76 protein-coding genes, 1 tRNA gene and 1 rRNA gene are annotated in these 87,612 nt (G+C 51.1%); 51 read left to right on the top strand and 27 right to left on the bottom strand.

Translation table 11 applies throughout. The features are described from left to right. Positions 1 to 89 precede the first annotated feature (89 nt). From L4D19_RS26085 to L4D19_RS26065, 5 genes are all read left to right on the top strand, one after another. Positions 90 to 166 (top strand) — tRNA-Asp (locus L4D19_RS26085). Positions 167 to 701: 535 nt separating this feature from the next. Continuing rightward, positions 702 to 3,200 carry an FG-GAP repeat domain-containing protein gene (locus tag L4D19_RS26080; RefSeq protein ID WP_428454844.1) on the top strand — a complete coding sequence of 833 codons (2,499 nt, stop codon included), beginning with the start codon at positions 702 to 704 and terminating at the stop codon, positions 3,198 to 3,200. Between the two features lie 194 nt (positions 3,201 to 3,394). After that, complete coding sequence (locus L4D19_RS26075) at positions 3,395 to 3,694, top strand: hypothetical protein (RefSeq protein WP_075762677.1); 300 nt, start codon at positions 3,395 to 3,397, stop codon at positions 3,692 to 3,694. Positions 3,695 to 3,880: 186 nt separating this feature from the next. Further along, on the top strand, positions 3,881 to 5,077 hold the full coding sequence (locus tag L4D19_RS26070) for an MFS transporter (RefSeq protein WP_075762678.1): 1,197 nt from the start codon (positions 3,881 to 3,883) through the stop codon (positions 5,075 to 5,077). Positions 5,078 to 5,147: 70 nt separating this feature from the next. Further along, positions 5,148 to 5,474, top strand: coding sequence for a DUF2799 domain-containing protein (locus L4D19_RS26065; RefSeq protein WP_428454843.1), 327 nt, complete (start codon positions 5,148 to 5,150; stop codon positions 5,472 to 5,474). A gap of 74 nt (positions 5,475 to 5,548) precedes the next feature. Here L4D19_RS26065 and dapD read toward each other — a convergent pair whose 3' ends face one another. Next, positions 5,549 to 6,580, bottom strand: a complete 1,032-nt coding sequence (gene dapD / locus L4D19_RS26060; protein ID WP_428454842.1) for a 2,3,4,5-tetrahydropyridine-2,6-dicarboxylate N-succinyltransferase — start codon at positions 6,578 to 6,580, stop codon at positions 5,549 to 5,551. 240 nt (positions 6,581 to 6,820) lie between these two features. Further along, complete coding sequence (locus L4D19_RS26055; protein WP_075762681.1) at positions 6,821 to 7,120, bottom strand: YebG family protein; 300 nt, start codon at positions 7,118 to 7,120, stop codon at positions 6,821 to 6,823. Positions 7,121 to 7,203: 83 nt separating this feature from the next. Between L4D19_RS26055 and L4D19_RS26050 the strand changes: the two genes are divergently transcribed. Beyond that, positions 7,204 to 7,890: a DNA-3-methyladenine glycosylase I gene (locus tag L4D19_RS26050; RefSeq protein ID WP_428454847.1), complete on the top strand. Its 687-nt coding sequence runs from the start codon at positions 7,204 to 7,206 to the stop codon at positions 7,888 to 7,890. Between the two features lie 20 nt (positions 7,891 to 7,910). Here the strand turns inward: L4D19_RS26050 and L4D19_RS26045 are convergent, their stop codons facing one another. Next, on the bottom strand, positions 7,911 to 8,798 hold the full coding sequence (locus L4D19_RS26045) for a LysR substrate-binding domain-containing protein (RefSeq protein ID WP_239411808.1): 888 nt from the start codon (positions 8,796 to 8,798) through the stop codon (positions 7,911 to 7,913). A 144-nt stretch (positions 8,799 to 8,942) separates the two neighbouring features. Between L4D19_RS26045 and L4D19_RS26040 the strand changes: the two genes are divergently transcribed. The 4 genes from L4D19_RS26040 to recD all read left to right on the top strand — a co-directional run bounded on the left by L4D19_RS26040 (position 8,943) and on the right by recD (position 19,488). Beyond that, complete coding sequence (locus L4D19_RS26040) at positions 8,943 to 9,920, top strand: TDT family transporter (protein WP_428454841.1); 978 nt, start codon at positions 8,943 to 8,945, stop codon at positions 9,918 to 9,920. 144 nt (positions 9,921 to 10,064) lie between these two features. Then, entirely contained in the window at positions 10,065 to 13,529 is a 3,465-nt protein-coding gene (recC, locus tag L4D19_RS26035; protein WP_428454840.1) for an exodeoxyribonuclease V subunit gamma, read from the top strand. Between the two features lie 261 nt (positions 13,530 to 13,790). Continuing rightward, positions 13,791 to 17,396, top strand: a complete 3,606-nt coding sequence (gene recB / locus L4D19_RS26030; RefSeq protein ID WP_428454839.1) for an exodeoxyribonuclease V subunit beta — start codon at positions 13,791 to 13,793, stop codon at positions 17,394 to 17,396. Beyond that, positions 17,389 to 19,488 (top strand): exodeoxyribonuclease V subunit alpha, encoded by a 2,100-nt coding sequence (gene recD, locus L4D19_RS26025; RefSeq protein WP_428454838.1) that lies wholly within the window; start codon positions 17,389 to 17,391, stop codon positions 19,486 to 19,488. Before recB ends, recD begins: the two co-directional genes overlap by 8 nt. Before the next feature lie 67 nt (positions 19,489 to 19,555). Here the strand turns inward: recD and argA are convergent, their stop codons facing one another. Continuing rightward, positions 19,556 to 20,881, bottom strand: coding sequence for an amino-acid N-acetyltransferase (gene argA, locus L4D19_RS26020; protein ID WP_428454837.1), 1,326 nt, complete (start codon positions 20,879 to 20,881; stop codon positions 19,556 to 19,558). 250 nt (positions 20,882 to 21,131) lie between these two features. Between argA and L4D19_RS26015 the strand changes: the two genes are divergently transcribed. The 3 genes from L4D19_RS26015 (at position 21,132) to tcdA (ending at position 23,694) form a co-directional block, all read left to right on the top strand. After that, the gene (locus L4D19_RS26015; RefSeq protein WP_160656509.1) at positions 21,132 to 21,533 is read left to right on the top strand and encodes a DUF2850 domain-containing protein; all 402 of its coding nucleotides are present in this window, start codon (positions 21,132 to 21,134) and stop codon (positions 21,531 to 21,533) included. A gap of 144 nt (positions 21,534 to 21,677) precedes the next feature. Beyond that, positions 21,678 to 22,772, top strand: coding sequence for a murein transglycosylase A (gene mltA, locus L4D19_RS26010; protein ID WP_428454836.1), 1,095 nt, complete (start codon positions 21,678 to 21,680; stop codon positions 22,770 to 22,772). A gap of 112 nt (positions 22,773 to 22,884) precedes the next feature. Beyond that, complete coding sequence (gene tcdA / locus L4D19_RS26005; protein ID WP_075762690.1) at positions 22,885 to 23,694, top strand: tRNA cyclic N6-threonylcarbamoyladenosine(37) synthase TcdA; 810 nt, start codon at positions 22,885 to 22,887, stop codon at positions 23,692 to 23,694. Between the two features lie 124 nt (positions 23,695 to 23,818). Here tcdA and csdE read toward each other — a convergent pair whose 3' ends face one another. Beyond that, positions 23,819 to 24,247 carry a cysteine desulfurase sulfur acceptor subunit CsdE gene (csdE, locus tag L4D19_RS26000; protein WP_428454835.1) on the bottom strand — a complete coding sequence of 143 codons (429 nt, stop codon included), beginning with the start codon at positions 24,245 to 24,247 and terminating at the stop codon, positions 23,819 to 23,821. Positions 24,248 to 24,256: 9 nt separating this feature from the next. Beyond that, positions 24,257 to 25,477, bottom strand: coding sequence for a cysteine desulfurase CsdA (gene csdA / locus L4D19_RS25995; RefSeq protein ID WP_428454834.1), 1,221 nt, complete (start codon positions 25,475 to 25,477; stop codon positions 24,257 to 24,259). Positions 25,478 to 25,872: 395 nt separating this feature from the next. Here csdA and L4D19_RS25990 point away from each other — a divergent pair, with 395 nt between their 5' ends. Genes L4D19_RS25990 through rlmM form a run of 4 tightly spaced genes read left to right on the top strand, consistent with a single transcriptional unit; the run spans position 25,873 to position 28,931 of the window. Continuing rightward, positions 25,873 to 26,781: a transcriptional regulator GcvA gene (locus L4D19_RS25990; RefSeq protein ID WP_160656491.1), complete on the top strand. Its 909-nt coding sequence runs from the start codon at positions 25,873 to 25,875 to the stop codon at positions 26,779 to 26,781. After that, the gene (locus L4D19_RS25985) at positions 26,774 to 27,460 is read left to right on the top strand and encodes an alpha/beta family hydrolase (protein ID WP_428454833.1); all 687 of its coding nucleotides are present in this window, start codon (positions 26,774 to 26,776) and stop codon (positions 27,458 to 27,460) included. The genes L4D19_RS25990 and L4D19_RS25985 overlap by 8 nt, the downstream gene beginning before the upstream one ends. After that, positions 27,450 to 27,839, top strand: coding sequence for a DUF423 domain-containing protein (locus tag L4D19_RS25980; protein ID WP_428454832.1), 390 nt, complete (start codon positions 27,450 to 27,452; stop codon positions 27,837 to 27,839). Before L4D19_RS25985 ends, L4D19_RS25980 begins: the two co-directional genes overlap by 11 nt. A 9-nt stretch (positions 27,840 to 27,848) precedes the next feature. Next, positions 27,849 to 28,931 carry a 23S rRNA (cytidine(2498)-2'-O)-methyltransferase RlmM gene (gene rlmM, locus L4D19_RS25975; RefSeq protein WP_428454831.1) on the top strand — a complete coding sequence of 361 codons (1,083 nt, stop codon included), beginning with the start codon at positions 27,849 to 27,851 and terminating at the stop codon, positions 28,929 to 28,931. Positions 28,932 to 29,008: 77 nt separating this feature from the next. Here rlmM and xni read toward each other — a convergent pair whose 3' ends face one another. The 5 genes from xni to queF form a co-directional block, all read right to left on the bottom strand. After that, a complete protein-coding gene (gene xni, locus L4D19_RS25970; RefSeq protein WP_239410443.1) occupies positions 29,009 to 29,782 on the bottom strand; it encodes a flap endonuclease Xni in 774 nt (257 codons plus the stop codon). Positions 29,783 to 29,891: 109 nt separating this feature from the next. Further along, positions 29,892 to 31,271 (bottom strand): nucleotide 5'-monophosphate nucleosidase PpnN, encoded by a 1,380-nt coding sequence (gene ppnN, locus L4D19_RS25965; RefSeq protein WP_075762698.1) that lies wholly within the window; start codon positions 31,269 to 31,271, stop codon positions 29,892 to 29,894. Between the two features lie 499 nt (positions 31,272 to 31,770). Further along, the gene (locus L4D19_RS25960) at positions 31,771 to 33,330 is read right to left on the bottom strand and encodes a GGDEF domain-containing protein (protein WP_428454830.1); all 1,560 of its coding nucleotides are present in this window, start codon (positions 33,328 to 33,330) and stop codon (positions 31,771 to 31,773) included. A 131-nt stretch (positions 33,331 to 33,461) separates the two neighbouring features. Next, the gene (locus tag L4D19_RS25955; protein ID WP_428454829.1) at positions 33,462 to 35,741 is read right to left on the bottom strand and encodes a tetratricopeptide repeat-containing diguanylate cyclase; all 2,280 of its coding nucleotides are present in this window, start codon (positions 35,739 to 35,741) and stop codon (positions 33,462 to 33,464) included. 106 nt (positions 35,742 to 35,847) lie between these two features. Then, positions 35,848 to 36,693 carry an NADPH-dependent 7-cyano-7-deazaguanine reductase QueF gene (gene queF, locus L4D19_RS25950; protein ID WP_428454828.1) on the bottom strand — a complete coding sequence of 282 codons (846 nt, stop codon included), beginning with the start codon at positions 36,691 to 36,693 and terminating at the stop codon, positions 35,848 to 35,850. Between the two features lie 63 nt (positions 36,694 to 36,756). On the opposite strand from queF, the gene syd reads away from it, so the two are divergent. After that, entirely contained in the window at positions 36,757 to 37,311 is a 555-nt protein-coding gene (gene syd / locus L4D19_RS25945) for a SecY-interacting protein (protein ID WP_075762702.1), read from the top strand. 3 nt (positions 37,312 to 37,314) lie between these two features. Further along, positions 37,315 to 38,088, top strand: a complete 774-nt coding sequence (locus tag L4D19_RS25940) for a Zn-ribbon-containing protein (protein ID WP_428454827.1) — start codon at positions 37,315 to 37,317, stop codon at positions 38,086 to 38,088. A gap of 84 nt (positions 38,089 to 38,172) precedes the next feature. On the opposite strand, the gene L4D19_RS25935 is transcribed toward L4D19_RS25940, so the two are convergent. From L4D19_RS25935 to L4D19_RS25920, 4 genes are all read right to left on the bottom strand, one after another. Continuing rightward, the gene (locus tag L4D19_RS25935; RefSeq protein ID WP_428454826.1) at positions 38,173 to 38,445 is read right to left on the bottom strand and encodes a hypothetical protein; all 273 of its coding nucleotides are present in this window, start codon (positions 38,443 to 38,445) and stop codon (positions 38,173 to 38,175) included. Between the two features lie 30 nt (positions 38,446 to 38,475). Further along, positions 38,476 to 38,706, bottom strand: coding sequence for a DUF2789 domain-containing protein (locus L4D19_RS25930; protein ID WP_075762705.1), 231 nt, complete (start codon positions 38,704 to 38,706; stop codon positions 38,476 to 38,478). Positions 38,707 to 40,873: 2,167 nt separating this feature from the next. Continuing rightward, positions 40,874 to 41,176 carry a DUF3301 domain-containing protein gene (locus L4D19_RS25925; RefSeq protein ID WP_075762706.1) on the bottom strand — a complete coding sequence of 101 codons (303 nt, stop codon included), beginning with the start codon at positions 41,174 to 41,176 and terminating at the stop codon, positions 40,874 to 40,876. 32 nt (positions 41,177 to 41,208) lie between these two features. Further along, the gene (locus L4D19_RS25920; RefSeq protein WP_428454846.1) at positions 41,209 to 42,252 is read right to left on the bottom strand and encodes a DUF3549 family protein; all 1,044 of its coding nucleotides are present in this window, start codon (positions 42,250 to 42,252) and stop codon (positions 41,209 to 41,211) included. 150 nt (positions 42,253 to 42,402) lie between these two features. Between L4D19_RS25920 and L4D19_RS25915 the strand changes: the two genes are divergently transcribed. The 3 genes from L4D19_RS25915 to L4D19_RS25905 all read left to right on the top strand — a co-directional run bounded on the left by L4D19_RS25915 (position 42,403) and on the right by L4D19_RS25905 (position 44,037). After that, positions 42,403 to 42,723, top strand: coding sequence for a YqcC family protein (locus tag L4D19_RS25915; RefSeq protein WP_428454825.1), 321 nt, complete (start codon positions 42,403 to 42,405; stop codon positions 42,721 to 42,723). 3 nt (positions 42,724 to 42,726) lie between these two features. After that, positions 42,727 to 43,467, top strand: coding sequence for a tRNA pseudouridine(65) synthase TruC (gene truC, locus L4D19_RS25910; RefSeq protein WP_428454824.1), 741 nt, complete (start codon positions 42,727 to 42,729; stop codon positions 43,465 to 43,467). Between the two features lie 90 nt (positions 43,468 to 43,557). Then, positions 43,558 to 44,037, top strand: coding sequence for a flavodoxin (locus tag L4D19_RS25905; RefSeq protein ID WP_428454823.1), 480 nt, complete (start codon positions 43,558 to 43,560; stop codon positions 44,035 to 44,037). A gap of 54 nt (positions 44,038 to 44,091) precedes the next feature. Here L4D19_RS25905 and L4D19_RS25900 read toward each other — a convergent pair whose 3' ends face one another. From L4D19_RS25900 to map, 3 genes are all read right to left on the bottom strand, one after another. Then, entirely contained in the window at positions 44,092 to 44,472 is a 381-nt protein-coding gene (locus L4D19_RS25900; protein ID WP_428454822.1) for a DUF3461 family protein, read from the bottom strand. Between the two features lie 144 nt (positions 44,473 to 44,616). Further along, positions 44,617 to 47,238: a bifunctional uridylyltransferase/uridylyl-removing protein GlnD gene (gene glnD / locus L4D19_RS25895; RefSeq protein WP_428454821.1), complete on the bottom strand. Its 2,622-nt coding sequence runs from the start codon at positions 47,236 to 47,238 to the stop codon at positions 44,617 to 44,619. A 102-nt stretch (positions 47,239 to 47,340) separates the two neighbouring features. After that, positions 47,341 to 48,216, bottom strand: a complete 876-nt coding sequence (gene map / locus L4D19_RS25890) for a type I methionyl aminopeptidase (RefSeq protein ID WP_428454820.1) — start codon at positions 48,214 to 48,216, stop codon at positions 47,341 to 47,343. Between the two features lie 322 nt (positions 48,217 to 48,538). On the opposite strand from map, the gene rpsB reads away from it, so the two are divergent. From rpsB to L4D19_RS25790, 20 genes are all read left to right on the top strand, one after another. Beyond that, a complete protein-coding gene (gene rpsB / locus L4D19_RS25885; protein ID WP_428454819.1) occupies positions 48,539 to 49,270 on the top strand; it encodes a 30S ribosomal protein S2 in 732 nt (243 codons plus the stop codon). Between the two features lie 114 nt (positions 49,271 to 49,384). Further along, positions 49,385 to 50,230, top strand: coding sequence for a translation elongation factor Ts (gene tsf / locus L4D19_RS25880; protein ID WP_428454818.1), 846 nt, complete (start codon positions 49,385 to 49,387; stop codon positions 50,228 to 50,230). A 92-nt stretch (positions 50,231 to 50,322) separates the two neighbouring features. After that, entirely contained in the window at positions 50,323 to 51,051 is a 729-nt protein-coding gene (pyrH, locus tag L4D19_RS25875) for a UMP kinase (protein ID WP_239412047.1), read from the top strand. An 85-nt stretch (positions 51,052 to 51,136) separates the two neighbouring features. Then, complete coding sequence (frr, locus tag L4D19_RS25870) at positions 51,137 to 51,694, top strand: ribosome recycling factor (protein ID WP_160656447.1); 558 nt, start codon at positions 51,137 to 51,139, stop codon at positions 51,692 to 51,694. Between the two features lie 82 nt (positions 51,695 to 51,776). Beyond that, a complete protein-coding gene (gene uppS / locus L4D19_RS25865; protein WP_428454817.1) occupies positions 51,777 to 52,541 on the top strand; it encodes an undecaprenyl pyrophosphate synthase in 765 nt (254 codons plus the stop codon). A 73-nt stretch (positions 52,542 to 52,614) separates the two neighbouring features. Next, entirely contained in the window at positions 52,615 to 53,463 is an 849-nt protein-coding gene (locus L4D19_RS25860) for a phosphatidate cytidylyltransferase (RefSeq protein ID WP_428454816.1), read from the top strand. Between the two features lie 132 nt (positions 53,464 to 53,595). After that, complete coding sequence (gene ispC, locus L4D19_RS25855; RefSeq protein WP_428454815.1) at positions 53,596 to 54,792, top strand: 1-deoxy-D-xylulose-5-phosphate reductoisomerase; 1,197 nt, start codon at positions 53,596 to 53,598, stop codon at positions 54,790 to 54,792. After that, positions 54,789 to 56,144, top strand: coding sequence for a sigma E protease regulator RseP (gene rseP, locus L4D19_RS25850; protein WP_428454814.1), 1,356 nt, complete (start codon positions 54,789 to 54,791; stop codon positions 56,142 to 56,144). Before ispC ends, rseP begins: the two co-directional genes overlap by 4 nt. Before the next feature lie 36 nt (positions 56,145 to 56,180). Then, positions 56,181 to 58,604: an outer membrane protein assembly factor BamA gene (gene bamA / locus L4D19_RS25845; protein ID WP_428454813.1), complete on the top strand. Its 2,424-nt coding sequence runs from the start codon at positions 56,181 to 56,183 to the stop codon at positions 58,602 to 58,604. A gap of 17 nt (positions 58,605 to 58,621) precedes the next feature. Beyond that, entirely contained in the window at positions 58,622 to 59,131 is a 510-nt protein-coding gene (locus L4D19_RS25840; protein ID WP_160656429.1) for an OmpH family outer membrane protein, read from the top strand. Between the two features lie 134 nt (positions 59,132 to 59,265). After that, positions 59,266 to 60,291 carry a UDP-3-O-(3-hydroxymyristoyl)glucosamine N-acyltransferase gene (gene lpxD, locus L4D19_RS25835; protein ID WP_428454812.1) on the top strand — a complete coding sequence of 342 codons (1,026 nt, stop codon included), beginning with the start codon at positions 59,266 to 59,268 and terminating at the stop codon, positions 60,289 to 60,291. A gap of 101 nt (positions 60,292 to 60,392) precedes the next feature. Beyond that, positions 60,393 to 60,845, top strand: coding sequence for a 3-hydroxyacyl-ACP dehydratase FabZ (gene fabZ, locus L4D19_RS25830; RefSeq protein WP_160656424.1), 453 nt, complete (start codon positions 60,393 to 60,395; stop codon positions 60,843 to 60,845). After that, positions 60,845 to 61,633 (top strand): acyl-ACP--UDP-N-acetylglucosamine O-acyltransferase, encoded by a 789-nt coding sequence (gene lpxA, locus L4D19_RS25825; RefSeq protein ID WP_428454811.1) that lies wholly within the window; start codon positions 60,845 to 60,847, stop codon positions 61,631 to 61,633. The genes fabZ and lpxA overlap by 1 nt, the downstream gene beginning before the upstream one ends. A gap of 2 nt (positions 61,634 to 61,635) precedes the next feature. After that, positions 61,636 to 62,775 carry a lipid-A-disaccharide synthase gene (gene lpxB / locus L4D19_RS25820; RefSeq protein ID WP_428454810.1) on the top strand — a complete coding sequence of 380 codons (1,140 nt, stop codon included), beginning with the start codon at positions 61,636 to 61,638 and terminating at the stop codon, positions 62,773 to 62,775. After that, positions 62,776 to 63,381: a ribonuclease HII gene (rnhB, locus tag L4D19_RS25815; RefSeq protein WP_428454809.1), complete on the top strand. Its 606-nt coding sequence runs from the start codon at positions 62,776 to 62,778 to the stop codon at positions 63,379 to 63,381. 136 nt (positions 63,382 to 63,517) lie between these two features. Beyond that, positions 63,518 to 66,997 (top strand): DNA polymerase III subunit alpha, encoded by a 3,480-nt coding sequence (gene dnaE / locus L4D19_RS25810; protein ID WP_428454808.1) that lies wholly within the window; start codon positions 63,518 to 63,520, stop codon positions 66,995 to 66,997. 58 nt (positions 66,998 to 67,055) lie between these two features. Continuing rightward, on the top strand, positions 67,056 to 68,015 hold the full coding sequence (gene accA, locus L4D19_RS25805) for an acetyl-CoA carboxylase carboxyl transferase subunit alpha (protein WP_160656414.1): 960 nt from the start codon (positions 67,056 to 67,058) through the stop codon (positions 68,013 to 68,015). 135 nt (positions 68,016 to 68,150) lie between these two features. Beyond that, on the top strand, positions 68,151 to 69,470 hold the full coding sequence (gene tilS, locus L4D19_RS25800) for a tRNA lysidine(34) synthetase TilS (RefSeq protein WP_428454807.1): 1,320 nt from the start codon (positions 68,151 to 68,153) through the stop codon (positions 69,468 to 69,470). Positions 69,471 to 69,570: 100 nt separating this feature from the next. Further along, entirely contained in the window at positions 69,571 to 69,882 is a 312-nt protein-coding gene (locus L4D19_RS25795; protein ID WP_075762730.1) for a c-type cytochrome, read from the top strand. A 251-nt stretch (positions 69,883 to 70,133) separates the two neighbouring features. Then, positions 70,134 to 71,345, top strand: a complete 1,212-nt coding sequence (locus L4D19_RS25790; RefSeq protein WP_428454806.1) for an aromatic amino acid transporter — start codon at positions 70,134 to 70,136, stop codon at positions 71,343 to 71,345. A 61-nt stretch (positions 71,346 to 71,406) separates the two neighbouring features. Here the strand turns inward: L4D19_RS25790 and L4D19_RS25785 are convergent, their stop codons facing one another. The 6 genes from L4D19_RS25785 to tsaA form a co-directional block, all read right to left on the bottom strand. Next, on the bottom strand, positions 71,407 to 71,595 hold the full coding sequence (locus L4D19_RS25785; protein ID WP_428454805.1) for a DUF4250 domain-containing protein: 189 nt from the start codon (positions 71,593 to 71,595) through the stop codon (positions 71,407 to 71,409). After that, positions 71,595 to 71,801, bottom strand: a complete 207-nt coding sequence (locus L4D19_RS25780) for a YaeP family protein (protein ID WP_075762736.1) — start codon at positions 71,799 to 71,801, stop codon at positions 71,595 to 71,597. Before L4D19_RS25780 ends, L4D19_RS25785 begins: the two co-directional genes overlap by 1 nt. A gap of 134 nt (positions 71,802 to 71,935) precedes the next feature. Beyond that, positions 71,936 to 72,790 (bottom strand): GGDEF domain-containing protein, encoded by an 855-nt coding sequence (locus L4D19_RS25775; protein WP_160656406.1) that lies wholly within the window; start codon positions 72,788 to 72,790, stop codon positions 71,936 to 71,938. A gap of 93 nt (positions 72,791 to 72,883) precedes the next feature. Next, positions 72,884 to 74,008 (bottom strand): patatin-like phospholipase family protein, encoded by a 1,125-nt coding sequence (locus tag L4D19_RS25770; protein ID WP_428454804.1) that lies wholly within the window; start codon positions 74,006 to 74,008, stop codon positions 72,884 to 72,886. A gap of 138 nt (positions 74,009 to 74,146) precedes the next feature. Beyond that, positions 74,147 to 75,862, bottom strand: a complete 1,716-nt coding sequence (locus L4D19_RS25765) for a proline--tRNA ligase (RefSeq protein ID WP_428454803.1) — start codon at positions 75,860 to 75,862, stop codon at positions 74,147 to 74,149. 128 nt (positions 75,863 to 75,990) lie between these two features. Further along, positions 75,991 to 76,704, bottom strand: coding sequence for a tRNA (N6-threonylcarbamoyladenosine(37)-N6)-methyltransferase TrmO (gene tsaA, locus L4D19_RS25760; RefSeq protein WP_428454802.1), 714 nt, complete (start codon positions 76,702 to 76,704; stop codon positions 75,991 to 75,993). A gap of 142 nt (positions 76,705 to 76,846) precedes the next feature. On the opposite strand from tsaA, the gene L4D19_RS25755 reads away from it, so the two are divergent. Together L4D19_RS25755 and ykgO are read left to right on the top strand one after the other, a co-directional pair. Next, complete coding sequence (locus tag L4D19_RS25755) at positions 76,847 to 77,110, top strand: type B 50S ribosomal protein L31 (RefSeq protein ID WP_428454801.1); 264 nt, start codon at positions 76,847 to 76,849, stop codon at positions 77,108 to 77,110. 13 nt (positions 77,111 to 77,123) lie between these two features. Further along, positions 77,124 to 77,264, top strand: coding sequence for a type B 50S ribosomal protein L36 (gene ykgO / locus L4D19_RS25750; RefSeq protein ID WP_428454800.1), 141 nt, complete (start codon positions 77,124 to 77,126; stop codon positions 77,262 to 77,264). Between the two features lie 117 nt (positions 77,265 to 77,381). Here the strand turns inward: ykgO and L4D19_RS25745 are convergent, their stop codons facing one another. From L4D19_RS25745 to metN, 3 genes are all read right to left on the bottom strand, one after another. Then, positions 77,382 to 78,197 carry a MetQ/NlpA family lipoprotein gene (locus L4D19_RS25745; RefSeq protein ID WP_428454799.1) on the bottom strand — a complete coding sequence of 272 codons (816 nt, stop codon included), beginning with the start codon at positions 78,195 to 78,197 and terminating at the stop codon, positions 77,382 to 77,384. Between the two features lie 70 nt (positions 78,198 to 78,267). Next, positions 78,268 to 78,954, bottom strand: a complete 687-nt coding sequence (locus L4D19_RS25740) for a methionine ABC transporter permease (protein WP_428454798.1) — start codon at positions 78,952 to 78,954, stop codon at positions 78,268 to 78,270. Beyond that, positions 78,944 to 79,978: a methionine ABC transporter ATP-binding protein MetN gene (metN, locus tag L4D19_RS25735; RefSeq protein ID WP_428454797.1), complete on the bottom strand. Its 1,035-nt coding sequence runs from the start codon at positions 79,976 to 79,978 to the stop codon at positions 78,944 to 78,946. Before metN ends, L4D19_RS25740 begins: the two co-directional genes overlap by 11 nt. Before the next feature lie 291 nt (positions 79,979 to 80,269). Between metN and gmhB the strand changes: the two genes are divergently transcribed. The 7 genes from gmhB to L4D19_RS25700 all read left to right on the top strand — a co-directional run. Further along, positions 80,270 to 80,824, top strand: a complete 555-nt coding sequence (gene gmhB, locus L4D19_RS25730) for a D-glycero-beta-D-manno-heptose 1,7-bisphosphate 7-phosphatase (RefSeq protein ID WP_075762746.1) — start codon at positions 80,270 to 80,272, stop codon at positions 80,822 to 80,824. 205 nt (positions 80,825 to 81,029) lie between these two features. Further along, positions 81,030 to 82,055 carry an ABC transporter permease subunit gene (locus tag L4D19_RS25725; protein WP_075762747.1) on the top strand — a complete coding sequence of 342 codons (1,026 nt, stop codon included), beginning with the start codon at positions 81,030 to 81,032 and terminating at the stop codon, positions 82,053 to 82,055. A gap of 3 nt (positions 82,056 to 82,058) precedes the next feature. Continuing rightward, positions 82,059 to 83,099: an ABC transporter permease gene (locus L4D19_RS25720; RefSeq protein ID WP_428454796.1), complete on the top strand. Its 1,041-nt coding sequence runs from the start codon at positions 82,059 to 82,061 to the stop codon at positions 83,097 to 83,099. A gap of 63 nt (positions 83,100 to 83,162) precedes the next feature. Next, positions 83,163 to 84,986, top strand: a complete 1,824-nt coding sequence (locus tag L4D19_RS25715) for an extracellular solute-binding protein (RefSeq protein ID WP_428454845.1) — start codon at positions 83,163 to 83,165, stop codon at positions 84,984 to 84,986. Positions 84,987 to 85,020: 34 nt separating this feature from the next. After that, positions 85,021 to 85,887 carry an ABC transporter ATP-binding protein gene (locus L4D19_RS25710; RefSeq protein WP_428454795.1) on the top strand — a complete coding sequence of 289 codons (867 nt, stop codon included), beginning with the start codon at positions 85,021 to 85,023 and terminating at the stop codon, positions 85,885 to 85,887. A gap of 15 nt (positions 85,888 to 85,902) precedes the next feature. After that, complete coding sequence (locus tag L4D19_RS25705) at positions 85,903 to 86,739, top strand: ATP-binding cassette domain-containing protein (protein ID WP_428454794.1); 837 nt, start codon at positions 85,903 to 85,905, stop codon at positions 86,737 to 86,739. Positions 86,740 to 87,118: 379 nt separating this feature from the next. Further along, a 16S ribosomal RNA gene (locus L4D19_RS25700) occupies positions 87,119 to 87,612 on the top strand; the annotation flags it as partial.

Below are 87,612 nucleotides of genomic sequence, written 5' to 3'. Positions count from 1 at the left end.
GATGGTAGTGTGGGGTCTCCCCATGTGAGAGTAGGACATCGCCAGGCTTCCAATTTAGATTATCGCAGTGAACGTGCGGTGATTTGAGTGGAGCGGTAGTTCAGTTGGTTAGAATACCGGCCTGTCACGCCGGGGGTCGCGGGTTCGAGTCCCGTCCGCTCCGCCACTTATACTAAGCCCAAGCAGAAATGCTTGGGCTTTTTTACGTCTTTAAGATATGTTCGCCCTGCGGACGAATGAGCCCCGCTTGTGCGCAAGCCCGGCCGCTCCGCCACTTTTTCGAAAGCCTCAGACTGCGCGTCCCGGCAGAAATGCTGAGGCTTTTTGCTATCTGCAGCATAGTGAAAGGACTCTCACGAGCCTACGGCTTGATTCCCACCGGAGTGCCGGCACAGACTAGGCGTTCCCGCCATTTATTAGCACTTTCTAGCTTTCCCGTCACAGTAATAATCCATGATTATTTACCCTTAATGCATGCTTTTTCATTGTTGATTTTTTGTTCTTTGTTTTTATATGTGTCAATAGTGCGCATTGTTAGAGCAATTGCTCATATATATTTGATAAAGGCTCCGGATAAAGCGTTTTAGTGCCATTAATTTACCTTAAGCTGTTGTTTTTATAATGATTGTGATAGTTTTCCTCGCTTTTGTCTTTATGTGTGCTGTTGCGCACTTTCATCAATTTGCAGATTAAGAATAACTATGCATAAAACTAAAAAAAGTTGGCTAGGTAGCGCAATTCTAAGCTTATTGCTTATCGGCTGTGGGGAAGGAAATGACACCGCAGGTAAGGGATCTGTTGTGGACAACTCATTGGTGGTTAACAGTAAGTTTGCAGCCACTTATTTACAGACCATAGAAAAGGAACCATCGCAGCCAGCCACAGTTGGTTACCAAGCGTCGGTCAAGCTGAAGAGTCAGGTTCAGGCTCTAAGCTACGATGGGAAGCTGGAGGTGACTAATATCCTGACCAAGGATAAACAAGTTTTCGACTGGCCTATGACCCAGAAACTGGATAGCGAGGGTAACGTCGAAACGGTTTCACATCGTGCACTGACGCTTAAGCCTGGCAGTTATGATTTTGTCTTGCTCCTGACTTCGAAAGATGGCAAACAGAGTCAATATATGGCTCAGGCGCTGGGTGAAGATGTGATTGACGGTAAAGCACCTGAGATTGATTTTGTCCTACTGCCTAATCTGGGCGAGACCATCAGCGATTTTGAGCAGGTTCAATATGTCTCTACATTAAAGTTTTCGTGGCCAGCCGAAGATCTAGCTGCGTTGAGTCATCCGCAGTTTGGCCTGTCTATTAACGGTGAGGATGAGACGGTTTATACCATCAATAAAGAAACCGGTATCGCGGAGCTGATCATGAATGTTGAGCCGGGTGAGTATCAGCTGGCAATGCGCTTATATGATGGCGACCTGATGGTAGGTAAAAACGGCGAGCAGGATGACTCGGTGAATTTTGTTGAGGGAGAAGATGCCAAGATGGACGTGATTCCACTCCAGGCTGATGTAAACCTTAACCTTAGCCCGATGAAAGATCAGGGGCATTTTTCCTTTACGGTACCAGCCGAAGTGGTGAATGAAGTTGGCTCAGCCCACGAACTTGCACTGATTGTTCGACTCGGAGGGGACAATGTACCGGTTCAGGAGAAAGTGCTGACTATTCGTGATGAAAATGGCATCTACAAAGCAAGCGATTTGTTTGAAACGGGAGGTCAGGATCAGTTAACCGCTTATTTGGCATTCCATAAGGTGAGTGAGGCATCAGAACAATTTCGTTCAGTGCCGTTTGCCAGCTGTAATACTTCAATCAATGTTGCGCTTAACCAGACTCTGGGCTGCAAGCTTGAATTAAAACGCGAAAGCATCGTGACCGGACGTGTACTGGGCACACTGATGCTGAATGTATTGGATCAGAACCTGCAGCCGGCTTTGGGAGTCAAGGTGTATGCGGGTGATAAACTCATTGGCTTGACGGGAGAGCAATACAGCACAGGTTCGATCAAGGTACATTTGGTTGCCGGTGACTATACAGTTAAAGCTGCGGAAGGCGTGCTCGAAGCGGCTGATATGATAACCATGAGTCCGTTGGCGGTTCAAAACAAGGTGCTGACCCTGCAGAAAGGTCCGAATGTTGGTGATGGAAAGTTTGTCTTGAAGCAGACTCTGACCGTCGGCAAGGGCGAAAATAATTATATCGATACCAGTACGTTAGTTGATTTCAATGGTGATGGTGCGCTGGATGTTATTCTTGCTCCTCGCCGCAATGCAGAGCAAATTTATCTAAATGATGGGCAGGGTAGTTTTGCCTTGTCTCCATTCTCGTCTGGTGACAATTCAGATATTGAGAAAATTGCTGTTGATGATCTTAACGGTGATGGCAAGCCGGATATCGTCCGGGCAACGGATTCTGGGGTAACCGTTTTCTTTAATGACGGGAAAGGAAGTCTTACGGAGTCGAGCCAGAAGCTAACGAACAAGCGTAGTGAATCTGTTGCTCTTGGTGATATTGATGGCGATGGCTACTTAGATATTGTTCTGCTGGAAACATGGAGAGCTCCACGGGTCTTTATTAATAATGGTTCGGGCTTTTTTGTTGATGAAAATGGTTTTTTAAGTGAGCGTTCGGGGCAAAAACACGCAAATGTTGTTCTAGCAGATGTAACAGGCAATAACAGCTTGGATATTATTTGGGCCGGTGGCGATCGTAAGAATATGATTTTCTTCAATAACGGAAAAGGACGTTTTACCGACTCTGGTCAGCGGCTTGGAACAAGCCAAAGTACAAGTACTTATAAGCTATATAATGTAGCTGCTAATGACCTTAATAGTGATGGTTATGTCGATCTGGTTATTACAAATGCTGACTATCGTGGCGTAGAAGAAGTCAATCAACTGTTTATCAATGATGGCAAAGGCATGTTTGAACTTTCTGATGTTGATCTGGGGACAAATGGCAGAACACCGGCCATCGCTGATATTGATAGTGATGGTGATTTGGATATCGCTATCGGAGGCAAGCCAAGCATCTATGTTAATGAAGGGAATCAAGTCTTTACCTTATCAACAGTAAACCAGCTGCCTTCTGGTTCTCAACAACCTCTACTCGGAGATATTGATGGTGACGGGGATGTAGATTTGATCCTAAGAAACGGTCATGACAGCCTGGTTTTGATCAATCAACCGCTGTAACGGGTGTTTTACCAGTCAATCATTATGCCTAGTGGCAGCTTCGGCTGCCATTTTTTATTCCTAGCTACCTACCCATTCAGTCTATTGGACACACCTATTTACAACTCTTTGAAGCTAACTCATGGCCTGATACTTGTCATTAAGCAGGTACTTATGAGAGGGTTAGCGGCATGCTTTGCTGATGAGAGATTATCATGACATTTTTCTTTGAGCGGACGGAATCAGCCGACAAGGTGACCATTGTTCTGAAGCCGCACTCGCTTTATACCATGTTGCTGATGCTGGCAGCATGGCTGCTGAATGATTTGGTTCTGCAGTCTGCCCCTATTACTCAAATAATCATGCCTGTGTTTATTGTGTTTATGGTTATTCGCTTTTTCTCGCTTATCCGTGTGCAGAAAGAAGTACTCGTGGCCATGAAGCAAGGCAGAGTCAGCACCAGTGGCAGCAAGTTCTCTTTCACCAACCCATTTACTTATGTCATCAATAAGTAAGCTCTTGCATCATTACTTTTGCTGATGCCTCCCGCTCAGGATCTCGCTGGGCGGTTGCTATTGTGTCCCTTCAGGAAATAATCCCTTAATTCCACGCTGCTAATAGTTTTCAAAGGAACATGCATAATGGAAGTAGCCTCTGATAAACAGATCTGGAGGCTGTTCTGCGTTTAACTGAGGGTATCTATGCATAAATTTAACTGGAAGCCGCTGCTGCTGGCATGCTTGATTGTCAGTATTGGCCAACTTAGCCTGGGATTGGTTTTTCCTTCACTGCCGTGGATCGCAAAAGATCTGGGAGTGAGCTCTGAGCAGGCACAGCTATTGGTTTCTGGTTATCTTCTTGGTTTTGGCCCTTCTCAGCTTATCTATGGCCCAATGTCAGATGTGTTTGGCCGTCGTCCTGTTTTGCTTTCCGGGCTGCTTATTGCCTTGCTTGGACTGGCGCTGGCAGTGACGCATGCTGACTCGTTCAGCTGGTTATTGGCTGGGCGCTTTGTGCAAGGGCTTGGAGCCGGAAGTGTTGCTGTACTTGCCAGGGCGACGATACGGGACAGTTACCTGAGTCATCATCTGGTCAAGGCGATGACCTGGGTCGCGATTGTCGCGGCGTTTACACCGATAGTGGCGCCGGTGATTGGTGGCTTGGTTAACCATTACTCGGGCTGGCTGGCGGTCTTTATATTATTGCTGGGCTATATCGCTGTGGTTTGGTTGGTGTTGCTGCTGACATTTAAGGAAACACTGAAGCTAACGTCGGCCCCTCAGTCCGTCAGTAAACTGGTCGTTTCCTATTTCTCCCTGATGCAGGAGCGGCATTTTCTTACCTTTGCCGGCCTTGGCTGGGTGAACTTTTCCTTAGTGGTCATTTCTATTTCCCTGATGCCCTTCATTATGCAGGTCCAGATTGGAATGACGTCGGATGAATATGCACTGTGGGCGATGGTCCCGGCTTTTGGGTTGCTGAGTGGCGGGATTGTATGCCAGCGGCTTCGTCCTGTGGTGGGCACCCAAAAGATGCTGCAGCTTGCGCCATTGCTCCATTTGCTTGCCGGAAGTGTTTTGATTCTGGCCCCGGTGGAGCCTGTCTGGATGAGTACGGGGCATTTTCTGTTGGCGATGGCCAACGGAATGGCGTTTCCTTGTGCTCAGTCGTTACTGCTGGTTCCTTACGGCAACAAGGCCGGTACCGTGTCAGCCTTGTCTGGTGCCTGTCAGATGGTATTTGCATCCTTGCTAAGTAGCTTTTTGCTTAAGCTCGGGATCAGTCAGGCCTGGCATCTTGGCTGTGTGATGCTGGTTGCCGCCGGTGTCGGGTTGATGCTGGTGTATGTCGGATCTCGCTCTGAAAGCGGGCGTGAAGCTGTGGCTGCCTTAAATTAATCTCGTCGATTGGGCTGGAATATGAGCCATACTTATCAGCAGAGTGAATTCCTCGTTGAGGCAGAAGACTATGCTGAGATTTATCTGTCTGGTTGTCGCTATTACCCTGACAGCTTGTGTCAGCCAGCGTGAACTTGAGCTATCACAGAATAAAGAGTGGGAGCAACTTGGAGCGTATCACGGCCAGCAAGGGTATCGGGAGTGGGATGAAAATCGCCTGAATAAGCAGGGAGCAATGACAGAAACCGAGTATGAGAAGTATCGTGCCGGTTATCTGCAGGGACGGTTTGAATACTGCAGCCAAAAGACAACGGTCAGTACCGTGCTCAATCAGGGCTATCCGGATGAGTGTAATGAAAATCAAGGTAGTTACGGTCTGATTGATCGCGGCTATTAGCTTCATGAACTAACACGATAGATAGCAAAAAGGCTGCCGAGGCAGCCTTTTTGATGCTCAGACAACCTGATGAATTAGTTGTTGCTGTGCAGCTCGCTGTTTAGCTCAACGGCTGTTTTGTTAGTCAGGCATTCGATCTGACCTGTCACAGAGTTGCGGCGGAACAATAGGTCTGGCTTGCCAGCCAGGTCGCGGGCCTTAACCACTTCGACTTCCTTGCCTTGTGAATCAAGCATACGGACCTTTGAACCAGCAGTGACATACAGACCTGACTCAATGGTACAGCGATCACCCAGCGGGAAACCAAGACCGGCATTCGCGCCAAGCAAGCTGTTTTCACCAATAGAGACAACCACTTTACCGCCGCCGCTTAGGGTGCCCATGATTGAGGCACCACCACCGACGTCTGAGCCTTCACCAACCATGACACCAGCCGAGATACGGCCTTCAACCATGCTGACACCTGTAGTACCTGCATTGAAGTTAATGAAGCCTTCGTGCATGACAGTCGTACCTTCACCAACGTGGGCACCCAGGCGAACACGTGATGTATCAGCAATACGTACGCCGGCAGGCACGACGTAATCGACCATTTTCGGGAATTTATCGACACAGTCTACGGTCAGTACTTCGCCGTTTAGGCGCGCTTCGATCTGGCGATCGGCTAGCTCAGGGAGATCAATCGGGCCCTGGCTGGTCCATGCGATGTTATGCAGCAGGCCAAAAATGCCATCCAGCACAATGCCGTGAGGCTTAACCAGGCGATTAGAGATAAGCTGTAGTTTCAGGAAGCCTTCGGCAACAGAAGCAGGTGCTTCGTCGCTTGCAAGAATCACGATAATCAATGGCTGAGTTGATTGAGCAGCCTTTGCTGCGAACTGCGCACTTTTATCATCACCAGCAGCGGTGAAGGCTTCAGCCAGATCTGCGCACTGGGCTGGAGTGACTTCAATGGCCTGGTTGCCTTCCTTATAGTCAACAACAGCTGCCAGGGCTGCAACCAGCTCATCCGTTGGGTTAAGCACAGGTGTTGGAAAGAAAGCCTCGATAATTTTACCGTCGCGGTTTTTAGTCGCGGTGCCTAGGGCAAGTGAAAAGCTGGCCATTAGTGATCGTTCTCCATGTGAAAGTTTTGAGCTCTGCGCTGCAATGCAGGCAGATTGTATACGATTGGAAACCATCATAATGACAGTTGGCATGATATTGAAGGGGGGAGCGGATAATCAGTGAAAAATGACGTAATTCTTGCCAAAGCCGGGCTATTAACAGTGGTTAACTGGCTTTTTATGCATAAAAAAACCTCCAAAATGGAGGTTTATTCATGTAGAAGCCGCTGAAGGCAGAGATTAAGCTGCATCTTCCTGTGGCTGTTCGGCAACAGCTTCAGGTTTTGCTACTTTCTTCTTTGGCGCCGCTTTCTTTTTGGCACCCAGTGCAATCAGTACTTCTTCACGCTTCTGTGCTAAGAACAGCGATAGCTCTTCTTGTTTGGCCTCATCTTCGAATAGTTCACTTTCGCCTAGCAAAGCAAACATCTCATCAGCCATATCCAGCATCTTGTCGTATGCGTCGGCTTCGGACTTAGAGGTGAAAGTCATCTTTTCTTCTCCGTTGCGCTCAACCACATATTTGACGATAACAGCCATGGTCACCCTCTCCCGAAATTGATTTACTGGCTGTTTATACAGTAGCATAAAGGGCTATGTCCAGTGATAAGCGTGTTATTGTGATGGTGCGAGAAAAATTTACCCATATTTATGCCCGGGCAGCTGATAGAAAAGGTGGTGAGGCGGAGCTGGAAAGCTTGTTGGCCACCCCTCTAAGCGCGCAAGAGCTAAAGGAAATCCCAGATGACCGCTGGTTGGCAGCGTTCACCCAGAAGGTGTTTCAGTCCGGCATGAGCTGGAAAGTTGTCCGCAACAAGTGGCCAAACTTCGAAGAGGTTTTTTTCGGTTTTGATATCGAAAAAATGTTGCTGATGCCAACGGAGATGTGGGAACGAAAAGCGACGGATCCGGCGATTATTCGCCACCTTGGGAAGGTTATGACAATTCCAGAAAATGCCCGCATGATCCATGATGCCGCGCTGGACCATTGTTCCTTTTCAGCAATGGTTGCCGATTGGCCTGCTGAGGACATTACCGGCTTATGGCGATACTTGAAGGCACACGGTAAGCGCCTTGGCGGCAATACCGGGCCGTATACATTGCGGATCATGGGCAAAGATACCTTTATTCTGAGCCATGATGTCGAAGCTTATCTGCGTAATATCGGGGTGATAGACGGTGGCCGCGATACCCGTAAATCGTTGCTGGCTACCCAGCAGGCATTCAGTGAGTGGCAGCAGGAAAGTGGCCGCCCGTTGTGCCAGATCAGTCAGATCATTGCCTTTAGTCAGGGAGATAATCGTCTCTAAAGGCGATGACCCAGGGCCTTTTAATTCAGCGTCCAGCTCTGGCAGAAATCCAGGAACAGCTTGAGCAGTGGGCTCTGGTATTTTTCCCTGTGATAAAGTAGCCAGTATTGGCGGTGGGTATCGAGTGGCAAGTCGAGGATAGCCAGACGGTTATCCTTAACGGCATGCTCGACTGCCAGCCGTGACAGGCAGGTGATCCCAAGGCCTGCTGTTGCACAGTTAATGATGGCCTCGGTAGTGTTGAGCTCGAAGGCTTGCTGCCACTCCTCCAGCCTCGGTGCAATACGGTTGAGGAAAAACTCCCGTGTGCCCGATCCCGGTTCCCGTAAAATCCACTGTGAGTGTTCCAGATCCGACAAACTTAGATTGCCTATCTTGGTCAGGGGGTGATCGGGATGGCATGCTACCACCATTTCATCGTCCAGCCAGGGCTGAACTACCAGATCGGACTGCTGCACCTTGCCTTCGACCAGGCCGATATCGAGTTCGAATTCACTCAGCATGTGGCAGATTTGGGCGGTATTGGAAATAAACAGGGATTGATCATCGTGCTTGCTGTGGTGGCGAAAATCGCGGAGCAAAAAAGGGGTGATTTGATTGCCGACCGTATCGCTTGAGCCGATTTTTAGTTTTCCGCTAATCGGGCCGGCATGGTCAAACAGTAGCTCAATGTCATCGCTACGGGCCAGAAGTTCGTCGGCCAGGGGAAGCAGGCGCTTTCCCTGCTCGTTGATGATCAAACGGTTGTTATTGCGATCAAAAAGCTTGTGTCCCAGGTGCTTCTCAAGCTCGGACAGTGCCATGCTGACTGCCGGTTTGGAAAGAAACAGTTTTTCGGCGGCCGCTGTGATGGTTCGCTCCTGGGCAACGGTGATGAAGACTCTGAGCTGTTTGAGTGCAATGTTCATTGTTACCCCTTTTTGTTCAGTGATTCTTAAAGCTAGTTTAAAAACATTCAAATATTCCAAACAACAAAGATTATATACACTCACAGGGTGTTCCGAAAAGAGTGTTTCTGCCAACAAGAAATGGCAGGAAACGGAGTGGGTAAGATGATTAAGGCAACGAAGAAAAAAGTCGCAGGTGCGCCGACCCCAATGGCAGGGCTGGCATTGGGTATCGGCAGTCTTGGATGGTGTTGGGAAAATGCTGCTGATCTTGATGGGAGTGGGCAGGTTGCCGGCGCGGCCATTGCCTCGGTATTATTGCTGGTCCTGATAGCGAAGTTCGTTCTTCACCCTAAATTACTATGGCAAGATCTGACCCACCATGTGGTCGGTAGCGTGGTACCTACCTTTGCGATGGCATTAATGGTGGTATCAAAAGCGGTGGGCATGTATGCCCCGTATCCGGCTCAGGCCATGTGGTTATTTGCGGTGATATTGCACCTCATTTTTCTGGTGTTGTTTGTCTACCATCGCGCGGTTGAGTTCAGGCTTCACCATATGGTACCCAGCTGGTTTGTACCGCCTATCGGTATTATCGTAGCGGATGTGGCTTTTCCCGGCGGTGCGCTGCGTCCTCTGGCCGAGGGATTGTTGGTCTTTGGTATGGGGGTGTACGCGGTAATGCTGCCGATCATGGTCTATCGTTTGATTTTTAGTCATGAGATCCCAGATGCAGCCAAACCGACGATTGCGATAATGGCCGCCCCTGCCAGCCTTTCTCTTGCCGGTTACCTGACCGTGGAGCAAAACCCGTCGCCAGTGATCATTGCGTTACTGGCTGGCATCGCGGTACTGATGACGTTTGTTATCTACGTCGCGTTTTTCCGGCTGCTGCGGCTCGATTTCAGCCCGGGTTATGCTGCCTTTACTTTCCCGATGGTTATCGGTGCAACAGCATTGTTCAAAACCGCAGCATGGATGGCCGCTAACGGCGTAGCGGCCGAATATGTTAATCAGGTTTCCCTGCTCGCTACGGTTGAACTGTATGTATCAACGGCGGTTGTGTCCTATGTCGCACTCCGTTATTTAGCCTACTACCGCCCGATAACCAAACTGTTCAACCTGCAGCCGCAGGAGGGATAAAGAGCATTTAATCAATCTTTGATGTGAGTCGCTTGCCTGGATTGTTCGCCCTGGAAATGGCGGATAACCGGGCCTTTTTCGTTTGCAGCAAGTAGCCTATTGATGGACAATCGTTGTAATTTTCTCTGTCCGTGAGATATCTGCGTGTTTACTGTCTATCACTCTAACCAACTGGATTTGCTGAAGTCCCTTCTGGTTGAACTTATTCGTCTCGATCCGCTGGACAACCCGTTTGAGCAGGAACAAATTCTGGTCCAGAGTCCGGGTATGTCACAGTGGTTGAAGCTTGAGCTGGCCAAGTCGCTGGGAATTGCCGCCAACCTTGAATTTCCGCTGCCGGCAACCTTTATCTGGAATATGTTTACCGAGGTGCTGAGTGACGTCCCGCAGCGCAGTGCGTTCAATAAAGAAGCCATGACCTGGAAGCTGATGCAGGTACTGCCCAAGCAACTGGATAAACCTGAGTTCGAGCCGTTGGCACGTTACCTGAGCGACGACGAGCAATGGGTCAAGCACTATCAGCTGGCAGGAAAAATTGCAGATATCTTTGACCAGTACCTGGTGTACCGGCCGGAGTGGATACAGGACTGGGAAGCGGACCAAATCGACCCGGAGCTGACGGCAGATCATCCGTGGCAACCCTTGTTGTGGCAGGCCCTTTATGATCATACCCTGGCGCTTGGCCAGTCGCCGTATCACCGTGCCAACCTGTATGACAACTTTATTGAAACCCTTGAGGGGTATTTGCAAAGTGGCGCTCCCTTGCCGGAAGGGTTGCCGAAGCGATTGTTTGTCTTTGGCATCTCTGCGCTTCCGCCACGCTACCTCGATGCGCTGGCGGCCTTGGGCAAGCATATTGACGTTCATCTGATGTTTACCAACCCATGCCGTCATTACTGGGGCGAAGTGCGGGATCGTAAGTATTTGGCTCGTCTGGCGGCCAAGCAGCGTCAGCAGTTGCAGTGGTGCGCCGATCACAGCGAGCGGGGGGAGGTGGTGTCGCCGCTCAAAGGGGATATTGAAGACAATATTATCGACGATACCCATGAGGGGGCGGTAGGGAATACCCTGCTGGCCTCACTGGGCAAACTGGGGCGTGATAACCTGTATTTGCTGTCCGAGATGGAGGCATATGATGTCGAGGCGTTTGTTGATATCGAGCCGGATTCACTGCTGCATTCGATTCAGGCCGATATCCTGAATCTCGAAGATCGCGTCAATGATGAGCTTACCGAGTCAAGCGACCATAAATTGGCTGTCTTGCCGCATGATCGCTCTCTGACTGTCCATGCCTGCCATTCTCCGATGCGTGAAGTGGAAGTATTGCATGACAACCTGCTGAGAATGCTGACTGATAACCCCTCACTGTCGCCGCGAGACATGGTGGTGATGGTGGCAGATATCAACAATTACAGCCCGTATATTCAGGCAGTATTCGGCAATGCCCCCGGCGAGCGATATATTCCTTTCTCGATTTCTGACCGTAGTGCCGATCAGGAAAACCCGGTGCTGTTGGCTTTCTTGAGGCTATTGAGCTTGCCGGAGAGCCGTTGTCAGGCATCAGAACTGCTGGAGCTGTTGGAAGTTCCGGCGGTGATGGCCAAATTTGGCTTTGACAGCGAGCGTTTTGAGCGGATAAAGCAATGGATTGAAGAAGTGGGGATCCGCTGGGGACTAGACGGGGAAACGGCCAGTGAATTCCAGCTACCTCAGCAGCCGCAAAATACCTGGCTCTTTGGTTTGCAGCGCATGCTGCTTGGTTATGCAATGCCGCAGGGAGCCGGTTTGTACCAAGGCGTACTGGCATACGATGAAGTGCAGGGGATGGATGCCGAGCTGGCAGGCCAGCTCGGATTGTTTATTGAAACCCTGATGCATTACCGTCAGCAGCTAGCTCAGTCGCAACCTGTCGGGGCATGGATTGGCTGTCTGAACCAGTTGCTGGATGATTTTTTTGCCGTCGATACCGACGGTGAAATGGTATTGCGGATGATCCGTGACAAATTGCAGCAACTGGAGCAGCAGCTTGACGATGCCGGTTACCGAACAGATATCAGCCCGGCAGTCTTGAGGGGCTACCTTAATGATAAGTTGTCGGGTGAGCGTGTCAGCCAGCGATTCCTTGCCGGTCAGGTGAACTTCTGTACCTTGATGCCGATGCGTTCGATCCCGTTCAAGGTGGTCTGCCTGCTGGGAATGAATGACGGGGTCTATCCGCGTTCAATACCGTCGGAAGGGTTTGATTTGATGGCCGGTCGCGGTAAGTACGGCGATCGCTCCCGCCGTGATGATGACCGTTACCTTTTCCTCGAGGCTATTCAGTCGGCTCAGGAAACCTTGTATATCAGCTATGTGGGCCGATCTATTCAGGATAACAGCGAGAAAATGCCGTCGGTTCTGGTCAGTGAGCTGCTGGAGTACTGTCAACAAGGTTATAGGCTTGAGGGCGACGAGGCACTGGTCGTCGAGCAGTCTGCCGCCCGGCTTGAGCAATTCCTTTGTCATAGCCACCCGCTGGTTCCCTTTAGTCCGCAGGCATTTCAGGGAGAGGTGCCGAGCTTCGCCGCTGAGTGGTTGCCGGCGGCAAACCGCGAATCGATCACTGCTGAAGCATTTCAGGAACAGCCGTTGGAGGCTGAACCGTTGGAAGCCGGGATCGAGCCGGTTCTGGAGCTGGCCGAGCTGACCCGTTTCTGGCGGATGCCGGTGCAATACTTTTTCAACCGTCGTCTGAAAGTCTACTTTGAAGCCGCCAAAGGAGCGATGGAAGATGACGAGCCGTTTGTTCTCGATGGACTTGACCGCTTTCAGCTTCGTAGCGATCTCTTAACCGCTTTTCTTGATAGCCATAGCATGGAGGGAGATACCAGCCATGAGCATCGGCGGGAAGCAGTATTTGCGCGTTTTGCTGAATACCAGCAGGCCTCCGGCGGCTTGCCGCTGGCCGAGTTTGGTGAGCTGGAGCTGGTGGAAGAGCGCGGCCAGATCGAAAAACTGGCCGATAAAGTGGCCGGATTGATGGAGCAGCCTTTGCCGGACACTGAAGTCGATCAGCCTTTGTTGATCGCCGGATCGGAAATCCGGTTACAGGGCTGGCTGAAGCATCATTTCCAAAGTGGTCTGGTGCGCTACCGTCCGGGCAAGATCCGGGCACAGGATATCCTGCAGGGCTGGGTCGAGCACCTTTGTCAGGCACTGGTTGCATCGTCGTGCACAACCCACCTGGTGGGTGTCGATGGCCACTATACCCTGGAGCCTGTCAGCGCCGACTATGCCGGCACTCAGCTAACAGCGCTGGCGGAGGCATATTACCAGGGGCTGACGCAGCCGTTGCCATACTTTCCGCGTACCGTACTGGCTGGCTTGCAGGCCTGTCAGGATAAAAAAGGCAATTGGTATGACGATGAAGAGACGCGGGATAAAGCCAAGGCCAAGATGGCTGAAGCCTTTAACGGCGGTTATATGTTTGATGGCGAAGGCACCAATGCCTATATCAATCGGGTGTGGCCGGAATGGAATGATGATCTGGCATCCGAACTTCAGCTGTGGGCCGAGCAGTTGCTAAAACCTGCATTGCTGCAGTTAAGGATTGCGGAAGATGATGGTTAACAGCAGGAGAGATGTAGCGTGGCCGTCAGCAAATCATTGTTGTTTGTAGGGTGTTCGCTGTACGGCCACAGGTCCAGAGGTAGACCAAATTTCGTGACGGGGATAGTAACGAATGGCTCTGGGGGAAACCGTGAAAGATCTCTCATATCAATAGATAAAATAGCCAGTTAATTCGATATATTCATTTGAATTAGTGCCCGATCACAAAAAATAATTTCGAACGGATCAAGTTTCGAACAATAACAGGAATTCGCGCGTCCTATGACTCAACAATACAATTCGCCCCAGCCCCAGGATTTGCAGCCGATGGCATTTCCGCTTCACGGCAATCGCCTGATAGAGGCATCGGCCGGAACCGGAAAAACATTTACCATCGCCAGTTTGTATCTGCGCCTGTTGCTTGGCCATGGTGACAGTCAGAGCCGCTTTCCACGTGAGCTGACTGTTGATCAGATCCTGGTGGTTACCTTTACAGAAGCTGCAACAGCCGAGCTGCGAGATCGTATCCGGCGACGTATCCATGATGCCCGGTTAGCGTTCAACCGGGGCCATAGTGAGGATCCGGTGATCAAGCCGCTACTCGAAGATCTGCGCGATCACAAGGCGGCTGCGGCGATCTTGCTGCAGGCCGAGCGTCAGATGGACGAGGCGGCGATCTTTACTATTCATGGTTTCTGCCAGCGTATGCTGACCCAGAATGCCTTCGAGTCAGGCAGCCTGTTCGATAATGAGTTCGTCACCGAGGAGAGCCACCTGAGGGCGCAGGTGGTTGCCGATTATTGGCGTCGTAATTTTTACCCGTTGCCGCGCACGTTGGCCGGGGAAGTCCGCAGTATCTGGTCATCACCAGCTTCGCTGCTAAGAGACATCAACGTGTTCCTCTCTGGGGCGGAGGTGGAGATTCGCGCGCCGGAGCTGGAGGGCTCTTTGCAGCAGGTACACGAGGACAACATCGCGCGTATTGAGCATGTAAAGCAGCTCTGGCGAGCAGATGCGGGCGAGTTTCAGAACCTGATTGCCGGCTCCGGGGTGAACAAGCGCAGTTATACCAAGACCAGTCTGCCCAAGGCGCTGGCGGAAATCGGGGCGTGGGCTGAGCAGGAGACGACAGGTTATAAGCTGCCAAAAACGCTGGATAAATTTTCGCAGCAGGTGCTGTTTGATAAAACCAGCAAAGGCAATCCACCCGAGCATCCGGTGTTTGTGGCCATTGAAGCGTTGCTGGCCAATAGGCCCAATGTCAAAGACCCTTTATTGGCACATGCAATAAAAGAGTGTCGTCAGTTGCTGACCGAGGCGAAGCGGCGTAAAGGCTGGTTGTCATTTGATGATCTTCTGACCCAGCTGGCTGCGGCACTGGCCAATGATACTGACGGTAGCCTGGCGGCCCGGATCCGGGGCCAGTTTCCCGTCGCGATGATCGACGAGTTTCAGGATACCGATCCGTTGCAGTACAGTATTTTCAATACAGTATATGGTGATGAGCACTGCAGCGAGGAGGGTATAGCTGTTAGCGGCTTGTTTATGATCGGGGATCCGAAGCAGGCTATCTATGCTTTTCGCGGTGCCGATATTTTTACCTATATCCAGGCTCGGCGGCAGGTTACGGCTCATTACACGCTGGGCACGAACTGGCGCTCGACCACCGAGATGGTCGAAGCCGTCAACTGCATTTTCCAGCAGCCGCAGCGACCGTTTATCTATGATCAGGACATTACTTTTCTGCCAGTTAAGCATAGCCCGAAAGCGGCCGAACGCAGCTGGCAGCTTGCCGGAGAAAAACAGCCTGCCCTGAGCTTCTGGCGTCAGGATGCGGATGAGCCGGTCAAAAAAGGTGATTACAACCGGGTGATGGCAGCGGCAACGGCGGCAGAGATCCAGAAAATACTGACGCTGTCGCAACAGGGCGAGGCGCTGCTGGTCGATGGCGAGAAGTCCAAACCGATCCGGGCCGGTGATGTGTCGGTGCTGGTTCGAACCGGAAGCGAGGGGGCAATGATCCGCCAGGCTCTGGCCGAACAGGGTATTGCCAGTGTCTATCTGTCAAACCGCGACAGTGTGTTTTCCTGTAGCGAGGCGAGTGATATCCAGCGTTTGCTGGTGGCTGTTTTGATACCGGAAGATGAGCGGGGGTTAAGGGCAGCCTTGGCCTCGGGTTTGTTTGCGCTTAGCGCACGTCAGCTTGACGAGCTCAATATCGACGAAGATCGTTGGGAGCAGCATGTCGCAGAGTTTCGTGAATACCGCAAATTGTGGCAGAGCCGGGGTGTGCTGCCGATGCTGCGTCATGTGCTGGCCAGTCGTAGGATCCCGGAGCGACTGCTGAGCGAGAATGGCGGTGAGCGTCGCCTGACCGATATTCTTCATCTCGGTGAGCTGTTGCAACAGGCAAGCCAGACTCTCGACAGTGATCATGGATTGCTTCGCTGGCTGGCGGAACACATCGAGACCCCCAACGGCAATGCCGACGAGCAGCAGCTTCGATTGGAGTCAGATCGAAATCTGGTACAAATCGTGACGATTCACAAGTCCAAAGGGTTGGAGTATGACATTGTCTTCCTGCCGTTTGTCTGTAGTTATCGCGCGGCAGGGACGGCCTTGTTCCATGACGAGCAAACGCAGCAAGCAGTGCTGGATGTGACCGAGCAGGAAGAAAGCATGGAGCTGGCGGAGAAAGAACGTCTGGCTGAAGATTTGCGCTTGATTTATGTGGCCCTGACCCGAGCCGTATACGGCTGTTATATCGGGATGGCGCCGCTACGTAACGGGCTGAGCCGTAAAGAGCCGACAGGATTGCACAAGGCCGCAATTGGCTGGCTGGTACAGGATGGCCAGGAAGGGGGAATTGCCGAGCTTGATGCGGCTCTGGCTCGTCTGACAACCGCTTCATCGACGATGGCGATTGTTCCGCCACCAGTGTTGCCGGAGCTGCCATGGTGCCCTGATGAAGGTGAGCAACCCGAACTGTCTGCATCGGAATTTAGCGCCAAGATAGAGCGAAATTGGTGGATCACCAGTTACTCAGGCTTGGTAAAGCAGGGGAGTCACAATCATGATGCGTCATTCGAGCTACCTGGCTTTGATACCGACTCGTCGCAAGACAGTGACAGCGAAGACGGAGAGCTGATTGAGCCTGAGCGCTCTATCTATACCTTTCCGCGTGGTGCGCGGCCGGGCACTTTCTTGCACTCCCTGTTTGAAGAAATTGAGTTTACCGAGCCGGTTGAGAGTGAGGCGACCCGAGATAAAATTTTGGAGCTGCTGCGCCTGGAAAACTACGACGAAGCCTGGTTGCCAGTATTGCAGACGATGATCCGCGATGTACTGGACTGTGCACTGGATGGTGACAGTCTGCAGCTGGGGCATATCCCGGCACGCCAGCGTCTGACCGAAATGGAGTTTATGCTGCCGATCAATGTGTTGTCGGCACCGCTGCTGAACAAGGTGATAGCCCGTCATGACCCACTGTCGGCCCGGGCCGGCGAGCTGGGTTTTTCAACGGTCAGCGGTATGCTGAAAGGCTTCATCGACTTGGTGTTTGAGCATCAGGGCCGTTATTACGTGCTGGACTGGAAATCGAACCATCTGGGTGATGATCCCGAGGTCTATCGGGGCGATAACCTTAAACAGGCGATGGCCGATCACCGCTACGATCTGCAGTATCAGCTTTACGCGCTGGCTTTGCACCGTTTCCTCAAGAGCCGCAAGGCTGACTATGACTACGAGCAGCACTTCGGTGGCGTTTATTACCTGTTCCTGCGTGGTGTCAGGTCCGATAGTAACAGCGGCATTTTTAATGCCCGCCCAAGCCTGGAATTATTGACTGAACTGGAAACCCTGATTGACGGAGAACACCTTGATGCTTAAACGGCTTGAATTACTGACCCGACAGGGTGCGCTTCGTCCGCTTGATTATCAGTTTGCTAAATTTATCTCGACGACGGTGGCCGCCTCAGACTCCGCGAGCCTCCAGCCGCTGGTGACACTGGCGGCGGCGCTTGCCAGCCATGAGCTTGGACGGGGCCACGTTTGTCTGCCCCTAGCCCAACTCGAAGCTGGTCAGCTGTTTGGCCTCAACGCGGAGTTTAGCGGGCAGCTGACGGATGAGCTGCCGGTGCTGGCACAATGGGAAGCCTTGCTGTCATCATCGGCGGCGGTATCTGACGGCAGTGAAGCCACGCCTTTGGTGCTTGCTCACGGGCGTTTATACCTAAACCGCTACTGGCAGTTTGAGCAGACAGTTGCCCAAAGACTACAGCAGGCCTCGCGGCAAGAACCGCAGGTTGCAGCGATTCAGCCTGAGCAGATGGCAGCCAAGCTTGATGAGCTTTTTGCCAGGAGTTACACCTATCTTTATCAGGCATTGCAGCAACTCAGAAAAGGCGAAAAGTCCCAGCCGGATTCTCCGGAGAGTCGCCGTCTTGAGGTTTGCGACAAGCTCGATGTGGTTGCTCCGGAGCAGCTCGACTGGACCGCGATAGATGCTGTTCTGACGGCGGCAACCCGTGCCGGTGATCTGATCGGGCTCGATACCCTGGTGCCAAATGCCGTGTGCCTTAACTGGCAGAAAGTGGCGGCAGCGGTTGCGTTGACCCGTCAGTTTGCGGTTATCTCGGGTGGACCGGGCACCGGCAAGACCACGACGGTTGCTAAGTTGCTGGCCGCCCTGGTAACTCAGGCGCTACAGGCCAGTGGCGAAGTGCTAGAGATACCGACCATTAAGCTGGTGGCACCGACCGGTAAGGCCGCGGCCCGTCTGACCGAGTCGATTGGTGCGGCGGTCCAGTCACTGGCCGTGGAGAATACAGTCAAGGATCATATCCCGACCCAGTCCAGTACCATTCACCGCCTGCTGGGCGCCATTCCGAACCGGGTCGAGTTTCGTCATTACCGCGACAATCCGTTGCACCTTGATGTGTTGGTGGTCGACGAGGCATCCATGGTCGATTTGCCGATGATGGCACGTCTGCTCGATGCGATGCCACCGCATGCCAAGCTGATTCTGCTGGGCGATCGCGATCAGCTGGCTTCGGTAGAGGCGGGCGCAGTGTTGGGCGATATCTGCTCTTTTGCCGATCAGGGCTACAGTCAGCAGCAGGGGCTCTTGCTCAGCCAGCTAACCGGCTACCGCTTGGCGAGCGGTGAGGCTGCTGCGGCTACGGCTGTTGCCGATGGTTTGTGCATGCTGCGCAAGAGCTACCGTTTCCATGCCCAGTCCGGGATTGGCCAGCTGGCAAAAGCGATCAATGCTGGCCAGCCTCACCTGGTTGAGAAGGTTTGGCAGCAGGGCTACAGGGATATCAGCCATTATCCGCTCAACAGCGACAGCTACCTGACCATGGTAAAGATGGCGGTGAACTTCTATCAAGATTACCTTGATGCTATTGAGAAGCAGCAACCACCTGCCGAAGTGCTCAATGCCTTTGCCGGTGTTCGCCTGCTGTGCGCCCTGCGGGAAGGGGATTTTGGCGTTACCGGGCTGAACCAGCGTATCGAGCGCAGTTTGGCAAGAAAGGGTAAAATTAATCCGGGTGATGAAACCTGGTATATCGGCCGTCCGGTGATGATCACCCGAAATGATCACGGTCTTGGTCTGTACAATGGCGATATTGGTATTGCGATGCTGGATCCTGAGCCGGATCCGCACACCGGCCAGCAGCGATTGCGTGTCTATTTTGATATGCCGGATGGCTCGATCCGTGGCGTATTGCCAAGCCGTATCCCGGAACACGAAACGGTCTATGCAATGACTATCCATAAATCACAGGGGTCGGAATTTGCCGATACGCTGATGGTATTGCCATCCGAGTTCAGTCCGATACTGACCCGCGAGCTGATTTACACCGGTGTTACCCGGGCGAAGGAGAAGCTGCATCTATTTGCACCGCAAGAGGTCGTCAGACGCTCGGTACGCCTGCGAACCGAGCGGGCTAGTGGCTTGGTCAAGCTGTTAGGATAACTCAAATATAGAGCGGCTTAATCAGCCGAAAAGAGTCAGCGGTTGCTGACTCTTTTTATTTTGGGGGTTATAGATCGAGGATGAGGATTTTGGAGCGGCGCTGAAAGTTATACAGGGCCTTTTTCGCCACAGGGAGCTGGTCGACGCTGGACTCGTAGAATCCATGCTCACGGAACCAGTGCAGACTCCGGGTAGTCAGGACGAAAATATGCTTCAGTCCCTGCTCCTTGGCCTGTTGGCGCAGCCTGCTCAGTAGCAAGCCTCCGCGGTCGCCATCGCGGTAATCGGGGTGAATGGCTACACAGGCCATCTCGGCCATTTTCTCCTCGGCAAAAGGGTATAAGGCGGCGCAACCGATGATCAGGCTATCGCGCTCGATAATGGTGAACTGCTCGATCTCCTGTTCGAGTTGCTCGCGGGAGCGACGTACCAGAATCCCGTCTTGCTCCAGCGGGCGGATGAGTTCCAGGATCCCGCCGATATCGTCAATGCCGGCCCGGCGAACTTTCTCGGCACTGGCCATGACGATTTGTGTACCGATACCGTCAAAGGAAAATAGCTCCTGAATAAGGGCGCCGTCTTCCTTGTAGCTGATCAGGTGACTGCGGGGAACACCTGCCCGGCAGGCGCTAATGGCACCGCGGAGAAAGCGACCGGTGCCGCTGTCGGCAGCATCGCGCTCGATGAGTAGCTGCAGGGCATGCTCGGCTTCGTTGGGTAGCATTTCGGAGGCAACGGTACCGTCATCTTCCAGTACCCCTTGTTCGGAACAGAAGCCGATAAGTTTATCGGCCTTCAGCTTAATAGCCAGCTGCGTGGCAACTTCCTCAGAGGTGAGGTTGAAGCACTCGCCGGTCACCGAGCTGGCGACCGGGCCAAGCAGGACAATAGCCTGCTGATCCAGTTGGCGGTGAATACCTTCAATATCGATTCGGCGGATCCGGCCGCTGTGGTGGTAGTCGATACCGTCATCGATGCCGAGTGGCTGGGCAATAATGAAGTTGCCGCTGACCACATTGATTTGCGATCCCGCCATGGGCGTATTGTTGAGCCCCATGGAAAAGCGGGCGGTGATGTCGAGCTGTAGCTGGCCAGCAGCCTGTTTCACCAGCTCTAGCGTATGCTCGTCTGTGATACGAACCCCTTTGTGGTAAGGGCTGGTCTCCCCCTGGGATTCCAGACGTTGGGATATTTGCGGGCGGGCACCATAGACCACGACAATGCGCAGCCCCAGACTGTTTAATAACGCAATATCATTGACGATATGGGTAAAATTCTTGTGGGCAATGGCTTCGCCGCCCAGCATGATAACTGTCGTCTTGCCGAAATGGGCATTCAGATACGGGGCGGATTGGCGAAATCCTTTGACTAGATCAGTACTTCTCAGCTTCACGGTGATACATCCATGCCTGTTATTCGATGACTTGTCGGTTCGTTAACCTTGCCCCTTCTCAGCGGGCTTAATTAATAATTATGCAAATATAGTGTCTAAATATCTGTCGAGATTCAAGAAGTACAGTCATTTAGCGTTTCCGGCATTTTGGATACAAGATCCCGTTATTGAACATCTTGCCCAGCTTTTTGCCTGTCAACAGTTAATGGTGAGGTATATTAATTACTAATAATAATAACTTATCGGCAATATGAATAAAGTTCAGTATAAAATTATACCGTTCGCCTTGATGATGGCGGGGATCTTTGCCGGGCTGATTTTTTCTGCGTTATTGGCTGTCGGTGCCATCGGCAGCGAGATACTTGAGGATGAGCCTGTTATCAACATCCATGGTGTCTGGGTCGAACAGGGTGTGGCCTCCTATATGGCAGATCGCTTTGAGCTCCGCTCAGAGGGGGTGTTTGTTGATGGACGCCAGGTGAATACTCGCTATGAGTGGGATGGTATGACATTGACTTATCGTCGTGGCGAAGATATCTATATTTATACTTATTTGTCTGATCAGTTTGTGCGACAACAGCCAGCTCATTACATTTCCTCTTTTTCTCGCGAAGGTACCCGAGATGCCTTGCGTGATGCCACATTGGATTGATTGCTTTCTTTCCTCTCTTTACGATAAAAAACAAAGCGCTGACATAGCGGCCTACATATTTTGTAAACTATCGTGACTTTAATGCTGTGATCGCTTTAGGCATACTTGGCGACAGTGCTTCATATTATTTGGTAGGTCTTTACCGTGTTTCGTAACGCAACAATTGCAATGTTAATTATTGGTTTGGCTGGATGTGCCAAGCCGACTGACCGAGGTCAGCAGTATCTGGATGGTAGCTTTGACGAGGTACTTAATCAGGTACCGGTGGTAGAGTCCGATAAAACAAGGGACTACAGCCAGTTTAACCAGCAGATGACACTGGTTACCGAGCGTTCGCCATCAATGGCGGGGCGCTATCAGGATCTGTATCGCCAGGTTGAAAGCTGGGTTGAGCAAGGCGGCGACCCGACACAACTGGGAAACTACGGTATTCAGACAGCCCAGATGGGCGGGGGAGATAGTTACGGCAATGTGATGTTCACCGGGTATTTTTCGCCGGTGATTGAGCTTCGCCATGAGCAGGATGAGATCTTCCGTTTTCCGGTGTATGCAATGCCGACATGTGAGGAAGCGTGTCCGACCCGTGCCGATATCTATGCCGGTGCCCTGCAGGGACAGGGGCTAGAGCTGGGATATAGTGCATCGATGCTAGATATCTTCATGATGGAGGTCCAGGGCAGTGGCTTTGTTCACTATGACGATAATGATCAGCTTCAGTACTTTGCCTACAACGGCAAGAACGGTCATCCCTATGTCAGTATCGGCAAGGTGTTAATTGAGCAGGGCGAAGTGCCACGCGAGAAAATGTCGCTGAAGGCCATCGATGAGTGGGTTAAGCAACAGGACGAAGAGACGGTACGTGAGCTGCTGGAGCAAAACCCGTCTTATGTGTTCTTCAAACCGCAGGATAACCTGGATGTTATGGGAACTGCTGGTATTCCGTTGCAGGCGCACGCCTCGGTAGCGGCTGATCGGGACTACCTGCCAATGGGCAGTGTATTGCTGGCAGAGGTGCCGCAGCTGGACAGCGAGGGGAACTGGAACGGACAGCATGTGCTTAAATTATTAATAGCACTGGATACTGGCGGCGCAGTGAAGAAGAACCACCTAGATCTCTACCACGGCATGGGTGCACAGGCGGGTATTGATGCCGGGCACTACAAGCACTTTGGCCGGGTCTGGAAACTGGATCTGCAGGAAGGTGCGGTGGAGTCACCCAGTTTGTCTGTTGAGCAGTAGCCTAATCGTCTGAGCTGCGGCCTTATCGTCCGGCTGGACAATTGCAACCAGAGCGCGTATAAAACGCGCTCATTCTTTATCTGAACAACCCATAGCTAGTAGTGAAAAACGTATGCGTGAATTAGATACTCCGGCTTCTGACAACTATAACCAGCGATTTGGCGGTACCCGCCGTTTATATGGCAATAGCGAGGTAGAAATACTGCGTGCTGCCCATGTGTGTGTTATCGGTATCGGCGGTGTCGGTTCATGGGCAGCAGAGGCCTTGGCACGATCTGGTATTGGCGAGCTGACGCTGATTGATATGGATGATGTCTGCGTGACCAATATTAATCGCCAGATCCATGCGATGACAGGCACGGTCGGCCAGAGCAAAATCGAAGTGATGGCTGAGCGGATCAAGCTGATTAACCCGGAATGCAAGGTTAACCTGATTGATGATTTTATTACCCCGGACAATATCCGCGAGTACATCGACGGTCGTTTTGATTATATCCTGGATGCCATCGACAGCATGAAGCCAAAGGCAGCATTGCTGGCATACTGCAAGAGCAATAAATTCAAGGTGATCACTACTGGCGGCGCGGGCGGTCAGATTGACCCGACCCAGATTCAAATCACCGATCTTACCAAAACGATCCAGGATCCGCTGGCGAAGAAATTGCGTGATACCCTGCGCCGTCACCATAATTTTCCGAAGAACCCGAAGCGAAAATTTGGTATCGACTGCGTGTTCTCGACCGAGCAGTTGAAGTATCCGCAGGCCGACGGCTCGGTATGTAATGTTAAGGCGTCGGCAGAAGGCCCGAAACGTATGGACTGTGCCAGTGGTTTTGGTGCCGCAACCATGGTGACGGCAACCTTTGGTTTCGTTGCCGTGTCCCGTATTTTGCAAAAGCTGATAGAGAAGCACTCGAAGTAGCGCTAACCCCCTCCCAGCCTCCCCCTTGAAAAGAGGGGAGGAGCTGCACGTTTTATCAACTATTGCAGTACCGACAAACAAAAAGCGAGAGCCAACTGGCTCTCGCTTTTTTGAACACATCTATTTATGCACCTGCCAGTGATTTTATCTGCTCGACGATGGCCTTCAGGCCGTTGCCCCGAGACGGGCTGAGATGCGCCATTAACCCCAGGCTGTCAAAATAACCGTCGATATCAAACGCCCGAATTTCTGCCGCTGTTTTTCCTTCATAGGCCGCCAATACCAGGGTGATCAGGCCGCGGACAATCCGCGCATCGGAATCTGCGGCGAAGTGAAAAACACCCTCATCTTGCTGGTGGGCCAACCACACCTGGCTTTCGCAGCCGCTGACTTTGAGCTGATCTTGTTTTAGCTCTTCAGGCAATGCAGGCAGCTTCTTGCCGAGCTGAATGACATTGCGGTACCTGTCTTCCCAGCCTTTCGCTGCCTGCATCTGGGCAACGATGGCTTCGGAGGTAATGTCGGTGCCAAAAGGATGGGCGGGTAGTGTCATCGGTTTCTCCTAGAGCATGCTGCAGGCTTTGTGCAGCGCAGCAATAAAGCGTTCTACATCTTGTTCGGTATTGTACAGGGCCAGCGAGACACGCAGGGTACCTGTTAGTCTCAGGGCATCCAGCATCGGGTGGGCGCAGTGGTGGCCGGCCCGCAGCGCGATACCCTGCTGGTCGAGCAGGGTGGCAATATCCTGGTGGTGTACCCCGTCGACGACAAAAGAAAATAGGCTGGCATCGGGCTGAAGTCCGACAATTCTCAGATCTTCGATGTCTTTAATGCCTTCCAGTGCCTGTTGGCGGAGCTGGTGGATATGCTGCTCGGCGGCCTGGTGATCCAGTGTGCCCAGCCAGTCAATGGCAGCCGCCAGCGCCAGGCTTCCGGCAACATTGGGGGTACCGGCCTCGAATTTGCCCGGCAGGGCAGAGAAAGTGGTGCCCTCGAAGGAGACTTTCTCTACCATTTTTCCGCCGCCGTGCCAGGGAGGCATGGCCTCTAGCAGGGCTTTCTTGCCGTAAAGGACCCCGATGCCCGCCGGGGCAAATATCTTATGACCGGAAAACACATAGAAATCGGCATTGAGTGCCTGGACATCGACCTTCTCGTGCGCCACTGCCTGGGCGCCGTCAATAACAGTGACTGCACCATGCTGGTGGGCGGCAGCAATCATCTCTTCAATCGGGTTGCGGGTACCGGTCACATTGGTGATATGGGCCACCGCAACGATTTTGGTCTGGCTGCCGAGGCGCTGATGGAATGCATCCATATCGAGGCGGCAATCAGCTGTCATCGGGATCTTGACGACCTTGGCACCGGTTTGTTCGGCGACAATTTGCCAGGGTACGATATTGGCGTGGTGTTCCAGCTCGCTGACCAGGATCTCATCTCCCGGTTCGAGGGTCTGGCGGGCATAGGTCTGGGCGATGAGGTTCAGCGCCTCGGTGGCGCCCCGGGTCCAGATGATTTCTTTATGATGTTCGGCGTTGATGAATTGTTGTACGGTTGAACGAGCGCGCTCGAACTGTGCGGTCGCCGCCGCGGTGAGGGTATGACTGCCGCGGTGGACGTTGGCATTGTGACCACTGTAATACTGCTGAATCGTCTCGATAACAATCTTGGGTTTCTGCGTCGTTGCCGCGCTGTCGAGATAGACAAGGGGCTGACCGTTGCAGTCTTGGGCCAGTGCCGGAAACTGTTGGCGAATTTGGTTGATATCAAATTGAGCAGTCATGGTGAGTCACATTGCGAAATAGAAGGAGGCGATCATGCCATTATTTGCCGTAAGCGCAAGGATTAAGCTTAATTATAATGGTACTGCATCGACGGGGGAAATTGAGCGTAAAAATCGAGGTAAAAAAAAGCACTGCGTTGGGGCGCAGTGCTAACAATAAACTTTGACAGACAGGTCAAAAATACAGGAAGTAAAATTGGTAGATTGACTACCTGTCCGGCACAACCCGGACAATATGCAAACACAACATCGCAACAATGATTGAGACTTAACTGCCTGAGAGCAAAAAATCAAACCTCCCTCACCGTTGCGTAGCAAATCATATGGTTTATGTAGCACTTGAACAATGGACAATTTATAATGTTTAGCATAAAAAAAACTAATGCAGGAAGACTATGTCGAGACGTTTACCGCCACTAAACTCATTGAAAGTGTTCGAAGCTGCGGCCAGACACCTGAGTTTTACCCGTGCAGCAGAAGAATTATTTGTCACACAAGCTGCTGTAAGCCACCAAATTAAAGCCCTCGAAGAATTTTTGGGGCTCAAATTATTTCGCCGGAGAAACCGTTCCTTGCTGCTGACCGAAGAAGGCCAAAGCTACTTCCTCGACATCAAAGACATCTTTTCTGCAATCTCAGATGCCACTGATAAGGTCTTGGAACGCGGCGCAAAAGGAGCGTTAACCATTAGTTTACCTCCTAGTTTTGCGATTCAGTGGCTGGTACCGAGACTGGCGGATTTTAACGAACAGCATCCGGATATCGATGTCCGGATCAAGGCCGTTGATTTGGATGAAGGCTCCCTGACCGATGATGTGGATGTTGCCATCTACTATGGCCGCGGAAACTGGCAGGGACTACGTGCCGACAAGCTTTACCAGGAGTTCTTGTTGCCGGTGTGTTCGCCGATGTTACTGGCGGGGTCCAAGCCGCTGCGTACCCTGACTGATCTGCAGTACCACACCTTGCTGCATGATACCTCGCGCAAGGAGTGGAAAAACTTCGTCCGCCACCATGAAATTGTCGGCACCAATGTCAATCAGGGGCCGATCTTCAGTCACTCGACCATGGTCCTGCAGGCTGCCGTTCACGGTCAGGGCATCGCCCTTGGCAATAACGTACTGGCGCAGCCCGAGCTGGAAGCCGGACGCCTGGTGTGTCCGTTTGACGAAGTATTGATGAGCAAGAACGCCTTCTATCTGGTGTGCCAGGAGAAGCAGGCAGAAACCGGTCGTATCCAGATTTTCCGTGACTGGGTACTGGCCAAGGCTGCCCGTGAACAGGAGGATATGCCGGATGTCTGATAATCACGATTTGCCTGAGTATCTGATTAACGAACCGGATAGCGGCGAGGCCCTGGCTACCTTCTTGTTCGCCCATGGTGCCGGGGCCGGGATGGATCATGAGTTCATGACGGCGATTGCCGAAGGGTTGTCAAAACAGAGGATCCGGGTTGTACGATTCGATTTTCCGTATATGGTCAAACGCCGCGAAGATGGCAAAAAGCGCCCGCCGGATCGCCAACCCAAGTTATTGCTCGACTTTCAGCGCCATATTGATGCCTTGACCGATGGCAAGCTGGTGATTGGTGGCAAGTCTATGGGCGGACGAATGGCCAGTATCATGGTCAGTGATGTGGCTGCGCAGTCGCCGGATGTCGAGAACTGCACGGCGAAAGTGCAGGGTGTAGCCTGTCTGGGCTTTCCTTTCCATCCGCCGGGCAAGCCGGAAAACTTCCGTGGCGAGCACCTGAAAGAGGCGACTTTGCCGACACTCATTTTGCAGGGCGAGCGCGATACATTTGGCACAAGGGCGGAAGTCGAAGGCTGGAGCTATGCCGACTCGGTGTCGGTCGAGTTTCTTCCTGACGGTGATCATAGCTTTAAACCAAGAAAAGCATCAGGCCATACCGAGCAGCAAAACAGGGACCGGACCGTGGCATTGCTGGCTGCCTTTATCAAGGAGTGTGTGGATGCAAGCTAATCGTCAGTTGCCAAGAATCATTTTACTTTTCGCGACGTTAAGTGGTGCTGTAGTGGTGGCGCTGGGGGCGTTTGCGGCGCATGGTTTAAAAGCACAGTTGGCGCCTTACCTGCTGGACGTGTTCAAAACTGGTGTTCAATATCAGGCCTGGCATAGCCTGGCCTTGCTAGGTTGTGGAATCTGGGCACGCATTATGCCGACAAAAGCGGTATTATACGCAGCCCTGTTTTTTGCAGTGGGTATTTTGCTCTTCAGCGGTAGCCTGTATGCGTTGGCGCTGACGGGGATAAAATGGTTCGGCCCCATCACGCCAATTGGGGGCATATGTTTTATTATTGGCTGGGTAGCGCTTGCAGTCGCTGCCTGGCGCTCAGCTTGAGGGTTCAAAGTGAATCACGTTATATTGTACTGTCGTCCAGGCTTTGAAAAAGAATGTGCCGGTGAAGTTCAGGACAAAGCAAATAAACTGGAGTTGTATGGTTTTCCTCGGGCGAAAAACAATACCGGTTATGTTGTCTTTGAGTTTTATCAGCAGGGCGATGCCGAGCAGTTCATTAAGCTGCAGCCGTTTTCTTCGCTGATCTTTGCCCGCCAGATGTTTGCAGCGGCCCCTTTGTTGACCGATTTACCGCAGGACGATCGTATCTCGCCGATCCTCGAGGCAGTAGAAGGCTTCCCGCGCTGTGGTGAGCTTCGGGTAGAAACGCCGGATACCAATGAGGCCAAAGAATTACTGAAGTTCTGCCGTAAGTTTACGGTGCCGCTACGTCAGGTGATGCGCAAGAAAGATATCCTGTATGCAAAAGACAATGCATGGAAGCCGGTGCTGCATATTTGCTTTATCGCTCCGGGCTGCTGTTATGTCGGTTATTCGCTATCGAACAACAACTCGCAGTTTTTCATGGGGATTCCGCGTCTGAAATTCCCATCGGATGCGCCAAGCCGTTCAACGCTGAAGCTGGAAGAAGCGTTTCATGTCTTCATCCCGCGTGAGGAGTGGGACGAGCGTCTGGCTTCCGGAATGTGGGGTGTCGACTTGGGGGCATGTCCTGGTGGCTGGACCTATCAGCTGGTCAAGCGATCGATGTTTGTGCATTCGATCGATAATGGCCAGATGGCGCAGAGCCTGATGGATACCGGTCAGGTGAAGCACCATGAAGTGGACGGCTTCAAGTTTGAACCGGCACGCAAGAATGTTACCTGGATCGTGTGTGACATGATTGAGAAACCGGCTCGCGTTGCACATCTGATGGGAGACTGGATGATCAAGGCGTGGGCCAAAGAGGCGATTTTCAACCTCAAGCTGCCAATGAAAGGTCGATATGACGAGGTGCTGCAGGATATCGAAAACCTGAAAGAGTACATGACGCAGAACGGTGTGAAGTTCAAGCTTCAGGCCAAGCATTTGTATCATGACCGCGAAGAAATCACGGTACATATCCAACGTCTGGACAACCGCTCGCCGCATTAATCGTCTCTTTCGCGAGAGTGCTTATAAAACGCCATCCTTGTGATGGCGTTTTTAGTTTCTATCGGGGAGTAAGGCCGTCAGGCCGGGATCTGGTAGCGAATATCTTGCAGGTTGAAGCCAAGCTGTAGATCGGTTTTCAGTGAGGCAACCTGCTTGCTGGCGATGGCTAGATCCTGATGACCATCTATCTTTTTCTGCCACTTGGCCGGCAAATCCTCGGCGGCGAGCACGGCCTCGAGGTTAGGGTATGAAGAGAGTAATTCCACCGCTGCTTTCGGTCCAATGCCCGGGATCCCGGGTATTTTGCTGGAGCTGATCCCTGCCAATCCCCAGTAGTCCGGTAGTTGCTCGGGTTTGACGCCATACTCTTTCTCGATAAACGGGCTGTCGAGCCAGCGTTGCTGGAAGTAATCCCGGATCCGTAGCGTCGGCCGCAGCAGCTGGCAATACCCCTTGTCGGTAGAGACGATGGTTACCTGCTGGCCGCGATCGGCTACTTTGAGCGCCAGCGTTGCTACCAGGTCATCGGCTTCGTCGCCGTCGGATAGCAGCGAGTCAATGCCGATTGTCATAAAGGCATCCTGGATCTCGTCCATCCCCGTCAGCAGTTCAGGTGGCATCGGCTTGCGCCCCTCTTTGTAGTGTGGCAGCAGTTCGGCCCGCCAGCCGCGATCCTCGCCGTGATGATCGAATACTGCAACGATATGCGTGGGCTTGCTACTGTCGATGATCTTGCCCAGCGCCTGGCAGCACACCCGTGCCGTATTGCTAACATCGGGTTCGCCGGGTTGGGCGGCATGGACGCGTCGGATGAGGTTCAGGGCATCAATAACAACAAGATGGATTTGCATAATGGTGGTTAACGTTGATCAAAAAAGGGCCGATACAGGCCCTTTATTGTACGCACTGGATTGTCAGAGTGTAACCGCCGAGTGCCGATTAACGGATAATTTCAGCGAGTTATTTGCCATTGCCGTTCCCGGGAGCAGTGATGATTTCGTAACATGGTACGTAGCGACTTCCCGGCAGCTTCATCCGCTGCTGCTCGACGAAGTTTTTCAGCAGTTTGTCCATCCGCTTCATCAGGGCGATGTCACCGTCGATCTGGAACGGTCCCTTGCGCTCGATCTCCCGGATCCCTTCTTCCTTGACGTTCCCGGCGACGATGCCAGAAAACGCACGGCGTAAATGGGCTGCAAGATGCTCGGGACGCTGGTTCATGTGCAGATCGAGGCTGGCCATCGACTCGTGGGTCGGCTCGAACGGCAGCTGGAACTCCGGCGGGATCTTGAGTGACCAGTTATAGCTGTAGGCATCACCGGTTGCCAGGCGCTGCTCTTTGATCAGCGGCATTGCGGCCTTCATTACCCGGGCAACCTTTGCCGGATCATCAATGATGATTTCGTAATGCTTGGTCGCGGCTTCGCCGAGGGTGTCCTTGATGAAGCTATCAAGGGTGCGGAAGTACGGTTCGCTCTCTTTCGGGCCGGTCAGTACCAGCGGCATCGGCTGGCTGGCATTTTCCGGGTGCATCAGGATCCCCAGGATATAGAGCAGCTCCTCGGCAGTACCGGCGCCGCCCGGGAAAATGACAATACCGTGGCCGGCCCGGACGAAGGCCTCCAGACGTTTTTCGATATCCGGCAGGATCACCAGTTCGTTTACAATCGGGTTCGGCGGCTCGGCGGCAATGATTGACGGCTCGGTCAGCCCAATAAAGCGGCTTTGCGAATAGCGCTGCTTGGCGTGGCCGATAGCGGCACCTTTCATCGGCCCCTCCATGGCTCCCGGACCGCACCCGGTACAGATATTAAGCTCGCGCAGCCCCAGTTCATGGCCGACTTCACGGGTGTACTGGTACTCTACCGGATTGATCGAGTGACCGCCCCAGCAGACGACAATGTTCGGATCTTCACCAGAGCGCACTGTTTGGGCATTGCGCAGTACACTGAAGACAAAGTTGGTGATGTGCGGTGCGCTGGTCAGGTTGATGTCATTGCGCTGTTTGACGTGCATATTGACGTAGACGATATCTCGCAGTACCGCGAACATATGCTCCTGAATACCGCGAATGATCCGGCCGTCGACAAAGGCATGCTCTGGTGGGTTCATTAGTTCGAGTTTTATCCCGCGCTCCCTGCGCATGACGTTGACATCAAAGCTTTTGTGCTTCTCCAGAAGCTCCTTCGAGTTGTCGGTATGGCTACCGGAATTGAGCACGGCCAGCGAACAGTTGCGATACAAGCGGTACAACTCACTGGATGCCGTTGCCTTCAGGCGGTCTACTTCCAGCTGTGAGAGTAGATCCATGGCACCGACAGGACTGATATGAGTAATCATGGTTACCTCCCTGGTCACGATGAAACGGCTTTACTCACGCTGTTCTGATTTTTATGGAAGAGTAAGTAAGCAGAGCCGGAGAGAGAAAATCTCAGAGGTGTTTTTAAGGCACTCACATTGTTGCGTATGTTCCTTAAAAATCAGTCTGTGATACCAAGCAGAATAATTACCTGTTCTATCAGCGAGATTGAAAAGGCTCAGATACAAGGCGCTTGATTGTAGGTGTATGTCTATCCATCAAAATCAAGCAACATGGTAGCTGAGTCTTTACAACTCGCCCTTCGGGAGTTTGCCAGCAGCTTGATAACGTCACCAAATTGCCTCGATGTAGAAGCACTATACCATCAGCAATTTGGTTTGTTCTGAACCTGCTGGCTATGCTCTGATTGAATATGTAATTGTTCTGCTTGGTATTATTCACCATACACAGGGATGCGCGATTTGACCAGAAATTGATGTGACAGATGTTGGGTGGATGTGAGTTTTTAGTTATAAAGGGCTAGGAGATCCATAGCATGCGGTTATGGCCGGTACTTTTTGCACTGAACAGCGCCTTATCGGTCCGCTCGATAATGTCAGTCGGGGTGTCATTGCCGTCGAACAGGGTGGCACCGATGGAGACGCTGATAGAGACATTTTGATCCCGGAAACGGAAGGGTAGCTGGACAATGGTCTCGCGGATTTTGCTGAGACATTTGTTGCGCTCTTCCTCGTTGCTATCAGGGAGAATGATCATAAACTCATCGTCACCAAAGCGGGCGATAAAGTCGGTATCTGTCAGCGTCTGGCGGATGGTCCGCGCAATAATCTTCAGGACCTTATCGCCGGCAAGGTGGCCGTAGCTGTCATTGATCTCTTTAAAGTGGTCAATGTCGATCATCGCCACACAGACCGGATGCTGATAGCGTAGCCAGCGGCGATACTCATGCTCGAGGCGATCGTTAAGGGCGGCGCGGTTGTACACCCGGGTAAGGTTATCTAGGAACATCTTCCGTTCCTGATCATTGAGCCGGCGACGGAAGTCCTGAGTCTGTTCGAAGAGGTTATTAATCTTGTTTTCGTTAAAGCTCAGCTGCTCAATCAGGGCTCTTTCGCGCTTCTCGAGGGCCTTGTTGCGCTCGGCCAGCACCAGTAGCTCCTTGGTAAGCTCGGTAAGCGTTGGCCGCCAGTGCTCCAGGTTCTTCTGCTCGCTGAGTCCTTGCCGAATAGAGGTGGCCAAGTCGGCCAGCTCGGAGGTCATTTCGCTGCGGTGTTCGTAGATTGCCTCGCTTTGGCCGACACTCTGGTTGGTGGTTTTTTGCAGCGTCGCCAAGTCGCTGTTTACACTGTCGAGAAACTGCTGGGATGAACGACGTTCCTGGCGAGTGCCGTCAAGGACCAGGCGCAAGACCTCCAGAGACAGTTCAATCAGGTTTTGTGGCGTTGCACCGATCAGAAGCTGGTTGCGAATACTCAGTAGCTTGTCACCGGCCTCGCCGTCAAAGTCGAGCTCGGTGATCAGACGCTGTAGTTCGCTGGTCAGTTGCAGCAGCAGGTCATGATCCAGGCTATCTTTCATCACCATGGCTTCACTGGACACGGCCATGAGCTTGAGCGCGCGCTCGTACAGCTCCAAAATACGGATAACCTGCTTGTGAGTCTGGGCCAGCGTCTCAGAAGGCTGGCCAAGCAAGTTACGCAGTTCCCTTTTTAGCTGTGCCGGCAAGCCGTGCACGCGTTTCAGGGTTTCTCCGCTTTGCCCTATCTGTTGTTCGAGTCGCTGGGTTTCTTTTTCGGTAAAGTTGGCCTGACGAGTGACAAGGCGCTCAATAATCGCCAAGCGGGGGATAAGTTTGCTGACATCCTTGTGTTGTTCCAGCTCGGAACGCAACTCGGCAAGCTTGTGATCGAGCTCGCTATCGAGCCCGCGGCAGGCAACAGACAAACGACTGATCAAACGCTTGAGTATCACTATTTCGCGACGAGACTTCAGGGAAGCATCGCGATAGGATAATTGAGCTTGGTCCAAACGTAGTCTCAATTTACTCACTTCAGAGACTACGGCGTTTATATCAGTCACGTTGTTGAAAAATTACCTTTCAGATGGGGCCCTTTCTTATCAGCAGGTTAGCTTTCGGGCGACGAAATATGCTAGCAAAAAAGGTCGAACAATTCATTGTTATCGGCGAAATGGCGGATAACTGCAGCAGTCTAAATGATATTTTTGTCAGAATCGTGATCATTATTCCAGATGATATCGTAGGCCGACGAGCTCTGTACTTTGACTAACCCATTGTCAATGCCCTGCAAACAGGCCTTGCGGATGTTATCGCTGGCAAAGCTGGCTGCCGGCGCTGCATCGATTGCACTTAGGTGAACCCATTGGCTGCCCGGCTCTTTTTTGCTGATCAGGCGGGCGGCATTGGCTGCCATGAGCAAGATATCCAGCAGCTCATGGTCGTTAATTGCCGTATAGGCTCTGGGCAGGAAGGGGTATTCCGCCATGCCGATACGTACCCGGTTGTCGATTTGGCGATTGTCCAGAAAGTTGTCGATTAACTGCTGGATAGATCCAGCAAGTTGCTCCGGTGCGGTATCAAGGCGCGAATTCGGCTCGATATACAAGAACATGGCATCGGAGAAGTGATACAGGCGGGCAGGCTCGCAGACCTGCTCTTTGAGGTATTCACCGAACTGGCGCTCGATTTCCAGCCCTTTCTGGTAACCATGCTCGAGATAAATATGTTTGAGGAAGGGTACCTCGAACAGGGCAAAACGCAGCCTGTCGCTAAGCGGCTCGTTGATGATTTCACCTAGGTGCCACTGCTCAAAGTTGGCACTGCTTTGCTGCAGGGAGTTAGGCAAGCGGGCGGTGAGCATGCGCAGGTTGCGTAATCCGCTTCTCGGGTGGGTGTAAAACTCGGTCCGCAGGCGCATCAGGCGTGTTTGCAGCTGCTTGGCAACGCGGTGGCGGCGCAGCAAAACAATCAGGATAACCAGAATAAAGCTGAGCAGGAAAATGGTGACGTTTTTCTGTTTGTACAGGGCTTTTTCGCTTTCGAACTGCTGCCGTTCCATTTCTTCCAGCTGTAGCGATCGCTCCAGCATACGCTGCTGTTGCTTGAAGACCTCGACATTGCTTTTGACCTGATCTTCCTGCTTGCTCGAAAACAGCTGTTCATAGCGTCGCTGGCTGAGCAGGGCATTGTAATAGTCATTTTGTTGCTCAAACGCTGCCGAGAGTACAGTTTCGCCCATTAACTGCAAATCCAGATCGCCAAGTCTGCTGGCAGCGATCAACCCTGACTGCAGGGTTGAAACCGCTTTTTCGGTCCGACCTTCTGCCAGCTCCAGCTTGCCTTGCAGGATTTGCGCCTCGGCCTGGATCGCCTCGTTGTTGCTCACGGTGGCCAGCTGGCGGGTATGTTGCAGGTATTGCTCGGCTTTGGGGTAGTTATAGAGCTGCAGGTATACCCGGGCAATATTCAGGCGCAGACGAGCCGAGCGGATATCATGTTTGAGCTGGTTTTCCTGATCCAGGGCGTTGAAGTAGTGGACAAGGGCAAGGTTGAACCGTCCCTGCTGCTCGTAGATCGAAGCGATAAGAGCCAGTGTTTTTGCCAGCGGCAGTGTCTGGTTGAAGTGCTCGAAAAACTCGCCGGCCTGGGTCGCGTGCTCAAGAGCTTTGTCAAAGACCTTGCGTTGTTCAAAGAGGTTGGCGAGTTCGAAGTTAGCTCGGGCAACCTTGGCGCTATCTTCCTGTTCGACGGCAAGCCAGTAGCCACCCAGCAGTCGGTCGAGGGCCAGATCGAAGTGGCGGTGCTCGAGGTAATGGTGTCCGATTGTCAGCTGGTAGTTAATGACCTCGCTGCTGTCATCAATATTCATCAGGTAGCGTTTGGCCTTGATAAATAGCTTTTCGGCCTTGTTCTCGTCGTCGAGGTGGGATTCGATGATCGCTCGCTGCAACAGCGATTGGTACTGCAGTATCTTGACCTGCTTGGTGAGCTGAAGCGCTTTGGATTGTTCAATTTCTTTATCGACCTGATCCAGCATATTCAGTGCCGTGGCACTGTTTTTCAGGTTATCCCAGTAAATTCGGGCGTGGATAAGCCGGGTTTCGAGGGTCGTAAAAGACAAGTCATTTTCGGCCGCTAGCTTTTCAGCTTTTTTGACGGTATTGATTGCCTCTTCAGGCAGATTGAGCAGCGAGAAGGCCCTGGCCTGAATTTGCAAGGCGTTGATGGTGTTCAAAGGGGTCCGGACGGTATGATCGGTTTCGTCATTGACATGGACACGGGACAGTTCTTTGGGATCGCTGAGGCGGCGCTGATCGAGATAGCGGGTGGTCATCTCAAGGGATTTATCCGGGCTGGTTTGAAGCAGCTCATTGGCATCAGCCAAAATTGGCGTGGTATAAATTTTTGCATTTGCAGTAAAGGACGTCGCTAGGATCACCAGCAGTCCTACCAGCCAACGGCTCAGACACATACTTATTCTTAAACCCAAAAAAACAGTAGGTCTTAATATTACTGGCTTGGTGAATCAAGTCCAGCAAAGTACACGTTTTTGCTGGACTTATTATATCTAGGCGGGGTTACTGTCGAGCGAGGCGGAAGTTGTTGCTCGGCGTTTTGCCCTGGTTGGTGCGGTATGGGTTGATATCCAGACCGCCGCGACGGGTATAGCGAGCGTAAACCGTCAGTAGCTCCGGCTGGCAGTATTTCATCAGGTCGGTGAAGATACGCTCGACGCACTGCTCGTGAAATTCGTTATGGTTACGGAAAGAGATCAGGTAACGAAGTAGCTTTTCGCGATTGATCTTTTTGCCCTTGTACGAAATTCTCACGCTACCCCAGTCTGGCTGGCTGGTGATCAGGCAGTTGGACTTGAGCAGGTGGCTGTTCAGCTCTTCGCTGATAATGTCGCCCTCGGCAGCGCCTTCCAGATAGTCTGGATTGAACTCGTAGTCGGCAATCTCGATATCCTGGTTATCGATACACTCACCGGTAAAGTTGACAATCGGCTGGTTGTTGAAGTCTTCCAGCGGCTGGATCGTGACATCGACGTCGGCACCGGCGCAGGCGGTAAGATCTTTTTGCAGAGTATCTGCGATGTCTTGCCAGCTGGCAAATCGGGTCTGGTTGAAGCTATTGAGGTAGAGCTTGAATGATTTGGACTCGATTAGGTTCGGGCTGGATGCCGGAAGGCGGACTTCACCGATAGCGACTTGCGGCAAGCCTTTGCTATTGAGCCAGGAGAGCTCATACAGTGTCCAGATGTCATAGCCGGTAAATGGCAGGTTGTCTCCCAGCGCTAAATCGTCGCGGTTTAGGCTTCGTGGTACCGGCTGAAGTAACGATGGGTCATACTGATCTTTGTACTCGGTGCTCTGACCGAGTGTTAAGCCTGCTAATTCTTTAGCGTCTTTATATTTGCTCATACTGTCCTGGACACACTTGGATTAGAATATGCGAAGTGTACTTAATCTTTAATGAGGTTGCGAATGAATCATCCTGTTGCGGTCGCTTTATCTGACTTTTCGTCCCGTTTTTTACAGGCTTGGCGTGATGCCGGTCAAGGTTTTCCCCGGAGCGAGGATTTGGTAGGGCTGGAATCGCCATGTGTTGAAACCGATTCTGGTTATGAAGTGACCTGGAAACCTGTCGCGCGCGAGCCGATGGGGGACCTCTCCGGGGTAGAAAAAGGGATCGAGCTTCGCCTCCATGAAGATATCAGTGTTTTTTACGGCGCACAGTTCAGCGGCGACATGGCGGCACGGTTTCGCGAGCTGGAGTTTGACCTGTTACAGGTATTTAGCGAAGACGACAGCCTGCGCTTGCAGGAGAATATTCTGGGCCATCTGGTTATGCAGCGCCGCCTGAAACTCAAACCGACGGTCTTTATCGGTGCGCTGGAGGCAGAGGAACAGGTGATCTCTATCTGCAACCTGACCGGACAGGTGATTTTGGAAACCCTGGGCAAGACGACTCGTGATGTATTGGCGGCAGATGTCGAAACCTTCCTGCAGCAGTTAGAACCGGTTGTAAGAGAGTGCTGATTTATGTTCGTTGTTGAGTTGCAATTCGAGTGTTTTGACAATACGACCGTCTCTGCGGTGGATATGGCGGTGAATGGCCTGCTGGATGCCCTGCGCTACAACGGTCAGGTATTGGGACGTGAATTCCCTATTGTGATGGATGAGGGGGTGTTTCGGGTACGTGTCGTCTGTCCGGAGCAAGATAGCCTGCATCCCCAGTTCCACAGTGACCATGTGAAGGCCTGTATTAAACGTCTGAGCCAGGCCAGCTTGCTTGCACCCAAAGTCAAAGTACTGGGACGGGATATAAACTCCGAAGCTGCTGCTGAGAATTTCGCACCATCCTGGCAGGTTATTTATACAACCTATGTTCATACTTGCTCGCCGCTTCGATGTGGTGAAACCCTGATGCCGATCCCGCTGTATCGGATAGCTCCGACACTCAACGGCGATCATAAAGCCGTAGTGAAGTGGCAGACTGAATGGCAGGCCTGCGACGAAATTCAAATGGCCGGTGGTTGCCAGGCTGAACATGCTGCGTTGCATGAGATCCGTGATGTTGACAGTGACTTGTTCAGACGCGGGTGGGATTTGCGTGGCCGTATTGAATATATAACCAAGATCCCGACTTACTACTATCAATATCAAGTTGGCGGACTGAGCCTGAATGACGAGAAAACGCGCCTGTGCCCGAAATGTGGCGGGGAGTGGCATCTTGAAGAGCCCCTGCACGGGATTTTTCATTTTAAATGCGATGAATGCCGAATCGTCTCCAACCTTTCCTGGGACTTTCAATAAGCGCGAAGGCGTATAACAAAGTCAGGGCATTGAATGTGCCCTGACTTTAGGTTGATGATTCTTGCAATGTTGAAAGAAGGAAGGCTAGTGCTGTTCCAGTTGCTCGATTCTTGTCGTCAGAGCCGCGACCTGCTCTTCCAACTGCTTGATACGTTCCTCCTGGCTTAAAGGGGGAACGCTTTTTTCTATCTTGGGAACTTTGGCATTTTTCTTCCAGGCTTGCAGCGCCTTGATAATGAGCGGCATGGGTAACGGCTCGGCAAGGCGAGATTTGATCAGGGCCACTGACGGTTCTTTTCCTTCGGCGATCAGTGACTCGATAGCTTGTTCCAGGGCCTGGGTAATTTCTGACGACATAACGCTTCCTGACGTTGTTGATACTGATGCCTATTTTCGTAGCAAAGCATCCAACTGATCAATCACTTCGCACCAATCCGCATCCTGATCCTGGGATTCTTTGATAAAACGTTTTTGAGATGGCTGCCAGAAGCTGGCTTCTGAGAGCTGCTCGTGTTGGTCGAGGTGGTGCTCGTTTAGAAAAGACTCAATAAACTCCTTGGAACTGTTCATACCCAGTTGGCTGAAGAGGCTAGACAGGTTGTGGTTAAAGGTTTCCATCGCTCACTCCGTCGAAAATAATGTTATTGATCGTTGACGCCCACTTACTTGAGATAAGTATAGAGAATATTTTCCTTATTATATCTGCTGTGCTTGTGCGAGATCTCTTACAAAGGCGTAGGAGATACGTGAGATATGGTGGTGGTAATATTGCAGTGTGTTTTCATAAGTTAATGTTTTATTTGAATTATTTGTTTTGTGACTGTATTGGGGGAAAGTTCGGGCATCGATCATTTCGCTGATACGGCGTTGTTCTGCGGTGAGGAAAGCGTAATATAAACCCTGTCGGAAGGAACTGACGGAACGGAACAGGAAAAAAGCCAAGGAGTTTGGCAGTCTCAGGAAGAGACCGGTGTATCAGGATGATATATCGAACAAGGACTGTGAAGGGAACGCCGAAGGAATCGGTAACAGCAGGCAGGATGTTTGCTGGTCAGGATGACACAAGGACCACTTCAGGATGAAGTCAGGGACACCTCCAGGATGGATGAAGAGAGTCGGGACAGGATGTGCTGACGGGTCAGGAGACCGAAGGACAACTTCAGGACGAAGAATACAAGGAATATGCTGACGGATTACAGCAATTCAACGGAATGATGCAGGGAGCACCATAGTAGCGGGAATGCTGCAAGTAAGACCTAAGGGCGCGACGCAAGTCGCGCCCGCTCTTTTTTTGGGGATCGGCACTGCCCATTATCATATCTTCTGTCGCTATCCGCTGAACCATTTTTCCATCGAACACTCTCATCTCTTATTGAGCTATCTCGCAATATTCGTCTTATTTTTATCGTGAATGATAGATTCATAGATAATTAATTTGTTTATGGCTTGCTGGGTAAATTTTTCTACCAATGAAATCTTTAGCTGGATATGCCCTACTGTGCTTGTGAGAGATCTCTTACAACGGTGTGGGAAATGGTGGTTTTCGCTGTCCCATATCGCTATGTTAAACATAATAAATTCAAAAAAATCAATTGCTTGTGGTTGTTGCATATCTATCTTGTTTTTTTCAGGTTGAAAGTGTGAATTTCACCATATTGTTTGGCCGTATAAAGCGCGTAATATTGTCTGTGTCGAAGGGATACGACATAACGGATTGAAGAAGTTGCAGGATGTGACTTACCTCAGGATGAGGAGAGCCGGCGCGGATAGCCAGTTCACCAGGATGGTACAGGATACGACAAGGATTGCGACAGTAGACGGGATGTCTGCTGGTCAGGATGACATAAGGACTCCTTCAGGACGAAGTTAGGGACACCTCCAGGTAAGGAAGAGAGAGTCGGAACAGGATGCTTCGACGGGTCAGGGAACTACCGAAGGACACCTCTGGGATAGAGGGTAGGGATTACCGTTAAAGGACATAGCGCTTCCAGGATGGATGCAGGGAGCACCTCAGTAGCAGGACGGCTGCAAGTAAGACCTAAGGGCGTGACGAGAGTCACGCCCGTTCTTTTTTGGGCGCTATATACCCAGCACTATGGTTTCAATCAGCTTCGAGCAGAAGTATCCACGGCTTCTATTTCTGTTATCTCATACTTCATTTCCTGCCGCTTAATCGATTACCTCTATTCCCCCGTCACCGTGTGAGAGATCTCTTACAAAGCTGTGGGATAAAAAGGAGAAATCAGTAGGCTGATAACTCTGCTTCGCTCTTAAGTTTATGATTTGTAAAGATTGTCATGTGGTTGGGGTAAAATCTGATAGTGACGGTCAGAAATATTATTTTCAGCTGTGGTTCATTTCTTAGCGGGTTGGCGTAATCTTAATGGTGTCGGAAGGAACTGACGGAACGGAACAGGAAAAAGCCAAGGAGTTTGGCAGTCTCAGGAAGAGACCGGTGTATCAGGACGGTATATCGAACATGGACTGTGAAGGGAACGCCGAAGGAATCGGTTATAGCAAGCAGGACGTTTGCTAGTCAGGATGACACAAGGACCACTTCAGGACGAAGTCAGGGACACCTCCAGGACGGATGAAGAGAGTCAGGACAGGATGTGCTGATGGGTCAGGAGACCGAAGGACAACTTCAGGACGAAGAATACAAGGAATATGCTGACGGATTACAGCAATTCAACGGAATGATGCAGGGAGCACCGTAGTAGCGGGAATGCTGCAAGTAAGACCTAAGGGCGCGACGCAAGTCGCGCCCGTTCTTTTATTGGGCATTTTATTCCGGCATATGATGCGGCGGAACATGAAAATGCATCGCACGAAAGCCTTTCATCACCACATAGCCTTGGTAGGCATCCTGCCCGCTGGCTGAGAACTCAAACCAGTACACCGTATGCCAGTTCCATTTCCCTTTCTTATCTTTGAGCTTATGTGACCCCCTGGCAATAGTGAGTAACTGCAGCCCCAGGTTTTCGCACCGCTGTTCGATAAAACGCTGGGCGAACTCTGTCTGGCGACGTTGTTGCCAGTACAGATATCCAAATAAAGCCAGCGTCAAAATACCCAGTAAGTTATCCATTTCCTACTTATTCCTGTTAGTACATATCCTGATCACGCTTGCCCACGGGCATGCTGTTGTAGCTTGGCAATGGCTGCGACCAAAGCGGGATTTGCCTGGCCGTGCAGAACCTGGAGCATGATCCCCCGCAGTACCGGCAGCATTACCAAGTCGGCAAACAACTGGTTAAACAAGGTCTGGTCCTCTGTTTCTGCCAGTCGCTGTAAAAATAGGCTGGCAATCTCGGTATCTGCGAGGCCATTCCAGCAGCGACCGGAGATGGCTACCAGGATCTCAGGGTGGCACAGCGCTGGTGCGGCAAGCAGATGTTTTAGCTGCTGGCTAAGCAGGGCACTGTCGCTGCCGGAAAGCGCGCGGATCAGTGCAGCGATCAGAAACAGATCCGGTTCGGGCTGAGTGGTTTCGCCATCAAGGCGCTCGATAATTCGCTGGCTGAGACTCTCAGGGAGATCACAATGCTCTAGACAGCCAAGCAAGGCGTAAAGAGGTGTCATTGGCAGGTTTGCCAGCGCCTTGCGTAGCTGGGTACTGTTATTTTCCTGTTTCATGCGGGCGCAAACGTCTGCCAGCCCCTGCAGGCCAACACCTTGCCATTGCTCCCAACCGAGATCGCCGGTCAGGTAATGCTGGGCATGTTCGTAATACTGGCTGGCCGGCAATGCAAGCTGATGACGCAGATGCGCATGGAAGATGGCCATTTTGTCGTCATTGGGCTTGAAGGTGTATGGATTGGCCGCCAGTTTTTCCTGCTCTTCTTCGGTCGGCGTGCTGTTTAGTGTCGCCCCCATTGCCTCGATGACATATTTGATAAAGTCCCCTACGGCAGCCTGTTTCAGTAAGCCTCTTTCATCAAGCGGCAGGCGCAGGAACCAAATCCACGGCGGGTTGCCTTGCTGCCAGAACGAAATGGACAGATGAGCATGCTGCTGCAGTGGCCATGGATAGGGTTGGCGGTTATCTTCGACGGCCTTAAATTGATTGATATCGATTTCGCTGACGCGACGGCCAAGATCATAGATTTTATACTGGCAGCCAGCATTATCCAGTAGTTGGGTCAGGGTATGAAATTTATCCATGGACATCATGTTTACTCCTCAATGGTGCCCTGATTATATACCGAAGCGCCCTCAAGATGCTTGGGTATATGGACTCCGAAATTTAGATGGTATCCTTGCCCGCTTCATTGTTCCGTTTGGGATAGGCAGTTTCTTCGAGGGAGGATAGCGATGGACAGATACCATCAGACCCAACAATTGCTGGAGCGGCTTGAAAGCGTCATGCGGGAGGCGGGGGGTTGGGAGAGCAACTCTCCGGACGCCGCGGCATTGGCCAGTACCGAACCTTTTGCCATTGATACGCTGAGCTGCAGCCAATGGCTGCAGTGGATTTTTATTCCCAGAATGAAACAGCTGGTGGCGCAGAATGCAGCACTACCGACACAGTTTGAAATTTCCCCTTATGTGGAAGAGGCCATGAAGGATCAGCAGGGCAGCATGGCTGTACTGACTGTTACCCGTGAATTAGACCACCTGTTCAGAGCAAAATAACCGATGGAATTAGAAATACTTTATCAGGACCAGTACTTGGTTGCGGTCAACAAACCTGCCGGGATGCTGGTGCATCGCTCGTGGCTTGACCGCCATGAAACACGGTTTGTCATGCAGACATTGCGAGATCAGATCGGTCAGCATGTCTTCCCGCTCCATCGTCTGGACCGCCCGACATCAGGTGTACTTTTGTTTGCGCTGTCAAGCGAGATCGCCGCGCTGATGATGCCAAAATTTGCCGGACGAGATATTCACAAAACCTATCATGCGGTTGTACGCGGCTGGGTGAAGGAAGCTGCCGTGCTGGATTACCCGCTGAAGGAAGAGCTGGATAAGATTGCCGACAAGGATGCGGATCAGGACAAGGAAGCCCAGCCAGCTGTTACCGCCTATGCTCCCTTGGCGAAGGTTGAAACAGATATTCCTGTCGGCCGCTATGCGACCAGTCGTTATACCTTGGTTGAAATGAAGCCGGAGACTGGACGTAAGCACCAGCTGCGCCGCCATATGCACCACCTGAGTCATCATATCATCGGAGACGTTAATCATGGCGATGGCCGCCATAACCGGATGTTCCGTGAAAATTATGATTGTCGCCGATTGATGCTGCATGCCTCGAGGCTGCAGCTTGAACACCCGGTCACCGGGGAGCCGCTAGATATTCGGGCCGGTACCGACGAGGCCTGGAACCGAGTAATGACTGCCTTTGAATGGCCTGTGAGCTTGATGGAAGTCAATGCCTAAACGAGAAAGGTGATGGACTAAATCGCGGAATGAGCACGTTTTATTTGCATCCGGCCAGTCAAGCAGCCACATTAGTTGAATGAAGGGCAAATGGCAGCGAGGCAGGAAGCGATGGCAAAGGTAGGTGTTTTTGTTGGATCTGTGTACGGAGGCGCAGAGGACGTCGCCCAGGAAGTTGTCGGGCAGTTAATCGCCAAGGGACATGCTGCACAGCTGTTTCTTGATCCGCTGATCGAGGATTTTCTGGAGTATCAGAATGATGTGGCCTTGGTGATCACCTCCACGACCGGGCAGGGTGAAATACCGGACAACCTGTTGCCGCTCTATCTCGCCCTCAATGAGCAGTTTCCGCTGCTGCCGGGGCTGGAATACGGCGTTATTTCGATGGGGGACTCGAGCTACGGCGAGGAGCGCTATTGCGGTGCCGGGCGACAGTTTGATGAGTTGCTAGCTCAGCTTCAGGCCAAGTCTGTCAATGAGCGCCTGGATATTGATGCCTGCGTTAGCTTTGACGCCCTCGAGGCTGCGATACCCTGGCTGACGCAGTTCGCCCAGCGAATCACTGAATGATATTTATCTTTCTTTTGTGGCACTCCTGAACACCATCAGGAGTGCAGCTTCGGGTTATTTTAATTTTTCCAGATCAGCTTCGATTTCGGCAATCTTGTGGGTGACGACCTGCTCAAGGTGCCTCAAATCTTTCAGTATTTTCTTCTTAACATCCACATCCGTATGCTTTCGTTTGGTCAGCTGATCAAGCTCATCAATAACGAAAGTCAGGTTACGGTTGATTTCGGTCACTTCTTTATATTCCCGGTTACCGCTATTCACGACCACGGATTTGCGCTGGCGCGGGAACTTGAATTTGACACTTTTGGCAAAGAGTTCGCCTTTTTGCTTGGCAAAGTACACTTTGAGGATATCGTTGGTGGCTTCTTGGCGCAGGCTGTAACGCTCGATAGTTTCCGGGTTTTCGATACCGATACTGGTGAGGTTTGGATACATAGGGGCCTCATTATGATGGACTGCTTCGGTATCAATGTAGCAACTACCGACGGCAGCGTCTTGATGTAGCACTTAATGTGTGGGCGAGATCGAGATTCCCCCGAGCCTCTTGGTCAGTGGTTCGGGGGAGGACGGTATTATCGCTTATTTTACCGCATCAAGGCGGGCGATAAGGGCATCCTTAAGCTGCTGCTGTTGCTCTTCGGTCAGCTGGGCACCGTCTTCGTTGACCAGAATAAAGAAGTCTTCGGCCCTCTCGCCAATGGTGGTGATTTTTGCAGCCTGCAAGCTGACTTTCTGCCGGGCAAAGACCGAGCCGACACGGGCAAGCAGTCCCGGCATGTCCAGGGCAACCAGCTCCATCATGGTTTTCTTGCCGGTTTTGGTCGGCAGGAAGTCGACTTTGGTTTTGACATTGAAATGAAGCAATTTGCGCGGTGCCCGTTTTTTCTTGCGCTCCGACTTCATATGGGTCAAGGCGCTCACCAGTGCCCGGCGAACGGTATTATGGCGGTTCTCGCTCAGCGCCTTGCCGGTCGGATCCAGCACCATAAAGGTATCCAGCGCATAGCCATCTTTGCTGTTCATGATCTGGGCGTCATGGACGCTGAGGTTCTTCTTGTCCAGCTCCGAGACCACAATCGCAAACAGTTTGGCTTTGTCCTTGCTGTAGACAAACACCTCGGTTCCGCCGCGGGTGGCTTTCTTGCTCAGCAAGATCAGCGGCTTGTCATGATCTTCATGTTTGAGGATTGCCTCGGCGTGCCAGGCTATCTGTTTATGGGTATGGCGCAGGAAGTAGTCGGCCTTGAAGCGCTGCCACAAGACTTCGATTTCACGCGGGGTAAAACCGTGGCTGCGCAGAACGGCCGAGGCCATTTGCTGGTTATGGCGGATCCGCTCGCGGACATCCGGCGGATTTTCCAGCCCGCGGCGCAGGGCTTTTTGCGTCGAGTAATAGAGTTCGGCCAGCAGGGTGCGTTTCCAGCTATTCCACAGCTCCTGGTTGGTGGCGCAGATATCGGCGACCGTAAGACAGATCAGGTAATCAAGCCGCTCTTCATCCCGCACCTGCATAGCGAAATCGGTAACCACTTCCGGATCATAAATGTCCCGGCGCTGGGCCGTGACGGACATCAGCAGGTGTTTGTTGACCAGCCACTTGACCAGATTTGCCTCGGGGCGGGAAAGGCCGTGCTGGATACAGAATTCATACGCATCGACACCGCCCAGTTCAGAGTGGTCGCCGCCGCGTCCCTTGGCGATATCATGGAAGATCGCCGCCAGGATCAGAATTTCTTTTTTGGCGATCCTTGGGTAGACCTCACAGCAAATCGGGTGACGCTGGCGGTTGTCCGGATCGCTGAACTTGTTGAGATTCTTGAGCAGCCGGACACTGTGCTCGTCGACGGTATAGACATGGAACAGATCAAACTGCATCTGACCGACGATTTGGCTCCACTGGGGCAGGTAAGCTGATAATACCCCGTGTCGGTGCATCAGGCGGAATGCCCGCTGCAGGGCATTGGGCTCTCGGACCAGCTCCATGAATTTTTCCCGGGCTTCGGGAATATCAACCAGGAAGCGATTGAGGCGTCGTCGGGCGGTGCGAAGCTGGCGTAATGTTGGAGCCGCAATGCCCTCTATCTCGGCGTTCCTCGCGACATGCAGACACATATCAAGGATAGTTTCGGGGCGAGCCTGGAACAAAGCCGGTTTGGTTGCTTCGATAAGGTGGCCGCGTAACTGAAAGTCATCGTCCAGCGGGACGGCCTCGGTGACTTGCCCTTTGTTGAGAATAGCCTGATCAAAGAGCTGCAATAACATTTTGTTAAGCTCCGAGACCCGGCGTAGAGTGCGATAGAACTCTTTCATCATCATTTCGACCGGGCGGTTGCCCTCGCCGGTATAGCCGAGTTTTTCGGCTACCGAGGCCTGGTGTTCGAAAGTCAGGCGGTTGTCGTAACGACGTAGCTCGCTGTGCAGGGCGAAGCGAATACGCCACAGCGAGTCCTGGCACTCGACCAGCTCACGGTATTCGGCATCGGTCAGGAAGCCAAAACGGCTCATTTCCAGCAGGCTGGTGGCACCAAAATGGCGCCGGGCGACCCAGCTCAGGGTGTGGATATCTCGCAGCCCGCCAGGGCTGGACTTGATGTCCGGCTCGAGGTTATAGGTCGTATCGTGGTAGCGGGCATGGCGAACCTTCTGTTCCTCCAGCTTGGCCTGGTAAAACTCCTCGCTGGGCCAGAACTTCCCCGAGTTGACTTGTTCTTCCAGGCACTGGAACGTATCGGGATTGCCGCATAGCAGGCGCGATTCCTGCAGATTGGTCGCCACGGTCAGATCTTCAAGGCCAATCTCGAGGCAGTCGTCAAGGGTACGGACACTGTGGCCGACCTCGAGCTTCAGATCCCACAGAAAGGTGAGGAACTCACTGACTGTCTTGCCGGTCGGCTCATCCAGCAGCTGGTCGCTGAGCAGCAAGATATCCACGTCGGAAAGCGGGTGAAGCTCGCCGCGGCCATAGCCGCCCACGGCAATCAGTGCCAGCTCGTTGTGCTTGTCGAGACCGAAGTGTTGCCATAACCGCTGTAGCAGGGTATCGATAAAACCCGCACGGGCTTCGACCAGTTCGGTGACCGGTGTGCGGTTGGCAAATTGCTGCTTTTGCTGTTCGGTAAACTGTTCCAGTACACTGCGCAGGGCTTCTTGTGAGAGAGGCTCTGGGGAGAGCTGCTCCGAGGCTGAGAAAGTATCTGTCATCGCATTCCGTGCCATGTTGTGAATCGGTATGGGTATTACTATAACTGTACAGGAATAAATAGGAAGGTATAAAAAAGCCGACCTATTGGTCGGCTCAGAGGATTAGTTGCGCATTTGGCGAGGAATGCTTTCCCCTGCGCGCAGGGTCAGGACCTCACACCCTGTCTCCGTGACGACGATAGTGTGTTCGTACTGGGCCGACTTCTTGCCGTCACCGGTATATACCGTCCAGTCATCAGCGGCATCAACGGTACAACCGAATTTGCCGGCATTGATCATAGGCTCGATAGTAAAGCACATACCTGCTTTTAGCACCGTACGGTCGCCATTGCGGTAGTGGACCACCTGAGGTTCTTCGTGGAAGTCACTGCCGATACCGTGGCCGCAGAAGTCTTTAACAATAGAGTACTTGTTTAAAGGGTTCTTCTTGTTGTTGTCCTTGATGAACTTCTCAATCGCAGTACCGATATCACCGACGCGAGCACCTGGCTTCACTTTGCGCATACCGACGTAAAGAGCGTCCTGGGTAACGCGACACAGGCGTTTATCAGCTGGCGTGACATCACCGACCAGGAACATCTTTGACGTGTCCCCGTGGTAGCCTTTCGGGCGTACGCTCAGATCAGCATTTTCGTCGTTCGGTACAATAACCGTGATATCGACGTTGATGATGTCGCCATTCTTGAGCACTGCGGGTTTAACCTGGCCGTTGCTACCGATCTCATCTTGGCTGGCCGGGATGCCGTGGCAAACGATGTGGTTGATCGAGGTACAGATAGATTTTGGAAAACCGTGGTAATCAAGCGGGGCCGAGTAGGCACCTTTTTCCAACGCATAATCATGACAGATCTGGTTTAGCTCTTCTGTCGTCACACCTTCTTTGATGTGAGGTTCGATCATTTCCAGCACATCCGCAGCCAAACGGCCAGCGACGCGCATTTTTTCAATTTCATCAGCCGTTTTGATCTTGATGCTCATCCAATCTTCTCTACATTGACTGTTTTCTATTGGATATATGGTAACAGTGAGGACGCTGGATGGAAACCAAGTTTGGTGGCCTCAACTATAATTAGGCTAGATTTTGGTTGGTAAAATATGGTATAAAGCGCGCCGTAATTAGCTAACTTGTGTTTCGACTCTGTTGGTTAAATTGCACTAACTTTTTTTAATCACTCACACATATCGGCACATTCTCCGGGGTGCTCATCAGTCTTTCGCGAGGCTGCAGGTTTGCAGAAATGCAAATCATGGGTCGGTAGAATGGGGTATGTGGACGCCTAACCCCATAGAGGAATATTCAATGGCAACTGTATCAATGCGCGACATGCTTAAGGCTGGTGTTCACTTTGGTCACCAAACTCGTTACTGGAACCCAAAAATGAAGCCATTCATCTTTGGTGCTCGTAACAAGGTACATATCATCAACCTTGAGAAAACTGTACCAATGTTCAACGACGCTCTTGCTGAAATCAACAAGATTTCTGCTCGCAAGGGTAAAGTTCTTTTTGTTGGTACTAAGCGTGCAGCCAGCGAATCAATTAAAGAAGCTGCGATTAACTGTGACCAGTTCTACGTGAACAACCGCTGGTTGGGCGGTATGTTGACTAACTGGAAAACTGTTCGCCAGTCAATCAAGCGTCTAAAAGACCTAGAAGTTCAGTCTACTGACGGTACTTTCGACAAGCTAACCAAAAAAGAAGCGCTAATGCGTACTCGTGAAATGGAGAAGCTTGAGAAGTCACTTGGCGGTATCAAGAACATGGGTGGCCTTCCAGACGCAATGTTCGTAATCGATGCTGATCACGAGCACATTGCTATTAAAGAAGCGAACAACCTGGGTATCCCAGTATTTGCAGTAGTAGATACTAACTCTAACCCAGACGGCGTTGACTTCGTTGTTCCTGGTAACGATGATGCAATCCGTTCTATTCAGCTTTACACTGGTGCTGTAGCACAAACTGTAACTGAAGCTCGTAACCAAGACATCGTTGTTCAAGCTGAGCAAGATGGTTTCGTAGCTGAAGCTGAATAATAGCCAGCTCCTTTAGAGCATCTTAAGTTACCTTGTGTAAGCTAAGTATGGTTACCAGGGGCCTATATCGGCCCCTGATTTTTATACCAAGTATTCAAAACTGAGGATATAACAATGGCAACAGTTACAGCTGCCCTAGTTAAAGAACTGCGTGAACGTACTGGCGCAGGCATGATGGAATGTAAAAAAGCGCTTGTTGAAGCGAACGCTGACATTGAGCTAGCGATCGAAAACATGCGTAAGAGCGGTGCGGCTAAGGCTGCTAAAAAAGCAGGTAACGTTGCTGCTGAAGGCACGATCTTAATCAAAGACGAAAACGGTGTTGCAGCACTTCTAGAAGTAAACTGCCAGACTGACTTCGTAGCAAAAGATGCTGGCTTCCTAGCATTTGCTAACGAAGTTCTTGACGCTGCACTTGCAGAGCGTCTAGATATCGCTGCTCTTCAAGCGAAGTTTGAAGAAACTCGTATTGCTCTAGTTGCTAAAATCGGTGAGAACATCAGCATCCGTCGTGTTGAGTTCATCGAAGGTGCTAAAGTTGGTTCTTACCGTCACGGCGACCGTATCGGTGTTGTTGTTGCTGGTGAAGCTGACGAAGAAACTATCAAGCACGTTGCAATGCACGTTGCAGCGTCTAAGCCTGAGTTCGTTAACCCAGAAGACGTACCAGCAGACGTAGTTGAGAAAGAAAAAGCAATCCAGGTTGCTATCGCTGTTGAATCTGGCAAGCCTCAAGAGATTGCAGAGAAGATGGTTGTTGGTCGCATGAAGAAGTTCACTGGCGAAGTTTCTCTAACTGGTCAGGCGTTCATCATGGACCCTTCTCAAACTGTTGGCGCAATGCTTAAAGCTAAAGGCGCAACAGTAACTAACTTCATCCGCCTAGAAGTGGGTGAAGGTATCGAGAAAGCTCAAGAAATGAGCTTCGCTGAAGAAGTTGCAGCTGTTCAGAAGGGTTAATCCTTCTTGAAACGAACTCCAAAGACCGTAGCCAAGGCTGCGGTCTTTTTACAACTCCATATCTCTATTTGTAAGCCTGGAAGGTAAACCTAATGACCACAAATCCTAAACCGACTTATCAACGAATTTTGCTGAAACTCAGCGGTGAAGCACTGCAGGGCGACGAAGGTTTTGGTATTGACGCGCAAGTTCTTGACCGTATGGCTCAGGAAATCAAAGAACTTATTGAGCTAGGCGTGCAAGTTGGCCTGGTTATCGGTGGTGGTAATCTCTTCCGTGGTGCTGGCCTTGCAGAAGCCGGTATGAACCGAGTTGTGGGCGATCACATGGGTATGTTGGCGACCGTGATGAATGGCTTGGCGATGCGTGATGCGTTGCACCGTGCCTATGTGAACGCTCGAGTGATGTCTGCTATTCCGCTAAATGGTGTATGTGACAACTACAACTGGGCTGATGCGATCAGCCAGTTGCGTCAGGGTCGCGTGGTGATTTTCTCTGCCGGTACGGGTAACCCGTTCTTTACCACTGACTCTGCAGCTTGTCTGCGCGGTATCGAAATCGAAGCTGACGTGGTACTGAAAGCAACAAAAGTTGACGGTGTATTCACAGATGACCCAGTTAAAAACCCAGAAGCTGTTCTTTATGATAAGCTTGGTTACAATGACGTTCTGGAAAAAGAACTGAAAGTGATGGACTTAGCAGCATTTACACTTGCTCGTGACCACGGCATGCCAATTCGTGTCTTTAACATGAATAAGCCGGGTTCCCTGCGCCGTGTGGTAATGGGCGAGCAAGAAGGCACTTTGATTTCGAACGACTAAGCTTCTAGCGAGTAAGTTCTGTCGACACATTCTGAACGGGAGCGCCGGCGCTCCCGCTTTGACCGAATCATTAAGGGTATTAATCGTGATTGATGAAATTAAACAAGATGCGCAAGAGCGCATGGGCAAAAGCGTTGAAGCGCTGAAAAACCAACTGGCAAAAGTGCGTACTGGCCGTGCTCACCCAAGCCTGCTTGATACTATCTACGTAGAATATTACGGTGCCAACACGCCGCTTAAGCAGCTGGCAAACGTTGTTGCTGAAGATTCCCGTACACTGGCAATCACTGTTTTCGATAAAGAGCTGACGCAGAAAGTCGAAAAAGCAATCATGATGTCTGATCTGGGTCTGAACCCTATGTCTGCGGGTACGGTTATACGTGTTCCTCTTCCACCGTTAACGGAAGAGCGTCGTCGTGACCTGGTTAAGATCGTTCGTGCCGAAGCCGAGCAGGGCCGTGTTGCCGTTCGTAATATCCGTCGTGATGCCAATGCTGATGTTAAAGCACTGCTGAAAGAGAAAGAAATCTCTGAAGATGATGACCGTCGTGCACAGGATGAGATCCAGAAAATCACAGATGCTGCGGTTAAGAACATTGATGCCGTGCTGGAAGTGAAAGAAAAAGAGCTAATGGAAGTATAAGGCCTGACGCGCCTTTATTAGCTTGATGAGACTTGAGGCGCTGTGCGTGCAGCACGGCGCTTTTCTTTTTTGAGGGAGATGTATGGCAGAGCATACAATCGAAAATGCACTTTCTGCTGATAATTTGCCAAAGCATATTGCCGTTATTATGGATGGCAATGGCCGCTGGGCAAAAGCGAAAGGCAAAGCTCGAGTGTTTGGCCATAAGGCCGGCGTAGAAGCCGTACGAAAAACCGTCTCGACGGCAAGTCGCCTCGGTATCAAAGTGGTAACGCTTTTTGCTTTCAGTAGCGAAAACTGGCGTCGTCCTGAAGACGAGGTGTCGTTGCTGATGGAGCTCTTCATGACTGTGCTTGGTCGTGAAGTGAAGCGTCTGCACAAGAACAATATCCGGTTACGGATCATCGGTGATAAGACCCGTTTCAGCCAGCGATTGCAAAAAAAAATCGCCGAGGCTGAGTTGTTGACTGCTGACAATACCGGGATGGTGCTGAATATCGCGGCCAACTACGGTGGCCAGTGGGATATCCTGCAGGCGGCGAAGCGCTTGGTGAACCAAGCGGCCGAGAACGGATTGACGGCGGAAGATATTACCGAGGACATGCTGGTACAAGGTTTGTCGACGTCAGGTTTGCCGGAGGTAGATCTGTTGATTCGTACGAGCGGTGAATGTCGCATCAGTAACTTTATGTTATGGCAGATGGCGTATGCCGAGCTGTACTTTACTGAGCAGCATTGGCCCGATTTTGACGAGCGAAGCCTGGCAGATGCCGTTGCGTGGTATGTGAACCGTGAGCGCCGTTTTGGATGTACCGGCGAGCAGGTGCAGGCTTTATTACAAAAATAGTAGCAATAGACAGACAGCAGCACAGAGATGCTGAGTCGTTACTAACATATAATGAATAACGAGAGGACGCAGCTTGCTTAAGCAACGTATCATTACCGCACTTATCCTCGCGCCGTTAGTAATAGCAGGGATTTTTCTTTTACCTTTCCCTGCTTTTGTTTTCGCTATAGCCGCGATTACCATGGTCGGTTTTTGGGAATGGACACAATTTGTTGATGCGAAATCACGCTTGGGCGCGATGTTAGTACCCGCTATCGCCTTAGGCGCATCAATCTTCTTTATGCCGACGGATGTAGAAAGCCTGTCCGCCCTGGCTCTATCGCATCAGACTATGCTGTTGCTCGGTGGCGTTTGGTGGCTGGGTGCTTCCATGTTAGCCATCACTTACCCTTCTAGTTCTTCGCTCTGGTCTAAAGCTACCTCTTTGAAGTACCTTTTTGGCTTGTTGACCCTGCTCCCTTTCTTCTGGAGTATCTTGATGCTCCGTGCCGTAAACTACGCCGAGTCGCCTTATCACGGCGCCAAGCTGGTGATGCTGGTGTGCTTCCTGGTTTGGGCGGCGGATACCGGGGCTTACTTCTCGGGTAAACGTTTCGGTAAACGCAAGATGGCACCTGCCGTAAGTCCTAACAAGACAATCGAGGGGCTGGTTGGCGGTGCAGTACTGGCAGTGATGGTGACCTGGGGAGGCGCAGCCCTGATGGATATTCCTTTTGTCAGCCTGGGCAGCCTGCTGGTGATTGCGGTGCTGACTGTGATTGCCTCTGTATTGGGTGATCTGGTCGAGAGTATGTTCAAGCGTGCCTCGGGCATCAAAGATAGCGGCAGTATCCTTCCCGGCCACGGTGGCGTGCTTGACCGAATTGATAGTTTGACAGCAGCCCTTCCTATTTTTGCTTTGCTTTACCTCTGGCTAGTATGATGTAGCTGGTTGTTGCTGTGTGGCTAACCGCACAGCAGACTTGTCCAACAGGGCAAACACAAGCTTAGCTGCCCCCTGTTTTACTGAGCAGCCTCCTATGGGCTGCTTTTCACGGCTAAATAAAGTGATTTTATGCGTAAGTTAACGATTCTTGGTGCGACTGGTTCTATCGGAAGTAGTACGTTGGCGGTAGCGGCACAAAACCCGCATTTGTTTGAGGTAGTTGCACTGGCCGCTGGGTCTAATAGCCAAAAAATGGTTGAGCTATGCCAGTGGTGGAAGCCGAAGTATGCCGCAATGGCCTCGGAATCCGCGGCGTCTGAGCTCGCCGTGTTACTGAAACAGCATAATATTCCAACCACAGTACTCGCCGGTATTGAGGGGATGTGCCAGGTGGCTGCCCTTGACGAGGTTGATACGGTAATGGCGGCAATTGTCGGTGCAGCCGGGCTGCTGCCGACGATGGCCGGTGTAAAGGCGGGCAAGCGTATCTTGCTGGCCAACAAGGAAGCCCTGGTTATGTCAGGGCAGATGTTTATCGACGCCTGTCAGCAATACGGGGCAGAGCTGTTGCCGGTCGACAGCGAGCATAATGCCATTTTTCAGAGCCTGCCTGCCGAGATCCAGCGTGCAATGGGGCATTGCGATCTGGCCAAACACGGGGTCAGTAAAATTTTGCTAACCGGCTCCGGTGGCCCTTTCCGCTATACCGATGTCTCGGAACTCGAGGCGGTAACCCCTGCCATGGCGATTGCCCACCCTAACTGGTCGATGGGCCCTAAAATCTCCGTTGACTCGGCTACCATGATGAATAAGGGGCTGGAATATATTGAGGCTCGCTGGCTATTCAATGCCTCCCGTGAGCAGATGGACGTGATCATCCACCCGCAGTCTGTCATTCACTCTATGGTTCAGTATCAGGATGGGTCTGTGCTGGCGCAAATGGGGCTGCCTGATATGAGAACGCCTATTGCCTGTGCAATGTCCTATCCTGAAAGAGTAGAGGCAGGTGTAGCGCCGTTGGACTTTAGCAAAGTCGGCGAATTTACCTTCCTGCAACCTGATTTTAAGCGATATCCGTGCCTGAAACTGGCGATGGATGCATGTTATGCCGGACAGGCAGCAACAACGGCGCTGAATGCCGCCAATGAAGAGGCTGTCGCGGCGTTTTTGAATAATCAGCTAAGGTTTACCGATATTGCCAGTGTGAACAGCCAGGTTCTCGATCTGGCGCAAATGCGCGAGCCGGCTGACTTGGAAAGCGTTGTTGAGCTGGATAGAATGGCCCGGACATTAGCACAAGAAGTGATTGGTAAGGTATCTGTATGATGGGTATTTTGTGGAACCTGGGTGCCTTTTTGCTGGCACTGGGGATATTAATTGCGGTCCATGAGTTTGGTCACTTCTGGGTAGCCCGTCGCTGTGGCGTGTTCGTCGAGCGATTTTCGATTGGCTTTGGTAAGTCTCTATGGCGCAAGATCGGCAAGGACGGCACCGAGTATACACTGGCGATGATTCCGCTGGGTGGTTACGTCAAGATGCTGGACGGGCGGGTTGATGATGTGCCCGAAGAGAGAAAGCACCAGGCTTTTAACAACAAGGCGCTATGGCAGCGTAGTGCGATTGTTGCGGCTGGTCCGTTGGCGAACTTTGTTTTTGCGATCTTTGCCTACTGGGTTGTCTACCTTATCGGTGTACCGGCTGTTCGCCCGGTAATTGGTGAAGTGGCTCCGCAATCTATTGCTGCAGAAGCAGGAATTAGCAATGGAATGGAACTAAAATCCATTTCAGGAATCAAAACCGCTGATTGGGAATCCGTTAACATGGCGATGATTTCCCATATCGGTGACCAAGAAATGGTTATTTCTGTCATCGAGCCCGGTACAGAGTATGAAGTGCAGCGTACCTTGGATCTGACTGACTGGTCGTTTGATCCGGAGCAAGAGCGGGTGCTGACATCTTTGGGGATTGCACCTTACTCGCCGGCTATTACTCTTGTTATTTCGCAGCTTGTTGATGATGGCGCAGCAATTACCGCTGGTTTAAGGTTAAATGATGAAATTGTCGCTATCAATGCTGAGCCGATAACGGAGTGGCAGCAGGTTGTTGATGCGATACGCTCACATCCGTTACAGACGCTTGATATCGAAGTGTTGCGAGATGGGGAGCCCGTCAAGTTAACGCTGACGCCAAATGCCAAAGAGCAGCGTGATGGTGAAGTGATAGGTTATGCAGGCTTTGCGCCTAAGGTAGAGCCTTGGCCGGAGTCGTATCGAATTAATTTACAGTTCGGCCCTGTCGAAGCGGTCGGCAAGGCTGCAGAAAAAACCTGGCAACTGGTTACGCTTACCTTTGATATGGTAACCAAGTTGGTAACAGGTGATGTTGCAATTAAAAACCTGAGTGGCCCGATTTCTATCGCCAAGGGGGCCGGGATGACCGCCGATTATGGCGTGGTGTATTTCCTGGGGTTCCTGGCGTTGATCAGTGTGAACTTGGGTATAGTTAATTTGTTGCCGCTGCCAGTATTAGATGGTGGACACTTGATGTTCTTCGCCATTGAAGCGGTAACTCGTCGTCCTGTTTCTGAACGTGTTCAGGATATAGGCTACAGAGTGGGATCAGCCATTTTGGTTGCGTTAATGGCCGTAGCGCTATTCAATGATTTTACCCGCCTTTAATAAGTGCGTTTTTAGCAAGGAATAATCAGAACACTAATGGCGATGAAAAAACTGTTGGTCGCATCACTTTTACTCGGTAGTAGTGTTGCGCAGAGCGCGGAACAATTTGTAGTTGAAGATATTCGTTTCGAAGGCTTGCAGCGCGTGACGCTGGGTGCGGCATTGTTGACTATGCCGGTCCGAGTGGGTGACGATGTTGATGAGCGTGATGTCTCGGAAATGATTCAGGCGCTTTTTGCTTCTGGCAATTTTGAAGATATTAAAGTCTACCGTGATGGCAATGCACTGCTTGTGAAAGTCCTCGAGCGTCCGACGATTGCCAATATTACCTTCTCTGGTAATAAAGCTATCAAAGAAGAGCAGCTTAAAGAAAACCTTGATGCCTCGCGTATTATGGTAGGCGAAGCGCTGGACAGAACGACCCTGAGCAAGATTGAAAAAGGGTTGGAAGATTTTTACTACAGTGTCGGAAAGTACAATGCAACGGTAAAGGCGGTTGTTACCCCGTTGCCGCGTAATCGTGCTGATCTGAAGTTTGTCTTTACCGAAGGTGTGTCGGCGAAAATTCAGCAAATCAACTTTATTGGTAACGATGTTTTTACTGATGAGGAGCTGCAGGATAAGTTCAACCTCCAGGCCGAAGTGCCGTGGTGGAACTTCCTGGCCGATGAGAAATACCAGAAGCAGGTACTGGCCGGCGATTTGGAAACATTGCGCTCGCAATACCTGAACAGTGGTTACCTCAAGTACAAGCTTGATGCGACTCAGGTTGCAATCTCGCCGGACAAGAAAGGTGTGTATATCACCCTGAAAATTGACGAGGGCAAGCAGTACAGCGTGAAGGACGTGAAGTTCCGTGGTGATCTGGCCGGTAAAGTCGGTGATCTTGATAGTCTGGTGACTATCAGTGCCGGGGAAGTCTACAACGGTGCCAAAGTGACGGCATTGGAAGAAGCGGTCAAGCGTAAGCTGGGCGAGCTGGGCTATGCCTACCCGCAAGTGACGACAATTCCGGACTTTGACGATTTAAACCAGCAGGTTGCACTGACGGTCAATGTCGATCCGGGCAAGCGTATCTATGTCCGTAACATTACGTTTTCGGGCAACACATCGACCAAGGATGAGGTACTTCGCCGTGAGATGCGCCAGATGGAAGGCAGTTGGCTGAACTCGAAGTCCGTTGAGCGTGGTAAAGAGCGTTTAAGCCGTACCGGCTTCTTTGAAAACGTTGATGTTCAGACGGTACGCGTTCCGGGTACCGATGATCAGGTCGATATCAAGTACAACGTCAAAGAGGCCAATGCCGGTAATATCAACTTTGGTGTTGGTTACGGTACCGAATCGGGCGTCAGCTTCCAGGCGGGGATCCAGCAGGATAACTTTCTGGGTACCGGTAACCGTTTCGGCATCAATGCGATGATGAACGATTACCAGAAGAACATCAGCCTGGAATACCGCGATCCGTATTTTACCCTCGACGGTATCAGCCTCGGCGGCAAGGTCTACTACAACGAGTTCGAGGCGTCGGATGCCAATATCTCTGACTATACCAACCAGAGCTATGGTACCAGCCTGACATGGGGCTTCCCGTACGATGAACTGAACTTCTTCGAATTTGGTCTGGGTTACGATCACAACAAGATCTCCAATACTCAGGAATATGCCCAGATCGAGAAGTTTAAGGCCATTCACGGCTTTGACCGCGGCGACAATGTGATTGAGCTGGACGATTTTGACTGGTCAGTGTCCTGGACACGAAATAACCTTAACCGTGGTTATTTCCCGACGGCAGGTAACCATCAGCGTGCCTCGTTCCGGATGACAATACCAGGCTCCGATGCTCAGTATTTCAAGGCACAATATGACGTTCGTCAGTACTTCCCGCTGAACGAAGGACATGACTTCAGCTTATTGCTACGCGGTAAGCTGGGATATGGTAATGGTTACGGTACGACCGACAACGGTAGTGATCAGCTATTGCCATTCTATGAAAACTTCTATGCCGGTGGCTTCTCTACCCTGCGTGGCTTCCGTTCCAATACTGTTGGTCCGAAGGCCGTTTACGTCGGTGGTTGTGATGCTGGCGGGATCAGCGGCGGTGGTAACAACAATTGTGCCACGGGTACAGATGATGCCGCCGGTGGTAATGCAACAGCCTTGGCCAGTGCCGAGCTGATTGTTCCGACGCCGTTTGCGTCGGAGGAAGTCCGTAACCAGATCCGAACCAGTATCTTTGTCGATGCCGGTACCGTTTGGGATACGGAATATGATGTAGCTAGCGGTGACGGCCGATATCTGAATGACTATTCCGATCCGTCGTTGATCCGTGCTTCATACGGTGCCGCCCTGCAGTGGATGTCACCGATGGGACCGCTCGTATTCTCGATTGCTCGTCCGATCAAGAAATACGATGGTGATGATGAAGAGTTCTTTACCTTCACTATTGGACGAACATTCTAAAATTTGAGGAGATACTTTTGAAACAGTGGATTAAAGCGGCTGGTCTTAGCCTGGTAATTCTGTCTTCATCGATGTATGCACAGGCAGCTGAAGCAGCACAAAAAGTAGGCTATGTCGCAACTGGTCAGGCTATGGCTCAGCTGGCAAAACGGTATAATGTGGCAGAAAAGCTACGCGGTGAATTTAAAGATCGTATTGACGAGCTGCGCGGCATTGAAAGTCGCATGAAAACCAAAGTCGACAAGATGAAGCGTGATGGCGAGCTGATGAGTGCAAGCGATCGCACTAAGCTACAGCGTGAAATGGCTTCACTTGAGTCTAACTATAAACTGAAAGCCAAGGCACTGCAGGAAGACCAGCGTCGCCGTGGTGCGGAAGAAGAGCAGAAGCTGGTTCAGAAAATCCGTAAGGCCATCCAGGATGTTGCCAAACGTGAAGGTTATGACATGGTTATCGATGCCAATGCAGTTCTTCACGCAAGTCCGAAAGATGACTTGTCTTCCAAGGTGATCTCTGCAGTTAAATAAACGGTAATTATTCAGCTCTGCTGATACCGTCCTGAGCCGAAAGTGTACGATTGAGTTGTTGCGATCTGCACTTTCGTCTTCTTTTATCAGGTGGGTGTTTGGCGCTGAACAACTACAAAGAAATAAGGTAAATAATGGCTGGAATTACTCTTGCTGAAATAGCAGCGAAACTGGGTGCAGAGCTACGCGGCGATGGCACCGTAGTGATTGAATCTATCGCAGGTATGGATCAGGCCGGAGAAGGGCAGATCACGTTCTTGTCTAGCAGCAAATACCGCAAGCACCTTGCGCAATGCAAGGCATCGGCGGTAATGCTGAAAGAAGGTGATCTTTCTTACTTTGAAGGCAATGCCCTGGTACTGAAAGACCCGTATCTGGGTTATGCCTTGATCGCTCAGCTATTAGATACCACCCCTGTAGCCGCTACTGATATTGCATCATCAGCATTTATCGCTGACGATGCCGTTATCGGCGAGGGCGTTGCTATCGGTCATAATGCGGTGATTGAGTCCGGCGCTCAGCTAGGCGATAACGTACAGATTGGTCCTGGCTGTTTTATCGGTAAAAATGCCGTTATCGGTGCCGGTACCAAACTGTGGGCCAATGTGACTATTTATCATAATGTTGTACTGGGTGAGCAATGCCTGGTGCAGTCCAGCACTGTGATTGGTGCTGACGGCTTCGGCTACGCGAATGACAAGGGCGAGTGGGTGAAGATCCCGCAGCTTGGTTCGGTCCGAATTGGTAACCGTGTCGAAATCGGTGCCTGTACTACCATTGATCGTGGGGCGCTGGATGACACCATTATCGAAGATAATGTGATCCTCGATAACCAGATGCAGATCGCCCATAACGTGCAGATCGGATATGGTACCGCGATGGCGGGTGGTACTATTGTCGCAGGCAGTACCAAAATTGGTAAATACTGTATTATCGGCGGCGCGTCTGTGCTCAATGGTCATATTGAAATAGCAGACGGCGTGACGATTACCGGTATGGGGATGGTGATGCGTAGTATCGAGGAGAAAGGTATGTTCTCGTCGGGTATCCCATTGCAGCCAAACCGCGAGTGGCGTAAAACAGCGGCTCGGGTAATGAAAATAGACGAGATGAACAAGCGTCTTAAAACCGTTGAAAAGAAATTGGAAGAAAACAGCTAATTGCTGCCGATTTCATCGCTGAAACAGGCCTGCACTCCGTGTAGGCCGTTTTGCGTTAAAATTATACAGTATTTTAAACTTACTTAGACAGGAATTCAGTTTTGACTAGCGAGAACAAAACGCTAAATATCACAGAGATTCAAGAGCTTCTTCCACACCGTTACCCGTTTCTGATGATTGATCGTGTAACCGATTACGAAGAAGGCAAAACGCTAACTGCGATTAAGAATGTATCTGTGAACGAGCCTCAATTTACCGGTCATTTTCCAAAGATGCCGATTTTCCCTGGCGTGATGATCCTCGAAGCAATGGCTCAGGCAACAGGCCTGCTGGCATTTAAGACCTTTGGTGCACCGGCTGAAAACGAGCTGTACTACTTTGCCAGTATCGATAATGCGAAGTTTCGCAAACCGGTTGTACCGGGTGATCAGCTGGTGATTGAGGTTGAATTTCTGAAAGAGCGCCGCGGTATTGCTATGTTCAATGGTGTAGCAAAAGTTGATGGCGGTGTGGTGTGCTCTGCTGAGCTAAAATGCGCGAGACGAGAGTTCTGATGATTCACGAAACGGCACAAATTCACCCTTCGGCGATTATCGAAGAAGGCGTTAAGATTGGCGCCAATGTTAAAGTTGGTCCATTTAGTTATATCGGTGCGGACGTCGAAATCGGCGAGGGCACTGAAGTTTTGTCTCACGTCGTAATCAAAGGCCCGACGACAATTGGCCGCGAAAACCGAATTTTTCAGTTCGCGTCTATTGGCGAAGAGTGTCAGGATCTGAAATACGCCGGTGAGCCGACCCGCCTGGAAATTGGTGATCGAAATACTATCCGCGAGAGCGTGCAGATGCACCGTGGTACCGTTCAGGATAACGGCATCACCAAGGTGGGTAACGACAACTTGTTCATGGTTAATGTGCATGTTGCCCATGACTGTGTGATTGGCGATCGCTGTATTTTTGCCAACAACGCGACGCTGGCAGGCCATGTGACCATCGGCGATCACGCGATTATTGGTGGTATTACGGCGATCCACCAGTTCTGTACGATTGGTGCTCACTGTATGCTGGGCGGCGGTTCGATTGTGGTTCAGGACGTTCCTCCATACGTGATGGCGCAGGGTAACCACTGTGCACCGTTCGGCATTAATGTCGAAGGACTGAAGCGCCGCGGTTTCGAGAAAGCCGAAATCCGTGCTATCCGTGCGGTGTACAAAGAACTGTACCGTTCGGGCAAAACACTGGCTGAAGTGAAGCCGGTTATTGAAGAGATGGCCAAAGAGCATAAGGCTGTCGAGCTGTTTACCGAGTTCTTCGAAAATTCAACACGCGGTATTATTCGCTAATTATGACGAAGCCACTTCGAATAGGAATTGTCGCCGGGGAAATCTCCGGCGATATTTTAGGTGCCGGTTTTATTAAAGCTGTCAGAGAGCAATACCCGGATGCCGAGTTTGTCGGTATTGCCGGCCCGCGTATGCAGGCCGAAGGGTGTGAAACGCTGTTTGACATGGAAGAGCTGGCGGTCATGGGGATTGTCGAGGTTTTGGGACGTCTGCCGCGCCTGTTTAAGGTGAAGGCGGAGCTGGTGAAGTACTTTACCGATAACCCGCCGGACGTGTTTGTCGGCATCGATGCCCCGGATTTTAATTTGCGTCTGGAGCTGGATCTCAAACAGCTCGGGATCAAGACGGTTCATTATGTCAGCCCGTCGGTATGGGCCTGGCGCCAGAAACGGATTTTCAAAATCGAAGCGGCAACCAACCTGGTGTTGGCCTTCCTGCCGTTTGAGAAGGCCTTTTACGATAAGTTCAATGTCCCCTGCGAGTTTGTTGGCCACACGATGGCTGATGCCATTCCGTTGCAGACGGATCAGCAGGCTGCCAGGGAGTTGCTCGACCTCGATAGCAACAAACGCTGGCTGGCAGTATTGCCGGGTAGCCGTGGCAGTGAAATGGGGATGCTGGCGGCACCGTTTATCGAAACCTGCCGTTTGCTGAAGCAGAAGCACCCGGACTTGGGTTTTATCGTTGCGCTGGTGAACCAGAAGCGTCGTGAGCAATTCGAGCAGGCGTGGCAGGAGACTGCACCGGATCTCGACTTTGTGCTGGTTGATGATACGGCACGAAATGTGATGATGGCCTCAGATGCGGTATTGCTGGCGTCGGGCACTGTGGCGCTAGAGTGTATGCTGGTCAAGCGTCCGATGGTCGTCGGTTACAAGGTTAAACCGCTGACGGCCTGGCTGGCCAAGCGGATGTTGAAAACCAAGTATGTCTCGCTGGCCAATATCCTGGCCGATCGTGAGCTGGTACCGGAGCTGCTGCAGGATGACTGTACACCCGAGAAGCTCTGCGCTGAAGTCGAACGCTTCCTTGGCTCGGATAACAGCGAGCTGATGAATGAATTTACCCGTCTGCATCAACTTATCAAGTGTGATGCGGATAAGCAGGCAGCCGCCGCTGTCCTGAAACTGATAGATAGATAAATGGCAACCATTCTAGAACCCTTTGAGTACCCGCAGGCCAACCTGATTGCCGGCGTTGATGAAGTTGGCCGAGGCCCGCTGGTCGGCGCCGTGGTCACCGCCGCGGTGATCCTGGATCCGAATAACCCGATAGAAGGGCTGACGGACTCGAAAAAGCTGAGTGAAAAAAAGCGTAATCTCTTGTTTGACGAAATCAAAGAGAAGGCGCTGGCGTGGTCGCTGGGTCGTTGCGAGCCAGAGGAAATTGACCAGTTGAATATTTTGCAGGCCACCATGGTGGCGATGCAGCGTGCGGTTGCCGGTCTTGCCACACAGCCTGATTACGTGCTGGTTGATGGCAACAAAGTGCCGGAATTGCCGATGGCGGCGCAGGCGGTTGTGAAAGGCGATTTGCGGGTTGCTGAAATCAGTGCGGCTTCCATCCTGGCCAAGGTCACCCGGGATCGGGAAATGGAATCGCTGGATGCCCAGTATCCGGGCTATGGGTTTGCCAAACATAAGGGCTACCCGACCAAAGCACACTTTGAAGCGTTGGAGAAGCTGGGCGCAATCGAGCAACACCGTAAGAGTTTCAAGCCGGTAAAACGGATCCTGGGTATTGATTGATTTTATTCCCGGGCAGCTTCATGTTGTTGGCCTAATGAGCATAGCCTCAATCGTTAGGCCACATTCGGTGATGATTCTGGCTCTTTGAGCTATAATCCTCGCTTAATTATCAAGAACACATCAAATCTGGTTAGTCATGGCTGAACCTCGCTTTATTCATCTACGTGTCCACAGTGATTTCTCAATGGTGGACGGTCTGTCCAAGGTCCCACCGCTGGTAAAAAAAGTCGCGGCAATGGGGATGCCGGCAATGGCGTTGACCGACTTTACCAACCTGTGTGGTTTGGTGAAATTCTACTTTGCAGCCCATGGTGCAGGCGTGAAGCCGATTATCGGCGCAGACTTCAAGGTCCAGTCTGAGGAGATGGGCGAGGAGCTGGCAGATCTGACCATACTGGCAGCAGATAACGACGGCTACCAGAATCTGACGATGCTGATCTCCAAAGCCTATCAGCGTGGTCATGTTCAGCATTTACCCGTAATGGACAAAGAGTGGCTGATTGAGCATAAGAAAGGGCTGATCCTGCTCTCTGGCGGTAAAAGCGGCGATGTCGGCAAGGCACTGCTCAAAGGCAATCAGCAGATGGTTGAGCGCTGTGTTGAGTTTTATCAGACCCATTTCCCAGATAGCTACTATCTTGAATTGGTCCGTACCGGGCGCCCAGATGAAGATGCCTATCTTCACTTTGCGGTTGAATTGGCTGAGCAGGCTGAGCTGCCTGTGGTGGCAACCAATGATGTGAGGCTGATTTCTGCAGATCAGTTTGATGCCCACGAAATCCGGGTTGCGATCCATGACGGCTACACCATAGTGGATCCGAACCGTCCTAAGCTGTACAGCGATCAGCAGTATTTACGAACAGAAGAGGAAATGTGCGAGCTATTCTCGGACATTCCCGAAGCGCTTGAAAATAGCGTCGAAATTGCCAAACGTTGTAATGTTACAGTACGTTTGGGGGAATATTTCCTGCCAAACTTCCCGACCGGGGAGATGACCATCGAAGACTTCCTGGTCAAGGAGTCTGAAAAAGGGCTAGAGCGTCGTTTGGCCTTCCTGTTCCCCGATGAAGAAGAGCGAGCCAAGCAGCGGCCTGAGTATGATGAACGTCTGAAAATTGAACTCGACGTTATCAACCAAATGGGCTTTCCCGGCTACTTCCTGATCGTAATGGAGTTCATCCAGTGGTCTAAAGACAATGACGTGCCTGTTGGTCCTGGTCGAGGGTCTGGTGCGGGCTCCCTGGTAGCCTATGCGCTAGACATTACCGACTTGGATCCGCTGGAGTTTGATCTGCTGTTCGAGCGATTCCTTAACCCGGAACGTGTTTCCATGCCCGATTTCGATATCGACTTCTGTATGGACAAGCGTGACCTGGTTATCGACCATGTGGCAGAAATGTACGGTCGTGATGCCGTATCCCAGATCATCACCTTTGGTACCATGGCGGCAAAAGCGGTTATCCGTGATGTTGGCCGAGTGCTGGGTCACCCGTACGGCTTTGTCGATCGAATTTCCAAGCTGGTGCCTGCCGAGCCGGGTATGACGCTGGCAAAAGCCTTTGATGCCGAACCGCAGCTGGGTCAGGTCTACGAGGCGGATGAGGAAGTCAAAGCGCTGATCGACATGTGCCGGATCCTGGAAGGGGTGACGCGAAATGCCGGTAAGCACGCCGGTGGGGTTGTGATATCGCCAACGACCATTACCGACTTTGCGCCGCTGTACTGCGATGCCGAAGGGGGGAACCCGGTTACCCAGTTTGATAAGAATGATGTAGAAACAGCGGGTCTGGTCAAGTTTGACTTCTTGGGCCTTCGAACCCTGACAATTATCGACTGGGCTTTGGGAATGGTAAACCCGCGGCTGAAAGCCAAAGGCGAGGAACCCGTTAACATCGCGGCGATCCCGATGGATGATCCCAAGTCATTCGCCATGCTGCAGCGTTCTGAATCCACCGCGGTATTCCAGCTTGAATCCCGCGGGATGAAAGATCTTATCAAGCGTCTGCAGCCTGACTGCTTCGAAGATATGATTGCACTGGTAGCCCTGTTCCGTCCGGGGCCGCTGCAGTCGGGCATGGTAGATAACTTTATCGACCGTAAGCATGGCCGCGAGGCAGTTTCTTACCCGGATGAAAAATGGCAGCATGAGTCGCTGAAAGAGATTCTGGAGCCAACCTACGGCATCATCCTGTATCAGGAACAGGTTATGCAGATCGCCCAGGTGCTATCTGGCTATACCCTGGGTGGCGCGGATATGCTTCGTCGTGCGATGGGTAAGAAAAAGCCGGAAGAGATGGCCAAGCAGCGTGCCACTTTTGAAGACGGAGCTGTGAAGAACGGCATCGACGGCGAGCTGGCGATGAAAATCTTCGACCTGGTTGAAAAGTTTGCCGGCTATGGTTTTAATAAATCCCACTCCGCAGCCTATGCGTTGGTGTCGTATCAGACGCTGTGGCTAAAGGCGCACTATCCGGCAGAATTCATGGCGGCGGTTATGACCGCCGATATGGATAACACTGATAAAATCGTCGGCCTGGTGGATGAATGCCACCGGATGAAGTTGAAGCTGTTACCACCTGATGTGAATAAGGGCCTCTACCGTTTTAATGTCGATGAAAATGGCGCGATCGTCTACGGTATTGGTGCGGTGAAGGGGGTCGGTGAAGGTCCGATTGAGAATATCATCGAGGCACGAGAGAAAGACGGCCACTTCAAGGACCTGTTTGATTTCTGTGCCCGTATTGATACCAAGAAGGTTAACAAACGGGTACTGGAGAAGCTGATTAAATCCGGTGCCATGGATCGACTGGGGCCTAACCGTGCTGCCATGATGGCAACGCTGGATGATGCGATCAAGGCGGCCAGCCAGCATCACCAGGCCGAAGCTTTCGGTCAGACGGATATGTTCGGGGTGTTGACGGCAGCACCGGAAGAGGTGGAACATGCTTATGCCAACATTCCTGAGTGGCCGGAAAAAGTTTGGCTTGAAGGGGAGCGTGATACCTTAGGCCTGTACCTGACGGGCCACCCAATAAACACCTATGTGCCGGAGCTGAAACACTATACAACCTGGCGCCTGAAGGATGCCCACCCGACAGGGCGCGATAAAGTTGTGACCGTGGCAGGCTTGGTGATCGCAGCACGCGTTATGACGACCAAGCGAGGAACCCGAATTGGCCTGATGACACTGGACGATCGCAGCGGTCGGATGGAAGTGATGTTGTTCTCAGAGCCTCTTGAAAAGTATATTGATCTGCTTGAAAAAGATAGAATCGTCGTGGTTTCCGGACAGGTCAGCTTTGATGATTTTAACGGTGGCCTTAAAATGTCGGGCCGAGAAGTGCTAGATATCTCAGAAGCAAGAGAAAAGCACTTGCGAGGACTTGCTATCTCTGTGACAGAGAGGCAAATTGATGAACAGTTTTTTGAACGCTTCAGCCAGGTGCTGGAGCCACACCGTGCAGGTACTGTACCGGTAAATGTGTACTATCAGCGCTCGAATGCACGTGCCAAGTTGACCCTCGGGACTGAGTGGCGTGTAACCCCGGCAGATCAGTTAATCACCGATCTCAAAGTATTGCTGGGTGATAAGCAAGTAGAGCTTGAGTTTAATTAATATAGCCCACAGTTATTAAAGAGATATTACTAATTGTGAGCAAAAGGATTGAAGTGGTATGAGCCTGAACTTCCTTGAGTTTGAACAGCCAGTAGCTGAACTTGAAGCGAAAATTGAAGCACTACGTGATGTGTCGCGTCGTGATGAGTCAGAATCGGTTGATCTAGATAAAGAAATTGAACAGCTGGAAAAGAAAAGCCTAGAGCTGACCAAGAAAATCTTTGGTGATCTTGGTGCATGGCAGGTTGCTCAGTTAGCCCGTCACCCACAGCGCCCGTATACTTTTGATTACGTTGAACATATGTTTACAGAGTTCGACGAATTGGCGGGTGACCGTGCTTTTGCCGATGACAAGGCGTTGGTTGGCGGTATTGCCCGTCTTGATGGCCGTCCGGTAATGATCATTGGTCACCAGAAAGGTCGCGAAACCAAAGAAAAGGTGAAGCGTAACTTTGGTATGCCAAAACCAGAAGGCTACCGCAAGGCACTGCGTTTGATGAAGATGGCTGAGCGTTTCAAGATGCCTATCATCACCTTTATCGACACTGCAGGTGCTTATCCGGGCGTTGGCGCGGAAGAGCGAGGCCAGTCTGAAGCGATTGCAACTAACCTGAAAGAGATGGCCGGTCTGACGGTACCTGTTATCTGTAACGTTGTCGGTGAAGGCGGTTCAGGCGGCGCACTGGCTATCGGTGTTGGTGACTGTGTTAATATGCTGCAGTACTCAACTTACTCGGTCATTTCACCAGAAGGTTGTGCTTCAATCCTGTGGCGTGATTCTGACAAGGCCCCTCAGGCCGCAGAAGCGATGGGTATGACAGCCGAGCGTCTGAAAGAGCTAGAGCTGATCGACAACATCATCGAAGAGCCATTGGGTGGCGCGCACCGTGATGTTGCTGAGATGGCGGCCACGCTGAAAGCACAGATTTTGGCAACCCTGAATGATCTGGAAGCCTTGGATACAGAAGCGTTGCTGGAGCGTCGTTACCAGCGCCTGATGAGCTACGGTTACTGCTAAGTACGTGCCGGGCATGATTTTAGAGCGGGTCAACGTCGGTTGGCCCGCTTTTTTATTGCCTATCAGAAAATTAACCGTTGCAGGCCTTTGATATACTAAGGCCAGTTCATCGACTTCGATAAGAGATTGCCAGAGATGCTGTATTCCCGACTAGCCAATCGTCTGCAGGCTTACTGTGATAGCCCTCAACATTTTGTCTTGGCCCTGAGTGGCGGGCTGGATTCCCGCGTATTGCTTCGTCTGATGGGGCAGTATCTGCATCTGAACCCGCAGCATGAGTGTCTGGCGGTGCATGTTCACCATGGCCTCAGCCAGAATGCCGATGTGTGGAGCCAGCGTTGTCTGGAGTGGGCATCCCAAGAGGGCATCGAGTGCCGTGTTGAGCGTGTTGAGCTGACGTTAGGCAGCCGGGTGAGTGTCGAGCAACAAGCCAGAGAGCAGCGTTATCAGGCACTGCGAAAGCATATACGTCCGGGAGGGATCCTGTTGACCGCCCAGCATGCTGATGATCAGCTTGAGACCGTATTGCTGGCACTCAAGCGCGGCAGTGGTCCGGCAGGGCTGGCGGCAATGGCTTCCAGCACGCCGTTTGCCGATGGATTGCACCTGCGCCCGTTGTTGTCCTCTAGTCGGGCCGAGATTGAGTGCTATGGGCAACAACATCAGCTGGAGTGGGTTGAAGACGAAAGCAACCAGGACACCCGCTATGACCGTAACTTTCTTCGACACGAGGTGACACCGCAGCTGATCCGTCGCTGGCCGGGGATACGCAAGGCCGTTGCCCGGAGTGCGGAGCTTTGTGGTGAACAGGATGCCTTGTTGCAGGAACTGCTGCACGAGAAGCTTCAGCTGGCACTAGGGACTGACCAAAGTCTGTCGGTAGCCGCACTGGGATCCGAGCGTGTCGGTAAGCAGATGATCCGGCAGTGGCTTGGGTTGTTTAATGTCCTGATGCCCTCCAAGGCTCAGCTCGATCAGATCTGGCAGACGGTTGTACAGGCCAAAGCTGATGCTAATCCGCAGCTGTGCTGGCAGCAAGTGCAGGTAAGACGCTTTCGGCAGCGATTATATCTGGTCGAGCAATGGCCGGATATTCAAGATTGGCAACAAGAATGCCAATTGGATCAGCCCTGCAGGCTACCGCAGAATTTAGGCTCATTGACGGTACGCAAAACTGCCGGTGGACAGTTGCGCTTGCCGAAAGAGGGAGAGGTGCTGTCTATCCGGTTTGATCCCGAGGCCATCGAGGTTAAGCCGGTTGGCAGAGTGGGCAAGCGAAAGCTGAAAAAGTTATTTCAGGAATACGGGGTCCCGAGCTGGAACCGTCGCCGAACACCGCTTATCTATTATGGTGACCAGCTTGCTGCTGTTGCCGGATTATTTGTCGTCGAGGCATTCAGCGGGCAGGACTGTGACCTAGAGTGGCACAATGATGCATCTGATGTGCAATGTTAGGCCAAACAGTGCACAATTCTCTAATACCCTGCTTTTCGCTTTTTAGGACAGTTTAATCTGGGCCGGGTATTTGGATAATACAGAATTATAAGAGGACCCAATGAAGAAAGTTCTTGCAATTGCAATGTTAGCGACAGTGATGTCTGCCCCTTCAATGGCTGCTGGTGATGCCGCCGCCGGTAAAGCAAAGGCCGCCGTATGTGCTGCTTGTCATGGTGTTAACGGTGTCGCAATGATACCGGGTTACCCGAACCTGAAAGGCCAGAACGAGCAGTATCTGGTTAGCGCCCTTAAGGCTTATAAGAATAAGCAGCGCACAGGTGGAATGGCTGCGGTCATGCAGCCACAGGCTTCGATGCTGAGCGATACCGACATTGCCAATGTTGCCGCTTATTTTGCGCAAATGAAGTAAGCTGCTCGGCTTTGTAATATGGGGGCTGGTTGCACCTGAATGGTTTGATATTAAAAACCGCTTGCTGTTTAAACAGTGAGCGGTTTTTTTATGAGTTCCGAGAATAACACTTCACTCCTTGTGGCCTGTAAAGCAGTGTTTCCATCTGTCTGTATAGTATTTGTCCAGTTGGTTTCTCTGTGGTTGATAAAATTGCTGGCTGCCATTATTGTACTAGCACACTGATACATTAACGTTGTCTAGGAGTCATTATGAGTAAACCATCCACACTTGGGGGGGCGTGTATTATCGCCAGTGTTTGTGTTGGGGCAGGCATGCTTGGATTGCCAAGTGCAGGTGCGGGTGCGTGGACGTTATGGAGTGTGATCGCCATTTCTTTCACTATGATCATGATGACGCTTTCCGGTTGGTTATTGTTAGAAGCACTTAAGCATTATGAGTTTAAAGCTTCGTTCAATACTGTCACCAAAGATGTATTAAGTAATAAAGTAAATATTATCAATAATTTATCGCTGTATTTTGTGGGCGGAATTCTACTTTATGCGTATATCTCAACATCCGGCATGATTTTCAGTGAAATGCTAGGTGTCACGCGTGAATTGGCTTCTGTTCTGTTTGTTGCATTTTGCTCGGCCTTTGTCTTGCACTCTACCCGTGCAGTGGATCGTATTTCCATTGTGTTGATCCTCTTTATGATCATCAGTTTTGTGCTGGGTGTTTCAGGGCTGGCATCGCATATCAGTGTGCCGGTTTTGTTTGCACAAGGACAAGGTGAAACCCCATACTCGGCCTATGCGTTAGCCCTATTGCCGGTCGCGTTAACGTCATTTGGTTACCATCATTCGGTGAGCACGATGCGTGATTACTACCAAGATGAGCGCCGTGCCAAAAAAGCGATTCTTGGCGGAACGCTAATTGCCCTTATGTTTTATCTGGGGTGGGTGATCTGTATTTTTGGCAATTTACCGCGTGAGGCGTTTGGCCCTGTTGTGACAGCTGGTGGCGGCGTGGATGTCTTGTTGTCTGCACTGACAGCAGCCATCGATTCAAATAGCATTAAACAAGCCCTGCATATCTTTTCCATTGCCGCGATTGTCTCATCTTTCATTGGTGTTGGGTTGGGTGTGTTCGATTACTTGGCTGACTTATTTGGCTTTGCCGATACCAAGCAAGGACGAGTAAAAACCTGGGGGATGACGTTTATTCCGCCATTGGTGCTCTCCTTAGTGGCACCGTTTGGTTTTGTCACCGCGATTGGTTTAGCCGGTGCTGCTGCCACGATTTGGACCTGTATTATCCCGGCGACGTTGGCAAAAACATTACGTCAAAAAGTGCCTGTACAAGAAGGCTTTGTGGTACCAGGGGGAAATGTGACGATTTATGCGGTGATCGCATTCGGGGTACTGACAGCCGCCTTCCATTTATTGGCGATGGCGAATCTATTGCCAGTCTTTAAAGGCTAGTAAATAAAAAACGGAAGCCCTCTGGCTTCCGTTTTTGTTTGGGGACCTTGCCGGCGAATCGTTAGCGGAATTGCTTGGCATCTGGCAGGTAGTCAAAACCGGCAGTGGCCAGTCGGGCAACCAGTTTGTCTTTATCGATACCGTAGTATTTCGCCAGGTTGTCCAGGTCGCCGAATTCGTCGCGGATCTTCATATTGACAATGCTCATCAGCATGATCGGATCCATCGTATCAAAGTTTTTGACGTCCATTATTTATCCTCATGATCACTCATCAGTAAATTGGCTGCGGCAAAGGCAGCACGCTCTCTGACTTCTTGCGGCACTTCTTCGTTGGCGGCAACATAGTCCAGTGCTTTGATTGCGCAGTGGATAGCGTTGGGGATATAACCCAGTTCACCGCCGCCTATCTGGGCATAGGTCATTCGGATTAGCTCGCAGCATTCATAAACTTTCATGCTTTTTCCTTTAATTCGTTAACTCCCTATAGGCACTGGGTGAGCGCCTATAGGGAGTGAACGCCTTACAGCATTACTATATCAGAGTGTTGTATCAGGTGATGATAAAAATGGCCAGGCATCGTGGAGAGTGGTTATTTGTTGCGCTTGTGACGGTATAGCTGACGGTCGGCACGATCGACAAGAGAGGTGGTCGTATCCCCTTTCTGATATTCGGAAAATCCGCATGAGGAGCCAATTTTCAACGTTCGCAGGGTATGATCATCACTCATCAGTTGCTGGACTCGCTTGGCAACATGCAAGGCCGATTTATCGGTGGCAGGCTGGAGTAGCGCGGCAAACTCATCGCCACCAATACGGTAGCAGCGATCGGATGCTCTCACCGCTTGCTTGAGGAGGGTCGCGAAACGTCGAATGACCTTATCGCCATCAAGGTGGCCAAAGCGGTCGTTGACCTGTTTGAAGTTATCCAGATCGAACATTACCAGCACCAGGCCGACATTTCTTCTCTCGCTCATGGCTAGCGCATGTTGGATATCCTGCTCGAAGCAGCTTCGGTTGCCCAGGCCGGATAGGTAATCACGCAGCGCCATATTCTTGACTCGACGATATTCAATCGCATTCATTAATGGCCCGGCAAAAAGGCGGTGATAGGTATGAAGCAGGTTAATTTCGTCTTTATCAAGTGGGTAGGGGGTCGAATATTGCAGCTTGCCAAGTTCGTTGTCACCGAATCGCAGGATAAAGGCTTGCCGATACTGGGTGGCTTCACCACGGCGGATCAGGGTGGAGGTTTCTTCCAGATCCCAGACCAGACGGCTGATATCGATTTGTTTCTCGATCTCCCTGGCAAATATTTCGAATAATAAGCCGAGGTCGAGTTTTCCCTGGAGCTTTTGCAGGATCAGCAGGCGCTGGTCAGCGCCAAGGGGTTTAGCCCTTGGTTTGCTATTTTCCGCAAAAATATTGTTCCAGAGATTCGGATCCATATAAGCGTCAAAAAAAAGGTAAGGGGTTAACTATAGGCAATTATTACGCCATTTCAACACCTGGAGCACTTTTTTATAAATAAAATACTGATTTTATTTTAAAAAGTTGCGAAGGATCGTTTCCTGTTCGAGGGCATCATGGTAGCCCAGCTCTATTAATGCATTAATATATGCGGGCTCGAACAAAATATAGCTGGTAATCGCAGCATCATCTCTCGGACTTAGGCCGGTAAGGCGCATTAATGCCCGGGTCATTGGTGGCATATGGCAGTAGTATTTCTGCGCCAGAGGCTCGAAGGACTTGCTTGGGAAAAGGTGGACGTGATCGACGATTTTCATGTTTATCTTCTGTTGTTCAGACGTTGGCAAGGCGTTTAGCAGCGCATTGGTACGAGACAGGTGCTCAAGATCGGCGGTGAGGGTATCGCTGAAAATCGTATCCATCAGGTGGCCGCCCAGCGCCGCCAAGCCGGGAGCTTTGGTGTGGTCTCTTTCATCAAGTTTCTGGTTGATCAAATCGATGATAAGAATTTTGTCAGCCCCCATTTTGAGGGAGGGGCGCAGCGGCGCAAGTTGGTGGATGGAGCCGTCACCATAGTATGTCTGTCCGAGACGGGTAGCAGGAAAAACAAGCGGTATCGCCGAAGAAGCCAGCAAGTGCTCGGTGTTAATTAGGGCCCGTCGTCCTTTGGATTTCGCCCGGTCCCATTCATCAAGTTCTTTTTGTCCCTGAAAAAAACTGACGGATTGGCCGCTCTTGTAACTGGATACAGTGATAGATATGCCGTCTAGATTTCCGGCAAGAATTTGTTTTTCCAATCGTCCGTAGTTGTTGACCTGGTTGAGCAGCTGACGAAGAGGCCGATTATTGAGCAGGCCAAAGGGCGGGCGCTCATGATGGTCGGCCTGCAGACGGGCAAACCACTGACCGGCAAGGTAGCTGGTCATCCCGTACGGGCTGGCTTTGAATATCCGGCGGCTATGAAGACGAGACCAGATCCATTCCAGCTTCTTGACTCCAAGGCGAAAACAAGAGGCGTAGCTGGCGATCGAGGTGACATTGATGGCCCCCGCAGAGGTACCGGAGTATATCGTGAACGGGCTGTGATGTACTCGTGGGTACCACTCGGAAATGGCCTTGAGTACGCCGACCTGGTAGGCAGCACGCGCGCCACCGCCGGATAATAGCAAACTGATTTTTGGCTTATCCTTTGCCATTCAAATGCTTCTCGGTTTCTTTTTATCTTATATTCAAACTATATACCCAAAGCTGTTGAAAAGGCGCGATACAGGGCGCTTTCCCGGAAATAAAAAAGCCTCCGAGAGGGAGGCTTTAGGGCTATTCAGAGTACTGGCTTAAGCAAGTTTTTGCTTAATGAACTCAACAACGTCAGTAACAGCAACACCTTCTTTGGTGCCGGCACGACGGTCTTTGTATTCCATCTCGCCGTTTTCCAAGCTGCGGTTGCCGATAACGATAGTATGTGGGATACCAATCAGTTCATGATCGGCAAACATCACACCCGGACGCTCTTTACGGTCATCGAACAGTACTTCGATACCTGCTGTAGTCAGTTCAGCATATAACTTTTCAGCCGCTTCTTTTACTTCAGCAGATTTAGCCATGTTCATCGGTACGATAGACACCTGGAACGGTGCAATTGCACTCGGCCAGATAATACCGTTTTCGTCGTTGTTCTGCTCGATGGCAGCAGCAACTACACGGGTACAGCCGATACCGTAACAGCCCATTTCCATGATGGTGTTTTTGCCATCAGGACCAAGAACCGCCGCGTTCATCGACTTGGAGTAGTTGTTACCCAACTGGAAGATGTGACCCACTTCGATACCGCGTTTTAGCAGCAGGGTACCCTGGCCGCATGGGCTTGGATCGCCCTCAACCACGTTACGCAGATCTTCAACCTGACCCAGCTCAACGTCACGACCCCAGTTGATACCAAAGTAGTGCTTGTCGTCGATGTTGGCACCGGCACCAAAGTCACTCATTACCGCCACGCTGCGGTCTACGATGAATGGTACAGGCAGGTTGACAGGACCCAGAGAGCCAGGACCGGCATTCACCAGGCCGCGAATCTCTTCTTCAGTGGCAAACTCAAGCGGAGCAGCTACGCAAGACAGGTTCTCGGCCTTGATTTCGTTCAGCTCATGATCGCCACGGATGATCAGTGCAATCAAATCAGCTTCAACATCGTCAGATGCTTTAACAAACAGCGTTTTCACTGTTTTTTCGATAGCGATGCCGTGTTGCTCGACAAGCTCGGCGATTGTTTTCGCATCTGGTGTATCAACCAACGTCATCTCAGCTGTTGGTGCTGCACGTTCTGTTGTCGGCGCCAGCGCTTCCGCTTTTTCGATGTTAGCCGCGTAGTCAGACTCGGTAGAGAAGGCAATCAAGTCTTCACCGCTTTCAGCCAGTACGTGGAACTCGTGAGAGCCAGAACCACCGATTGAACCTGTATCGGCCAATACCGGACGGAAATCCAGTCCCATACGGCTGAATACGTTGCAATACGCCTGGTGCATTGTCTCGTATGTTTCTACCAGGCTTTCTTTGTCCAGGTGGAAAGAGTAGGCATCTTTCATGATGAACTCACGTGAGCGCATTACACCAAAACGCGGGCGAACTTCGTCACGGAATTTAGTCTGGATCTGGTACAGGTTCAGCGGAAGCTGCTTGTAAGATTTTACTTCGTTGCGAACCATGTCCGTGATCACTTCCTCGTGAGTCGGACCTAGTACAAACGGTCGGTCGTGACGGTCAGCGATACGTAGCAGCTCGGGACCGAATTTGTCCCAGCGACCTGTTTCTTCCCATAGTTCAGAGGGCTGAACCACGGGCATTAACGTTTCGACTGCACCGGCATTGTTCATTTCTTCACGAACAATATTTTCGACCTTACGCAGAACACGCAGACCTGTAGGTAGCCAGGTATAAAGACCTGAAGCCAGCTTACGGATCATACCTGCACGTAGCATCAGCTGGTGGCTGATAACTTCTGCGTCGTTTGGAGTCTCCTTCAGCGTTGAAAGAAGATATTTACTGGTACGCATTGATGGTATCCGTTGGTTGATATGAATTTGATAAGTAATGGGGACATCCCCGGCCGCCTACAGTGGCGGTAACCGTATATACTACCAGCCATTTGGCTGTTCGCCAAAAGGAACAGGCTGCCGTGCGCTTAATCTTTTCTATTTGTCACAGGCTTGTCCAGCGCGGTGACGGTGACTTTCTCGTCGTCAACGGTGAACTTAACATTGTAGTTGAATAAGTGGACACCATACTCTTTGCTGTCCGGTTTGCCCTTTTTGTAGGCCGGGCGTGGATCCTGCGCCAGCACTTCTTCAATCACGGCCCGTTGCCTTGCCAGCTGTTTTCCTGTCAGCTGCGATTCGGCCCGGGCGGTGAAAGTCACAGAGAGTGTGTCAGGCTCTTCGTCGGCAAACCCGCCGGTAGCCAGAGGCAAGCTGTCTGAGTAGGGGATATAGGGTTTGATATCGATAATTGGGGTGCCATCGACCAGATCGACCCCACCGAGCTCAATCACGATATCTTTGCCATCTTGGCGAATGCCCTTGAATTCAACGGCTGACATGCCAATTCCGTTAGGCCGGAAGGTTGCCCGGCTGGCAAAGACGCCGATACGTTCATTACCGCCAAGGCGGGGAGGGCGGACCGTCGGTCGCCAGCCAGCTTCCAGATTCTGATCAAACAAGAATAACAGCCAGAGATGGCTGAATTGTTCAAGGCCGCGTACCGCTTCGAGTGCATTGGCCTCCCCCTGTAGGACGATTTCCGAGCGTGCGCTCGGTACCAAGCCGGGCTGGCGCGGAACGGCAAACTTTTCTTTGTAAGGAGAGCGAATAATACCGATTGGCTCAATTTGATATGACATCTGAATAACGCCTTTTCTCTGATAGCGCAGAACATACCATAAAAAAGTACTTGACCTGGATATGAGAATTATTATCAAATGATATGTTATAACATATCATAAGCTATGATTAATACAGTAACCGCCAGATGAGGATTGCAAAATGAAACCAGGTATCCACCCCGAGTATCGAACCGTTGTATTTCATGATACGAGTGTTGATAAGTACTTCCTGGTGGGGTCAACGCTAAAAACGGATAAGACAATTACCTGGGAAGATGGCCAGGAATATCCTTATTACACTCTGGACGTCTCTTCAGAGTCCCATCCGTTTTACACCGGCAAGCAGCGTGTGATCAGCACCGAAGGGCGAATGGCTAACTATAGCCGCCGATTCGGGAAGTTTGGTGCGAAGAAGGAAAAGTAGGAAGGAAAGTACAATGAAAGTATTAAGCTCGCTGAAAAGTGCAAAGGCCCGTCATCGTGACTGCCAGATTGTAAAGCGCCGGGGGCGTGTGTATGTGATCTGCAAGTCCAACCCAAGGTTTAAGGCCGTGCAGGGAAAAGTGAAGAAAAATTAGTGCCGACGGGGAAAATTAATGCCTCGATTGGGGCGCATATTCATAGTCGACATAAAGCAAAGAGGCTTCCCTAATTGGGAAGCCTCTTTTATATTTCCAGGAGTTTTGGAAAAGGGCTTACCAGCCTTTCACTACACCACCCTGGAAGATTTCTTGTGCTGCGGTATATACCGCCTCTGACTGATAGGCTTTGACGAATGTCTGTACGTTCTCGGCACTGACATTATCTTCGCGGGCAACAATCAGGTTAACGTATGGTGATTCTTTGTCTTCAACAAATACACCGTCGCGCTCTGGAGTCAGGTTGATGCTGCTGGCATAAGTCGTGTTAATGATTGCCAGTGCGACATCGTCAAGAGAGCGAGGCAGCTGCGCGGCTTCCAGCTCGACAATTTTCAGGTTTTTCTGGCTTTCAATGATATCCAGTACCGTTGCTGTCAGGCCGGCACCTTCTTTCAGTTTCAGCAGGCCTTGTTGCTCAAGCAGCAGCAGCGAACGACCAAGGTTGGTTGGATCGTTTGGTACGGCAATCTGATCGCCGTCTTTTAGCTCGTCAATCGATTTGATTTTGCTTGAGTAGGCGGCAATCGGGTAAACAAAGGTGTTGCCTGCAATGGCAAACTTATATCCCTGATCGGTGACTTGCTGATCTAGGTATGGTTTGTGCTGGAAGGCGTTGATGTCGATAGAGCCGTCTTCCAGTGCCGCATTCGGTGAGATGTAGTCTGTAAACGTGATTAGCTCGACATCCAGGCCATATTTGTCCTTGGCTTCTTTGGCCGCCACTTCCGCTACCTGTGCTTCTGCACCTGCCATAACCCCAATTTTAATCTTGCTGTTATCGACTGCGGTTTCTTTCTCTCCACAACCGGTTAGTACAAGTGCTGATGCCAGGCCAGCGACGGCAAAAAGATTCTTAAGATTAAACGCCATGTAACTTCTCCTTAAAGCGGGGGTTTTCCGTAATACTAGATGGTAATTATTAGTTAATGTTTTTTTCTGTTTAGCGGTGGTCGACGCGCTTGACCAAATGGTCGCCAGCCGACTGAATGATTTGTACCAGGATCACCAGCATCACTACGGTGATCATCATGACGGTGCCATCGAAGCGCTGGTAGCCGTAACGGATACCGACATCGCCCAGACCACCGCCGCCGACGGTACCGGCCATTGCCGAGTAGCTGACTAGCGTAACCAGGGTAATGGTAACGGCATTGATGATGCCCGGCAGCGCCTCCGGCAGCAGGACTTTGTTGATGATTTGGCGTGGCGTCGCGCCCATTGCCTGAGCAGCTTCAACCAACCCTGTCGGTACTTCCAGCAGTGCGCCTTCGACCAAGCGGGCAATAAAAGGTATTGCGCCAACTGTCAGCGGGACAATAGCTGCTGCAGTGCCGATAGAGCTGCCGACGACAAAACGGGTAAACGGGATAATGGCAACCAGCAGAATGATAAACGGGATTGAGCGGCCAATATTGGTGATTGTTCCCAGGAGCTTGTTCAGCGCCTTGTTCTCCAGCAAGCCGCCATCTTTGGTCAGATGGAGGGCAACACCGGCAGGAATGCCGATCACAAAGCCAATCAGACCGGAAGCAAAAACCATTACCAGTGTTTCGCCCAGAGCATCAATCAGCAGGTAGGTCAGGCGTTCGTTGGCTTGCCACCAGTTAGCAATAGACTCAAGCAACATATCCCAATACCTCTACATTAACTTTGTGATCACGAAGGAAAGCAATGGCTTGTTCTGCGGCCTGCTTTGTTCCAAATAGCTCGGCCAGCATCAGGCCGAATTTCACGCCGCCGGCATAGTCCATATCTGAGCTTAGAATGCTGATATCAATATTGAACTCACGGGCAACCTGGCTGATCAGCGGGGCGTCAACCGATGCGCCGGTGAACTCAAGGCGTACTAACGGGTAGCTGTTTTCGATGCGTGTATCGACCAGGCGTGACTTGTAGTCTTCGGGGATCGATAAATCCAGTGTCGAGCGGATGAAGTTGCGCGCCAGTTCTGTTTTGGGATGGGCAAATATTTCGCCGACCGGGCCTTTTTCAACCAGCTCGCCGTCACCAATAATCGCCACTTCGGCACAGATGCTTTTAACCACGTCCATTTCGTGGGTGATCAGCAAGATAGTGAGATTAAGCTTGCGATTGATTTCTTTTAGCAGTTCAAGAATAGATTGAGTGGTCGCCGGATCCAGGGCGCTGGTTGCTTCATCGCAGAGCAGAACCTTGGGGTCGGACGCCAGTGCCCGGGCAATGGCCACTCGCTGTTTCTGGCCGCCACTTAAGTTTGACGGGTAAGACTCGCTTTTATCCGCCAGTCCAACCAGTTTCAGCAGTTCGTTGACCTTGGCTTTGATCTCGGCTTTTGTGCTACCGGCAAGTTCCAGCGGCAGAGCAATATTGTCAAAAACGGTACGGGAAGAAAGCAGGTTGAAATGCTGGAAGATCATCCCGATTTTTCGGCGGGCCAGTGTCAGTTCCTGATTGGAAAGCTGAGTGAGATCGATACCGTCAACGATAACATGGCCGTTAGTTGGCTTTTCCAGCAGATTGACACAGCGGATCAGGGTACTTTTTCCTGCACCGGAAGACCCTATAACGCCGAAGATGGTGCCTTGCTCAATGGTAAGATTGATATCACGCAGCGCGTTGATTTCCTTCTCCCCCTGATAGAACACTTTATTTACTCTGTTTATTTCTATCATCGAACTTCCTAAACCGAATACCTGCTGCCTTGGCAATTTTTACAAGGCTAAAAGCTTGTAAACACTGGTATATCGTAATGCTATTTGTTGTATTTACTTTGTCATTGTTTTGTGCGAAAAGTGTTTATCAATCGCATCTGTTGTTGATGCTAGGGTGTCTAGACGGCTAAGTCAATAGATATTTTTACGTCTAGACGTCCAAATGGCTTTGTGGCTATAAGATAAACAGATGAATCCCAGCCGTAGCCATGCGATAATTTGCCTTAATATATATAGACAGAGGGCTGACTTTTGGCCAAACCAGCAGTTTTTATCGATCGTGACGGCGTGATTAATGTCGATCATGGTTATGTTCATACCGTTGATGATTTTGAATACGTTGAAGGTGTATTCGAAGCATGTAAGAAATTCAAAGACATGGGATATCTGCTTGTGCTGGTGACCAACCAGGCCGGTATTGCCCGTGGTATGTACACCGAAGATGAATTCCTGACTCTGACCGAATGGATGGACTGGAACTTCGTCGATAACGGTGTGGAGTTTGACGGTATCTATTACTGCCCTCATCACCCGACAGAAGGTAAGGGTGATTACCTGCAAGACTGTGAATGTCGCAAGCCAAAACCTGGTATGTTTATCTCTGCCCGTGATTTCTTGAAAATCGATATGGCAAATTCGGTCATGATTGGCGATAAAGCCGATGACATGAAAGCCGCGGGTGCTGCCGAGGTGGGAACCAAGATACTGGTTCGCTCCGGTAAGCCTGTGACCGAAGAAGGTGAAGCGCTGGCCAGCGTGGTACTGGACAGTGTGGCCGATGTCCCGGCGTGGCTGGCTGCTCGGTAATGCCGAACTTTTGATAGTCTCCCTAAATGGAAGGTCGCAGTCGCGGCCTTTTTTAATGCCTGCAATATGGCCTCGTTTATGTTGCCGGTGACCGCCTGTCTACTCTCATTGTGTTGATTGAAAAGCTGAAATCTCTCCTTGCTGCTATCTTTTAAATATTAGGGAGCATTACTCGCACGCAGTCAGACAAGGAGTTAGTCGATACATGCTGTCGTATTTCTTGCATCGTATGGCCTTGGTAATACCGACGTTTCTTGGCATAACCGTCCTCATTTTTGCCATTACCCGTCTGGTGCCGGGCGGGCCGGTCGAGCGAATGCTGGCCAATATGCAATTTCAGGGCGACGGCGCTTCGGCGATGACCACGGCGGGTGGAAGCTCAGCGTTGTCGGACGATCAACTGGCCCAGCTGAATGCCTTTTACGGTTTGGATAAACCGGTTCATCAGGCCTACTGGGATTGGCTCAGCAAGCTGGTGCAATTGGATCTTGGCGAATCAACCCGGTATTACGAGCCGGTCACCGAGATGATTGCCGAAAGACTGCCTGTCTCGCTCTTTTATGGCGGGATGACGTTTTTTATCAGCTATTTTATTTCCATCCCGCTGGGTTACTACAAAGCGGTGAAGCATGGTTCGGCCTTTGATTCCGGCTCTTCTATTTTAATTTTTATTGGCTATGCCTTACCGGGCTATGTGGTTGGTGTCCTGCTTATTACCCTTTTCAGTTATCACCTGGAATGGTTTCCGATGGGCGGCTTTGTGGGCGATGATTTCGAGGACTACGAGACGTTTGCGGAAAAGGCCTCTGATCTTCTCTGGCATGCCATCCTGCCGCTGATTTGCTACTTAATCGGTGACTTCGCCACCCTGACAATGACGATGAAAAACAACCTGATGGAGAACCTGTCGTCAGACTATATCCGTACGGCCATCGCCAAGGGGCTGCCTTTCCGGACGGCGGTACGTCGCCATGCGCTTCGTAACAGCCTTATTCCGATCGCCAGCCACTTTGGCAACTCGTTGCTTTTCTTTATGACAGGATCGTTTTTGATCGAGGTGATCTTCAATATCGACGGGATCGGTCTGCTTGGTTATGAATCGATCATGCAGCGTGATTACCCTGTTGTGATGGGGATTGTCGCGATTAATGCAGCGATGCTGATGGTTGGCAATATCCTGTCGGATATCTGTGTCGCGCTGGCTGATCCGCGAGTGCGGTTTGGAGCGTGACCAATGAGATTGAACCCCCTGACCCTCAAGAAAATAAGGCGTTTCAAAGCCATAAAGCGCGGGTACTGGTCTTTTGTCGTGCTGTCGCTGTTGCTGGTGATGTCCCTGTTTGCCGAATTGCTTATCAACAGCAAGGCATTGGTTGTCAGGTATAACGGTGAATTTACCTTTCCGGTGTTTAGTGCGGTGAAGTCGGGGACGGACTATGGCCTCGGTTTTAGCAATGAGCCGGATTATCAGGCGATGAGCCTGGCATTTTCAGCCCAGGGTAGCGATAACTTTGTCCTCATGCCGATTGTGCCATGGAACCCCTACGAGCAGGATTTCAGCGGCGATTATCCACCGACAGCACCGAGTTTTGAAAACAGGCACTTTCTCGGCACTGATGTGATAGGCCGCGATATTCTTGCGCGTCTGGTTTATGGCTTCAGAACCGCGATGGGGTTTGCGCTTTTGACGATGACCATTTCCTATGCCATCGGAACGGCGGTGGGCTGCGCCATGGGGTTCTGGGGCGGTAAATTTGATTTGTTTGTCCAGCGTCTGATTGAAGTGTGGTCAATGGTACCGTTCCTGTACGTCATCATGATTCTAGTGTCGATCACACAGCCCACCTTTACCTTGTTTGTTGCCATCAATGTGTTGTTCGGCTGGATGGGCATGACCTGGTACATGAGAACGATGACCTACAAGGAATCGGCGCGCGAGTATGTCCTGGCGGCCAAAGCGCTGGGGGCCTCAACGGCCCGGATCATCTTTCATCATATTCTTCCTAATACCATGGTGATGATAGTGACGCTGGCCCCGTTTACGATTGCTGCCAATATCACGGCGTTAACGGCACTGGATTATTTGGGGCTAGGGCTTATGCCGCCCACGCCGAGTTGGGGTGAATTGCTTCAGCAGGGCAAATCAAACCTGGATTCGCCCTGGATTGTTACCTCGGTGGTGACGGCAATTGTGCTGGTATTGATCATGGTGACTTTCATCGGGGAGGCGATACGCGCGGCCTTCGATCCCAAGAAGTTCACTCGTTATATTTAATGACCGCTAACTCAGGATGTGAAAATGGATAAGAGTATAAAGCTTTCCTTATTGTCAGTTCTCATGGGGTTGAGCTGTGTAGCGAATGCAACGAACACGGCTGATGGCGTTAATGCCAGCGAGTTACCCGAAGGGTTGGTGTGGATATCAAATATGAACGAGCCGCTGTTTGCCTCGGAGCAGGCGAAACGAGGCGGTACGTTCCGAACGTTTATGGCGAGCTTTCCGCAAACTTTACGCAGTGTCGGCCCGGATGCCAATTCAGGGTTGAGACATTATTTTATGGACGGCATGCCCAAGCTGGCGGCCAGACACCCTAACACCGGAAAGTGGATCCCCCAACTCGCTGAGTCATGGGCATTCGGCAGCGATTACAAAACGGTCTATTTCAAGCTCAACCCCGCGGCAAAGTGGTCTGATGGTGAGTCTGTTACTGCCGATGACTATTTGTTTATGCTGAAATACTATCGCTCGAAAGACATCATTGACCCCTGGTACAACGACTTCTTTACCAACACCATCGATACCGTCATTAAATATGATGATCATACTATCGCCATCATTGCCATGACGGCCAAGAGTAATGATGAGCAGATGGTCATGATTAACTTACCCAGCAATGGCCTCCAGCCACGCCCCGTGCATTTCTTTAAGCCTGACAACGATAAAAACAAGGATGGCATCGACGATAATTTTGTTCGCAAGTATAACTTCAGGAGCGAGCCGACAACGGGGGCGTATTATCTCGACAGCGTCAAAAAGGGAAAAAGCGTGACCTTCAGGCATGTCGGCAAGGATTGGTGGGGGTACGGCAACCGCTATTATCAGAACCGGTACAATGTCGATAAGATCCGGCTTCGCGTGATCCGGGATAATGACATCGCCCGCAAGCATTTCGAAAAAGGTGATCTGGATACTTTTGGTCTGGTACTGCCGCATCTTTGGCATGATAAATCAGGCAGTCAGCCATATAAGAAAGGGTATATTCATAAATTCTGGGGCTATAACCAAGTTGCTCAAGGGGCTGGTGGTATATGGATAAATACGGCAAAGCCCTTGCTGGATAACATTGAAGTCCGTAAAGGGCTAACGTATGCGACTGACTTTGACGGGATGATCAAAAATGTGCTGCGAGGGGACTATGTTCGCAAGCCCCATGGGCTTGGTTTTGGCCATGGCGAATATGATCGCGGGGATAATAAGCCGACGGCGTTTAATCCGCAGCTGGCCGCAGAGCTTTTTGCCAAAGCCGGTTTTGAGACAATTGGCCCCGATGGTATTCGCGTCAATAGTCAGGGGCTGCGGCTGAGTTTTGCGGTGACCTATGGCTACCCTGTCTGGTCGCCGCGTATTGCCTATCTAAAAGAGCAAGCGAAGCAGGCGGGCCTGGAACTGACCCTGAACCTGGTCGACGGCTCCGCAGCGTTTAAATATATTCTGGAAAAGAAACACGATCTTGCCTTCTTGAATATGGCAGGAGGGGAGATCCCGGCATACTGGGAATATCTTCACTCCAAAAATGTGAAGCCCCAAACAAACAATCATACCAATTACAGCTCACCGGCACTTGATGAACAGATTGAAGCCTTCAAAGCTGAGTTTGATGTCAGTAAGCGGTATCAGATCTCTCATACGATCCAAAAAATGGTTACTGACGCCTTTATTATTGTTCCGGGTTATATGGTGCCCTATACCCGAGAAGCGCACTGGCGCTGGGTTCGATATCCTGTACCGGGAATGACCAAGAAAACGGAATCCATGTTTTATCCGGTCGAGCTCGGGACTTTTTGGATTGATACGGACATCAAAAAAGAAACTAAGGCGGCAATGAAAAAAGGTCGCGCCTTCGAGCCCGTGACGGTGATTGACGATACCTACAAGCTGTAACAGGCCAAGCAAAAGCGATGAAAGGGGAGGCGGTATGTCTTTAGATGCCATTTTAAGTGTCAGGGAGCTTGAAACAGAATTTATGACAGATGATGGAACATCGAAGATCCTGCACGGAGTCAGTTTTGATGTGTTCAAAGGGCAGACTCTTGGCTTGGTCGGCGAGTCGGGCTGTGGAAAAAGCGTTACCGCATTGTCGGTTCTGGGGTTGCTCCCCAAGCCCTATGGTTATGTAACTGGTGGTCAGGTGTTATATCGCGGCACTGATTTACTGCAGCTGCCGGCAACCGAAATGTATGCCATGCGGGGAAACCGGATTTCTATTATTTTTCAGGATCCGATGACAGCGTTAAACCCGGTGTATTCCGTTGGCAAGCAGCTTAACGAGGTGCTTGAGTTGCATCGCCCTGAGCTAAGCAAGAAAGACAGAATGGCTTATTCGCTGGAAATGCTCAATAAGGTGCGTATTCCGATGCCGGATAAAAGGCTGAAGGAGTACCCGCATAACTTATCTGGAGGGATGCGGCAGCGGGTAATGATAGCCATGGCGTTGGCCTGCAGGCCTGACATTCTTATTTGTGATGAGCCGACGACGGCTCTTGATGTGACGGTACAAGCCCAGATCCTTGATCTCATGATTGCATTGCAGGAAGAAACTGACATGGCCATGATCTTTATTACGCACGACTTGAGTGTCGTTGCTGAAATTTGCGATGACGTGGCGGTAATGTATGGCGGGCGCATTGTCGAACAAGCCAACGTTTATGACTTGTTTGACAGCCCTCAGCACCCCTATACCGAACGACTGCTGGGGCTGATGCCAAGCCTTAATAACGAGCCGAAGCAGCCGATAGAAATTAAACCGATCGATCCCGAACTGTTTCCGGAGTTCAAGGGGTAGGCAAAGGGTATTTATATGGATGAAATCCTCCGTATTGAAGGACTCAAGCAACATTTCGTCTCTGGAAAAGGGATCTTTAAATCTGGATATGTCGTTAAAGCTGTTGATGGTGTCTCTTTTTCTGTCTCAAGGGGAGAGACCCTTGGCTTAGTCGGTGAGTCTGGTTGTGGGAAAAGCACATTGGGGCGAACCATCCTCAAGCTGTATGAGCCGACAGAAGGCAAGATCTACTTTGAGGGGCTGGATATCACGGCATATTCGGTTAAAAAGACGCGCCCACTTCGCAAAGACATGCAAATCGTCTTTCAAGATCCTATGGAGTCACTTAACCAGCGTCATACTGTTGGTATGATTTTGGAAGAGCCCTTTATCATTCATAACATCGGCACACCAAAACAACGTAAGGAATGGGTAAAAGAGCTACTGGTAAAAGTTGAATTACCTGAAAGTGCAGTTCTGCGTTATCCGCATGAGTTTTCCGGAGGCCAGCGCCAGCGTATTGGTATCGCACGTGCGATTGCATTGAAACCCAAATTATTAATCTGCGATGAGTCTGTGTCTGCCTTGGATGTATCGGTACAGGCACAGATCCTGAATTTGCTGCTCCAGCTACAACAAGAGATGGATTTAGCCATGATTTTCATCTCCCATGATTTGTCAGTGGTCAAGAACATCTCTGACCGCGTTGCAGTGATGTATCGAGGAAAAATTGTTGAGCTTGGCGGGGTAAAAGAGATCTATGAATCTCCTCAGGCGGATTACACCAAGACTTTATTAGCTGCAATTCCTGTTACCCACCCAAGAGAACGCACCCGAAAAAAGCCTGCCAGAGTGAATGAACATGTTGCCTGACGACGAACAAGCTTCTCGTCAGTTGTTTTTCTGTGCTTAAAGTGGCCTGCTTTCCCTCTTTTGGCTAAAGTTTGTACGGTTAGTCGCTTGTGTGTGGTTTTTTTTAAAATCGCGCTTGCCAACACGATCGAACTCTCTATAATGCGTCTCCGTTGTCACGACAAAGCACTGATTCAGAGCGGTCGTGATTAACATTGTTCTTTAACAATTTGACCATGCAATCTGTGTGGGCACTCGTGAAATGAATAGTCAAAAAAGATTATATCAATGAAACTGAGTGACCAATTGATACTTCGGTATCAGCACAGTCAATTCATTCATTACTTCGGTAATGAATTAACAGTATTCATTGAGCCGGTTCTTAGAACTAACAAAACTTTAATTGAAGAGTTTGATCATGGCTCAGATTGAACGCTGGCGGCAGGCCTAACACATGCAAGTCGAGCGGCAGCGACAACATTGACCCTTCGGGTGATTTGTTGGGCGGCGAGCGGCGGACGGGTGAGTAATGCCTGGGAAACTGCCCTAGTGTGGGGGATAACCATTGGAAACGATGGCTAATACCGCATAATCTCCTTTCTTTAGGTAGAGGGGAGCAAAGCGGGGGATCTTCGGACCTCGCGCGCTAGGATGTGCCCAGGTGGGATTAGCTAGTTGGTGGGGTAACGGCTCACCAAGGCGACGATCCCTAGCTGGTCTGAGAGGATGATCAGCCACACTGGAACTGAGACACGGTCCAGACTCCTACGGGAGGCAGCAGTGGGGAATATTGCACAATGGGGGAAACCCTGATGCAGCCATGCCGCGTGTGTGAAGAAGGCCTTCGGGTTGTAAAGCACTTTCAGTCGTGAGGAAGGGTGTGCAGTTAATAGC

Origin of the sequence: Photobacterium kasasachensis (assembly GCF_050336885.1) — a bacterium.
Classification (GTDB): domain Bacteria; phylum Pseudomonadota; class Gammaproteobacteria; order Enterobacterales; family Vibrionaceae; genus Photobacterium; species Photobacterium kasasachensis.
The sequence above is the reverse complement of the archived record's forward strand: the minus strand, read 5'-3'. Positions and strand labels throughout refer to the sequence as shown.

Bases quoted from the DNA above. Each gene is read 5' to 3' on its own strand.
- L4D19_RS25725 (WP_075762747.1), top strand. From the start codon at position 81,030: ATGCTGTCGTATTTCTTGCATCGTATGGCCTTGGTAATACCGACGTTT.
- L4D19_RS25740 (WP_428454798.1), bottom strand. From the start codon at position 78,954: ATGTTGCTTGAGTCTATTGCTAACTGGTGGCAAGCCAACGAACGCCTG.
- L4D19_RS25925 (WP_075762706.1), bottom strand. From the start codon at position 41,176: ATGGATAACTTACTGGGTATTTTGACGCTGGCTTTATTTGGATATCTG.
- L4D19_RS26080 (WP_428454844.1), top strand. From the start codon at position 702: ATGCATAAAACTAAAAAAAGTTGGCTAGGTAGCGCAATTCTAAGCTTA.
- bamA (WP_428454813.1), top strand. From the start codon at position 56,181: ATGGCGATGAAAAAACTGTTGGTCGCATCACTTTTACTCGGTAGTAGT.
- L4D19_RS25940 (WP_428454827.1), top strand. From the start codon at position 37,315: ATGTTCGTTGTTGAGTTGCAATTCGAGTGTTTTGACAATACGACCGTC.
- tsaA (WP_428454802.1), bottom strand. From the start codon at position 76,704: ATGTCATATCAAATTGAGCCAATCGGTATTATTCGCTCTCCTTACAAA.
- L4D19_RS25755 (WP_428454801.1), top strand. From the start codon at position 76,847: ATGAAACCAGGTATCCACCCCGAGTATCGAACCGTTGTATTTCATGAT.
- dapD (WP_428454842.1), bottom strand. From the start codon at position 6,580: ATGGCCAGCTTTTCACTTGCCCTAGGCACCGCGACTAAAAACCGCGAC.
- L4D19_RS26065 (WP_428454843.1), top strand. From the start codon at position 5,148: ATGCTGAGATTTATCTGTCTGGTTGTCGCTATTACCCTGACAGCTTGT.
- L4D19_RS25765 (WP_428454803.1), bottom strand. From the start codon at position 75,862: ATGCGTACCAGTAAATATCTTCTTTCAACGCTGAAGGAGACTCCAAAC.
- L4D19_RS25905 (WP_428454823.1), top strand. From the start codon at position 43,558: ATGGCAGCGAGGCAGGAAGCGATGGCAAAGGTAGGTGTTTTTGTTGGA.
- dnaE (WP_428454808.1), top strand. From the start codon at position 63,518: ATGGCTGAACCTCGCTTTATTCATCTACGTGTCCACAGTGATTTCTCA.
- L4D19_RS25710 (WP_428454795.1), top strand. From the start codon at position 85,021: ATGTCTTTAGATGCCATTTTAAGTGTCAGGGAGCTTGAAACAGAATTT.
- L4D19_RS25775 (WP_160656406.1), bottom strand. From the start codon at position 72,790: ATGGATCCGAATCTCTGGAACAATATTTTTGCGGAAAATAGCAAACCA.
- accA (WP_160656414.1), top strand. From the start codon at position 67,056: ATGAGCCTGAACTTCCTTGAGTTTGAACAGCCAGTAGCTGAACTTGAA.
- L4D19_RS26050 (WP_428454847.1), top strand. From the start codon at position 7,204: ATGGTGCGAGAAAAATTTACCCATATTTATGCCCGGGCAGCTGATAGA.
- L4D19_RS25915 (WP_428454825.1), top strand. From the start codon at position 42,403: ATGGACAGATACCATCAGACCCAACAATTGCTGGAGCGGCTTGAAAGC.
- map (WP_428454820.1), bottom strand. From the start codon at position 48,216: ATGAGCATCAAGATCAAAACGGCTGATGAAATTGAAAAAATGCGCGTC.
- lpxD (WP_428454812.1), top strand. From the start codon at position 59,266: ATGGCTGGAATTACTCTTGCTGAAATAGCAGCGAAACTGGGTGCAGAG.
- truC (WP_428454824.1), top strand. From the start codon at position 42,727: ATGGAATTAGAAATACTTTATCAGGACCAGTACTTGGTTGCGGTCAAC.
- rseP (WP_428454814.1), top strand. From the start codon at position 54,789: ATGATGGGTATTTTGTGGAACCTGGGTGCCTTTTTGCTGGCACTGGGG.
- L4D19_RS25705 (WP_428454794.1), top strand. From the start codon at position 85,903: ATGGATGAAATCCTCCGTATTGAAGGACTCAAGCAACATTTCGTCTCT.
- L4D19_RS26040 (WP_428454841.1), top strand. From the start codon at position 8,943: ATGATTAAGGCAACGAAGAAAAAAGTCGCAGGTGCGCCGACCCCAATG.
- L4D19_RS25715 (WP_428454845.1), top strand. From the start codon at position 83,163: ATGGGGTTGAGCTGTGTAGCGAATGCAACGAACACGGCTGATGGCGTT.
- ykgO (WP_428454800.1), top strand. From the start codon at position 77,124: ATGAAAGTATTAAGCTCGCTGAAAAGTGCAAAGGCCCGTCATCGTGAC.
- recB (WP_428454839.1), top strand. From the start codon at position 13,791: ATGACTCAACAATACAATTCGCCCCAGCCCCAGGATTTGCAGCCGATG.
- glnD (WP_428454821.1), bottom strand. From the start codon at position 47,238: ATGACAGATACTTTCTCAGCCTCGGAGCAGCTCTCCCCAGAGCCTCTC.
- recD (WP_428454838.1), top strand. From the start codon at position 17,389: ATGCTTAAACGGCTTGAATTACTGACCCGACAGGGTGCGCTTCGTCCG.
- pyrH (WP_239412047.1), top strand. From the start codon at position 50,323: ATGACCACAAATCCTAAACCGACTTATCAACGAATTTTGCTGAAACTC.
- L4D19_RS25720 (WP_428454796.1), top strand. From the start codon at position 82,059: ATGAGATTGAACCCCCTGACCCTCAAGAAAATAAGGCGTTTCAAAGCC.
- L4D19_RS25985 (WP_428454833.1), top strand. From the start codon at position 26,774: ATGTCTGATAATCACGATTTGCCTGAGTATCTGATTAACGAACCGGAT.
- tcdA (WP_075762690.1), top strand. From the start codon at position 22,885: ATGCGTGAATTAGATACTCCGGCTTCTGACAACTATAACCAGCGATTT.
- L4D19_RS26055 (WP_075762681.1), bottom strand. From the start codon at position 7,120: ATGGCTGTTATCGTCAAATATGTGGTTGAGCGCAACGGAGAAGAAAAG.
- syd (WP_075762702.1), top strand. From the start codon at position 36,757: ATGAATCATCCTGTTGCGGTCGCTTTATCTGACTTTTCGTCCCGTTTT.
- L4D19_RS26045 (WP_239411808.1), bottom strand. From the start codon at position 8,798: ATGAACATTGCACTCAAACAGCTCAGAGTCTTCATCACCGTTGCCCAG.
- tilS (WP_428454807.1), top strand. From the start codon at position 68,151: ATGCTGTATTCCCGACTAGCCAATCGTCTGCAGGCTTACTGTGATAGC.
- lpxB (WP_428454810.1), top strand. From the start codon at position 61,636: ATGACGAAGCCACTTCGAATAGGAATTGTCGCCGGGGAAATCTCCGGC.
- tsf (WP_428454818.1), top strand. From the start codon at position 49,385: ATGGCAACAGTTACAGCTGCCCTAGTTAAAGAACTGCGTGAACGTACT.
- L4D19_RS25935 (WP_428454826.1), bottom strand. From the start codon at position 38,445: ATGTCGTCAGAAATTACCCAGGCCCTGGAACAAGCTATCGAGTCACTG.
- L4D19_RS25745 (WP_428454799.1), bottom strand. From the start codon at position 78,197: ATGGCGTTTAATCTTAAGAATCTTTTTGCCGTCGCTGGCCTGGCATCA.
- ppnN (WP_075762698.1), bottom strand. From the start codon at position 31,271: ATGATTACTCATATCAGTCCTGTCGGTGCCATGGATCTACTCTCACAG.
- csdE (WP_428454835.1), bottom strand. From the start codon at position 24,247: ATGACACTACCCGCCCATCCTTTTGGCACCGACATTACCTCCGAAGCC.
- rnhB (WP_428454809.1), top strand. From the start codon at position 62,776: ATGGCAACCATTCTAGAACCCTTTGAGTACCCGCAGGCCAACCTGATT.
- L4D19_RS25770 (WP_428454804.1), bottom strand. From the start codon at position 74,008: ATGGCAAAGGATAAGCCAAAAATCAGTTTGCTATTATCCGGCGGTGGC.
- L4D19_RS25790 (WP_428454806.1), top strand. From the start codon at position 70,134: ATGAGTAAACCATCCACACTTGGGGGGGCGTGTATTATCGCCAGTGTT.
- lpxA (WP_428454811.1), top strand. From the start codon at position 60,845: ATGATTCACGAAACGGCACAAATTCACCCTTCGGCGATTATCGAAGAA.
- L4D19_RS26075 (WP_075762677.1), top strand. From the start codon at position 3,395: ATGACATTTTTCTTTGAGCGGACGGAATCAGCCGACAAGGTGACCATT.
- L4D19_RS26015 (WP_160656509.1), top strand. From the start codon at position 21,132: ATGAATAAAGTTCAGTATAAAATTATACCGTTCGCCTTGATGATGGCG.
- rpsB (WP_428454819.1), top strand. From the start codon at position 48,539: ATGGCAACTGTATCAATGCGCGACATGCTTAAGGCTGGTGTTCACTTT.
- L4D19_RS25955 (WP_428454829.1), bottom strand. From the start codon at position 35,741: ATGTGTCTGAGCCGTTGGCTGGTAGGACTGCTGGTGATCCTAGCGACG.
- L4D19_RS25900 (WP_428454822.1), bottom strand. From the start codon at position 44,472: ATGTATCCAAACCTCACCAGTATCGGTATCGAAAACCCGGAAACTATC.
- xni (WP_239410443.1), bottom strand. From the start codon at position 29,782: ATGCAAATCCATCTTGTTGTTATTGATGCCCTGAACCTCATCCGACGC.
- uppS (WP_428454817.1), top strand. From the start codon at position 51,777: ATGGCAGAGCATACAATCGAAAATGCACTTTCTGCTGATAATTTGCCA.
- L4D19_RS25780 (WP_075762736.1), bottom strand. From the start codon at position 71,801: ATGAAAGTTTATGAATGCTGCGAGCTAATCCGAATGACCTATGCCCAG.
- csdA (WP_428454834.1), bottom strand. From the start codon at position 25,477: ATGACTGCTCAATTTGATATCAACCAAATTCGCCAACAGTTTCCGGCA.
- L4D19_RS25980 (WP_428454832.1), top strand. From the start codon at position 27,450: ATGCAAGCTAATCGTCAGTTGCCAAGAATCATTTTACTTTTCGCGACG.
- L4D19_RS25920 (WP_428454846.1), bottom strand. From the start codon at position 42,252: ATGGATAAATTTCATACCCTGACCCAACTACTGGATAATGCTGGCTGC.
- L4D19_RS25795 (WP_075762730.1), top strand. From the start codon at position 69,571: ATGAAGAAAGTTCTTGCAATTGCAATGTTAGCGACAGTGATGTCTGCC.
- L4D19_RS25930 (WP_075762705.1), bottom strand. From the start codon at position 38,706: ATGGAAACCTTTAACCACAACCTGTCTAGCCTCTTCAGCCAACTGGGT.
- L4D19_RS25990 (WP_160656491.1), top strand. From the start codon at position 25,873: ATGTCGAGACGTTTACCGCCACTAAACTCATTGAAAGTGTTCGAAGCT.
- L4D19_RS26070 (WP_075762678.1), top strand. From the start codon at position 3,881: ATGCATAAATTTAACTGGAAGCCGCTGCTGCTGGCATGCTTGATTGTC.
- L4D19_RS25785 (WP_428454805.1), bottom strand. From the start codon at position 71,595: ATGGACGTCAAAAACTTTGATACGATGGATCCGATCATGCTGATGAGC.
- metN (WP_428454797.1), bottom strand. From the start codon at position 79,978: ATGATAGAAATAAACAGAGTAAATAAAGTGTTCTATCAGGGGGAGAAG.
- queF (WP_428454828.1), bottom strand. From the start codon at position 36,693: ATGAGCAAATATAAAGACGCTAAAGAATTAGCAGGCTTAACACTCGGT.
- ispC (WP_428454815.1), top strand. From the start codon at position 53,596: ATGCGTAAGTTAACGATTCTTGGTGCGACTGGTTCTATCGGAAGTAGT.